General features: G+C 36.5%; 85 protein-coding genes (1 of these 85 running past the window's edge). 13 read left to right on the top strand and 72 right to left on the bottom strand.

The features are described 5' to 3' along the window. Positions 1-310: 310 nt before the first annotated feature. Positions 311-1,591, bottom strand: a complete 1,281-nt coding sequence (locus ACOMCU_RS11510) for an oligosaccharide repeat unit polymerase (protein ID WP_010858042.1) — start codon at positions 1,589-1,591, stop codon at positions 311-313. 284 nt (positions 1,592-1,875) lie between these two features. On the opposite strand from ACOMCU_RS11510, the gene ACOMCU_RS11505 reads away from it, so the two are divergent. Continuing rightward, positions 1,876-3,672, top strand: a complete 1,797-nt coding sequence (locus tag ACOMCU_RS11505; RefSeq protein WP_010858041.1) for an S-layer homology domain-containing protein — start codon at positions 1,876-1,878, stop codon at positions 3,670-3,672. Beyond that, positions 3,602-3,772 (top strand): S-layer homology domain-containing protein, encoded by a 171-nt coding sequence (locus ACOMCU_RS11500; RefSeq protein WP_080647627.1) that lies wholly within the window; start codon positions 3,602-3,604, stop codon positions 3,770-3,772. The genes ACOMCU_RS11505 and ACOMCU_RS11500 overlap by 71 nt, the downstream gene beginning before the upstream one ends. Here ACOMCU_RS11500 and ACOMCU_RS11495 read toward each other — a convergent pair. From ACOMCU_RS11495 to ACOMCU_RS11470, 6 genes are all read right to left on the bottom strand, one after another. Continuing rightward, the gene (locus ACOMCU_RS11495; protein WP_010858040.1) at positions 3,754-3,876 is read right to left on the bottom strand and encodes an N-acetylmuramoyl-L-alanine amidase peptidoglycan hydrolase LytC; all 123 of its coding nucleotides are present in this window, start codon (positions 3,874-3,876) and stop codon (positions 3,754-3,756) included. The two genes, ACOMCU_RS11500 and ACOMCU_RS11495, sit on opposite strands and share 19 nt — an antisense overlap. A 110-nt stretch (positions 3,877-3,986) precedes the next feature. Further along, complete coding sequence (locus tag ACOMCU_RS11490) at positions 3,987-5,894, bottom strand: N-acetylmuramoyl-L-alanine amidase (RefSeq protein ID WP_010858039.1); 1,908 nt, start codon at positions 5,892-5,894, stop codon at positions 3,987-3,989. Positions 5,895-6,209: 315 nt separating this feature from the next. Further along, complete coding sequence (locus tag ACOMCU_RS11485; RefSeq protein WP_421050247.1) at positions 6,210-7,154, bottom strand: NlpC/P60 family protein; 945 nt, start codon at positions 7,152-7,154, stop codon at positions 6,210-6,212. Positions 7,155-7,436: 282 nt separating this feature from the next. Next, on the bottom strand, positions 7,437-8,519 hold the full coding sequence (locus ACOMCU_RS11480; RefSeq protein ID WP_421050246.1) for an S-layer homology domain-containing protein: 1,083 nt from the start codon (positions 8,517-8,519) through the stop codon (positions 7,437-7,439). A 228-nt stretch (positions 8,520-8,747) separates the two neighbouring features. Next, on the bottom strand, positions 8,748-9,407 hold the full coding sequence (locus tag ACOMCU_RS11475; protein ID WP_421050245.1) for an S-layer homology domain-containing protein: 660 nt from the start codon (positions 9,405-9,407) through the stop codon (positions 8,748-8,750). A gap of 97 nt (positions 9,408-9,504) precedes the next feature. Next, positions 9,505-13,005, bottom strand: coding sequence for a hypothetical protein (locus ACOMCU_RS11470; RefSeq protein ID WP_421050244.1), 3,501 nt, complete (start codon positions 13,003-13,005; stop codon positions 9,505-9,507). A gap of 421 nt (positions 13,006-13,426) precedes the next feature. On the opposite strand from ACOMCU_RS11470, the gene ACOMCU_RS11465 reads away from it, so the two are divergent. From ACOMCU_RS11465 to ACOMCU_RS11455, 3 genes are all read left to right on the top strand, one after another. After that, complete coding sequence (locus ACOMCU_RS11465) at positions 13,427-14,104, top strand: hypothetical protein (protein WP_421050243.1); 678 nt, start codon at positions 13,427-13,429, stop codon at positions 14,102-14,104. Further along, positions 14,101-15,360 (top strand): HlyD family secretion protein, encoded by a 1,260-nt coding sequence (locus tag ACOMCU_RS11460; RefSeq protein WP_421050242.1) that lies wholly within the window; start codon positions 14,101-14,103, stop codon positions 15,358-15,360. Before ACOMCU_RS11465 ends, ACOMCU_RS11460 begins: the two co-directional genes overlap by 4 nt. Before the next feature lie 304 nt (positions 15,361-15,664). Then, positions 15,665-15,829, top strand: a complete 165-nt coding sequence (locus tag ACOMCU_RS11455; protein WP_421050241.1) for a hypothetical protein — start codon at positions 15,665-15,667, stop codon at positions 15,827-15,829. A gap of 130 nt (positions 15,830-15,959) precedes the next feature. Here ACOMCU_RS11455 and ACOMCU_RS11450 read toward each other — a convergent pair whose 3' ends face one another. Further along, positions 15,960-17,456: an S-layer homology domain-containing protein gene (locus ACOMCU_RS11450; RefSeq protein ID WP_421050240.1), complete on the bottom strand. Its 1,497-nt coding sequence runs from the start codon at positions 17,454-17,456 to the stop codon at positions 15,960-15,962. Between the two features lie 193 nt (positions 17,457-17,649). Further along, the gene (locus ACOMCU_RS11445) at positions 17,650-20,802 is read right to left on the bottom strand and encodes an S-layer homology domain-containing protein (protein WP_421050239.1); all 3,153 of its coding nucleotides are present in this window, start codon (positions 20,800-20,802) and stop codon (positions 17,650-17,652) included. 436 nt (positions 20,803-21,238) lie between these two features. On the opposite strand from ACOMCU_RS11445, the gene ACOMCU_RS11440 reads away from it, so the two are divergent. From ACOMCU_RS11440 to ACOMCU_RS11425, 4 genes are read left to right on the top strand one after another with little or no spacing between them, the layout of a single operon-like run. Next, the gene (locus tag ACOMCU_RS11440) at positions 21,239-21,676 is read left to right on the top strand and encodes a hypothetical protein (protein WP_421050238.1); all 438 of its coding nucleotides are present in this window, start codon (positions 21,239-21,241) and stop codon (positions 21,674-21,676) included. Between the two features lie 4 nt (positions 21,677-21,680). Further along, the gene (locus ACOMCU_RS11435) at positions 21,681-23,105 is read left to right on the top strand and encodes an MBOAT family O-acyltransferase (protein WP_421050237.1); all 1,425 of its coding nucleotides are present in this window, start codon (positions 21,681-21,683) and stop codon (positions 23,103-23,105) included. Positions 23,106-23,115: 10 nt separating this feature from the next. Next, positions 23,116-24,297 (top strand): DHHW family protein, encoded by a 1,182-nt coding sequence (locus ACOMCU_RS11430; protein WP_421050236.1) that lies wholly within the window; start codon positions 23,116-23,118, stop codon positions 24,295-24,297. 12 nt (positions 24,298-24,309) lie between these two features. Next, complete coding sequence (locus ACOMCU_RS11425; protein WP_421050235.1) at positions 24,310-24,507, top strand: hypothetical protein; 198 nt, start codon at positions 24,310-24,312, stop codon at positions 24,505-24,507. Between the two features lie 35 nt (positions 24,508-24,542). Here the strand turns inward: ACOMCU_RS11425 and ACOMCU_RS11420 are convergent, their stop codons facing one another. Next, positions 24,543-25,547, bottom strand: a complete 1,005-nt coding sequence (locus ACOMCU_RS11420) for an acyltransferase family protein (RefSeq protein ID WP_421050234.1) — start codon at positions 25,545-25,547, stop codon at positions 24,543-24,545. Between the two features lie 170 nt (positions 25,548-25,717). On the opposite strand from ACOMCU_RS11420, the gene ACOMCU_RS11415 reads away from it, so the two are divergent. Next, complete coding sequence (locus ACOMCU_RS11415) at positions 25,718-25,945, top strand: hypothetical protein (RefSeq protein ID WP_421050233.1); 228 nt, start codon at positions 25,718-25,720, stop codon at positions 25,943-25,945. A gap of 64 nt (positions 25,946-26,009) precedes the next feature. Here ACOMCU_RS11415 and ACOMCU_RS11410 read toward each other — a convergent pair whose 3' ends face one another. The 34 genes from ACOMCU_RS11410 to ACOMCU_RS11245 form a co-directional block, all read right to left on the bottom strand. Then, positions 26,010-27,707: a phospho-sugar mutase gene (locus ACOMCU_RS11410; RefSeq protein WP_421050232.1), complete on the bottom strand. Its 1,698-nt coding sequence runs from the start codon at positions 27,705-27,707 to the stop codon at positions 26,010-26,012. Beyond that, the gene (locus ACOMCU_RS11405; protein WP_421050231.1) at positions 27,707-28,993 is read right to left on the bottom strand and encodes a glucose-6-phosphate isomerase; all 1,287 of its coding nucleotides are present in this window, start codon (positions 28,991-28,993) and stop codon (positions 27,707-27,709) included. The genes ACOMCU_RS11410 and ACOMCU_RS11405 overlap by 1 nt, the downstream gene beginning before the upstream one ends. A gap of 96 nt (positions 28,994-29,089) precedes the next feature. After that, positions 29,090-30,058 carry a UDP-glucose 4-epimerase GalE gene (galE, locus tag ACOMCU_RS11400; RefSeq protein ID WP_421050230.1) on the bottom strand — a complete coding sequence of 323 codons (969 nt, stop codon included), beginning with the start codon at positions 30,056-30,058 and terminating at the stop codon, positions 29,090-29,092. Further along, complete coding sequence (gene galU / locus ACOMCU_RS11395; protein WP_421050229.1) at positions 30,055-30,939, bottom strand: UTP--glucose-1-phosphate uridylyltransferase GalU; 885 nt, start codon at positions 30,937-30,939, stop codon at positions 30,055-30,057. The genes galE and galU overlap by 4 nt, the downstream gene beginning before the upstream one ends. Positions 30,940-31,013: 74 nt before the next feature. After that, positions 31,014-32,423, bottom strand: coding sequence for an undecaprenyl-phosphate glucose phosphotransferase (locus tag ACOMCU_RS11390; protein WP_421050228.1), 1,410 nt, complete (start codon positions 32,421-32,423; stop codon positions 31,014-31,016). A 28-nt stretch (positions 32,424-32,451) separates the two neighbouring features. Continuing rightward, positions 32,452-33,318, bottom strand: a complete 867-nt coding sequence (locus ACOMCU_RS11385; protein WP_421050227.1) for a glycosyltransferase family 2 protein — start codon at positions 33,316-33,318, stop codon at positions 32,452-32,454. A 105-nt stretch (positions 33,319-33,423) separates the two neighbouring features. Continuing rightward, entirely contained in the window at positions 33,424-34,278 is an 855-nt protein-coding gene (gene rfbD / locus ACOMCU_RS11380; protein WP_421050226.1) for a dTDP-4-dehydrorhamnose reductase, read from the bottom strand. Beyond that, complete coding sequence (gene rfbB / locus ACOMCU_RS11375) at positions 34,275-35,297, bottom strand: dTDP-glucose 4,6-dehydratase (RefSeq protein WP_421050225.1); 1,023 nt, start codon at positions 35,295-35,297, stop codon at positions 34,275-34,277. The genes rfbD and rfbB overlap by 4 nt, the downstream gene beginning before the upstream one ends. A gap of 5 nt (positions 35,298-35,302) precedes the next feature. After that, the gene (gene rfbC / locus ACOMCU_RS11370) at positions 35,303-35,866 is read right to left on the bottom strand and encodes a dTDP-4-dehydrorhamnose 3,5-epimerase (protein WP_421050224.1); all 564 of its coding nucleotides are present in this window, start codon (positions 35,864-35,866) and stop codon (positions 35,303-35,305) included. Positions 35,867-35,879: 13 nt separating this feature from the next. Continuing rightward, on the bottom strand, positions 35,880-36,752 hold the full coding sequence (gene rfbA / locus ACOMCU_RS11365; RefSeq protein WP_421050223.1) for a glucose-1-phosphate thymidylyltransferase RfbA: 873 nt from the start codon (positions 36,750-36,752) through the stop codon (positions 35,880-35,882). After that, complete coding sequence (gene rffA, locus ACOMCU_RS11360) at positions 36,724-37,902, bottom strand: dTDP-4-amino-4,6-dideoxygalactose transaminase (RefSeq protein WP_421050222.1); 1,179 nt, start codon at positions 37,900-37,902, stop codon at positions 36,724-36,726. The genes rfbA and rffA overlap by 29 nt, the downstream gene beginning before the upstream one ends. Then, positions 37,889-38,422 carry an acyltransferase gene (locus ACOMCU_RS11355; RefSeq protein ID WP_421050221.1) on the bottom strand — a complete coding sequence of 178 codons (534 nt, stop codon included), beginning with the start codon at positions 38,420-38,422 and terminating at the stop codon, positions 37,889-37,891. Before ACOMCU_RS11355 ends, rffA begins: the two co-directional genes overlap by 14 nt. After that, the gene (locus ACOMCU_RS11350; RefSeq protein WP_421050220.1) at positions 38,415-38,738 is read right to left on the bottom strand and encodes an EamA family transporter; all 324 of its coding nucleotides are present in this window, start codon (positions 38,736-38,738) and stop codon (positions 38,415-38,417) included. The genes ACOMCU_RS11355 and ACOMCU_RS11350 overlap by 8 nt, the downstream gene beginning before the upstream one ends. After that, positions 38,738-39,112, bottom strand: a complete 375-nt coding sequence (locus ACOMCU_RS11345) for an EamA family transporter (RefSeq protein ID WP_421050219.1) — start codon at positions 39,110-39,112, stop codon at positions 38,738-38,740. Before ACOMCU_RS11345 ends, ACOMCU_RS11350 begins: the two co-directional genes overlap by 1 nt. Then, the gene (locus ACOMCU_RS11340) at positions 39,096-39,797 is read right to left on the bottom strand and encodes a WbqC family protein (RefSeq protein WP_421050218.1); all 702 of its coding nucleotides are present in this window, start codon (positions 39,795-39,797) and stop codon (positions 39,096-39,098) included. The genes ACOMCU_RS11345 and ACOMCU_RS11340 overlap by 17 nt, the downstream gene beginning before the upstream one ends. Positions 39,798-40,058: 261 nt before the next feature. Continuing rightward, the gene (locus ACOMCU_RS11335) at positions 40,059-41,018 is read right to left on the bottom strand and encodes a DegT/DnrJ/EryC1/StrS family aminotransferase (protein ID WP_421050217.1); all 960 of its coding nucleotides are present in this window, start codon (positions 41,016-41,018) and stop codon (positions 40,059-40,061) included. Then, the gene (locus ACOMCU_RS11330) at positions 41,005-41,667 is read right to left on the bottom strand and encodes a hypothetical protein (protein WP_421050216.1); all 663 of its coding nucleotides are present in this window, start codon (positions 41,665-41,667) and stop codon (positions 41,005-41,007) included. The genes ACOMCU_RS11335 and ACOMCU_RS11330 overlap by 14 nt, the downstream gene beginning before the upstream one ends. Then, positions 41,664-42,602 (bottom strand): glycosyltransferase family 2 protein, encoded by a 939-nt coding sequence (locus tag ACOMCU_RS11325; RefSeq protein ID WP_421050215.1) that lies wholly within the window; start codon positions 42,600-42,602, stop codon positions 41,664-41,666. The genes ACOMCU_RS11330 and ACOMCU_RS11325 overlap by 4 nt, the downstream gene beginning before the upstream one ends. A 112-nt stretch (positions 42,603-42,714) precedes the next feature. Next, positions 42,715-45,258, bottom strand: a complete 2,544-nt coding sequence (locus ACOMCU_RS11320; RefSeq protein ID WP_421050214.1) for an ArnT family glycosyltransferase — start codon at positions 45,256-45,258, stop codon at positions 42,715-42,717. 35 nt (positions 45,259-45,293) lie between these two features. After that, a complete protein-coding gene (locus ACOMCU_RS11315) occupies positions 45,294-45,788 on the bottom strand; it encodes a D-glycero-alpha-D-manno-heptose-1,7-bisphosphate 7-phosphatase (protein ID WP_421050213.1) in 495 nt (164 codons plus the stop codon). Beyond that, entirely contained in the window at positions 45,781-46,479 is a 699-nt protein-coding gene (locus tag ACOMCU_RS11310) for a nucleotidyltransferase family protein (RefSeq protein WP_421050212.1), read from the bottom strand. The genes ACOMCU_RS11315 and ACOMCU_RS11310 overlap by 8 nt, the downstream gene beginning before the upstream one ends. A 1-nt stretch (position 46,480) precedes the next feature. Then, on the bottom strand, positions 46,481-47,110 hold the full coding sequence (locus ACOMCU_RS11305) for a D-sedoheptulose 7-phosphate isomerase (protein ID WP_421050211.1): 630 nt from the start codon (positions 47,108-47,110) through the stop codon (positions 46,481-46,483). 3 nt (positions 47,111-47,113) lie between these two features. Further along, the gene (locus tag ACOMCU_RS11300; RefSeq protein ID WP_421050210.1) at positions 47,114-48,139 is read right to left on the bottom strand and encodes a hypothetical protein; all 1,026 of its coding nucleotides are present in this window, start codon (positions 48,137-48,139) and stop codon (positions 47,114-47,116) included. Between the two features lie 15 nt (positions 48,140-48,154). After that, positions 48,155-51,382, bottom strand: a complete 3,228-nt coding sequence (locus ACOMCU_RS11295; RefSeq protein ID WP_421050209.1) for a glycosyltransferase — start codon at positions 51,380-51,382, stop codon at positions 48,155-48,157. Positions 51,383-51,400: 18 nt separating this feature from the next. Beyond that, complete coding sequence (locus tag ACOMCU_RS11290; protein ID WP_421050208.1) at positions 51,401-52,663, bottom strand: ABC transporter ATP-binding protein; 1,263 nt, start codon at positions 52,661-52,663, stop codon at positions 51,401-51,403. 11 nt (positions 52,664-52,674) lie between these two features. Next, positions 52,675-53,466, bottom strand: coding sequence for an ABC transporter permease (locus tag ACOMCU_RS11285; protein WP_421050207.1), 792 nt, complete (start codon positions 53,464-53,466; stop codon positions 52,675-52,677). Between the two features lie 144 nt (positions 53,467-53,610). Further along, the gene (locus ACOMCU_RS11280) at positions 53,611-55,188 is read right to left on the bottom strand and encodes an O-antigen ligase family protein (protein WP_421050206.1); all 1,578 of its coding nucleotides are present in this window, start codon (positions 55,186-55,188) and stop codon (positions 53,611-53,613) included. Positions 55,189-55,204: 16 nt separating this feature from the next. Further along, on the bottom strand, positions 55,205-55,702 hold the full coding sequence (locus ACOMCU_RS11275; RefSeq protein ID WP_421050205.1) for a tetratricopeptide repeat protein: 498 nt from the start codon (positions 55,700-55,702) through the stop codon (positions 55,205-55,207). A 447-nt stretch (positions 55,703-56,149) separates the two neighbouring features. Then, positions 56,150-59,467, bottom strand: a complete 3,318-nt coding sequence (locus ACOMCU_RS11270; protein ID WP_421050204.1) for an S-layer homology domain-containing protein — start codon at positions 59,465-59,467, stop codon at positions 56,150-56,152. 540 nt (positions 59,468-60,007) lie between these two features. Next, positions 60,008-60,724, bottom strand: a complete 717-nt coding sequence (locus tag ACOMCU_RS11265) for a WecB/TagA/CpsF family glycosyltransferase (protein WP_421050203.1) — start codon at positions 60,722-60,724, stop codon at positions 60,008-60,010. Further along, on the bottom strand, positions 60,721-61,992 hold the full coding sequence (locus ACOMCU_RS11260; RefSeq protein WP_421050202.1) for a nucleotide sugar dehydrogenase: 1,272 nt from the start codon (positions 61,990-61,992) through the stop codon (positions 60,721-60,723). Before ACOMCU_RS11260 ends, ACOMCU_RS11265 begins: the two co-directional genes overlap by 4 nt. 256 nt (positions 61,993-62,248) lie before the next feature. Then, on the bottom strand, positions 62,249-63,205 hold the full coding sequence (locus ACOMCU_RS11255) for a nuclease-related domain-containing protein (protein WP_421050201.1): 957 nt from the start codon (positions 63,203-63,205) through the stop codon (positions 62,249-62,251). Between the two features lie 246 nt (positions 63,206-63,451). Then, positions 63,452-64,300 carry a flagellin gene (locus tag ACOMCU_RS11250; protein ID WP_421050200.1) on the bottom strand — a complete coding sequence of 283 codons (849 nt, stop codon included), beginning with the start codon at positions 64,298-64,300 and terminating at the stop codon, positions 63,452-63,454. Positions 64,301-64,504: 204 nt separating this feature from the next. Further along, positions 64,505-64,978: a transcriptional regulator gene (locus tag ACOMCU_RS11245; protein ID WP_421050199.1), complete on the bottom strand. Its 474-nt coding sequence runs from the start codon at positions 64,976-64,978 to the stop codon at positions 64,505-64,507. 214 nt (positions 64,979-65,192) lie between these two features. Between ACOMCU_RS11245 and ACOMCU_RS11240 the strand changes: the two genes are divergently transcribed. Together ACOMCU_RS11240 and ACOMCU_RS11235 are read left to right on the top strand one after the other, a co-directional pair. Then, positions 65,193-66,767: a hypothetical protein gene (locus ACOMCU_RS11240; RefSeq protein WP_421050198.1), complete on the top strand. Its 1,575-nt coding sequence runs from the start codon at positions 65,193-65,195 to the stop codon at positions 66,765-66,767. Further along, a complete protein-coding gene (locus ACOMCU_RS11235; protein WP_421050197.1) occupies positions 66,764-69,538 on the top strand; it encodes a DEAD/DEAH box helicase in 2,775 nt (924 codons plus the stop codon). The genes ACOMCU_RS11240 and ACOMCU_RS11235 overlap by 4 nt, the downstream gene beginning before the upstream one ends. Before the next feature lie 263 nt (positions 69,539-69,801). Here the strand turns inward: ACOMCU_RS11235 and ACOMCU_RS11230 are convergent, their stop codons facing one another. Continuing rightward, positions 69,802-70,224: a single-stranded DNA-binding protein gene (locus ACOMCU_RS11230; protein WP_421050196.1), complete on the bottom strand. Its 423-nt coding sequence runs from the start codon at positions 70,222-70,224 to the stop codon at positions 69,802-69,804. A 306-nt stretch (positions 70,225-70,530) separates the two neighbouring features. On the opposite strand from ACOMCU_RS11230, the gene ACOMCU_RS11225 reads away from it, so the two are divergent. Continuing rightward, positions 70,531-70,956, top strand: a complete 426-nt coding sequence (locus tag ACOMCU_RS11225) for a YwpF-like family protein (RefSeq protein WP_219361238.1) — start codon at positions 70,531-70,533, stop codon at positions 70,954-70,956. 208 nt (positions 70,957-71,164) lie between these two features. Here ACOMCU_RS11225 and ACOMCU_RS11220 read toward each other — a convergent pair whose 3' ends face one another. The 27 genes from ACOMCU_RS11220 to rpiB form a co-directional block, all read right to left on the bottom strand. Then, positions 71,165-71,485: a hypothetical protein gene (locus tag ACOMCU_RS11220; RefSeq protein ID WP_421050195.1), complete on the bottom strand. Its 321-nt coding sequence runs from the start codon at positions 71,483-71,485 to the stop codon at positions 71,165-71,167. Positions 71,486-71,686: 201 nt separating this feature from the next. Further along, positions 71,687-72,070 carry a hypothetical protein gene (locus tag ACOMCU_RS11215; RefSeq protein WP_010858010.1) on the bottom strand — a complete coding sequence of 128 codons (384 nt, stop codon included), beginning with the start codon at positions 72,068-72,070 and terminating at the stop codon, positions 71,687-71,689. A gap of 156 nt (positions 72,071-72,226) precedes the next feature. Beyond that, positions 72,227-72,670: a 3-hydroxyacyl-ACP dehydratase FabZ gene (gene fabZ / locus ACOMCU_RS11210; protein WP_010858009.1), complete on the bottom strand. Its 444-nt coding sequence runs from the start codon at positions 72,668-72,670 to the stop codon at positions 72,227-72,229. A 59-nt stretch (positions 72,671-72,729) separates the two neighbouring features. After that, positions 72,730-73,014, bottom strand: a complete 285-nt coding sequence (locus tag ACOMCU_RS11205) for a DNA-directed RNA polymerase subunit beta (RefSeq protein WP_010858008.1) — start codon at positions 73,012-73,014, stop codon at positions 72,730-72,732. Positions 73,015-73,061: 47 nt separating this feature from the next. Continuing rightward, positions 73,062-73,901, bottom strand: a complete 840-nt coding sequence (locus ACOMCU_RS11200) for a flagellar hook-basal body protein (protein WP_421050194.1) — start codon at positions 73,899-73,901, stop codon at positions 73,062-73,064. Positions 73,902-73,925: 24 nt separating this feature from the next. Beyond that, on the bottom strand, positions 73,926-74,759 hold the full coding sequence (locus tag ACOMCU_RS11195; protein WP_421050193.1) for a flagellar hook-basal body protein: 834 nt from the start codon (positions 74,757-74,759) through the stop codon (positions 73,926-73,928). A gap of 21 nt (positions 74,760-74,780) precedes the next feature. After that, positions 74,781-75,776: a rod shape-determining protein gene (locus tag ACOMCU_RS11190; protein ID WP_010858005.1), complete on the bottom strand. Its 996-nt coding sequence runs from the start codon at positions 75,774-75,776 to the stop codon at positions 74,781-74,783. Between the two features lie 168 nt (positions 75,777-75,944). After that, positions 75,945-76,205, bottom strand: a complete 261-nt coding sequence (locus ACOMCU_RS11185) for a sporulation transcriptional regulator SpoIIID (protein ID WP_010858004.1) — start codon at positions 76,203-76,205, stop codon at positions 75,945-75,947. Between the two features lie 363 nt (positions 76,206-76,568). Further along, positions 76,569-77,222 carry a M23 family metallopeptidase gene (locus ACOMCU_RS11180; RefSeq protein WP_010858003.1) on the bottom strand — a complete coding sequence of 218 codons (654 nt, stop codon included), beginning with the start codon at positions 77,220-77,222 and terminating at the stop codon, positions 76,569-76,571. Positions 77,223-77,259: 37 nt separating this feature from the next. Continuing rightward, a complete protein-coding gene (spoIID, locus tag ACOMCU_RS11175; RefSeq protein WP_421050192.1) occupies positions 77,260-78,201 on the bottom strand; it encodes a stage II sporulation protein D in 942 nt (313 codons plus the stop codon). A 169-nt stretch (positions 78,202-78,370) separates the two neighbouring features. After that, the gene (gene murA, locus ACOMCU_RS11170) at positions 78,371-79,684 is read right to left on the bottom strand and encodes a UDP-N-acetylglucosamine 1-carboxyvinyltransferase (RefSeq protein ID WP_010858001.1); all 1,314 of its coding nucleotides are present in this window, start codon (positions 79,682-79,684) and stop codon (positions 78,371-78,373) included. A 403-nt stretch (positions 79,685-80,087) separates the two neighbouring features. Next, positions 80,088-80,327, bottom strand: coding sequence for a DUF1146 family protein (locus ACOMCU_RS11165; protein WP_010858000.1), 240 nt, complete (start codon positions 80,325-80,327; stop codon positions 80,088-80,090). Between the two features lie 58 nt (positions 80,328-80,385). Beyond that, positions 80,386-80,793, bottom strand: coding sequence for a F0F1 ATP synthase subunit epsilon (locus tag ACOMCU_RS11160; protein ID WP_010857999.1), 408 nt, complete (start codon positions 80,791-80,793; stop codon positions 80,386-80,388). Positions 80,794-80,817: 24 nt separating this feature from the next. Then, positions 80,818-82,233, bottom strand: coding sequence for a F0F1 ATP synthase subunit beta (gene atpD, locus ACOMCU_RS11155; RefSeq protein ID WP_010857998.1), 1,416 nt, complete (start codon positions 82,231-82,233; stop codon positions 80,818-80,820). A 49-nt stretch (positions 82,234-82,282) separates the two neighbouring features. Next, entirely contained in the window at positions 82,283-83,140 is an 858-nt protein-coding gene (gene atpG, locus ACOMCU_RS11150) for an ATP synthase F1 subunit gamma (protein WP_010857997.1), read from the bottom strand. A 47-nt stretch (positions 83,141-83,187) separates the two neighbouring features. After that, positions 83,188-84,696 carry a F0F1 ATP synthase subunit alpha gene (gene atpA / locus ACOMCU_RS11145; protein WP_010857996.1) on the bottom strand — a complete coding sequence of 503 codons (1,509 nt, stop codon included), beginning with the start codon at positions 84,694-84,696 and terminating at the stop codon, positions 83,188-83,190. A gap of 28 nt (positions 84,697-84,724) precedes the next feature. Continuing rightward, a complete protein-coding gene (locus ACOMCU_RS11140; RefSeq protein ID WP_010857995.1) occupies positions 84,725-85,261 on the bottom strand; it encodes a F0F1 ATP synthase subunit delta in 537 nt (178 codons plus the stop codon). Further along, positions 85,258-85,776 (bottom strand): F0F1 ATP synthase subunit B, encoded by a 519-nt coding sequence (gene atpF / locus ACOMCU_RS11135; RefSeq protein WP_421050191.1) that lies wholly within the window; start codon positions 85,774-85,776, stop codon positions 85,258-85,260. The genes ACOMCU_RS11140 and atpF overlap by 4 nt, the downstream gene beginning before the upstream one ends. Before the next feature lie 173 nt (positions 85,777-85,949). Next, entirely contained in the window at positions 85,950-86,162 is a 213-nt protein-coding gene (gene atpE, locus ACOMCU_RS11130) for a F0F1 ATP synthase subunit C (RefSeq protein ID WP_010857993.1), read from the bottom strand. Between the two features lie 64 nt (positions 86,163-86,226). Then, entirely contained in the window at positions 86,227-86,940 is a 714-nt protein-coding gene (atpB, locus tag ACOMCU_RS11125) for a F0F1 ATP synthase subunit A (RefSeq protein WP_219361243.1), read from the bottom strand. A gap of 34 nt (positions 86,941-86,974) precedes the next feature. Then, positions 86,975-87,346 carry an ATP synthase subunit I gene (locus ACOMCU_RS11120; RefSeq protein WP_010857991.1) on the bottom strand — a complete coding sequence of 124 codons (372 nt, stop codon included), beginning with the start codon at positions 87,344-87,346 and terminating at the stop codon, positions 86,975-86,977. A 538-nt stretch (positions 87,347-87,884) separates the two neighbouring features. Continuing rightward, on the bottom strand, positions 87,885-89,006 hold the full coding sequence (gene wecB / locus ACOMCU_RS11115; RefSeq protein WP_010857990.1) for a non-hydrolyzing UDP-N-acetylglucosamine 2-epimerase: 1,122 nt from the start codon (positions 89,004-89,006) through the stop codon (positions 87,885-87,887). A gap of 163 nt (positions 89,007-89,169) precedes the next feature. Then, positions 89,170-89,799, bottom strand: coding sequence for a uracil phosphoribosyltransferase (gene upp, locus ACOMCU_RS11110; RefSeq protein ID WP_010857989.1), 630 nt, complete (start codon positions 89,797-89,799; stop codon positions 89,170-89,172). Positions 89,800-90,066: 267 nt separating this feature from the next. Then, entirely contained in the window at positions 90,067-92,226 is a 2,160-nt protein-coding gene (locus tag ACOMCU_RS11105; protein ID WP_421050190.1) for an EAL domain-containing protein, read from the bottom strand. A gap of 293 nt (positions 92,227-92,519) precedes the next feature. Continuing rightward, positions 92,520-93,761, bottom strand: coding sequence for a serine hydroxymethyltransferase (glyA, locus tag ACOMCU_RS11100; RefSeq protein ID WP_421050189.1), 1,242 nt, complete (start codon positions 93,759-93,761; stop codon positions 92,520-92,522). 42 nt (positions 93,762-93,803) lie between these two features. Then, positions 93,804-94,346, bottom strand: a complete 543-nt coding sequence (locus ACOMCU_RS11095; RefSeq protein WP_421050188.1) for a TIGR01440 family protein — start codon at positions 94,344-94,346, stop codon at positions 93,804-93,806. Between the two features lie 110 nt (positions 94,347-94,456). Next, positions 94,457-94,801, bottom strand: partial view of a ribose 5-phosphate isomerase B gene (rpiB, locus tag ACOMCU_RS11090; RefSeq protein ID WP_010857985.1) — the 3' portion only. Its footprint extends 93 nt past the window's final position; the window shows 345 of its 438 coding nt (coding positions 94-438); its start codon lies beyond the right edge, outside the window — the gene reads right to left on this strand; its stop codon occupies positions 94,457-94,459.

The following is a 94,801-nucleotide window of genomic DNA, read 5'->3' as shown; positions in this document are numbered from 1 at the left end:
CTCTGAAAGGGGATAATATCACTCTGTATTTGAGACGGCTTTTTTTCAAATAGAAATATCTATATAAACCCGTTGATTTCCGCTACGGCGGACGCTTTTCGCGGGCACGGCTTCAGTCTCCTCGTCGCTACACTCCACTAGATGAAAGGTCAAAGCAGTTATTTGCTTACACATTTTCACTTTTATCCCCATCAATTTCTGATTTATCGACTAACTTTTTAATTTTATCGATTACTTTTTTTAATTTATCGACCAAATTTCTTCATTTATCGAAAAAGGACCATCCTATTCAGGACAGTCCTTTCCGGTGTTAATATTGAACTTTTCTTTTATCCGTTTTAATAATTGCAGATGCAATTATTACAAAACCAAGCATTAATATAAAGATCAAATCAAGTAAACCTGTGTGCATTGATACTGTAAATAATGTAATCACAAACGCATAGGCTACCGAGTGGAAGCTACGAATACCACCTTGCTTCACTTTATTATAGATTAGAGAAATTAATACACCGTATAATAAGAAGCCAATCGCTACAAGCGCATAGCCACCATCTAGGAACAGTTGCCCAATAAATGTAGGCGTCGTTGTTCTCGTTGGGCGTGTGATATATTTACCTTCTTCTACACTTAAAGAGTTAACAACCTCAGTGACCTTCATACGCGGTGAAATTTGCTCACCAGGTAAAATGGTATTGAAGATTCCGCCATGAATCTCTCCATTTAGGTAACCTTCCTCTTGTGTATACTCTATAATTTTACTTAAAACAATATGTCCCGTAACACTTTCACCATTCAATGAACGCATCCATTTAGGTGTTAAATTTACCTTTTGCTCTACTGTCAAAAGTTTTTCTTTATCTGTTTCAGATAGCTCAACATCTGGTTGATCGCGATTATTGAATTCCTTTGTTGTATCCTCTGTCATAACGCGCAGGAACCCAAACATTGAAAACGCTACACCTATAACTAATAATGCTGTTAGGAACCAAGTTAATTTCACACGTTTCACAACATAGTGGAAAATAATAATACCTGTAAATAGCATAATGATTAATGGTGTACGATAACCCATTAATAAGAATAAAAACATGACAACAGCAAAAATCGAGCCATATACTAATGCTTTTTTCCATGTCATATGCTTTTCTAAAATCATTTTGTACGATAATAACAATAGAATCCCATACCATAGCAATTGGCTAAAGAAGTTTAGTTTTGGATCAAGATTACGGCGATTGGATTCATCCGAAATCCCTAAACCTCCACCAAAAATCATCATTAAATAGGAAGCTAAGCCGATTAATGTTAACAACACAACAAAGTGAATCACATATTTACCTAAGAATGATAATCCGAATGACGGGATTGTCCATTGTAATTTATCAATAATATACACGCCGATATAGTAACACACAAGCGCTACTAGCACAGCTGGTAAAATTGATACGCGCACATTAAATAAATCAAATCGATGAAAATCGAACAGACTTGTGAAGAAATAAAGCACTAATATAAAAGGTAAAAAGAAATACGGTGAAAACGTATCAATCTTGTTAACCTTTGTAAAAACTTGTTTCAGTTTATTCATACATGTAATACATCTAATATATCTAATTAGATGTTATTGCCCTCCTCTATCATGAATCAATAGTCACTAAACACTATTATATTCTTTAGTTTTCCCTACAAAACAAAGGTTATTATATCATAAAAATAGATAGACTTATAGAAAGGATTTAATTGAATTTACATAAAAAAACTCAATAATTTCTTTTTTACCTAAATATACACGAATCCCCCATTATTTAGTTGTAATATGTATAGTAGTCATACAAATTTTTAAAAAACAATACTAAACAAGGATGTCGATTTTTGAAAAAATTATTTGTTTCACTATTTGTAACCGGCGCTTTCTTGCTTGTAACCATCTTCTCGTCTTCACAAGCACTAACAGCAACACAGAAAATCGGTGTCGTTTTCTCGGAAAGCAGCGAGAAATATGCCAATACGACACACCCTGGTGGTACATATGAAGGACAAGCTGTATCTCCTAAGGTCGACTATAGCTCAACATACAACAAAGAGCTAAAGGCATTTTTCCTCTATCAACAGCAGGGCTTCAATGTAGAAAAAATTTATGAAAAGGACTTAAACAACTTAGAGGCTTTAAGTCAGTACGACGCAATCGTCTTTGCATATACAGTGATGATGAACCATCAACAACGCGAAAATGTCAAAATGTACGTACGGAATGGTGGTGGGGCGATATTCGCCTTCCAAACAGCTCGTAACGAGTCAACAAAATTTCCAAAAGCTGGCCAAATGGATTTATCCCCTTTAATCTATGATGTCGATTCCTGGGTAATGGAGTGGGATAACCTAACGGAAGTATTCAATGCGCGCTTTATTGACGATATTGTGCTAGGGAACTCTACTGTAAGCAATACAAATACAGTACACCCTATCATTCAAAACGCGACAAAAGAGCTTGGCAAAAGCAAACTTAATCTGACAAAATCAGACCAGGAGTGGGTTGAAATCATCAAGCCCTGGCAAGGTAGCACAGCAACACCTATTTTATATTTTTCAAATTACGATTACACGAGTAAGCCACAAACAATGAAGAAAAATGAATTTGGTGCTGCTCACGCCATTGAATATGGTAAAGGTCGCGTCGTTCAAATAGGTTTTAAAATCTTTGATTATATTAGTGTTGATGCAAAAGCAGATTGGCAGGACAACGAAAATGGAGTTGCCTACACGACAACGCGTGGTGACAATGACGCAAAAGTATTTATGAAGCACGCTTTAAACTGGACTACTGAAGATCATAAAGGCAATACACCTCGCCACTATAAACTTTCACTGTATTCTGGTGGTGTGCAAAGCTATGTAGCTCCATCTGGTCGATTTGTTTTCTATTCCACAGTAACCGTGAAAAACAACGGAAATGTGCCATCTCGTGGGACATTAAAAGTGGAAATTATAGATACAAACGGTCATGTTGTCGGTCAGGGACATGAACGTTATATCCCAGGTCTAGCGGCCGATGCTACAACGGATAATGCTGACCGAAAAGATATTAGTACCCACTCTGAAAAATATCAAATATTTATGCCTGGTAATTTAGCTGCTGGTACGTATACGATTCGTACATCTTTTATTGAAGGCCGTGATGATCGTAAAAATGTTGACGAAAAGTTCGCAACGATTGCAGAAATTAAAACGCTCACACGCACAAAAGGTTCCAAGAAGGCAACAATTGCTGCAGTTCCAATGTTCCAAGATGTAGCAACTTCAAATAGTGGCTACTATGATATTAAAAATTTACACGCCCTTGGCATTATTAAGGGCAGTAATGGGAAATTCAATCCACAAGGGACAATAACACGCATGCAAGCCACTGAAATGGTCTTACGTGCCCTAGGCATTACCGCTTCAAGTTCAACTTCAATGAATGCTAGTGACATGAAATCTAGTGATTACGGTTACGCAGTATTAGCAACGGGTTTACGCTACGGGATTATCTCCTTAGAAAATGGAAAAATGAACGCCCATCAGCCATTGTCCCGCGCTGATATGGCACGTGCTCTTGTCAATGGCTTTAAGCTACAAGGCATTGCTAACAATACCTTTTCAGACGTTCCTACTAAGCCATGCTTATTATAAAGATATCCAAGCCCTATATGCATTGGGTATAACAACAGGTTATGCAGATAACACATTTAAGCCTAGCGGTATTGTTACACGTCAAAATATTTCACCGTAGTTGGCATCCGTAAGATCAACGCGATCTTGTCGTGATGAATACGTATCACTTGTACTTGTCATCAATACTTTTGCACCTGCCGCCTCAAGCTTTTGAGAAGCCAAGTTGTGCAGCACGTTCTACATAACCGGAAAGTTCTGTGAATTCCTTTTCATTGATAGTACTAATCAAAAAAAGCTACATAGTTCACATTGAACCATGTAGCTCTTGTTATTTATTGTTTTGCGTAATATTGAGAAATACCTTTATAGATTGATTCTGCAAATAACTCAACATATTGATCGTCCGTCATTTTGCCACGATCTTCACTATTTGTTAGGAAGCCTAGCTCGACTAAAATTGCTGGAATTAATGTGTTACGAATAACATAGTATTGTTGCTCTTTTACACCACGATTTTTCATATTTAAGTTTGTCACAATTTGATTGTTTACAAAAGTCGCTAAATCAATATCTTCCTGATACATATCTCCTGTTGAAATAGCATAATATGTTTCAGTGCCTTGTGCTGAAGTGCTTGATGCTGAGTTGACATGGATACTTACAAAGATTTCACCGAAGTTTGCATTCGTAAAATCAACGCGATCTTGTAATGATGGATACGTATCGCCTGTACGTGTCATCTTTACTTGTGCACCTGCCGCTTCAAGTTTTTGCTTTACAAGTGTAGTCACTTTTAATGTAATGGATTTTTCTGAAGTTGAACCCACTACAGCACCTGGATCCTTACCACCATGTCCAGGGTCAAGGATGATAATACGGTTTTTCAACGGACTACCTTGATTTAATAGCTTTAAGTAGGATTTGTGCACATAACCTGTTTGACCTTCATAAGTAATTTGTGCCCAGTAGCCACTTAAGCTGTTCACATGCACGTATTCACCCTTGTTTAGTTTGCCTAATACCGTAGAAGTAGAGTTTGCTTCTTTACGTACGTTTAAACTACCAACAGTTGCACGCCCTAGTAAATCACCTGATACAGGTGGAGTTGGCGGATTTGGATCTGGATTTGGATCTGGCTTAGGTTGTTCCACTTCAACGTCCTCTGTACTGTTTGCTACAATATATCCTGGCAAACCATTTACTACAGTTAAATAGTAGCCATTAACCGTCTTATAGACAGGTAACTTCACTTTACTATTAACGGTTGAAATAATTTTTGAGGAAGAAGTCGCTTTCACATACACATTAATACCTTGTGTAGTTGTTACTTGTTTTTGGATATTACCTAATGCATTACCGTCCGCATCTAAAAACTGTGCGTACGTTTTATAAATATATGCGTAAGCACCTTTATACGTTACTTTTAACCAGTCTCCTTCAACAGCATAGACTGATAGTTTACCGCCTTTATTGACAGTGCCTACCACATTGGTACTAGAAGTAGAATCTTTTGATTTACGAATATTTAAACCATCTGTCGTTACTTGAACTAAGCCAATAACCTGTTTTGTATCTGGGACAGCATCACCCTTAACAGGTAGCTCTAAACGATATTTTTCACTTTTTGCACGTGCTACGAATAAGGCAAATTGCGCACGTGTTACTTGGCTATTCGGATTATAATTCTGTCCGCTTCCTTTTGTAATACCATTATAGTAAATCGTATTAATATATTGAACGTAAGGATGCGTAATACCAACGTCCACAAATGGAGAATCTATATTGTCATAGGCACTAGCATCAAGCTTAAATGCTTTTGTTAGAACATAACTCATTTCATCGCGTGTTAAAGGTTTGTTCGGTAAAAATTGACCTTTTGTATTTGTTGCGAAGAAACCTAATTGAACCGCACGTTCTACGTAGCCGGAAAGCTCAGTACCTACTGCTACATCTGAAAAGTTTGACTTGCTAACAACTAATGGTTTGTTCCCTGAGGCAACTACAACCATTTTTGCTACTTGTCCACGTGTAACATTATTATATGGTTTATATAACGTTTTCCCGTTTTCCGTATAGCCTTTAATAACACCTAAACTAACTAAATAATTGATCTCTTCATAAGCTTCATGCTTTGGGGAAATATCATCAAAACCGCCACTTGCATTTGCACTATGTATAGTAAACATAGAAGCTGAAATGAATAAGACGCATAATATAAGACTGATTTTTTTGAGGTACAATGTCTTATTTCCTCCCTTCCTGTTCTCGTGTTTCATTTTAACAAAAATACACAGCCAAAACTATCATACGAATGTAACTTTTCTACTGTTTTTTACATATCCCCTCCCTTTTCTATAAAGTGGAATTAATCGTTGCAGTGACTTTCACCACTTACAAACGATGAAAAGTTGACCCAATCAGATGGGACAACTATTTCATAAAAAGAAGAGAGCCTGCAAGTGCAAACTCTCATCCATTTATACATTATTTAAAAGAACTTCCTTGCAATACTTCAAAATAAACGTAGCCCTTGTTTAATTTGAAGTGGAAATATATTATTTCTTTAATTGTTTTGCGCGTTCAATAAATGTTTCAAGCTGAGAAATTTTTAACATTTCATTATAACCGAAGTTGCCGTTATCTTTACCAGCAGTGATTCCATTTGTTGCAATAATTGAAATATACTCAGTCGCCCAGTAGTTTTCAGGAACATCTGCAAATGTTACAACTTCACCTTGATGCTCAAGACCAAAAGCTAGTACTAATACTTTTGCAATTTGTGCGCGTGTCATTGGTGAAGATGGGTTAAACTTCCCATTGTCATCTCCTTCAAAGATACCTAACTTCGCTACAGCAGCAATCGCACCAGCATGCGCATATGTTGGTTTTACATCTGTGAATTTTGTGTTTTTATCAGATGTATCTAAGTTTAAAGCTTGAGCAAGTTGCACAGCTACTTCAGCACGTGATGCATACACTGTAAAATCAATTGCTGCGTCCTTTACTTCAGCTGTCGCTACTTTTGTTACTTCTGCTTGTTGCGCCGTATCAAATGTTGCAACGCGTTTTGCGCCAATGTATCGAGAAGACCAATAATATGGATCGTCTACACTTGAATAACTAACACCTTTTCCTGTTTGAGAGTGAATCATTTTACCGTCACCTATGTATATAGCTACATGTGAGATACCACTACCACTCGTGTTAAAGAAAAGTAAATCTCCTACTTGAAGATCGCTTTTTGCTACCGCAGTGCCTTGCTGATATTGTGAGCCTGACGTACGGTTAAGTTTAATACCTAAATCTGAAAAGACTTTAGAAGTAAAGCCTGAGCAATCTAGTCCGCTTGTAGTTGTACCTCCATATGAATATGGAATACCTAAATATTTAGTCGCTGTATCAGTGACTTCAGATGCAGTCGCTGCCTCAGCGTTGTCTATTGGAGTTGCTGAAAATATCATAAAAGATGCAAAAATCGGTAATAACCATTTCTTATTCATACTTTTGTTATACCCCTCTCGAAGAACTTTTTTGCCTATACATAGACTATCACAAATGTTAGTATTTTAATTTTTCAATTGTGTAACGGTTTTAAAAACAGAAAAAAGTGCTGATATACCAACGTTTTGAGGTTTATCAGCACTAATAATTGGTTATTAAATTATGGTTATTTCGGTCTTTTGTAACATTCCTGTAATATTAGAGATGGTTTGTTACAGGAAATTCTGCTTCTATGTAATTTGATTCAGTTGGCATAACAGTAACTAAATCAAGTTATTAACTTATTGGCTAGAAAATAATTGCACCCAATAGTAATTTCCTTTGCTATCTTCTGCAATGGCTACACCCGTGTTTGTATAATGTTCGCGTAGTATGTTTTCACGGTGCGTTGGAGAAGCCATCCATGCTTTCACAGCCGCTTGAGGAGTTGGAATATTTCTGCCAATGTTTTCTCCTAAGCTTGTATATGGATAATCGAATAATGTCGCTAAATCCCATGGTGCGCCGTAGTAAGGGGATTCATGCTCAAAATAATGTCGATTCACCATATCCTGTGCCTTGATAACAGCGACTTGTGTTAAAGCTGCATCATAGCTAAGTGGTTGCAGTTTTTGCTTCTGTCTTTCTATATTAATTAAACGAATAACTTCATTAGACATCGTCGATGAAAAATTAACAGTCGGGATATATGTCTTTGATAAATAATCATAGGCAACTTCAAAATTTTCCACCTTATTTGTAAAAGTAAGGCTACGCTCAATCAAAGTAGCAAATTGCGCTCGTGTAATCATGAGGTTTGGTGCAAAATGCTGTGCGTTTACCCCTTGAATAACGCCAACATCAGCTAATGATTCAATATAGTCCTTGGCCCAATGTGCTTCGTTAACATCACTAAATTTGCTTTTGTTGGTTGAATCAACCTCGATATTATAGGCAAGTGTTAACATTTTAGCAATATGCATGCGCTTTAAGGGAGAATCAGGATTGAAGCAATCGCCATTTTGTAAAATACCCAATTCAACTAATGCACAAATCTCCTTGTAATACTGGTGATTGGCAGGTACATCTTCAAAATTAGGTGAAAAAGAACTATCCATCTTGAGCTGCATAGACCGTGCAATCGCAGCAGCTGCCTCAGCCCTTGTAATTGTCTGTTCAGGCTTAAAAGACCCATCCTGATAGGTTGTCATATATTGCTTACCTAACATATGTTGAATCGAGTTACTTGCCCAATGTGTTGCTGGGACATCCTTTGCGACCTCTGCCGCCAACGCTGCCTCTGATGACTTCAACAGAGATTCAGCATATGGTGTAGCCTGCAAAACAAGTGATAATACGACAATACTTGATACTTTTTTGAACATCGCTACCTCCCCTTTATGTACTAATTTTTTTTCTGTATGTATGAATAGTGGATTGAGATTCACAGGTTAATCGACAAGCTAAAAACATCAAATTTCCAAAATCTCTGTGATGGTCCATACCCGTCTAGACCATATATAAACATACCATTATTACCGATTTTTTCCTATAATAATTTTAAAAAACACTCTAACAGGTAATTTATTACCACAGAGTGTTTTTTTATCTTACTATTCTACACTAATAATATATAAATTCTGGTCGTTTTTTTGTAAGGCGCGATAAAGGAATAAAGCCATTTGTCCACGTCGAACATCTGTATAAGGTGAAAACGTTGTCGAACTGGTCCCTTCGGTAATACCATAATTCAATAACGTTTGAATGTAACGATTGGTTTCAACATTTTCCGTAAAATCTGCAAAAGGCGCCGACAAAGTTGTTGCCTGCTGTAAATCAAAGCCCAGCGTTAGAATCTTCGCCATTTGACTACGCTTCATGTCATTATTCGGATTATAATTTGTAGCTTTTTGGATAATGCCATGTGCGGCAAGGGCTGCGATATGTCCATAATACTTATGAGAAGTTGGTACATCTTTAAAGCCAGGATCTGTTACATTTTTCGTATCTAATTTTAGCGCTTCTGCTAAAAAATAGGCAGCTTCTCCACGTGTCAAATTTTGATAAGGGCTAAACGTAGTAGAAGTCGTACCAAAGACAATTCCCTGTCTATACAATTCACTAACCGCGTTGTAAAGCTCAGTCTCGCTACCGTTGTTTTTAATATCTGTAAATGGCATTGTAGCCGCTTCAGTAGGTAACACTGCAACACAGGGTGCCACCACTGCAGCTGTTGAGAGTGCCCACGCTAGACGCGATTGCTTTTTTCTCATTTTCCCTCGCCTCTTCCTATTTAAATACTAATATCGTAGTGAAATACGCAGATTAGTAGAAAAAAATGAAAAGAGGAGCTTACCCTCTTTTCATTCATTAGTCTAATCCTAATGCTCTTAAATGATCCTGCAAAATACGGTAATTATACACTAAATCCTGTTGTTCAAGTGTAAGTGCACTATATAGTTTTTGTGCAGCCGTTACTTTCTTATCAAATGATTTAGCATCTGGATCTAGTTCGGCAATCGCATTGACAACTTTTAAAACAGCTGCTACATCTTTTTCTGCTTTCTTCAAAGCGTCATAGTTGAGAACTTGTCCTCTTACTTTTGAATCCAATGCCTTATATGCTGCTACAGCATTGGCTACATCTTGTATATATGTGCTTGATGTTGGAGATAGGCCCGCTATTAACTCCACAACTTTTTTTACTTCGCTCATGCTTTTCTCTGCCTCTAGCAGGATAGAATAATTAGACACCCTCTGCTTATCTGTTGTACTTAAGCTATCGTAGTCTCTACGCACTGACTCAACCATCCCAAAGTACATTTTGTCACTTGGCTTTAGTGCAGCAATGCTCTTATAAACCTTAATCACATTATCTAATGATAGGAGTAGTTGCTCATTATAGACATATCTACGTTGAGTTGCAGAAAGCTTCTCATATGAATTTAAAATCTTTTGATATTGACTGTCCATATTTTTAGATGTCATGAGCTTATCAATCTCTTGCACAATGCTAATAACAGGCTTTATAATTTTTTCTTGCTCTTGTAACGTTTTATAATTTTCGACAGCCGATTGCTGATCTTTTGGTAGTGCATTATAGGCCGCACGAATCTCTTCAATGCGTTTTACATATTGATGAGGCTCAACTGAAGGCAGTTCATCAATCATTCGTTGAACATTGCCAGCACCTAAAATACTTGTTTCAGCAGCTTGTAATAAGTGATAGTTTGTAACATATTGTTGCATGTCCTTGCTTAACGCATCATATAGTGCACGTGCTTGCGTCGTATCTGTATGGAAGGTTTTACTAGACGCTCTTAACTTACCAATCAGCTCCATAACTTTGGCAGTTGGTTCATAGCTTTGTAACGTTGCGATATTATGAACGTAATTCTTTTGGTCCTTTGTTAACTTATCGTATGCTTTACGCGCAGCATTTACCTTACTGACAAAGCTACTTGAACCTGGTTCTAAACCATCAATTTGCACCATGACATTTAAAATAGGCTTCACTTGTTTTTCTCTGTCCGTTAATGTCTTTATATTGGCTACAAGCTTTTTTTGCCCTGATGATAGTTTATCGTAAGCTACTCGAGCATTCATAAGCTTTGTTAAATAGTCTGCATCCTCCGGTAATGCTGCATCTATCATTGTAATCACTGTATGTGCAGATGATAGCTCAGTTTCCGCTGTTACAAGCTTTTCATAGTTAATGACAGCCTGTTGCTTCTCTCGTGGCAAAGCATCATAATTTGTGCGCGCTGATTTTAAATCATTTAAGAATGTCTTACTTGTAGGTTTCAATGTTTCAATTAAACCAATTAAAGTGGCAACATCTTCGACTGTTGTTAACTGTGCATAGTTCGTCACACGTTTTTGAGATGCTGGATCTAATGCATTGTAAGCTTTACGTGCTGCTAAAACCTTTTTTGTATAGTCTTTATTCGTTGGATTCAATGCTGCAATTAAATTAATCACTTTCACAACATTGGCATTGTTTTTCTCGTATGTCGATAATGTTTTGTATTGCGTCACTAACTTTTTCGGATTTTTGTCCATCGTTTTATATTCTGCAGTGAGTGCAGCTACCTTCGCTACAAATGTAGTATCAGGCTCGTTTGCTAATGCAAGTACACGATCATCAAATCCTTTTGCTGTTGCAATATAGCCTTTCGCTGTTTCAAGATCCTGAGAATTCATTACTAGTTTTTTGGCTTCGTCAGATAAACTTGCGAAGACTTGTGTCAATGTTTCGACTGTCTCTTTATACGTTTTCTGCGAAGTGTTTAAGGCCATAATTTGTGCAACTACGTTCATTGCTTCCACTTGGTCTTTCAAGTTTTTGTAGTTTTTCACATATTCACGCTTCGTACCATCGAGCTTTAAGTAAGCCGTGTTTGCAGCTTTCGCTTTTTTTGTATAATCCTTTGCTGCTGGATCTAGCTTCTCGACAAGAGCAATAACATTTAACACTGCCTTATGTGACTTTTCCCAACTCGTTAACTCTGATAAATTATTAACGATTTTCTTCACACTTGCCGCATCAATTTTCTTACCTTCTGGAGCTACAGGTGTATTGTATGCCGTACGGGCTTGCTCAATTTGTGTAAGTTTATCTGTAGCTGTGGCAATTCCAGTAATAAGCCCCTCAATCACCTCTGCTGCAGCAATATTTTCTTCAGCCAAGTCCAAATCTGCGATATTTTTCACAAAATCCTTTTTATCTGGAACTAGATTATTAAGTGCTACTGTTGCATCCTTCACTGCTTTACGATAAGCAGCATCACTTGAAATACGCAGTGCTGAAATTTGCTTGGAAACATTTGCAACATCTTGATATAGCTTAAATGCATCGTAATTTGTTACTAAACGTTTTGAGTCTGCATCTAATTTGTTATAAGCTGTTTCAATTGTTGCTACAGCACCAACGAAGCTTGTTGCAGAAGTAAAGTCTTCTGGTTTTTTTGTAGTTAGCTGCGTAATATTAGCAACTACCTGGTCAGCTGACGACAAGTTAGCTATCGAATCCGTGTATTTTTTATAGGGCGTCACCGCTGCATTGTTTGGATTATGGGCTGTGATAATTTTCTTTTGGTCAGTCGTAAGTGTGCTAAAGCTAGTCGTTACTTTAGCAGCCGCTTCCGCAATCTGAGTAGAGGATGAAGCCGAGTTTTCTAACACCATGATAAAATCCTCTAAATTTTTAATTGTTACACTTGCTGTCGTAACATCTTCATTCATTTTTACAAGCTTCGCAATATCTGTACCGTTCTTTTTAAAATAATTATTCCGTTCAGCTTCCTTATGGCCATATTGAAGGGCTGTACCGCGTATAGATGGCACGATGCCATTTGCATTCGGTGAAGCGAGAGCTGTATTAACAGCATTCTCGAAAGTTCCTTGGACATGTAAATAGGTGCCTGCATCAGGGCTTGTCTCTGATCCTAAAAAAGCAACGTAATCCTTATGAACATTCGTCACTTCCTCCACAAACGTTTTACTTGTATAAGATAATGCATTAATACGTGTACCTATTGCCTTTAATTTGTCTAATTGCGTTCGTTGACTTTCAATATAAGTATACTTTGCTGTAATAAATTTAATTTCGTCAGCATTGAAATCTGTCGTACTTAAAACCGCGACATCTCCTTTTGCGATGATCATGTCATTGGTACTTGATGTTTCAGATAGTTTGCCGAATTGAGCAATTGTTTTTTCTCTCGTGTCAGTTGATGCTACCACATTAACATAGGCAACTTGCTCTCCTTGTGTTGCATGGGGTTGCGTAGCAACTTCTTGAGCGTTGGCAAGCGCTGCCGGTGCTAGTAATAGACTTGTTAAAACGCCCACTTTTAATGGTTTTTTCAAAATGTCCACCCTTTCTTATTTTCGTTATATATATAGGAATATAGATATGTATCATTTAATTGAATGTACTTACTTTAGTATCGGTGCTATTTACTTGATTTCAAGCTATTCTCTTAAACTTACTCACAACCTTTACTAACTTACAGATAATTGCTATTTTTAGATGGAATAGGCTTTTTATAGGAAGTTATCGTTAGGATACTATATAATTGTTTTATGTGCATGTATCCAGATTTTTTGAAGTTGAAAACACTCAAGAAAGCAGAACGTGCAAGTAGAAGTAGGAACTTCTTAAGCGCCTCATTAAAGATGTACTTTATCGAGGGAATTACTTTAAAAAATCAGCAATTATACTATATTATTTTCCAGTAACTAGGTGTATACTACATCTTTAATATGCAATTTAGAAAGGGAGCTATATATGTTTTATCACTATAAGTTTTGGCATAGCTTAACGCATCCCGTTAACTTTACACAAGCAGTCGAGGGAGGCGAAATACGAGGATATAAAAAACGATCATTAACCGTTTTTGTGCTCTTTATCCTTCTATTTGCCGTAAGAGAGTTTTGGGGCATGGGTACAGAAAGCTTAACCACTTTATTTGCCATGAATAATCAGGATGAATATTACACAGCTCGACTTCTATCAATGGTAGGTGCTGTTGCCTGGGGAATCCTGTATTATTGCTTCCAATATTACGGCGTTACATACATGTTATATCTATTAACTGATATCCCTTACAAATGGATTCAAAAAGTACAACTTTATGTAATGGTATTTTTACTTATTGAAAAGGCAATTTTATTTGCTGTGTTCTACGGAGTTGGATACTCTACAACATTCTCCTTCTTTTCACTTGCACCAATTGCTCAACAATTCATGGATACAGATGTTGTATTATTTGTCATCAATCAGTTGACGGTCGTAACTGTTCTAACGATTATTGTACAATTCACATTTCTTTCTAAATGGGAAGAAGAGTCAGATCGTAAAGCATTATTAGCGAAAATTATCGTGATACAAGTGATAATGGCGGTATTTGTTGGCATGATTAGCGTTTTACCATTACAGGAATGGATTACAAGGGGGTTAGGATGATGCGTTTTATTAAATCCAGACCTTGGACAAGCTTGAGTATCATTGTGATAGCGCTGTTAATTGGCGTAAATGCGTATTTTGTTTTCAAGGCTGATAGTAAGGTCGCACGTTCGTACTTTATCGGTGAATTTCAAAGGGCTACGACTGGCGACCGTGTAGAAACAGTCAAAAAGGATACTATAGTAGCCCCAGCAGAAACCTATACAATTTCTGCAGAAGCAAAAAGTCTATCCGCAGTAAACGTAAAACGCGGACAGGAAATACACGCAACGGATGTACTGGCTACATATAAGACAGAGGAAGTTGATGATGAATTAACGAAGCTCGAGGCTGAGCGCTCTGCTTATGAAACGGAACTAAGCGATTTAGAATCGGCATTAGCTCAAATAGAATCCGATTTCGGTGGGGCTTCTGATCCAAAAAGCTCTATCAATACCGATCAGCTGAGTGATAAATTGAATGTCAATGTCAAATTAGAATTGGCTCAACAAAATTCTCCATCAACAGCTGTTGCCATTTTAAATCGTCATATTGCTGAGGCAACTCGTCAAGTAGCGCTAATGGATGCTCAAATTGCCCAAATCCAGGCACGCCAAGGTGTTATTAGCCCTGTTGACGGTGTTATTTCCAAAATAACAGAAGATGCCGGCACAGTGACTTTTGAAATTTACTCTTCAGAAAAAGCCATGTTCGCTTATTTATCAGAGGATGAGTGGCAACAGGTCATGGCTGGACAAACTGTTAATTTTGATTTACAACATTTTAAGGATGAACTTTCAGGTATTGTACTTGCAAAACAAATGATTGCCACAAACAATGAAACTACATGGGCCAATGAACTAGCTAAATCTGTAAAGCTACCAAAACCTTCAAGCTATGAAGTAACACTACAGCCGGATGATATTCTAGCTGACATTCCCTTCTCAACTGTAGGCAAAGCTTCTATTATTGTAAATGAAGCATTGGATGCATATAAGGTGAAATCCGCTTGGGTAAGAACGGCAAAAAATGGTGTACACCGTGTTTATATTCTCGGTGAAGACGGCAAAATTCGTCTTGAGGACATTGATGTTGCATTTAAGACGGCAAACTCTACTATCTTTACTGGCTACATGGATGAAGGGACACCAATCATAACAAATGAAAAGCGCAATATATTAGCGCGTTCCTTCCGTACAATGCCTTTAGAAAAAATTGAGTGGCAACATTTCAAAGAAATTGGCTGGAAAGACTATGTAAAATACATCGTCTTCTAAAATATAAAAACCTCCCCGTGTTTGTGGGGAGGTTTTTCATATTTTAGACAAACTCAAAAAATTGAGTTTGTTACCAGTCTTTTTTCTTTTTGAATACATTGTAAGAAACCGTTGATTTCCGTTCCAGGCGCTCCCTTTCCGCAGGCACGGCTCCAACTAATTTTTGCGGCGAAGTCGCCGCAAAAATGGATTTTCCGCACGTGCAGTTCCTGCAGGAGTGTCGCGCCTTCCACTCCAATCAACATCGCCTACTGATAGCCTATTCTGCTTCTAACTTACTAATAATACTTGAGGGATAATAAACATGAGGACGAAAAATAAAATCAATGCACGTGAACAACTTGAAATGCACCTTCAAAAACGCCAAAAGGTATTCGGAAAGATTACATTGCAAATACCTTTTGTAATTAGACGTACACTAGTTGATTGGCGCGCAGTCGGCGACTTCTGCGGGAAAAGCATGAACTGAAGGCCCCGCAGGAGCGGAGTGACGAGGAGACTGAAGCCATGCCCGCGAAAAGCGTCCGCCGGAGTGGAAATCAACGGGTTCATATAGATACTTCTATTGTTATCGGATTCTATCAGCATTTTCCTATTAATTATCTGAATGATCCATTCATTTCCTTCTCTGTAGACAGCTCATAGTACATCGACGTTACACCACTTAACTCGTAGATCATGCCGTGCATGTATAGCTTTTCCCCTTTTGCTCCAATTAGACGAATAGCAAAGATGGCATCTCCTTTGCCTGCTCTGTTGACGGTTACACCATCTGGTAAAGAAGTAACATCAATGATTTTATGATCATGTACAGCACCTGTATATTGCTCAATTTTATAATCAGTCACAGCAAAGCCCACTTCACTCGTTGGAATGAACACACTACTTTTTTCAACTGCATGCGATGTATATAAATCATAACCGTCTGTTTCGGCATGAATGCCTACACGGACTGATTTCCCCGCATCATCAGAGAATGTAGCAATATAATCACCCGCCTGCATTAACTTCAGCGCATAACTTGCCCCTTTTGGAATACTTCCTTCATCCCAACCGTCAAATTCAAAAGGCTGATAGGCGTAAACTTTATCACTTACTGCGTGACCTGCCGCAGTTGTTAACATAATATGCTTTGGATTAAAGCCTAAATCTGCTTCAAAAAACAGCGATGTACTCGGTGCTATTTCATCTGTTTGCTGGCAAGTCATTTGCAACTGCCCATCTACTTTTGTAATCACAATCTTATATTTTTGAGATTCGACTACTTCATAGTTTCCTTCGTCATCGATTGTATAGCCTGTCAGTACAAAGTAACCAGAACCCTCACTTAACGCCTCAAATTTCACACCATCATTCATAGAATAAATACGGAAAAATTCCTGCTCCTGATCTTCCGTCCAATTATTGTAAGAGAACGCCTCGAGATAATCGGCTCCAAAGTCTTGTGTTTTAAACTCTTGGAAGACACGACTAGCCTGCATTGCCTCAATACGATTTATAAACAAGGCCAGCTGAGAACGTTTCACGGTTTCTTTTAAACCAAATGTCGTCTCTGTGATACCCTTGGTAATATGATTGTCATATAAAGGACCCACTGCATAGTAAGCCTCTGAATATTTGACCACATCGGTGAACGGTAATGTCGTATCGTACTCGTAATTATTTAATTGATAAGCTTTTGTTAGCATATTTGCCAACTGCTCACGTGTAATAGGTTGATTGATACCAAAGCCACCATCCGCAAAGCCTGATGTAATTCCTTCATTATATAAGGCTGCAACTGCCCCGTAATATTCATCAGTTGGTGTCAAATCGGTGAATTTAGGATCTTCCACTTTTTTTGTATCTAAGTTCAATAAACCTGCCAAGATTTTTGCTGTTTGTCCTCGTGTCACATCTGCGAATGGCTTAAATGTACCATCAGCATAGCCATTGATAATACCACGTTCAGCTAAATCCTTCACTGCAGTACCATATTCCTTTGAAAAATCAACATCACTAAAGTTAGCTGCCGCCATTGCAGTTGGCACTACTACAATGGCACTCGTCGCTAGCGCTGCAATTAAAGCACCCTGAAACAGTGTATGTTTCTTCACCTTCTCAACCCCTCAACCCTTTTTATCCATCATACTATAATAATACGCAGACAGTACCAAAAGATTCAGGATTTTCCAGAGAAAATATAATTTTTCACATTCATACTCGCACAACAAAAAAACAGTGGAGAGTTCGATTACATCGAACTTTCCACTGCCTAAATAGTTTATAAAGTCATGTTTAAATCAGAGATTAAAAGTCAACTTTTGCTGTAACTTTTACAGGTGTTGCACTTTGACCACCGATGTTTACACGAGCATTAAATACATCGTTTGCTTTACCTTTTGCAGATGCAGCAGTTGTACCGTTTGCGCTGAACACAACATCACCAGAAACTTTAGATAATGTTAATGTTGTTGTAGCTGTTGCAACGTCGTTGAATTTCGCTTGACCTTTAACAACTCCAGCAGCATCAGCTTCTGCAACTGTCGCCATTACACCGTATTGGTCAGTTACAACTACATCAGCCAATTGGAAGAATGCATCAAGATTGAAGTCAGTAGCTACATTGTAAGAATTTGTAGTTACAAAGTTAACAGTTTCGCCAGCAATGTAAGCAGCAGCTTTATTGTTTTCAACAACTGCTACTTTTTCTACTGCAGGAGCAACGTTAGAGAAAGTTACGTCTTTAACGATTTCTTCACCAGTAGCATTGATTGTGATTGTTACTTTAGCAGTTGCAGTTTTTGCATCTTTATCGAAGTCAACATTTGCTGCATCAGCAGTAGTAATATCACCATCTGCAACGTTTGAAAGAACTGTAGATTTAACAGTGTAATCAGAACCTGCTTTAAGCGTAACCTCTCCGCCATTACCTGTTACTGCTTTCACAACGATGTCTTTGCCATAACCAGCTGGGATTGCATAGCCAGCAGTATTATCACCAGTTACATAGATAGGTTTGATATCTTCTACTTTGTAAGAAGCAAATGAGCTATCTTTCACAACTGAGAATTGTTTAGAATAAGAGCTTGCTTCTACAGCAGTGTTGTCAGCTGTTTTTACAAGTTTAAACGTAACATTTGCAGCTGTTTTTGTTGCTCCAGCTTTGTAAGTTACAGTGATTTTGTTCGTAACAGCATCTTTGATTTCACCAGTTACAGTAAATGGTGCATCAGCATCTGTGAATGGTTGGATTGTGTAACCAGCTGTACCAAGTTTCGCAAGAAGTTCGTCAGCAGAGATTACTTGACCGAATTGGTCTTCAACTACGATGTCTTTTGCTGTAATGTCCACTTTCGCATCAGCTAATTCACGGATAGATGTGCTAATTTTGCTATCTAAACCAGTGATTACTTTTGGTGTAGTTGCTGCTTTAGGGATAACTGTTTGTGTAGCAACTTTACCAGTTGAAGAAGTCACAACAACTGTTACTGGTGTGTTTTCTACTACGCTACCAGCAGCTACTTTAGCAAAAAGTTCGCCGTCTTTTTCGAATAATGTACCACCAGTAATCGTAATACCTTTAGAACCATTTAATGCAACTGTTTCTTTAATTGCATTACCTTGTTTATCTAATACAGATAATGGGAATAAGATATCCGCTCCAGCAGTAACAACTTTTGTTGGTGCTCCTAATGTAACTGAATCAGCACGTACACCTTCGGCAACTTTTACTGCTGCTTGTGCATTTTTACCTGTTGCTTTAGCAATCACAATTACGTTTGTGTCACCTGAAGCTACAATGCTAGCAACAGGAAGAACGATTACTTCTTTACCGTCGATTGTTTGTTTTTCAAACGTACCAAATGTTGTAACAGCTTGGTTTGTGTTAGTCACAAGAACTTCAGCGTTAGCTCCATTTAAACGGTTTAAATCAGTAATTTCTTTACCGTATTGATCTTTCACAGTAACTGGAAGATAGAATTTATCTTTTGCTAAGTTAGTATCTTCAGTTAACGTTTTGCCATCTTTGTTGTAAAGCGTACCAATAGTTGCTTCAGAAACAACAGTTTTAGCTGAAACTGTTACTGTTTTTGTAGTAGTAGTTGCAGTTGAACCGTGAATAACTGTAAGGACAACTTTGTCGCCTTCTTTAAGACCAGCCGCTTTTGTAATCGTGATTGAACCATCTGCATTGGCTACTGCTGAATCAGCACCTGCTGCTGAAAGAGTTAAAGAAGAAGAATTTAATTTAGTGATATCTTCACCGTATTGGTTTGTAACTTGGTAACCAACTGTTGCAGATGTAGTACCAGTTGATGGTGCTACTTCTCCAAGGATTTCGATACCAGCTACTTTTTCGTCTTCTGTTTTCACAGAACCAGTTACTGCTTGATCTGAAAGACCAGTTACGCTAACTGTAAATTCACCTTTAGTGATTTTGCTTGTTAATTCGATTGTTGCAACTGTTTTATCTTCGTTCCAAGTAATAGTAGAGAAGTTAGATTTAAAGCCATCTTTTTTAAGTTCAAATTTAGCTTTTTCAGTTTCAACAGCTTTATTGAATGTTACAGATAAAGTTTTTGCATTGACTGCATCAACAGATTTTACTTTTAACTCAGTTACCTCATATGTAACCACAGCTGAGTAAGGTTTACCATCGATAACGAAGTCTACTTTTGTCTCTTCATTTTCTTTAAGAGCAGTTTCTAATGTTACCGTATGTTTTGAATCATCAGATAAAGTTACTTCTAATGTTGTTGCATCTACAACTTTTACTGCTTCCACAGATAAAGTTTCTTCAGCAAGGTTTGTAATTGTACGGTTTAAGAATGATGCAAATTGACCGCGTGTTAAAGAATTTTTAGGATTGAACGCTTTAACGTTTGTAAGTCCTGCATACTCTAACGCGATGATTGCTTCACGGTTTTCTTCAGCTGTAGCATTATCTAAATCAGTGATTGTAGATTTGAAATCTGATTCTTTGTAATCTGCTACTAAATCTACGTTGTAAACAGTTTTAATGGCACGTACTAAAACAACTGCCATTTGTTCACGAGACATGTTATTAGTATGCATTAATTTGTTGTTAGAACCTTTGAAAACGCCTGCGTCTTTAACAAGTGCTGCATATTGTAATAACTCTTTGTCTGGTGCTGTTGTTGGTAAGTCAGTGAAACGAGCTTCTGTTGCAAAATCTGTAGGAATTTCGTAGTTTTCAGATACTAACCATTTCCCTAAGAATTTTGTTACGTTACCACGTGTAACAACCGCGTTAGGTTTGAACGTACCGTCTGGGTAGCCACCTACGATTTTAGCGTCTGCTAACGCTAAAATTGCATCCTTATGGTCATTGTCTTCAATATCAGAAAAGCTTGCTGCGCTTGCTACTGGTACGATTGCTGATGCTACTAGGGCCGCTGATGCTGCGCCGACAACCCATTTACTATATTTTTGTTTCATGTGCAAATACCTCCTAGATAAATTAGCCACTTCTGTGACTACGACTCTATTATAAGTCCAGTAGAACGCACATTTCAAAGTGCAATATATGGAATGAAAGATGTGGTAAATCTAGATTTTTAAAGGGTTTATAACCTCATTTTGGATTTAAAATATGTGCATCTGCACAATACACTCTCGTTATTTTTCCAATAAACAATACCTATTTCACATATATTACAATGAAATATCCTCCTATATGACCAATAAAGATTTTTCCTCTTGTTCGAAAATAAATTCACTGGACAATCAATTAGTGAACAAATAGTGAATTTACGTTACAATAAGATAGGTAATTTATTCATGAATTACCTTTAGAGAGTAGCTTAGTATTCCTGAAATTAGCAATCTAGCTAGTAGAAATCATGTACTATTAGCAATTTTTAGAATTCAATCAGTGATATTTACGATGCTATCAGCGATTGTTGGGGGGCTATCAGCGATTTTGATGCTGCTATCAGCGATTGTTGGGGTTCTATCAGCGAATTTGTCGATGCTATCGGCGATTGTTGGGGTTCTATCAGCGATTTTGATGATGCTATCAGCGATTGTCGGGGTTCTATCAGCGATTTTGTCGATGCTATCGGCGATTGTTGGGGTTCTATCAGCGATTTTGATGATGCTATCGGCGATTGTCGGGGTTCTATCAGCGATTTTGTCGATGCTATCGGCGATTGTTGGGGTTCTATCAGCGATTTTGATGATGCTATCGGCGATTGTCACTGTTCTATCAACGATTTACACAATGTTATCATCGATTATGACGGCTCTCAGCTTACTTGCTATCCACAATAACAACAACTTGTTTTTTAATTTAATAGGGATGGGGATTTGAAGGAATGGTTTTTAGTAGCCTTATATTTTTATATGTCTTTTTGCCATTAGTGCTCATTGTGTACTTCATCTCTCCGAAGATGCTACGTAACACGATTTTACTGTTGGCCAGCTTGTTCTTTTATGCATGGGGCGAACCGAAATACGTACTGTTAATGATGCTTTCGATTCTCCTCAACTATGTACTCGGGATTGTCATAGAAAATACGGTGTCACAGTCCAAACGAAAAACACTACTTTGGTTAGTCATCGTCAGTAACTTAGCAATCTTGGGCTATTACAAATATGCTGGCTTTTTTGTCGACATCCTTAATAATTACTTGGAGCAACCAATTGAATGGCAAGCGGTACCGCTACCAATCGGTATTTCATTTTACACGTTCCAGGCACTGAGCTATGTTATCGATGTCTATCGTAAGGATGTAAAAGCACAACGCAATTTCTTAGACTTATCACTGTTTATTACATTATTTCCACAACTTGTGGCCGGACCTATCGTTCGATATCAAACGGTAGCCGAGCAGATTAAAAAACGTCTTTCCACAGCAGAAGATTGGATGATTGGTTCCCGTCGCTTCGTACAAGGTTTAGCAAAAAAGGTACTGATTGCTAATCCAATGGGTGAAGTAGCTGATCATGTCTTTAGCTTATCGGGTGGCGATTTAACAACAGGAACTGCGTGGATAGGGATTTTAGCGTACTCCCTGCAAATCTATTTTGACTTCTCAGGCTATAGTGATATGGCCATTGGTTTAGCACGCATTTTTGGCTTTAAGTTTGAAGAAAACTTCAACTATCCATATATCGCACAATCCGTGACAGACTTCTGGCGTCGCTGGCATATTTCACTAAGTAGTTGGTTTAGAGATTATGTCTATTTCCCACTGGGGGGTAGTCGCGTTAGTCACGAATGGAAGCTTTATCGAAACTTGCTTATCGTTTGGACGTTAACGGGCTTTTGGCACGGAGCAAGCTGGACCTTTATGGCATGGGGCTTTTATTACGGCATATTAATCTGCCTGGAAAAATGGGTGCTGTTAAAATGGTTGGAACGAATTCCACGCTTAGTGCGACATCTATACATACTCATTATCGTTACGATTGGTTGGGTATTCTTTAGAGCGAATGACTTTACATATGCTTTCACATTTATCAAAACGATGTTTGGGCTATCGGATGTACCGCTTTATAATTATGAAACCATTTTACTAGCAAAAGATTATGCTATTTACTTTATTGTGGCCATTATTTTTGCTATGCCAATTTATCAACTTTACCAACATTGGAGTGAACAAAAGGCTACCACTTCCCTTTCCTTTGATTGGGGATTACGCCTTACGCAAACGATTTACTATGGCGCGCTGTTACTATTTATCACAATGTTTTTAGTGAACGCAACCCATAATCCATTCATTTACTTTAGATTCTAGGTGGGACATCATGCGAAAAATTCAAACGTACCTTTTACCAATTACCTTTTTCTGCATCATTTTCGGTGGCTTCGTCGTGCATGTGTTAACGGTGGATCGTCCACAATCAGAAATGGAGAACCGTCCGTTAGAATCAGCAAACATTTCTCCGAGCCCACAGGAAATCTTTTCAGGGAAATGGTCAAAACAGGTTGAATCCTATATATCCGATCAATTCCCCGCACGTGATACTTGGATGCGCGATTACGTCTTCTTCCAACGTGCTATGGGCAAAACATATTTAAACGATAAGTATGCAGTCGGTGATGACAGTGGCTGGATTATTTCCAAGCCAGCCGCAGCAAAATCTGATGAGGAACTTGCCTCCTTCGCTACAGATTTACAGCAATTAAGCGAAGGGTTAGCTGAAAGAAACATACCTTTCACGTTTTATTCACTACCTGCTAAGGCGACCTACTCACGCGAACCAAGCCCGAGCTATATGCCAGATGATGCAGGTATCGCCAACAATACAAAATTACATGAGCTTGTCACAGCTGCTGGCGTAGACAATGTCCGTCTCTATGATGAAATGAAGGAAGACTTTTCTGCTGAACGAAACTTCTTTAAAACGGATCATCACTGGACAATGCGCGGTGCATACTCAGGTTACGAGGCACTGTTAAAAACAATCAGCGAACGAATTGGTGAAACAATTAAGCCAATTCCATTCGATGAAGCCAATACATTTTGCTTACCTAATCAGTTCGCAGGCTCGTGGAATAAAATTCTTTACATGACTGTCGATAACAATGAACAAATTTGCTACAACGAGCCCGCTTCATTCGCGACACAGTTCACAATTTACGACGGGACAATGGAAGAAGGCGTCACTGCCCCATACGAAGCTGTCTATGGTCGTGCCAAGAAAATGAGCCCTGATGCGTTAGTGAATTATGCTGATGCCTATAGTCGGGACTTTGCCGAACTCACGATTGTAAACGAAAACTATGATAGTGACAAGCATCTCGTGGTCATCAAGGATTCTTACTTTAACACCATTCAATTTCATGTAGCGAGTCACTTTAAAACAGTGACGATTTTAGACTTACGTTATCTAGAAAATGATGTGATTTCTTATTTACAAAGCATGCAGCCAGACTATGTCGTGCTTGCCTACAATGATCGAAACCTAAAATTAATGCCGGAGTAATTGGTATTGTGAGTGGAAGTCGCCCTTCTATCAGCGGTTATGTCGGTTTTATCAGCGTTAACTGCACTTCTATCAGCGATTTTGACTGTTTTATCAGCGATAACTGCATCTCTAGCGGCGATTTTGTCGGTTTTATCAGCGATAATTGCAGTTCTACCGGCGTTAGTTCCATTTCTAACGGCGATTTTCTTCCATACAAAAAAGCAGTGATTTCTATTAACCTAGAAATCACTGCTTTTTCATTTTTATGAGACAAGCTTCCTTATTTTCCCGACAATCCATTGACTATATGGTAGCAGAGAAATCAACCTCGTCAGCACGATGCAAACGACTAACGTCCACAGCATTAATAGTGGTACGCGGACAAGTGTACTATCAAAATGCGCTACAAACCACCCTGTCGATAAGCGTAGAACTTCCCAATGCATGAGATAAATCATAAACGCATATTGACTAATGATGCGAGCGACTTTCGTCTGCGATACCGACTGCCCCCAAGCAATCACAACTAGCACAATACTCACTACTAGTGGCACCAAATCGAGTCGTCTCGAATGCACCTCCGTGTATCCGAGTAGCAGACGCATGTACAAAAATGCAGCAGATAACAGTACCAACACAATCGTCGCACCACGATACTTCTTTGCCAACTCCGCAATTTGCGAATAATATATCCCTATTGCATAGGCCACTGCAAAATAACCAAGCCAACCTGTAAACAATAAACGAAGCACCATAGCATTGTCTTCAAAAATTGGGTATGGCAACAAAATAACAGTATGATGAATAAGCGTAATCAGCACACATAATGGTAAAAACCATGCAATCGACCACTTAAAACGCTTCAACAACGCAAACACCACATACAGCTGCATAATCACAACCACAAACCAGCCAACAAACTCCCCATAAATCATATTGTTCACATACTTTTCCCATAACAAGCCCTTACGATAAATCGACTCCACAAGGTACGCATCTATAAACGCCCACACTAAAAAAGGCACAAAAATATACTGAATTCTACTCGACCAAAAGTTAGTCGGTATTTGCTCACGATAACGGTTCGCCAATATTAAAATCGACAACACAATAAACGTTGGCGTTGCATAGCACAGCGCAATACGTAAAAACAAATAAAACGTCTGCTCCGGTTCTGCACCTACCTCCATAATAACCCACGAAGACGTGTGCAATAGTAAAATGGATAAACACGACACAACACGTAGGTAATCCCACTCTTTAATCACGACAACATTCTCCTAGTACTTTTTTCTCTCTAGTAAGCATGTCATATTTTGTCGATGAATGCAATGACGATACTTGTAAGCTAATTTTCTATGCTATATTGAAAGTGATTAAAATGAAAGAGAGATATTTTAAAAATAGATACCCTAAGGAGAAAGGAGTGTTAAAATTAATGGATAAGGTATTAAATGAACTAAAGCAAATTAATCAACGTCTTGATTCAATCGAAAATCGTCTTGAATCGATAGAAACAGAACAGCAAAAAATCAAACAAGCTGTTCTAGAAACAAATGAAAAAGTAAACCGACTAGAAGCCATCCAAGAAAGCCAACACCGCAATATCGAATTACTATCAGCTCGCTCCATTCAGCATGAAGCAGAATTAAAAAGAATCCAATAAGAAAACGCCCTCTTCTATGAGGACGTTTATTAATTTTGCAAAGTTTATATTAGTATGTTAGTACTTACACAAAAGTAGCTTGAAGCCGCTTCAATTTCTCGCTTGCCTCTTCCTCTGTTTCCCCAACAACGCCAAAATAGAACTTGCATTTTGGCTCTGTACCTGATGGGCGAATAGCAATCCAAGATCCGTCATCTAGTACAAATTTCAATACGTTTTCCTTTGGTAATACAATAGGCTTAGTAGTTCCATCAGCTAAAGTTGAAAGACCTGTTAAATAATCCTCAAAACCTCTCAAAGCTACTCCACCTATCGATTGAGGCACATCTTGTCGAAGATTATTTAAAATCTTCTTCATTTCTTCTTGACCGTTCTTTCCTTCAAACACTTGAGACACAAGTGCTTCTTTAAAAAAGCCATACTCACGATACAAATTATGCAGGCCATCTAATAAAGTCTGCTCTTTCTTCGCATAGAAGGCAGCCATCTCTGCTACCTTTAACGCAACTTGTACTGCATCTTTGTCACGCACAAATGTTTCGATTAAATAACCGTAGCTTTCTTCATAACCAAATAGATATGAATAAGCTCCTGTTTTTTCATACTCTGCAATTTTTTCTGCGATATATTTAAAGCCTGTTAACGTATTCACAGTTGCTACACCAAACTGTTTGGCAATCATTGCTCCTAATTCGGAGGTTACAATTGTTTTCAACACAACTCCATTATCAGGAAGCGTACCATTCAACTGTTTTGTTGACAATAAATAATGAAGCAATAATGCACCAAGCTGATTCCCCGTTAAGAGTTCATAATCTTCTCCGTTTTTCACTGCCACGCCTAAACGGTCTGCATCTGGATCTGTTGCCAGCAAAAGGTCCGCTCCTACTTCCTTCCCCAGCTCCATTGCTAACGCAAAGGCAGCGGGCTCCTCTGGGTTAGGGTAAGAAACAGTTGGAAAATCTCCATCCTGTATAGCTTGTTGCTCCACAATATGTACATGTTGAAAACCAAACGCCTGCAAGCCTTCAAGAACAGGCACTAAGCCTGCACCATGCAATGGCGTATAAACAAGCTTCATATCTAGAGCAATATTTTCATTGTCCTTTAATGTTAAAAGATGATCTAAATATGTGGTATCCATATCACTTCCAAGCCATGTCAATAACCCTTGCTGTTCTAGTTGCTCAAGTTCAGATACCTTAATAGAAAATATATCCTCGATATTTTCCATATGTGCCACGATGTCATTCGCAAATTGAGGTGTTAGTTGTGCACCGTCCTCGCCATACACCTTAAAGCCATTATACTGTTTAGGGTTATGACTTGCCGTTATGACAACACCTGCATAGGCATGTAATTGGCGCACCGTAAATGATAACTGCGGTGTTGGTCGTGCTTCCTTATATACATACGAACGAATACCATGTGCTCCTAACACGCGTGCTGTTTCACAGGCAAATTCATAAGAGAAATGACGTGTATCATAAGCAATGATAACCCCACGCTCTTTTGCGGCCTCGCCATTCGATTCGATATAACGAGCAAGTCCTTCTGCTACACGACGAATGGTATAAACGTTCATACGGTTTGTTCCAGCGCCTAAAACACCTCGCATTCCACCAGTGCCAAAGGATACGTATTGATAAAAGCGATCTTCTATTAAACTATTATCCTCAGCAATAGATACAAGGTCCTCTGCTAAATAATTTGGAAGATTCATCTCTATCCATCGATTATATAATTCGTTAATATTAACCATTACTTTAACACCTTCTCTTCTTTCAACAACTCTAGCATTTTACGTTTATACGCCTCGACGCCAGGTTGGTCAAACGGATTGACCTCCAGTAAGCACGCACTCATCGCACAAGCTTTCATAAAAAAATAAATTAAATACCCAAGATGATATGCATCAAGCTTCGGTAGCTCCAATTGAATAACAGGTACTTTACCCTCTGCATGCGCCAGCGCAGTCCCTTGCTTAGAGATGGCGTTAATTTCATTGAATGTACGAGCCGATAAATAATTTAACCCATCTTCATCCCTAGCATCAAACGGTACAGCTAAATCTCCCCCAATTTCATGGAAGTGTAACAATGTCTCAAACATCACACGACTACCCTCTTGAATAAACTGTCCAATGGCATGTAAATCTGTCGAGAAATTGACCGTTGAAGGATACAACCCTTTTTGTTCTTTTCCTTCACTCTCACCAAATAGCTGCTTCCACCACTCATGGAACTTATTTAAACCTGGCTCAAAGGAAGCTAGCAACTCAATCGTAAAGCCTTTCTCATAAAGCATATGTCGCATGACAGCATATTTGTATGCATCGTTATGTGTTAAATCCGATTCCGCTAGCTCTGTAGCTGCATGTCTCGCACCATCCATTAAAGCACGAATATCAACTCCCGCTACAGCTACAGGCAATAAGCCTACAGGGGTTAACACGGAATAACGTCCACCAATATCATTGGGAATCATGAATTGGCGATAACCAGCTTTATCGGCAATATCCTTCAAAATCCCTTTTTCAGCATCTGTAGTCACAATAATACGCTCAATGGCCTTATCACCATAACGCTCTTCCATATATATACGCATCACACGGAATGCAAGAGCTGGCTCCATCGTGCCACCTGACTTCGAAATTACATTGACATACACCTGTTTTGTATCTAAATATGCAAGCAACTCCTTAATGTATGCGCCACTCATATTCAGCCCCACATAAACAACCTCAATACCACCCTTAGCTAAACCAAAATAAGGCATCAATGCCTCTTGAATCGCACGTGCTCCTAAAAAAGAGCCACCAACTCCGACAACGACAAGTACATCTGCACAAGCACGTACCTCACTCGCTACTCGTTCAATAGAAGTAAGCAGTGCTTCTTGGTTTTGTAACGGTGAATCCATCCACCCTGTTAATGGATATTGTGGTAAAGCGTAATGAATCCTTTTTACACGATCTTTATATCGTAAAATATCACTATCGTCTAGTGAACAATTTAGCAATGTTGTTTTAACAATTTCTGTTAGCACTATTGAATCCTCACTTCTTAAGGAAAAATTTGATATGTATATTATGACATACTACAAAAAGAAAACCAACTCGGGCCTTGTCGAGTTGGTGATTTATTAACATTGTTTTTTATGCCAAGCCCATGCACTTTTTACAATATCTTTAATATCAAATTGTGCCTTCCATCCTAATTCAGCATAGATTTTATTAGCATTAGCAACCAATTTAGCAGGATCGCCTGCTCGTCGTTCCATATATTGTAAAATAGTTTTTTTTCCTGTAATATGCTCACAGGTTTCAATAACTTCTTTTACAGAGAAGCCGTTTCCATTCCCTAAATTATAAGTTGCGGTTTCAATAGCACCCTTTAACAAACCCTCAAGAGCAAGTAAATGTGCGTTCGCTAAATCTGTAACATGAATATAATCACGAATACAAGTACCATCAGGTGTATCATAGTCAGTACCAAACACTGATATGGATTCTCTTTGCCCTAATAAATGCTGAAGAATAATCGGAATTAAATGTGTTTCTGGAGAATGACTTTCACCAATTTCAGCTGTTTCATATGCACCAGCCGCGTTAAAGTATCGTAATACCGCATATTTCATCTGGTAGCTTTTTGCAAAATCTACAAGCATTTGCTCTACCATTAATTTAGATCGTCCATATGGATTGATAGGATTAGTAGGCGTTTCTTCATCAATTAAATCAACAGTTGGCATCCCATACGTTGCAGCTGTAGAAGAAAAGATAAACTTATCAATATTGTTTTCTTTCATCACTTTTAATAAATTCAAAGTAGCAGCTACATTATTTTCATAGTACTTCATAGGATCAATCATAGACTCACCTACTAAGCTAAATGCTGCAAAATGTAAAACCGCTTCAATATTGTATGTATCAAAAATTTGTTGAACTGTAGAAGAATCTCCTAAATCACCTTGTACAAAAGTAGCTCTTGCATCTATAGCCCATTGGTGACCAGTGCTTAGATTATCGAGCACTACGACTTCATGGTTCTTTACTAATTCTTTAACAAAGTGACTACCAATATAGCCAGCCCCACCTACAACTAAAATCATAAAGTTTCACCACTCAACTGTTTCGCTTTTTTTAAAATGAATGCTTTTACACCATCACTTAAATCATCTCGCTCCAGTGCGAAATCGATAGTCGTTTCAATGAAGCCAAGTTGCTCACCAACATCATAGCGTTGACCCTCAAACTCATAGGCAAATACTCGTTGAATACCATTTAAAGATTCAATTGCGTCTGTTAATTGAATTTCGCCGCCCTTGCCTTTCTTCTTCTCATTTAAGAAGCTGAATATTTCAGGTGTTAATACATAGCGTCCAATAATCGCATAATTCGACGGTGCATCCTCTAGCATCGGTTTCTCCACAAATTGTGTGACTTGCATTAATCGGTTGTTACTGTTTACTGGATCAATAACACCATATCGATGTACATCCTCATCTGACACTTCTTGCACGCCAATAACACTTGACAATGTTTTTTCATATTGATTCATTAACTGTTTTAAACAGGGCTCTTCGCTTTTTACAACATCATCGCCAAGTAATACAGCAAACGGCTCATCACCAATAAATTTACGTGCACACCAAATGGCATGTCCTAATCCAAGTGGCTCTTTCTGGCGAATATAATGAATTTCCACATCAGCAGATTCCTGCACCTTTTCAAGCATATCAAACTTTCCAGTTTCGATTAAGTTTGTCTCAAGTTCAAGAGCATTATCAAAATGGTCCTCTATTGCACGTTTACCTTTGCCCGTGACGATAATGATATCCTCAATACCAGAAGCAATGGCCTCTTCTACAATATATTGAATCGTCGGCTTGTCTACTATTGGTAACATTTCTTTTGGCATGGCTTTTGTTGCAGGGAGGAAACGTGTACCTAATCCTGCTGCTGGAATAATGGCCTTACGAATTTTTTTCAATAATCTCACCCCAAATTATAAACAGAGAATTAATAACTAATTATTAATTTGCTATGTTCAATTGCTATTGTATGCTAATAAGCATTTTTATTCACAAAACCATTAATTACTGTCTTAATAACAATTTTAATATCAAATAATAGCGTCCAATTCTCAATATAATAGATGTCATGATCAATTCGATTTTGAATGGATGTATCACCACGTAAACCGCATACTTGGGCCCATCCAGTAATGCCTGGACGTACAAGGTGTTTTAACATATATTTAGGAATATCTTCTTTAAATTGATCCACAAAGAATGGTCGCTCAGGACGAGGTCCCACTACGCTCATATCACCTTTTAATACATTGAAAAATTGTGGTAACTCATCTAGGCTTGTCTTCCTTATGAACGTCCCAAATTTTGTGCGACGTGGATCATTTTCAACAGTCCACTGTGTGTCTGAATAGGTCTCTGACATCTGTTTCATAGATCGGAATTTATACATAGTGAATGTTCTGCGATTTATACCTACTCGCTCTTGTTTAAATAAAATTGGACCTGGAGATGTAATTTTGACTCCAATTGCAATAATGAATAATACTGGAAAAGTTATCATTATGGCTAACAATGAAAATGCTATATCAAAGGCTCTTTTTGAGATACGATTCACAAATTCATCTAAAGGAACATTTCTAACACTGATTATCGGGAGATCTCCAAATTTTTCAAAATGCGGGCTAGCAGGTAAGATATCATAAAAATCTGGAACAATGGAAACTCTTACTCCAGCCTTTTCACAAGTAAAGATGATTTTTTGATATTTAGGAAAAGCCGTTAAAGGTAACGCAATGATTACCTCATCTACAATTTTCTCTGACAATATTTTTTCAAGGGTATCAACCTTACCCAAGATTCTATATTCACCTTGCTCATCCATATCATTACTTGTTCTGTAATCGTCTAAAAATCCAAGTACTTGTAAACCGTACTCAGGATTTTTAATTAGGTTACTCATATATTTCTTCCCAATTGAGCCTGCACCTAAAATCAAAACAAATTGTTTATTAAAACCTTTACTTCTCAGTTTTCGTAAACTCTGTTTCACTACATATCGATAGATAATACTTATAATTACCGCCAAAACGAAATAAACTATTAAGAATACACGCGAAACGTCTATTGTTTTAACTATAAAAAGCACACTTAGTAATACGAACATGCCAAATAAATGCCCTTGAAATATCTTAAAAATCTCTGATGCGAATTTAATTTTACGTTTCGGGGCATACAATCTAACTAGAAAAGCTACAATTATGTATGCAATTGAATAGACTAAATTCCATAAAAAATAGTCAGTCAGAGGTAAATATGTCCCTAGTTGTTCTTCATTTAATATATGGAAACGTAAAAACCAAGCTAAAAAGAAAGCTATTTGTATAAATGTAAAATCCATTAACACATACAATTGTGTTAGAAATCGTTCTCTTCCTCTAATCATTATTTTCACCTTTTGTTTATAACTTTTATTAACGACCCTTTTTTAAAATATTTATAACAATTGATAGTGAGAGTTTTAATGAAATACCCAAATAAACTAGTACATTGACCAGCCCAATATATTTTTTAGAATAGTGCTTTTTATGAAATAAATACATGGCTCTATGAAATTCATAGACTATTTTAAACGGTTTTTTTCGACTACTTGCTCCTTTATAATGTACGATTGAAACGGTTGGATTATAATAAATCTTCCAATTAGCTTCTTTTATTCGGTAACACCAGTCAATATCTTCACCATACATAAAAAAATTTTCATCTAACAATCCTATCTCTTCAATCGTCTCTCGTCGAACCATCATAAATGCTCCAACTAAACAATCGATTTCATGCGTTTCATCCATATTTAAATAACTTTTATGATAGCTATTGAATTTTCGATTATAGGGAAATCTTTTGGCCAATCCCAACATATAATATAACGAAGCCTCTGGTGTTGGGAATCCTCGATGACATGCCTTGTCCAAGGTTCCATTTGGTAGTAAAACTTTACAGCCTGAACCTCCAGCCTCTTTATGATCGTCCATAAAATTAATAATATACGTGAGCGTATTTTGCATGACTATTGTATCAGAATTTAACAATAAAACATAGCGTCCTATTGATTCAAGTATAGCTTGATTATTTGCTTTAGAGAATCCAATGTTTTCTTTGTTTTCAATTACCTTTATCTTTGGATACTTGCTCTTAATAGCATCAACTGATTCATCAAAAGAATGGTTGTCAACTACAATAATTTCAAATTCATGTTCCATATTCGAATCATAGATAGATCGAATGCAATCAAGCGTTAACTTTTTTGTATTAAAATTAACAATAACAATACTAAGATCCATTACTTTAATCCCTCTTTTTATCATAATACTAATGGAAATTCTGATAAACAATTCCTATTTTCTAATAAAATGAGGTGAGTGCAACCTTGCGCTCACCTCATTTTATTAGTGAAGTTTGTTATTAAACTTTGACATAAATGAATTCAGTGCATTTCTCCAATGTCTAGGCTGTGAAAAATCATTAACACGTAACGCCATATTATCAAGAACTGAATAACTAGGTCTTTTCGCAGGTCTAGGAAATTGATTTGATGTTAATGGTTTAACTTTTATATCTACACCCGCTTCATCAAAAATAGCTTGTGCAAATTCAAACCAAGAGCACGACCCTTCATTAGTACAGTGATAAATACCATATTTATCTGTTTGGACTAAATCGATAATAAAGGTCGCCAAATCAACCGTATAAGTCGGAGAACCAACTTGGTCATGTACGACGCCTATTTCATCTTTCTCAGTAGCCAATTTTAACATCGTCTTCACAAAATTATTTCCATATTCTCCATACACCCAAGCTGTTCGAACAATAAAATACTTTGTGCTTAAGCTTTGCGTTAGTTGTTCACCTGCATATTTTGACTTCCCATAAACGCCTAAAGGGTTAACAGGTGCAAATTCTTCATATGGCTGAGTAGCAGTACCATCAAAAACATAATCTGTACTAATATAACAAATTTTCGCATCAACTTTTTCAGCAGCAACTGCTAAATTCCTTGGACCAAACGCATTTATATTAAAAGCACGTTCCTTCTCAACTTCTGCCTGATCCACATTAGTGAATGCAGCAGCATTAATAATAATATCAGGTTCAATCTCTCGAACTACATTATACACCTTGTTAAAATCTGTTATATCCAATTCTTCTTTACTAAAAGGAAAAAGTGCAATATTCAACTGTTTTAACTGGTCAACTAGTTCTTTTCCTAGTTGACCATTCGATCCAGTAATCAAGACCTTCATTCGATTTTCCCCAATGATTGACCATACTGCTGTTCATAATAATGCATGTAATCTCCCGAAATAATAGCGTCCCACCAAGACTGATTGTTTAAGTACCAGTCTATGGTGTCTTTCAAACCAGTTTCAAAGTTATATTTAGGAACCCAGCCTAGCTGTGTTTGAAGTTTTGTTGGATCAATCGCATAACGACGATCATGTCCTAATCGATCGTTTACGTAATTAATTAACGTTTCAGGTTTATTAAGGTGGCCTAATATAGCTTTCACTACTTCTACATTTGTTTTTTCATTATGTCCACCAACATTGTACACTTCCCCATCTATCCCTTTATGTAATACTAAATCAATAGCAGTACAATGATCCTCTACATGCAACCAATCACGAACATTCAACCCATCACCGTATACTGGTAAAGGTTTATCATTTAATGCATTAATAATCATTAAAGGAATTAATTTTTCTGGGAAATGGAACGGTCCATAGTTATTTGAACATCTTGTAATATTAACAGGTAACCCATACGTCTCATGATAAGCTAGTACTAACAAATCAGCCCCTGCTTTACTTGCACTGTAAGGACTATTCGGTGCTAATGGCGTTTCCTCAGTGAAGTAACCTTCTTTACCAAGAGAGCCGTATACTTCATCTGTCGAAACTTGAACATATTTTTTAATATTATATTTTTTAGCTGCATCCAGTAAAATTTGAGTTCCTTGAATATTCGTACTTACAAATATTCCAGGATTCGTTATACTACGGTCAACATGCGATTCTGCTGCAAAGTTCACTACAACATCGATAGAATTAGCAAAAACAGACTCAATAAATTCTTTGTCTGTAATATCACCTTTTATAAATTGATAATTGTGTTTTCCTTCAGACTCCTTCAAGTTTTGAAGGTTTCCAGCATAAGTAAGAGCATCCACATTAATAATATTATATGTAGGATATGCTCGAACCATATAGTTCACGAAATTACTGCCGATAAATCCCGCTCCACCAGTTACTAATATTTTCATTATTTTCAGTCCTTACTTTTATAAATAAATTGGCATTCTAAATCTTTTAAATTTGGATGTACAGTATCCTTTTCAGATAAGATTGGACTCGATGTTGGCCAATCTATATTTAAAGCAGGATCATTCCAAGCAATTCCTCTGTCATGCTCAGGAGAATAGTAATTATCTACTTTATATTGAAATTCCGTATTTTTCACTAACGTACAATAACCATGAGCAAATCCCTGAGGAATCAATAATTGTCTTTTATTATCCTCACTTAAAATAAACCCTTCCCATTGACCATATGTCGGAGAACCTGTTCGTATATCGACAATGACATCATAAACGGCACCTTTTGTAACTCTTACGAGCTTCGTCTGAGCATATGGCTCTAACTGATAATGTAAGCCACGTATAGTACCACTCTCAGCTGATAGTGAGTGATTATCTTGCACAAAATCAATTAAAAATCCTTGTTCTTCAAATAACTTTGCATTGTAAGTTTCCATAAAAAAACCGCGATGATCGCCAAATACATTTGGTTCAAAAAGAAACGCATCTAATAAATTTGTCTTAATAAACCCCACTTTAATAGTCTCCTCACAGTTTTCTATTCGCTAATTCAATTAAATATTGCCCATAACCATTTTTTCTTAATGGTTCGGCAAGTTCTAATAGCTGTTCCTTTGTAATATATCCTTTTCGAAATGCTATTTCTTCTAGGCAAGCAACTTTTAGACTTTGACGTCTTTCTATTGTCTCAATAAATGTAGATGCTTCTAAAAGTGATTCATGAGTACCTGTATCAAGCCAAGCAAAACCACGTCCAAGCAATTCAACATGAAGATTTCCTGACTCTAAAAAAGCCTTATTCACATCAGTAATTTCTAACTCCCCACGCTCAGAAGGCTTTATGGATTTTGCAATTTCTACTACACTATTATCGTAGAAATATAGACCTGTCACTGCGTAGCTCGATTTAGGTAAATCTGGTTTCTCTTCAATAGAAATTGCTTTACCCTCTTCATTAAATTCCACAACACCAAAACGTTCCGGGTCTTTAACATTATAACCAAAAACAGTTGCTCCATTTTCTCGTGAAGCAGCTCTTTCTAACATCGTTGTAAACTTATGTCCATAAAAAATATTATCGCCTAAAATTAATGCAACTGAATTTGAGCCTATAAATTCTTCTCCTATAATAAATGCCTGCGCTAACCCATCAGGTGAATCTTGTACGGCATAAGATAAGCTAATGCCAAGATCCTTACCATCTCCTAACAGTTGTTCAAAACGAGGTGTGTCCACAGGAGTTGAAATAATCAAAATGTCTTTAATACCAGCTAACATTAACACTGAAAGCGGATAGTATATCATCGGTTTGTCATAAATCGGTAATAACTGTTTCGATACAGAACGCGTTAATGGGTATAAACGTGTACCACTACCACCCGCTAATATAATTCCTTTCAATATGAACACCTCTATTTTCGTTTTTGTAGAAAGACTTAATAGCATCGACTACTACCATTATGTCAGATTTCGTTAAATTGTAGTACATTGGTAAACGTAATAACACATCACTTTCTTGTGTAGTTACAATATCCTCCCCATGAAAAACACTATAGTTTTGTCCAGCTATAGAGCTATGTAATGGTATATAATGAAATACAGCGCCGATCTCCATAATTTTTAAATACTCAATTAATTCTGTTCTTTCTACTAAATCCCTAACTTTTATATAAAACATATGAGCATTATGTCTACATATTTCTGGAACAACAGGTAAATTAATATACCCTTCATCAGCAAGTGCCTGTAACTTCTCATAATAATACTGCCAACTACTTAATCTATTTTGATTAATTAGTTCTGCATTTTCCAGTTGTCCGTAAAGATACGCAGCATTTAACTCACTTGGCAGATAAGAAGAACCAATATCTACCCAACCATACTTATCGACTTGTCCTCTAAAGAACTTGGAACGATTTGTACCTTTTTCCCGTATAATTTCAGCTCTCTCAATAAATCTCTCGTCATTTATTAACAAAGCTCCACCTTCACCACAGTTGTAATTTTTTGTTTCATGAAAACTATAACAACCTAAATGTCCAATAGTACCAAGTGCTTTGCCTTTATAATAACTATTTACCCCTTGCGCAGCATCCTCAACTACCATTAAATTATACTTATTTGCAATTTGCATTATGATATCCATTTCACAAGAAACTCCTGCATAGTGAACTGGTACAATTGCTTTAGTTCGAGTTGTAATTGCCTCTTCTATTTTCATCTCATCGATATTCATTGTATCCGGTCGAATGTCTACGAAAATAATCTTTGCCCCTCTTAATACAAAAGCATTTGCAGTAGAAACGAAGGTGTAGGAAGGCATGATGACCTCGTCACCTGGTTGAATATCAATCAAAATCGCCGCCATTTCTAAGGCATGTGTACAAGATGTTGTTAGTAAAACTTTCTTAGCACCATACAAACTTTCGATTAATGCACTACATTTTTGAGTGAATATACCATCACCCGAAAATTTCACTCTATCATTAATTAACTCATTTAAATAATAAGCTTCTTTCCCTACTACAGCGGGTATATTAAATGGTATCATTCTCCAAAACTCTCCTTTTGATTACCTTGGCTGGATTTCCAACAGCTATTGTATAAGGCGGAACACTTTTTGAAACAATCGAACCTGCACCTATTATTGCTCCATCTCCAATACTAACTCCAGGTAAAATAATACTGCGTCCCCCTATCCAAACATCATCACCTACAATAATTGATGCTGCTGTATCAGGCAAATCAATTTGGCTATAGTCATGACTTGCAGAAAAAAAAGTTACGTTTGGTCCAATTGCTACATTATTTCCTATTTTGATATATGCATCTTTAACCTGATATGAAGAAAAAAATGAACATCCTCGATTTATCCAAACTCCGTTACCTATAGATATTTTTTTAGTATACCTAAAATAGGTACCATGATCGATATGATTATGCTCTCCAAATTCTTCGAATAAAATTTTATAGAGACATTTTCTAATAAAGTACGGTAATAAATTAAGCATTAAAAAAAAGAGATTTTCCAAATATGAATACATACTAAATATAAAAATTTTTTTATTCATAAGTAAATACTATCACTCCAATACAAATTAAGATTGAACCAATTATTGTAAACTTATTAATTTTTTCTTTCAAAAAAATATAAGAGAATAAAATTGTAAGTACATGGTTAAATGCAATAATAATAGTTAAGTATTTTAAAGAAATATAATTTAACAAAACTACAGATAGAATTGTGATAATTAGAAACATACTATATGCAATAATTAGAAAGATTATTTTTTTCTTAACTATCTTGTTTTCTAATACGGCTTTTTTTAGACATATTTGACTCGTTGCATTTAGTATTGGTAACATTATCGCTATAATTATAAACATCAGTAAATGCTACTTTCTTTTTCAAAATTCATAACAAATATACCAATCATAATAATAATTGTCCCTATAATATTGTTAATACTTATAGGCTCTTTAAAGATAAAATACGTATAAATAAGAATAAACAAATAAATAAGGGCTGTATAAGGATATGCTTTAGATAATTCCATTTTATTTAATGTTTTTTGCCAAAAAATAGCTTGTATACCTAAACATACTAGCGATAAAAAATAATATTTATTGACAATATAAAAAATAAAAGGTGTATTTTCTAAACTTACAGCTGCTAATTTACTAAAAACAAACGAAAATGATTGAAATACTATGCTTAAAATAAGGAAAAAATACATATATACATTATTTATTATTTTCATTTCTCCAACCCCAAATATAATAAGGCGCCTCTACACCTGTATGAAATAAAAGATCTAGAATAGTAACGTTATGTGTACAAGGAAAATCAAACTGAGTATACTCAGGATAATCTTGATAATCTTTGTATGTTAACTTTATACCAGCCTCTTTAAATTTCTCTTCAGAAATATAGTCTTTTGCAGCAGGACCTGATATATATTCATCTGTTTCAACTGCTTTTAATAAATTTATCAATCTATCTAATTTTTTTCCTTCTATATTATTTACTTCTTTTGAGTCCATAAACTTAACCTTTATACCTAACATTACAGAAATCTTTCTTATAATAAACTGATTTAAGTCGGATAAGCTTTCCCACTCATTATCTAAATATATTTCTTTCAGTAGTTCTGAATATAATGAAAAATAAGGTGATTTAGAATAATGTTGACTCAAAGAATTCCAATGTTTTTTTTGCCAACTTCGATCCTCAAGCGTTACTTCATTTATTAATTGTTTTTTTGCACCTACAGGAATAGTTAACCACTTTGTTTCATTTTCCACTTTAATTTTATTTCTATTTCTCCAGTCATTTTTAGTATATTGCACGTCATCATAAAAAATAAAAAGGTCAACATCATTTATAATGTCAAAATAACCTTTCCAAGGGATGTAATTCGATTGTAAAACAGCGACTTTTTTCATATATCCTCCCGTATTCTCACCTTCAGGTCAAAATGAACAATTTTTGCACGAATAGAATGAATACTTTTTTTGAATAAGCCCTCATATAGGCATAATGATCAGCCTTGAAATCTCGTTATTAAAAGAATAGTGGCTGTTGCAGTAATGTTACAATACTGCAACTCCAAATAAAGTGGACATAAATTTACGTAAAAATGTTCATGACATTCAAGAGAAAACCGCCTGTTTTTATTTTGATGGTCACAAGTATTGCTTATTTTATTACTTTAATAAGTATTTATTTATTATCTCACAAGCTAAGTAAGCTTTATCTTCACTAAAATATCTATCGTTGAATAAATTTAATATCTTTGTATCAATATATTTGGCATTTGGTGAATTATTGTTTGAAAAAATATTACTTAAAGAACTATAATGCGCACTTGCGAATAATCCTTTTTCAAATAAAAGTTCTAATATTTCATCTCTTTGAGGAAGTAATATATTAAATCTCCAGTTCTGAAATTTCGAATCCAATTGTATTTCAGAAGGAAGATTATTTGTATAAATATAATTTAATTTTCTCTTTATCTCATTTACTTTCTCTAATTCTTCCATAACTTTTGCTTTATACATGTCAAAGTTTATGGAAGGCTTTGAACTATTTAACCAATTTAAATCTTCATAAATATATTTGAACCCATTTTTCACACTATGATTATATTTTTTTTCTAGTATTTCTAAATCAAGCTCATTAAATTCCAACTGATGTTCATAATAATCAACTCTCGAGTTTATAAAAGCATAGCCCCCATAACCAATGTCTATATACTTAGAGTAGCCTGTACTAAAAATTTCTAAATCTATTAAATGATTTTCAAGTTTATTTTTAGAGAAATCCGGTATCGCTAAACATTTATCATGAACAATTTTAATATCAGTATTTAATAATCGTATCTCTTTAGAAAAATTTGATATATCATTGTTTACACCATAACTATTAACATAAATAATACCACTATAAAAATCTGGATTTTTATTCAATTTTTCTAATATAAGCTTTTCATCAATACATAGAGTTTCTAATGATATATCTACAAATTCGAATTCGACTTTTGCCTTTAGAAATGTAATTGGTACTATTGGACATATATTAGAAGGTATTAAAAATTTGCCACTAAATTTATTGGACACTAGGAAATTATATAAAATTACAGAAGCTCTTTTTTCAAATGCTATCATACTTACACCTCGCGGGATTGCCATACACCGTTTGGCGTTTATTAACATTTCTTGTAACATTAGAATTCATTCCTACGAAAGAATAGTTTTCTATGTCTAAGTTTTCTCGAATTGTTGAATTTAATCCAATAAATGTGCCGTCATGTAACTTCACATTTGAACCAATACAATTACCTGCCGCTATAAAATTATAATCATTTATATTTGTGTCGTGCTCTACAACAACATTATTATTAACTATGTTAAAATTGCCCATTTTAACATTACTATTTATTGTAGAATGAGATAAAATCACATTACCTATTCCGATTGTCGCGCTTCTAGCTATATATGAACTAGGATGAATAAAATTAGTGAATTTATTTAGACTAATATTATATGACTTAAGTAAGTTCACTCTATCTTCCATTTTGTCTGGTCGATACAAAGCAAAAATGTATTTCACATCACTGTATCTATCGTACTTTTTTAAATCCATAGTACTACATAGAACTGGGAATCCATTTATCTCTTTCCCCAAAGATGGATCATCAATAGAAAAACCTAATAGTTCGATATTTTCTCCAAACTTTTTACTTGCATTATCTATTTGTTCTGCTATATTTATTGCGGTCCCCTTTCCCCCGATAATAATAATCTTTTGCATCATTTTCCTCCTCCCTTTAGGAATTCTGAAACTATATATAAAGGCTTTTTGGATGTTTTAAAATTTATTTTAGCTATATATTCTCCTATAATACCAATCAAGAACATTTGAATCCCACCAAAGAATAGAATAGCAGCCATTATGGATGGATATCCTGATTGAGAAATATTTCCTAAAACTCTACTACCAATCACAACTATTAGCCATACAAATCCTACAAATGATGAACATAAACCAATCCAAGTACCTGCTTTTATAGGAATATTTGAAAACTCAATAAATATATTAAAAGTATGCTTTACTAACTTTATTAATGAATAATTACTTTCCCCACTCCCTCTTATGCCATGCTGCAAATGAACAGTAGAATAATTATTTGTAATCCATGATAAATACCCATCTATAAAGGGAAAAGAAGAATCAAATCTATTAAGACTCTTAGCTATATTTTGTTTCATAATACGGAAGCCCGTATAATCATAATTCATGTTTGGAATAATTACATTAAAAACTTTTCTGGCTAAATTAGAGGTAAAGTTTCTCCATTTCGAATGGGAACGCTCTTCAAAAATTCCGTAGACAAGATCATAACCCTTTTGTACTTCTGAGAACAATAGAGGTATATCTTCAGGACTATGTTCTAAATCATCATCTATAGTCACAATCCAATCACCTGAAGAATTATTTATTCCACATAACGTCGCTGCGTGTTGTCCAAAGTTACGTGTATGTTGTATTATAATCACATCTTTATCAGTTTCCGCGACTTTTTGTAGTTGATTCCATGCAGAATCACCACCACAATCCTCAACAAACACAAGTTCAAAAGGAATGTTCATGCTTTTCAAAGTAGCTTTCAGCCTACTATATAATTCTAATACATGTTTTCCAGACTTATAAACTGGAATTACTACTGATAAAACGGGCTTATTTGACATTTTTAAAATCTCCCTAAAATATTAGAACAAAATTTATTATCTAATGTACTTTAAGAAAGGTATAGGTTAAATTTTCAATCCCTCCCTTATTTTAAGCAACATTAATTTCGTATTATCTAGTCTCCATCCTTTTAACAATTATACTCAGTTCTCTTATATCATTTGAATTTCCATCTTCCTTTGGTACAAAAGATTTATCCGTATTAATTTCAATTTCTATTATCTTATTTTTCGGTATTTCTTTTTTTATTTGAAAATCTCCCGCTTTAAGAACTTCCTCCGATATTCTTTCTCCATCTATATTTATGGATAGCGTAATTTCATCATATCTCTCAGGAACTATACCTTCTAATAATAACTCACCCAAATTACCACTTTTGAAAATAGAAGTAGCATTTTTATTTATCCATCTATAATCGCCTTCAGCTTCATGCCACCCTTCTCTTAAAATCGTCGTATCTAAAGTATTCCCTACCCAATTTATCGTTCTAATATCTAGTAATTTATATTTTTCTGATTCTATTTTATTATTAGATACTTCTTCTAACATTGAAATCACATTTTTAACACTTTCAAAATCTTCAACTTCTTCTTTTGGTGTAATTATAAAATCAATCTTTGCCCACTTTAAATATTCATAAAAATTTTGTTCAGAAGATACTATGCTTGAATTACCTAGATGATCAGATGCAATTCCTGTAATGTGCTCAAATCTTGTTGACAGATAATTTAATACCTGTTCATCGCCAAATCCTACCGTCCTAGTATTATGTGGTACTTTTTGTATATACTCTTCTATCTCATTTAACCCATAAGCTTCGAAAAGCAAATCATTACTCTCTTTTTGATATATCTCCAAATTGGATGTAAATTGTTGAGTTCCCCACTGCCATGAAGAATGTGACACAAAGGTAAGTATCAATTGAATAGGTAAAAATATTAAAACACCTATATTAATCCATTTCTGCAACTTTGAATCCACAAGATTTTTCCTAATAAATATATATATACCGAGAAATGCAAGAACAATAGGGATGAGGAAGTAATTTCCATCTCCGGCATTTATCATAAAAGTGGCGAAAAAAATACCAACTAACACTACAGGCAAACCAAAAATCACTAGTAAATTTGAAGATTTGTCTACTATTTTAATCCTCTTAAATATAACTAAAATAACTAACACTATAGCTAAAAAGACTAGCAGATTTCCGGTCCATAACATAATGATATGAGGATAATCTTTAGGATCTAGTAAAAGTTTATACCATCTTTCCATAATTTCAGATAAAGAAAAATTTATAACTAGTCCATCTACGTCATGTTCAGCAGTAACTGGATATTTTGCTTTAAACCCAAGTTTATTCCATAAACCTATCCCTGATGGATAAACTGGGTATCCGGTTAGCCTGAATGTTCTATAGCATATTAATAATAAACTAACTAATGACGCAATTAATAACCAATACAACGATTTTGCTTTATATAAATTACTTAATAAAAAGTATTGTTTATCATATTTTTTAATCCCAATAATCACAACAATTAAAAATCCAAATAATAGAAAGGGAACATATAAAAAACTTGTAGATTTCCCCCCTAAAGATAATACCAATGCTGAAAAACCAAAGATTAATTCTTTGCTTTTATTCTCATAAACAAAGTTCATTAAATGAAATACCCCTAATATTATAAAGAAAATCGAAAAAATATCTGGTTTAGCAGTAGTCGATATATTAGCGAATGCTGGTATTGTAGCCAACATTAATGTGCCTATTAAAGAATATAAGGGTTTCTTTATTAAATTATCGGAAATTTTGAATATAACAATCAAACTAAGAATAAAAAATAAAATATTAATGCTATAAATAAAACTATAATCCCCCAAATTACTTAATGGTAAAGTGAAGAATTCAAATAATTTAGGATAATAGTGTACGAATTGGACAAGCCCTAAATTATCGAAAAATGAATTTTCTCCAACCAATACAAATTCTGGTCTTAAACCATACCATATAGAATCATAATCTATAGCTCTGTTAGATTTACTTAATAAAGCTAATACAAGAACTACTATAAAGGAAATTATATCTTTCTCATTTTTTGAAAACCTATTTAAACTTTCAGCTAAAAAGAATGCAAAAGGCTTATTAACACCCCTATGTAGACTTAATACAAATAGTATCAAAGTTGTAATTCTAATATTGTTTATTGTACCAAATCCTATAAGTGCTAAAATTAGATTTATAACAGACCAAATTGTAAAACCAATTAAAAAGTTTCTTAAGTAGACAACCAATTTATCATTATTTGTATTTGGATAAAATCTTTTATTAACATATCCACCAATAGAAAAAATTACTTCGAAATAAAAAATAGTTATTAATATCGGAAAAAAAAGATTTGTATTTATTAAATAGATTATAGTAATTAAAGCTACAAGAACGAAGTTATAACTAGTATTTAAAAATCTATTAACAAATATATAACATAATAAGATAATTATAAGGAGACTTCCACCTTCAATCGTTTCCGGTTGTATTAAATGCCAGCTAAATACATCAATTATTATGTTGTCAAATACAGCTACCTGAAATGCGAGAGCTACTAACACAAATAATAAGATATAAGGGAACTGTTGTATTATTTTGGTCTTCAATATTTAATCCTCCTATATTTTACTTCTCAATGTTTTTATAAATCTTTTAATAATTTATTGAGATTATGATTTATAATCTTTATATTTCTCGCTACTCCAGCAGCCTCTGCAGCTTGAATATCACTATCCTTATCCCCAATTAGTATTGATTGTGCGAGATTTATATTGTATTTATCTTTGGCCTTTAATATCATACCCGGTTTAGGTTTTCGGTCAAATGAATCTTTTTTATATTTTTGAATACCATGTATTGGGTGAAACGGACAATAATACACCTCTGTAATAGTAATTCCTTTTTGTTGGAATTGATCAATCATCCAATCATTTAAAATACGGAAGTCTTCTTCTGTATAATATCCCCTACCAATTCCAGCTTGGTTCGTTACGACAATGATTAAATAGCCTTTATCTTGAAAGGACTTTGCTAGTTCAAAAATGCCCTCTATAAACTCAAAGTCCTCAATTTTATATACATAGTTCTTCTCAATATTTATAACTCCATCTCGATCTAAAAATAAGGCTTTATTCATCGAATAGCTCCTTTACTTCTTTCTGAGATTTTTCATAATCCTCTGGAATCCCTATATCAATGAAGTATGACGAAGATTTATATCCATTAACATCTAACTCATTAAGTCTTGATTCTAATATTTCTTTCTCAAACGAGAATGTTTTAGGAAGATTAAAGTTATCTAAAATGCCTTTATTTACTATGTAAATTCCACCATTAATATATCCATCATCTTTGTATTTCTTTTCTTCAAAGCCTACTACTTTATTCCCACTCATAATAACAGAGCCATATCTGTCATAACTGGTTAATTGTTTTAAAGCTATTGATATGTCTGCATTAGATGTTAGATGTTGATGAATGAATTCAGACAGATCAACATTAAATAGAGTATCTCCATTCAGTATTAATATTTCTTCAGATTCAATTAATTGTAGCGCCTTTTTTATAGCTCCTCCTGTACCTAGTGGAGTTTCCTCAATAGAATACTTAATATTTATATTTTGAAAGTCTGTTGAAAAGTAGTTTTCGATTACTTCATGCTTATAGCCAGTACATAATACAACATTTTCTATTTCGTAATTTGACAAATATTGAAGAAGGTAGCTTAAAAACGGTTTATTTGCGACTGGTGCCATTGGTTTTGGGACGTCGCTAACTACAGATCGTAGTCTTGTCCCAAATCCTCCAGCTAAAATAATTGCATCCATATTATGACTCCTGAGAAGCAAATACAAGTGGCGTATTAAAGCCTTGGCCAAATATTGCTTCTTCTATAATTGAACAAATGATATGACCCACTAAAATATGTGATTCTTGAATTCGTGGCGTTTCATTTGATGGAATCTTAATACAATAATCACAAAGCGCTGCCATTTTCCCACCACTTTCACCTGTGAATCCAACTGTGATGATATTTTTATTTTTGCACTCTTCTAGTGCTTTAATAACATTTGCAGAATTACCTGACGTTGAAATACCAATAAACATATCTCCCTCAACGCCGTTTGCTTGAATTTGTCTTGAGAATAATCGATCATAGCCATAATCATTACCTATAGCAGTCAAAATAGAAGTATCTGTTGTTAATGCTATAGATGGTAAGCCTGGTCGATCAAAGTAAAATCTGCTAACTAGTTCTCCAGCGATATGCTGAGCATCGGCTGCACTGCCACCGTTCCCAGCAAGCATGACTTTATTTCCTTTTTCATAAAGTTCAACAGCTTTTACTGAAATTTCTTCTATTAAGCTCATTAATCCTTTATTACTTATAATTGCTTGTTTCACTTCAATCGACTGTTCAATCTGCTTTTCCATAAATTCATTAATTGACTTATTCATTGATTAAACTCTCCATCCTTGTGTACCTTTGTTGACAAAATGTACAGTTTTAACGTCACCATTTTCATTTTCTAAAGCCTTTATTACCTCTAACTTTTTAATGGGGTCAACTATAAATATCATGAAACCACCGCCACCAGCTCCAGAAACCTTGCCCCCAATAGCACCTGCGTTTATTGCTTTCGTATAAATATTATTTATCAGATCATTTGAAATTGAAGATGCCATTTTCTTCTTTTCTTCCCATGAATGTCCTAAAAGTTTACCAAACTTAGTAATTTCGCCTCTAAGTAACGCTTCTTTCATATTCACAGCATCTTTCTTTAATTGATGCATGGCTTCTAGTGAATTTTCATTTTTATTTGTTGCATTACTTGACTGCTCATCGATTATTTTAGCTGACTCTCGTGAAACACCTGTAAAATATAAAAGCAAAGAGCTTTCCAGCTCATTTACAATCCAATTTTTTATTCGTAAAGGGTTTACAATAACTCGGTCTTTCTCGTAAAACTCCATAAAATTGAATCCACCAAATGTAGCAGCATATTGATCTTGCTTGCCACCATTTAATCCAATATCTTTTCTTTCAATTTCAAATGCTAAATGAGCGATATCATATTCACCTAGAGGTAAATTTAACCACTCCGTAAATGCCTTTAAAATTGCTACTACCATCGTAGAAGACGAGCCTAGTCCAGACCCTGCAGGAGCATCTGAATAAGTAGTAAGTTTAAAAGATAATGGTTCCTTTACAAATTGCTTTACAATTCGATTGTAAACTCCCTTATGTAAATCTAGCATTCCATTTAAATCAAAATACTCCGTAGAATCACATGTGAAAGTTTCTTCTCTATCTGCTGCATAAAACGAAATAGTATTATCATCAGTTACCTCAATTGAACAATATGCATACATATCAATCGTAGCATTTAATACGAATCCACCATATAAATCACTATATGGTGATACATCTGTGCCTCCACCTGCTAGTCCCAATCTTAAAGGGGCTTTAGCTCTAAATATAGTCATGTTATTAGAAACTCCTTAATTGCTTATATCCGACGATATTATTTTTTGTACAGCTTTTGATGTGAAATTCTCATTTACATATCTCAATGAAGCAATTGATAGTAAACTTAATGATTCCATATCATCATATAAATCTAAAACCTTCTGAGCAAATTCCATTTCTGATTCAGCAATTGTCAATATATTCTCGCTTCGGACAATTCCTTCTGCTCCTACAGATGTAGTAACTATAGGCATCTGATAGTACATTGCTTCAACTACTTTACCTTTCACTCCAGCTCCATATCTTAGAGGAACTACTACAATTCGGCATTGGTCATACAGTTGAATTAATTCTTCATCAGAAACAAATCCTGTAACAATAATATTTTTTGAAATAAGTGATTTAATCTCGTCTGGAGGATTAGATCCTACTATATAAAACTTCATATCAGGCTTTTCTTCTAAAATTCTAGGTAATATAGCAGACACAAACCATAAAATTGCATCGACATTTGGTTTATGACCGAATCCTCCAACAAATAATAATCCCTCTCTATTTTGGAACTGTTCTGGCTCTATTATTTCTTTTTCATCAAAAATATAAGCCGGAATAGCTTTAGCATTAATATTTGGATAGTATTTTTTTATTTCTCTCACTTCTACATCAGATGGATAATAAACAACATCAGATTTTTCGTATAAATCAAATTCAGTCTTTTTCCACTCTTCAGCTGATTTTTTTAGTGATTCGTTACCCGTTAACTCATACTCTCTATATTCACGTAAGAAATGTAAATCATGACCATAATATATAATTTTTGAATTAGTGTATTTCTTCAAAGCATCAACATACTTTATTGATATATGTGGTCTATTCATGTACACATAATCAATCTCATTACCGTTTTGTTTCAACCATTGTTCGATGTTTTTTCTGTTATAAGGGTGATATAAAACTTCCACGCCCACTTTTTCTAATTCAGTAGTATACGGTTCATGTTTGTGATAATTATCACCAATGAATTTTACATTAAAGCCCATTTCAACAAAGAGCTTCAAATAGTGAAACGTTGTTCTACTTCCTGCGTCTTTATCGTAATGAGGAACATAATGATCTATAACTAAAATTGTTTTTTTATTTTTACTTCTATCTCTTGCTTTGAATACTTTTTCCCCATTTTTAAAATGATCATTAATTAAAACTTCCGACCATTTATCAATGAACTTAGATTTATTTAACTCTTGATATCTTTTCACACCTTCACTCACATTTACTCCATGTGAAATACCTTCGAAATGCACAACAACCGATTTAGGTTGGAGCATAACTTTATATCCATGTTTTCTTACTTCAAAAGCCAAATCAGAGTCTTCAAAATATGCTGGGACATACCTCTCATCAAATCCACCAATAGTATCCCATAGCTCTTTTCTTAACATTATTGCAGCCCCAGATACGTAATCTACCTCTTTCACATAGTTATACTCTGGTTTTGAAGGGTCATCCAATCTGCCGTAGTTCCAACCACTCGCGTCATTCCAAATGATACCACCTGCTTCTTGTAATCGGCCATCTGGGTAAACTAACTTTGAACCGACCATTCCAATTCGGTTGTCACTTTCAATGAGTTCAACTAGCGAATCCAGCCATCCTTCTTGAACCTGTGTATCATTATTTAAAAAGAAAATATAATTCCCATCAGCTGACTTTGCTGCATTATTGCAATTTAACAGGAATCCTCGATTTTCCCCATCTCGAATTACTTTTATATTCTCCACATATCCAGATATCTCTACCGTTTCGTCAGTGGACATATCATCAGCAATAATTACTTCATATGGAACATTACGCGTATGAGTAAGGATTGACTTTAGACAAGTATAGGTGTAATTCCACTGATTATAAACAGGAATAATAATGGACACTTTTGGAGTGTTAAATCTTTCAAAGCTAAGTTTTTCATATTCTTGAGTTATTGTTTCAATTGCTAGAGGCAATGTCGAAGAACCATTTGTGTTTCTTTCAATATAATTATCTACACGATTTTCTAACATAGATAAATTTTGATTTTTATAGTAATAAAAGAATTTCTTCATATTCTCTTTATTTATCATTTTTACGTTTCTATCAACAATAATCTTTTTGAAAACTTTAAGGAAAAATCTCATCTTACCATCTGAAGGTAAAACTTTATCTCTTAGCTTGTAATATTTTAGAAGCAATTGCCAACCGTCTGATTCAAATATATTATTTAATAATCTTTCTTTTTCTTTTAAAGTTTCATTTACCATTTCTAAATTGGCATTTTTTTGTTTTAGAATCTGTTGTTCTTCATGTAACTGTTCTTTTTCTCTTAGAATATTATTTTTATTCTGCAATAAATCCTCATATTTCCCTTGAGCATGATTTACTTGATCTTCGAGTAAGGATTTTTCTTTTTTCACTTCATTGATATAGTTATTTCCTTCATCAATTGAGTGATTTAAAAATGCTATATGTTTATTACGTTCTTCAACTTCATTTTGAAGTTGAATTATTCTTTCCATTTTCTTATTAAATGTACCATTTTCAATAATTACTGAATTAATATTATAAATTTGATTTTCTAAATCTGAGCAAACTGCCACAATATATTTACTATTCTCAGATATATCTGAATTGATTTCTAAACTTTTATAAGTTGGGTCATTTTCCCCGCTTAACAAAAATACGCTTTCTCTCAGTTGATAAAAAAATTCAACATTATCAAAATTTGATTTCAAAAACTCATAAAATTCATCTTTATAAAACTCTTTTACATGAAAAGGATTTGAGTAGTTTCTATGGTCACTATACATTTTCTTATTAGGGGTAGAGATGATTAATAAACCATCTTTTTTCACTACTCTTTTTATTTCTTCTAAAAATGCTTTTTGAAGATTTTCATCTACGTGCTCAATCGTTTCAAACGACACTATGATATCGAAAAAGTCATCATTGAATGGTAGTTTTCCAATACTCCCTACTAAAAATTGAAGATTAGGTTTTACGTAGGTGTTTTTAGCATGTGCGACAGCTTCCTCATCAATATCCATTCCAAATACCTGATTTGCTTGATTGGACAGAATGTCTGAACCATAGCCTTCCCCACAAGCTGCATCAAGTATAGTTTTACCTTTTACCAAATCCTGTATTGATTGATATCTTTGTATATGTTCAATTCTAATTTCCTCGTCATCATCTAGAACATTCGGAATAAATCTTTCTCCTGTGAAATTCATTTTTTTTGCTCCTTGCACTTATTTTGCATCAAAAGATATATTATCTAGTACCATAAATCCTTCTAAATCAAATTCTTGCTGATCGTCAACTTTAATAATTAAAGCATCATGTATCCAACAGTGTTGAGTGTGCTCAAATTGACTTCCAGACGCAACAGCAGGAGAAACTGTATATGTTCCTCTTTTTAAAGGTGGTACAATAAATTCAAAATTGTATCTGTAATTTTTATTTACTGTTGTATTTTGCATCTTTTGATGTAAGATAAAAGTATTAGTTTGTGTAACAACATTACCAATCCTATCTTTTATAGTAAATCCGATTATTGGATTGTCTAATATTTCGTTATAACTCACTAAAATAGAAATGGTTACTTTATCTCCTAATTTAGTCTGATAAATTTTCATTTCATTCTCATCGAACATACTAATACCTTTAATTTTGGCTTTATTATCGCCGAACAATTGAACATTACTGTCTATCAGATCAATTTCTGCATCCATTTCTACATCTTCTGTCTCAATAAATTCTTGATAATCGTTCAAAGTACTCCCAGCCATAAAAGCTTGGTACTGCTTCGAAACATCTTCTGGATGCCCGTCTGCAATCAGTTGTCCTTCATTAATCCATATTAATCGATCACAAAATTTATTTAATTGTAATAAATCATGGGAAACAAATAAAATCGTCTTATCTTTTTTTAGTTCTTCAATTTTTCTTAAACATTTTTGTTGAAATCTAATATCTCCAACACTTAAAGCCTCATCTACTATCAATATTTCCGGATCAACACTAATAGCAACAGAAAATGCTAACCTTACGTACATACCACTTGAATAGTTTTTCACAGGCTGGTTTATAAATTCACCAATATCCGCAAATTCAATAATCTCAGGTAACTTTAGTTCCATTTGTTCTTTGCTGTATCCCATTATCGTTCCACTTAAAAAGATATTTTGCATACCGGTGTATTCCGGATTAAAACCAGCCCCAAGCTCCAATATTGCAGAAATATGACCATTCACTTCAATAGAACCGGACGTTGGATTTAATACACCTGTCACAATTTTTAGTAACGTAGATTTCCCCGATCCATTTTTTCCGATAATACCTACCGATTCACTTTTTCCTATTTCAAAATTAATATCGTTTAAAGCATGGAATTCTTGTGAATATTTATCTTTTTTTCTTATGCTAAAAGATTCTTTTAAACGTTCTATGGGATTGTTGTACAACTTATACTTTTTAGTAATGTTTCTTGCAACAATAGCTAAATCATTCATTATATTATCTCCTAAAGTACATCTGCAAAATGTGATCTTAACTTTCTATAAACAATAACGCCTATCAATAAACTAAAGGCTGTGAAAACCCAAAAATAAACAGTAAGTAAAGGTCTTTCCCAAAACCACTGATCATATATAAAAGCAGCCCTATAGCCTTCTGTAATGTAATAAATCGGGTTCAACTTTATCAAGAATAAATACTTTTCAGGTAAAATGTCTAATGACCAGAAAATGGGCGTTAGCCAAAAGCAAAATTGTAATAACATACTTACAAGTTGGCCAACATCCTTCAAGAAAATAACTAAACTAGATGTTAGATACGACAAGCCTATTAATAGAATAATTGTAGCAAATAAATAATATATAAATTGTAAGTTATGTATACTAAAGTTGTAGTCATATACATAAAACATTAAAAACAAGAATGCAATAAAAAATACATGAATATAAAGTGAAGAAAGTATTTTTACTATCGGTAATATCCCCACTTGAAAATTTACCTTTTTCACTAAATAACTATTTTCAACAATTGAATTTGTAGCACCATTCAAACTGTCTGAAAAAAAGAACCAAGGTATCATTGCACACATTAACCATAGTATAAATGGAAAATCGTCTACAGGCATGGATTTAAAGCCCACCTGAAAAACAAACCAAAAGATTAAAATTGTTATTAATGGTTGTAAAAAGCCCCACGTTATACCTAAAATTGAGCCTACATATCGAGCTTTCAAATCGCTTTTTGATAACTCGAATATGAGCTTGGATGTTTTTTTAAATTCTTGAAATCTTATATTCATGTTTCACCTTCTATTACATTGATTGAATCAAATAAATAATTCATAAAAAATATGAGAAATCTGTTTGCAAATAAAATTATGAGCTAACTCTGTTATATTATATTTAACACTAATGTAATACCGTTGAAGTGATAACTAATTTTTTTATACAACCGAATCGATTTTTGTATTTTGTTTAAATAATAACCCCATTAATATGCCTGCAATTACAAAAAGTGGTGCTGTAATACCTATGGAAGTGTCATTAAACAGTGCTTGTATTAAATAAGCAAGCCATGCGATACAAAGTGTATTGACAAACTCAGTTGACTTTTTAGAACGGAAAATAGTTTGTAAAGAATTTTTAATTGAATAGAGAACAATTCCTAAAAATGCTACTAAACCTAAAATACCCGTTCCATAAATTACACCAACATATATGTTATGAGGCTTATCTACAATCGTAACCTCATTTAAATTGCCTCTTGCTTCTATATGATTATGTGGAAACTGGTAAACAAGTGTGTCTAAACCGTAACCCAATAATGGTCGTTCTTTTACTAATTCTAAAGTTTTCTCCCAAATATAAATCCTTCCTGTACCAGGACCCCAATAAGCTTCAGGTAATACAGGTAATTCAAATGTGTTTTCTGCGGCTGACGCCGTATTTATATTCCATATTGACAAACTATCAAAAGTCAAATTCCCAATTGAAGTTTCCCCTGATCGTTGAGATTCGTAAGGATTGTTTATAGGTAGAAAGAAACCAATAGATTCATCCCAAACTTTTGGGTCTTTCATCGATAAAAAATGAACAAAAAATGCAGTTACAATATAAAAAGTTAGCAGGATAATTAATGCTTTCTTTTTATTTAGTGATTTAATAGCTAACCATATTATTAATGGTGTAATACATACAAAAGTGAAAAATCCACTTGCAGACATAGACATTAACATAATGACCATTGCCGTTAAACTAAAAAACATATTCGTAAATCGGCGAACATTAGAATTATCAATAATAGCCCACGATAAAAAGAGTAATGTTATTATACCGAACATTCCACTCATATAGTTCCATTGATTGAGCGTCCCAATTAACTGAGATCCTTCACTGATTTTTGCTCCATCTGGTAAAAACGCAGATACAAATTTTTGAATCCATACATTTTGCAATAAATCCTTACCATAAAAATTAACAGTAATAATGAAAAAATTTATAATTATAAACGGATACAACGAATAAACAATGTAATTGGATACATTCTTCGGATATTCAATATTCATCGCAATAAAAAATAATGCTAAATAACATAGCCAACTAATTGCACCGTCTGCACGATTGTACTGACCATGCAATGCAATAGAAATATTTGGAGAAAAGATTGTTGATAATACGATTACTACTGCAAACGCCCCTATTGCATAATTCAATTTAGTTTTGCGAATTTCACCGTTCATAAATAATATTTTCGTCATAAACAATAGACCAGCTAGAATAGAAATTACTAGTAAAACTAACGCTTTATAATGCGTAAATAAATCACCTTTTACGCCACCTGTTAGGGCATCTACATTTGTAATAAGTGGCGTTTGTACATCCATTACGCTTGCCATCACGATTAATGGCATAAAGCCAATAATAAGAAGAAGTAATCTAAAAACCCATTTATCCATAGATTTTTGAGATCTTACATCTTCCTCTACGTCACGATAAGCTACTTTTTCATAGAACTTACTCATTTTTATGTACCTTCCTTTATTGTGAATTTTCAATTTGTGCTAGTAGTGTGGCAACATGCTCTTGATAATTAGGTATTTCCTCTGGTCCCCATCCAGATTCTTGGCAACGTAAAAGTACAATTTTTGCGTCTTCGTACCTTTCATTAGCTACTAATATCTCTCCCAATTGAAGCATAAATACAGCATCTTCTACCTTATAAGGATTCAAATCTAATGTTTTTTGCATATAGATTTTTCCCTGTTCCAAATCACCTTTGTTTACAGCAATAATCCCCGCTAAATAATTTGCAATTTCAGAATTGGGTTCTGTCTTTAATACCTCAGATATAGCTTCCCATGCATCTTCATAATTACCATCTGCTTGTAATTGAAGTGCTTGATTATATAGAATCTCATTCATTTCAAAACTCTTATCCTGTTTGCTCGCCATGCTATTCGACACAATTAGACCAATAACGACAAACGCTACTATCCCAGACAAAATATATTTTCTAACTGATTCAGTAAATGTCATATCATTCTACCTTTCTAAACTTACGTCTATTTTTCACATATGGTTATTATACTATAAATTAGCATCTCCATGTTATATTTCCAAGGTAAACATAACCAAACTTAGATTTCTATTTTCCTTAAAGTAACTTGAGTTAACTAAAAAACATGTCGACAATATTAAGTCTGTAAAGAGTTTATCTTATAAATATTATTCACTAAAACTATTTATTCGAATATGATAAAAACCTCTAAAACTATGTGCTTTTTCACTTAAATATAAAGATAGTAATTATATAATTCATTATTTATACTTTTATGTCCCCAAAAATAAAAGTCCTGTAACTCCACTACGATTCAAGAAATACCAATATTAACCATAGTAACTCTTTTGCTTTTAATCTTTTAGTAAAAAAAGAGCTTTGTGGTTTCCCACAAAGCTCTCTTTATTTTAACTAAAAATAAGTTATTATTTAATAGCTCCAACTGTAATGTTAGTAGCAGGGTTTACTTCTTTGTCTGTAAGTTTAGATTTTATAGAAGAACCACTATTTAACTTGATACCCGTAATTGTAGTACCGGCAGCAATTGCGTTTTCAAGTTCTACTACAACTGATGTGTTAGATACGCTTACTACTTTAACTGTAGCAGTTGAACCTGTAGTAACTTGTAAAAGATCACCAGATTTTAAGTTAACCGCTGATGAGAATGTAAATGTAATTTGTTGATTTACTGCATCAGCATCTTTTTTACCATAAGCAGTTCTTTCAGGTGCGTTACCTACTTTATAAGTAAAGCTATCAGTATCTTTACCTGTTAATGTGATTTCTTTGTTAGCTGAATCTTTAACAGTAGCTTTTACACCTTTAACAGCAGCATCTTCATTGATTTTAATTACTAAATCTTCTACTGTTGCATATAAATCTTTATCTGTTGAGTGAGCATTAGCACTAAACTTGTAAGTTTTACCATTGATTGTAACATCTTCGCGATCAACGATAATTGTAGCAGTTGCAGATGTTGTAGTAACTGAACCTTCTGCTTTTTTAGTAATTTGAGCATCAGTTAATTTTAATGCAGATGTAGTGTTTACTTCACCAGATTCACTTGACTCTTTATAGATTCGGATAGATTTCTTACCATCTTTGTCTTCAGTGAATGTTACTTGTACACCTTTGTCATAGCCTTTAATAATTTGAACAAATGTATCAACACCATGAATTTCAGTACCGTATAAATTGAAGAATTTAACATCCTTTAATTCAATTGGATCTTTCCCTTTAATAACGATTTTTTTATCGTTAATTTCAACTACATCACCTGTACTTTGAGTACCAACATCTGATAATGAAGTGAATGTAGCAGTTGCTTCTTTTGAAGTGAATGCATAATCTTTGTTATCAGTATTAAGTGCAATACCATTTGCAGTAACTTTTACTGATGTAGATTTTCCATCAACCGCTACTACTTTTAATTCAGGATTTGAACCTTCATAAGTTACAGTAAGGTTACGGTTTGGTGAAACAATTTCGTTTCCAACTTTTACATCATGAGCACCTGTATTGAAGATTGTGTAAGTAACTTTTTTGATGCTAGTATTAGGCATTTTTTGATTACTTTGGTTCACTAATTCAGCACGGAATGTAGCAGTTTCGTTACCTTTGAACTCTTTTACAGCTTTATTATCAGCATTATATGCTTTAATTGTTGCACCATCAAGGTATGCATTTTGGAAGTAAGAAATTGGAGCAATAGCTTTTGGCTCACCTTCATCTAGTCTACCTTGTTTAGCATTTGATGTATTAATATCAATCCAAGCTATTGGAGTTGCATAATCGTTTTCTTTGTCAGAACCAATAATAAATGTTGCTTCACCTTTATCATTTGTTTTAACAGAAATTTGCTTCGCATTATTTTTACCATCAGCAGTATTGTTTGGATAGTAAGTTTGTTTATCATTATCATCAACTTGGATGAATTTAGCATCAGTGTTTGTGCTAATTACACGGTCTAAATCTTCATTAAACGCTACGTTAACGATTTCGTTTTTAGCTAATTTACCATCTTTATCTTTAACAACCACTTTGTATTCACGGCCATTTTCTTGATAACGTGCTGCTACTTCGCCGCCTTCACGATTCATTTCGATAGTGTATTGAGCTTGTAGAGCGCCGAATGTTACTTTAGAAGCTGTTGTTTGTAAAGCAGATGCTTTGTAAACTTCAGCTTTTTCACCAGTTGCAGTATTAGGAGCAAATACTACTGGAGTAACAGCTGTGTTTGCACCTGAAACAGTAAATGTAGCTTCACCTTTAGAGTCAGTAGTGATTTTAGCTGCTGCTAAACCAGTATTGTTGCTTAATTGAAGTGCAGCAACACCGTTAACAGTTGCGTTCGCTACTTTATCAGAAGTAACGTTCATGTTTTCCATGAAACCTACATGGAATGTTTTGTTTGATTCTGGTAGACCAGTTTTAGGGTTTTTGTAAGTAACTTTGTAAGTTTTGTCAGCGCCGTTGTTGATTGTATCACCAGTAGTTACTTCTTGAACTGAAAGGATTGTGTCAACTCCCCAGAATACATAACCAAGTGAGAATTTAGAACGGTCACCAGTTGCATATGCAGTTACTTCATCAGTACCGTCTTTATAACGAGTGTATGAGTAAGATGCTACACCGTTTTCATCAGTTACTGCTTCACCAGTTAATGTTGGTGTAACGCCATCGTTGTTGTTACCTGGTACGTAGAAAGTTACAGGAATACCAGCTTTAGATTGACCTTCAGCTACAGTAACTTGTGCTTTTACAGTAACTTGTTGACCAAGTTTACCTTGGAATGCAGGAGCTACTAACTCAACTTTAGTAGGAATTACAGTAGCAAGACCTTTGAAAGTACCGATTTTTTCTTCGCCAAGAGATACTGTGTACTCTTTATCAGCTGTTTGAGCAGCAGTTGTTAAAACAACAACTTTTTTGTTTGTTTGTTTAACAGCAGCGTTTTTAACTTCAAGATCAGAGATTAAGAAGTTAAGAGCTTGTACGTTTTCAACTTCTTCATCGAATGTTACTTCAACAGTTGTGCTGTTAATAGCTTTAACAGTTGAAACGCCTGCTTCAGGTTCCATTACATTGTTGATTGTACGGTGTAAGAATGAAGCGAATTGACCGCGAGTAATACTGTTAGCTGGGTTGAATTTAGATACGTTAGTGATACCAGCGTATTCTAAAGCAACGATTGCATTGCGTTGTTCTGCAGCGAAAGCAGCTTCAAGGTCAGAGATTTCTGTTACGAAATTAGCTTTTTTGTAGTCAGCTACTAAATCTACACCGCTAATTTCTTTAATCGCACGTACTAAAACAACTGCCATTTGTTGACGTTGCATAGTTTGCGTGTGGTTTAAGTTACCGTTTGAACCAGCGAATACGCCTGCATCTTTAGCAAGTGCAGCATATTTAACTAATTCAGCTTCAGCTGTTACTGGTAAATCGCTGAAACGTTGTTTAGTTTCCCAGTCAGCTGGAATTTCTTGGCCTTGAGCTTCTAACCAGCGACCTAATAATTTAACTACTTGACCGCGGTTAATAGATTGGTTTGGTTTGAATGTGCCATCAGCATATCCATTGATGATACCTGCTTCAACTAGTGCGTTGATTGCTACCTCGTGGTCGTTACCTGCTACATCTGAGAATCCTGCTGCAGAAGCCACTGGTACGATAGCAGAAGCTACTAAAGTAGCTGTTGCAGCCGTAGCTACGAATTTTTTGTATTTCTTTGGTTGGTTAGCCATAGAAAAATTTCCTCCTCTAAGTTCAAAAATTATGTTTATACCACATAGATATGCAGTAAATAAACAACTACACATAAAAGTATAGTTGTATCCCTAAAAGTTGTCAATCATATTTTGGGAAAGTTTCTAATTCATTTCCGGAAAAAATAGGACGTCTAACTCTCTTTTACCATTGTCGGCTATCTAAGGTTATTTTTCAAGTAAAATCACGTAATTTTCCCAACAAAATCTTTCTTTCTATGGATAAATGTACATATTTCATAGATTTCTGCTTGGTTTATCGTAAAAGTACAGGTAAGAGCTAAAAAAATAGAAGTGTTGGTAGATTGTTTCATCCATGATTCGAAGTGACCATAAGTATCTATATTTTAAAAGCAACAAAACGAAAAAAGCTCAAGCATATAATATGCTTGAGCTTTTTTCGCTTGGGCTACCAACCGTTGTTTCCTTGCAGGGAATTCTATTATTTCATAGAGGAAATTCCTATACACCTACAGTCTAACACTTTCAATTTAAAACGACAATACCATTTTTTAAAAATTACTGCCGTTTCTTTCTAGCCACTTCCAGTAAAAATAATGGAAGTGCCACTTGACGCTTGATACGCTTAGGTTCTTTTAATAATCGATAAAACCATTCAAGACCGAATTTCTGGAAAATTTCTGGTGCTCGCTTCACTGTGCCTGCAAGCACATCAAATGAACCACCCACACCTTGATAAATCGTTGGGTGCAATTGATCACGATTCGCATTAATCCAATTTTCTTGTTTTGGACTGCCCATTGCTACAAATAGTAAATCAGGCTGTGCTTCGTTAATGCGGTCAATTACCTTCTGCTTGTCTTTTTCATAGCCGTCCTGTATGCCGACTATTTTAATAGAAGAAAATAATGATTCGAGTTTTGCTTTTGCCGCATCTGCTACACCTGGCTTGCCCCCATAAAGGAAAATAGGCTTACCACGTTTTGCCGCTTCTTCGCAAAGCTTCATCATCATATCCACACCCGTCACGCGTTCACGAATTTGCCCTTTTTGAATTTTTGACGCAAGGATAACACCAATACCATCTGGAATTTGAAATTCCGCTTCATTCAATAGCTTCTTTAAAGCAGGGTCTTCTTTAGCTTTGATAATTTTTTCAGGATTGATGGCAACAACGAGCGCCTTTTGTTTTTTCTCAATGCGCTCAAATGCCATATCCATTAATTCATCGTAGCCCTCCGTATTGACGTTTATGCCAAGTACTGTTTCTTTCATCGGTTTTTCGCATCCCCAAGTAAATGGAACTCAAAGCCCGCTTCTTGCCAATTTTCACGGTTTAAGCAGTTTTTCGTATCGAAGACGATTTTTGTTTTTGCTGTCACGTCTGCGGCGTTTAGTGCTTTGAATTCATTGTGATCCGTTAGTACAACAATGATGTCAGCATCTTTTGTTGCTTCCTCTAAGCTTTGTGTTTGTGTAACATGTTTGTTTTCTTTAATGTGTGGATCAAAAGAAATCACATCTAAGCCTAGATTTTGTAGTTCATCAATCACAATTGTTGATGGACTTTCTCGCATATCATCAACATTTCCTTTGAAGGCTAGTCCAAGTACTGCTACTTTGCCACCTGCAATTTTGTTTTGATTTAAGATTGCCTGTGTTTTTTGTGCTGTATAGCTTGGCATACTGTCATTTGTATTACGAGACAGGTGAATCATTTGTGCTTGCTCGCCACCAAGCTCCACAAGGAACCATGGGTCAACTGCGATACAGTGACCGCCAACACCAGGACCAGGGAAATGCACATTTACGCGTGGGTGATAGTTCGCGAATTTAATCGCTTCCCATATATTCACGTCCAGTTTTTCTGCCATTTTCGCTAACTCGTTCGCAAAAGCAATATTAACATCACGGTATGTGTTTTCCATAACCTTTACTAGTTCAGCCGTTGTTGCATCTGTCAGGTGGATTGTGCCATTCACAAATGTTTGGTAAAGCTCTTTTGTCATTTGTGATGATTTCTCATCGATCCCACCAACGATACGGTCGTTGTTCACTAATTCTTCAAAAATACGACCTGGAATTACACGTTCTGGTGAATGTGCTACAAATAGATCAACACCGAATTCAAGGTTTGCTTTAATCAGCTCTGGTAACATCACATGCTCCACTGTTTTCGGTGGTACTGTCGATTCAAGAATTACAAGATTTCCTTTTTTTACAAAAGGTACAATAGAAGCAGTTGCTTGACGCACATACTCTAAATTAGCTGTATTGTCAGCATTGATTGGTGAAGGAACAGCTACGATGAACACATCTGCTTCCTGCGGTGTTGTTGACGCTGTTAGGAACCCTTCATCTACTGCTTTGTTCAGACGCTCCTGCAAGCCGTTCTCTTCTATATGAAGTTTTTTCTCTTGTATACTTTTTACTGCTGCTGGGTTTACGTCCACCCCATGTACTTTTATGCCGTGGTTGGCGAACATTACAGCCGTTGGTAAACCGATATAGCCAAGTCCAACGACACAAATTGATTTAGTCATTCTCTATTCTTCCTTCCGTTTCAAAAACGAGTAGTCATTAATTTTATATATGTTGTGTAAATGCAATCGCATTTTTGTTCTGCATTATAGTATACATCTTTCAAGGGAAAGTGTGAATCAATTTGTCATTTTGAAGCGTTTTCTGTGCTCTATTTACTTTGGTTGGGGTGCAGGGTGGTTGTATTTGAGTTTTATCAGCGATTTTTGCGGGATTATCAGCGATTTTGGGTCTTCTATCAGCGATTTCGGTTTTTCTTCAGCTTTTTCCATTTAGAAGCGACAAGTTGTATTTTGTGTTTTTACCAGTGCCACTACGGGTTAGAAACAATCTTTGCAATAAGCGTTTTGTAACATGTGGACTACCAACATTCAAAAAGTCGCGACATTCCCTGTTCGTCATCGTATCGCCCACAAGCATATAAAAATCCTTGAGCGCCGACACATGTGCCTCTTTACATCGATGTTCACACTTCTGACAAAACCATGTTGCTTTTAATTTCAGCATGCCAAACTGACCGCAACTTTCACAATAAACACCCCTTTGCAAAACAGACGGTTCAATATGATAGTATCGGCAAAGTGGAAACGGATTCTTTTGCTGCTGCAACTGTGACAAAATGATGTGCGATACATCGTTTATAGCAAAATCCAATTTCCTTGCTAATAGCTTATGGATATAAATCGGCAACTCTTTCCCCATGACGATTGGCAATCCGCTTCCCTCTCGATGAACATCTACATTATTGAAAGGAAAAACTATTGCGCCATATAAAGGCATAGTAATGCGATGAGCATCTAAGAAATGCTGCATTGCCTGTATATATTGCTCAAGTTGAATTTCAGGATGTGTAAAGGTACGAACTTCTCCTGTTTCCGTGGTACGGATGAGCTGACGAGGGTCACTTTTAAAATGTACAGTTCCTCGAATATTTTTTATTTCTAAAATAATGATTCCGCTTGGTGTAATAATCAAAATATCGATTTGCATCGGAAGGATAGTGGGAAGTATAACATTGTGGAATATGTGGCAATCGCTGAGTGGTTGTAATTTTTGAAGCTCGTTCGTAATGTATTGCTCACCAAAATCACCCGCTTCCTTATTTTTTAGTTCCTTTTGTAATTTTTGGTACTGTGGATGTGTTGACGGTAGACGAGCTACGAGTGCGTGCAGTCCAAGTGTGCGTGGTGAAGGCATAAACGGTTTAACAATCAAAGACATCGCTCCTTTTCTACAAACTATAACAAGAATAAGAGTGGAAAAATACTAGTTGCTTCAAATTAAAAATTTGCCGCTTTTTCTAAGGGTAAGTGGGTAAAATTTGCGGGTTTTTCGCGATGATTGTACTATTAGCGGCGATTGTTCAGGGTTTACCGGCGATTGCTCTTCGTTTACCGGCGATGTTTGCACTTTTATCAGCGATATTGCTCGTGGTCTGCTTATCAAAAAAAGGAATCTCCATTAGTATCTGGGATTCCTTATCTTTCCACTATCTAACAATTTTAAGATTGATTGAGCCTGTTGCATATGAAGGGCCAATACATATTGACCGGCTTGTAATAGAATTTGTGATTTTACCATATTCATCATTTCTTTCGCAATATCTGCATCACGAATACGGGACTCAGCTGCCGTTAAATTTTCTGCAGTGTTCATGTTTGCGTTATATGCATGTTCAAGACGGTTTTGATAGGCACCCAGGCGCGAACGCTCATTGGATACTCGCTTTAAAGATTCGTCCAACGTAGAAATGGCTTTATCCGCGTCTTCTCTTGTAGCAATAGAGGTTGTGTCATTAAGATCAAGCGCCCCTGCACCCATATCATTGATGTGCAATTCAATACTTTGCCCAGCATTAGCACCGGCCTGAATTTCAATGCCATTTGTTGCGTAGTCACCATTTAGTAGTGTTTTTGTATTAAACTCGGTATCTTTTGAGAGACGTTGAATTTCTTTTTTTAATTCCTGAAACTCCAAATCCAGTTGCTGACGATCGCTATCTGTCATTGTGTCATTGGCGGACTGGACTGCTAGCTCACGCATCCGCTGAATCATGGCATGTGTTTCATTCAGTGCGCCCTCTGCTGTTTGAACAAGTGAAATTCCATCCTGAATATTTTTTGACGCCATGTTCAAACCACGAATTTGCGCACGCATTTTTTCGGAAATTGCGAGTCCCGCTGGATCATCCGCTGCACTATTTATTCGATAACCTGAGGAAATTCGCAACATTGACTTGCTCATTGCATTGTAATGCCGGTTCATATTGTTTAGAATCGACATCCCCGTAGCTGACCATTTGCCAAGCATTGCTTATCCACCTCCATATATTGTATTTTTATTAATATCGGTCTACGGTAATTTCTGTTAAGCGTGCAATTCGTACTTTTAACAACATTATCCATATGCTACCGAAGACATTTACAATTTTTCACCTGCTATTTATGACAAGTTAAATTTAAAAGCACCCCTCCTTTTCAATGAAAGTGGGTGCTTATTTGTTGTGCCATGTATTCAAGATTCGAAACCTCCGAGTTGATTGCTCTTTTGGTGAAGTAGTTCAAAAAAGAGCGCCTCATTGTAATCTAACAGTGCCTTGTCGATTAAATAATCAAAGTTTTTTTGCTCCATTTCGATTATAAGGTGATTCATCTCACCCACTGTCACAGAAGAAACAAGCGGTATTTGCGGTTTCGGTGTAGCGCTTTCAAGAATGGGTGCTAGATGTTCATGGACATTTGTAATGAGTAATAATTGATAAAGTGGTAAACGAATGAAACGATTTCCCTTTTGGAAAACGAATACCTCAGATAAATTTTCGATTTGTTGTGTATGCAAGTTGATAATCATTTCTTTTCCTTCGATGGGTATGAAATGGAAAATCTCATTCTCTTTTAATATAGAGAAATATTGATAAGCAAATACGAGACGCAATTTATCTCCAGTAATTTTTGTGTAAAATGGCTTCATGTATTGAACTTGCATCATCCTTCATCCCTCCTGAATTATCTGATTATTCAGATTTTAACATAAATAAATCCTCTTGTTAACTATCTTTACTTCAATTTTTTTCTTTATAATCATTCAGCTTATCATGTCCCCGTTTTAATCGTATAATGGGAGGACAGTCTTTTTTACCTGATAAACAGTGACATGCAAACAACATTAAAATAACACAGTTATTATTGAGAGGAGTGGAGTTATGGTTTTATCTATTTCGCAACTAGCTAAGGAACATCAGCAATTTGTACTTGCAAAAGTAAAGGAAGCTGAGATGGACTTACATCCTTCCTCAACCGAAGATGAGGAGCTTGTGCGTCGTGCAGTTTTTTCAGTACGTAATAAATCTATTGCATTTGAACGTTTTAATAGCGCAAGTTCTATATTATATGCAAGTGTACAGGATGTCAGACCCACTTTTATAGAAATTGACTTTGCACACGAAACATTATTTTGTAATTGCCCACAGCTAAAATGGTGTCGCCATCAGCTTGGTGCATTGCTTGCACTCTATCAGTACTTTGATTCGGTACAAAATTGGTCTAGTGCATGGCGAGCGCAAAAATCCGTGCAGTTAAAAACATTGGCCGATGAACGTAGTCCTGAAAGCTGGGGATTAATGGCTAACGAAGTGATGAAGCGTTTACTGCCACCTGGTCGTGTACTGGAAGGCTATGGTCTATCTGCTATTCGCTCTGATGCACTAGAGCGTCTTCGTAAACATATGCCCTTTGAACGTGAATGGCAGCCGCTTTATAAACTGTTTATGGAACTGACCATCATTAATACGATATGGCGCCATTTAAATGAAACACCCGGGCATTCCCTTGATTCACCCTATATGAAATACTTTATTGATCAAAGTATTCAATCTTTTGAAAGTACACTGACGGAACTTAATGGACGCTCACGCCTTTTTGCAACCGATCCTTTTTACAATGCACTTCAACAAATTGTACGAGATTTTTTATTAGAACGTCGTGAACTCTTTGCCAGTCGACTACAAATCTACATGCTGCTATGGGCAGTACTTTTTTATGAGAAGCCTCGACGTGAGCAAGAACTAGCATTGCTAAATGAACTTGAAAATCCATCATCTGAGATTTCATTGCAATCATTGAAGCTATTGTTTTACGTCCTATTACAAAAAGAACAATTATTAGAAGAAAGTATTGCACATATAAATATCGAGCATATGAACGACTTATTTGAGCTTGCTACCTTTGCTAAGCGAGCAGGAGAGCCGCAAGCCCAGACATCCATCTTGCGCGCGATGCTACCATTTGCAGAAGCCTTTTTACAGGAAACTGTACCCGTAGTACAGCGTGCTCAATATGTTCGACAGTTCCAATTATTATATGAAGACATACAACTGACTGACGAAGAAGAAACCTCCCTATATAGTGCTTTTGGTGTTTACGGGCTTCAGCCATTTTCGTTCTTCCTTATAAAAAAAGAACGCTATCGTGAATGGGCAGCCTTGCATCAATTAAATCTCTCTTCCCTTTCTTATTTAGAAATGTGTGGATTAAAAGATGTGCTACAGGTAGCTCCTGCGACTGTATTGCCTTTGTATCATGTCTATGCAATGGCAGAGATTACCCAAAAATCACGCATGAATTATAAACAGGCGGTTCGTATATGGAAAAGTATGCGAAGTGCAGCAAAACGAGCCGGAAAAACTGGTTATTTTGAAACATACATGCAAACAATACGTACAGAGTTCAAACGACTACGTGCATTACAGGAAGAGATTGAGAAAGGAAACTTAGTATGATGACTTTAAATGCTACCTCTCCGTTTACGAAAAAAATACAGCTCCGTATTGAGACAGTTCAGGAAGGTTACTTTGCGTTACAGGGCTTTACTGCTGGTGGTGTAGCAATGGATGCAAGTTCACTTGTTTCTTCCTTGTTTTTTAATTATGAAACAAATGTCTATGGTTTACTGGCCAATCATTCAGACTTTTCCATCGAAGTTTCTACTGCAGAGCTACTCGATATCTTTTCCTCTCGCTATCAGCATCCATTTATACAATGGCATGGGATAAATGAAGAGAGTAGCTCCTTATTAGAAACCGTGTCGACACTACAAGTGTACTGGCAAGACCCAACACTTTGGAACCATGCCATTATTGCTGATGATTTTTCATCGTTAGCTTTTCCAATTGATGGTATTGAAACAAACTTACTTGAGACTGCAGTGCAACAAAAGCTTATAAATGCAGGGTTGTTGCTATCCGATTTACCAAAACTATTACCATTTTTCATGCGTGGTGGCTGGCCTTTAGAACAGGATCGTCAGGCTGGCACTGTCAGGGTGTCACTACGTTTAAGTGAGCCTGAAGAAGACTCGGACGTATGGTTGTTAGAAACTGTCCTTAGCACAGCAACGACAAAAAATTATTGGACACCCGCTATCCGCAAGCAAACACTACCAATCGTAGATGCCTTACCGACAAAGTGGCAGGAATTTGCAAATGATATTGTGCAGCAACAAACACAAATCGTGGAACTTCTGTCCATTGACGATATACGAAGCGATATTTTTATTCATGAGACGCTTGAGGATTTAGAAGTTCGCTCATTTTTACGTGAAGATTTGGCTAGAATACAAGCACTTGGCTTTGATGTCGTGCTACCAGCTTGGCTAAAGGATTTAAAACAATCGAAGATGCGTGTTCGTGTAAGTACGGGGAATGCATCCACTAAAAAAGTTGCTGGATTAGATGATATATTAACATTTAAATGGCAGTTTTCTATGAACGGTGAGTCGATTTCACCTGAGCAATTTAAAAAACTTGTAGATGAAAAACGTGAATTCATACGTATTGGTACAGAATGGTTTCGTGTAGATGCAAACTGGATGCAGGAAATGCGCGAATTAATGCAACAAGCGGAAGATGAAAGCTGGACTGTTCGCGAGTTACTATTCCGTGAATTACCAGAGGATTTATCGCTTCCGCTAGAAGAGGAGGACGCTGATGATGTACTACGGGATGACCCTCTCTTTGCATTTGAATTGCAGCAATCTCTAAAATCCTATATGGAGCAGTTACAAGAGAAAAAAGGGTTACCATCTGTTCCACTACCTACTTCACTTCAAGCTGAGTTGCGCCCTTATCAGCAGGAAGGCTTTGAATGGCTCATTTTTATGCGTGAACAAGGCTTCGGCGCTTGTCTAGCTGACGATATGGGTCTTGGTAAAACCGTTCAGCTTATTTCATACCTATTGCATGTTAATGAAACCATGGATTCATCTAAGCCCTCTATTATCATTTGTCCGACGTCGGTACTCGGCAACTGGCAAAAGGAACTAGCTCGTTTCGCTCCTTCCTTAATCGTGCATACGCATTATCAAGCAAATCGAGCGAAGGAAGAAACTTTTGTACAACTTGTAGAGCGAGAAAAACCACATGTTATCTTATCTACCTATGGTACTGTGTCACAGGATGCGGAGTTTTTACAGGTAATTGACTGGACTACCGTTGTACTGGATGAGGCACAGAATATTAAAAATATGCAAACATTACAATCTCGTTCAATTCGTAAATTACAAGGGAAACACCATATTGCCTTGACAGGTACACCTGTTGAAAACCGCTTATCAGAGCTTTGGGCTATTTTTGATTTTATTCATAAAGGTTATTTAGGTAGCTTCGGTCGCTTTAATGAAGAATTTATTTTACCAATAGAACGCGATGAATCAGAATCACATAAACAAAAGCTTCGTGCGAAAATACAACCATTTTTACTACGTCGAACAAAACGTGATCCTAGTTTACAGCTTAATTTACCAGATAAACAGGAATCCAATGCTTATTGCCCATTAACTACTGAGCAAGCATCTCTTTATGAAGGTTACATTTTAGAGACCCTTGATCAGCTAGAGCAATTAACAGGCTTTCAGAAAAAAGGGCGTGTTTTAAAAATGCTCAGTAAATTGAAGCAATTATGTAATCATCCTGCCCTCTATTTAAAGGAACCTTTCGAGGATGCCACAACAATGCTAACTCGTTCTACCAAATTAGAACGTATTGTACAAATGGCGGCGGAAATCGTGGACAATGGTGAGCAGTGCCTCATTTTCACACAGTATATTGGTATGGGACAATTGCTACAGCATTGCTTTAGTGAATTGCATAATGTCGATGCTCCGTTTTTAACTGGTGCTATGCCAAAGCAACAACGTGACCGATTGGTGGAGGCTTTTCAGGCAGGAGAATTCCCTATTTTCATCCTTTCCTTAAAGGCAGGAGGCACAGGACTAAATTTAACAGCTGCCAACCATGTGTTGCATGCCGATCGCTGGTGGAATCCTGCGGTTGAAAATCAAGCCACAGACCGAGCTTATCGTATTGGGCAAACACAATTTGTGCAAGTGCATAAGTTTGTTACAATCGGTACTATCGAAGAGAAAATTGATAAAATGCTGGCGCAAAAATCTGCATTATCGGAAGAACTCATTCAATCAAGCCAATGGTTAACGGAACTTGCAGATCATGAGCTTCGTGATTTGATGACACTTGATTATAATATTCCAACGTAATATACGCGCCAAGAGCATAATGTTCTTGGCGCGCTTTTAGTTTGCCAATTTCAGTGAACAATGTTGTTACTACTTTCCTACTTACTTCAACTTCATATTTAATTGTGTGTGAAATGCTCATTGCTGTGCGGTCTACAACAATGATTAAGTCATTTAAGGTAATACATCCATCCTTTCAATTAAATGATTACGGTGCAAGTGCTATCAGGAGAATGGCGGATCAGATAATTTTCAAACTTGCTCCGTATGTATAACGTAATTTGTTATACTACCGGTAATTGTACTTCTTCCTGTGGCAACACAAAATCTTTTAAGCTATTCTGCTCAGTGATTGACTGTGGTGGTCCAATTGCCCCCGCACTATCTCGGGGCTTAAGCTTATAAAATCGGACATCTTCTACGACTACTTCTGTAATGTAAATCTTTGAACTTTCTTCATTCACGAATGACCTTGACTGGATACGGCCATTTGCACCAATTAAGGAACCTTTTCCGCAATATTTAACGATACGCTCTGCCAGTTTTCCCCATACTGTGCAAAGAATAAAGTCAGCCTCCACTTCCCCACGACTGTTTTTGTAATTGCGGCTAACGGCAAGAGAAAAATGTGTTTGCACTCGATTGCCAGATAATTGTCGTAATATAGGATCTTTTGTTAATCTTCCAACTAGTCCGACCTGATTCATCAATTCACCTCCTTTGCTTTTAATTGCTCTCATCATACAAGAGCACTTCTAAAATTGGCAAAAGTCGAGTTTTGTAATTTATGCTGATTTTTAAGCATAAATTGGCTATATTGATATGTTTATTTTTCATTGTTAGAATGTTTTGCCAAAATGAAGCTTATGTACGTAATAAATAGCCCTGTTTTTTAAAATTTTAAATTTTGCATATTTATCACTTTACTAATTAAATATGCAAAAGCCAGTGATACACCATGCCTAATTGATTATGTTATACTAAAAGGAATGACCGACTTAGGAGGATACATAATGAAAACATTTAAAATGCTTTCCTTTGATCTTGTTACCAAAGATGGCATACAACCTTTTCCTTTAGTCGATGGCATTATTATTAACCAGGAAAACAGCCATCAATCTTGGATTCTTGAACTGTTTATGGACCGACAATTCCGCTCGATCTTTGATGAATTATTAGCGAATGATGCCGTTTTCAATGTCCGTGCAGTTATTTCATCTCCCGATAATGAACCTGCCCCTTTCCGCGTTGCCGTACATGCCGTACATGAAATTGGCGAACATATCTCCATACTTTTAAAAGGGACATTAAAGATAAAACGTTCAAAATATGCTGAGCAACTGCTTGCAGAACTTCTTGCAGAGGGCGTTTCATCAGAGGAGTTACTGGACCGCTTTGCACATGGTATGAAAGAACGACCAAAACTGAAAAATGACTAATTCACCTCTAGAACGATGCGTAGTTTTACGTATCGTTCTTTTTTATATTGGACAAGCGAGAACATTCAGGTAAATGTGATGTAAAAAATATGGGAGGGAACGCATTTGAAATTTGATGTACGTAACTTCCGCGGATATTCCCGCACCTTCCTCACTTCTCCATACAGAAAAAAGTGATTCCGTATAATGGGAATCACTCTTTTTGTATTTATCGGTTATCTAAGTTGTCACGGTCTTTGATGTCTTTATTGTCTTCAATAATATCTTCATTATTGACGCCATTTGTACCGTTCATGTTGTTGTTATTACGATCGACACCATTCGCATTAGGGGCGTTGTCAACACCATTTGTGCCGTTCATATCAGCATTGGTTCCTGGTGCTGTAGCATCTGGAATTACATTATTATCATTAACTGTACCACGATCACCGTTAACATCACGATCATAGACGTCATCATTCCTGTCTGGGTCTATTGCATCTTCGACATCATTGACGCCTTCACGAATGTCGTTCCTTGTATCCTCCATGGGAGTCTCGTCAGCTGCATTGTTTCCCCAGTTACAACCTCCAAGGAATACTGTAGCAAGAATCATGGTGAAAAATGACATTTTCCACATAAAAAAACCTCCTTTCTCCGTTAGGTACTATGTCATCAAATACATCTTGTGCATTTGTGATCCTACATAGATTGCCCGGGAAAGAAGGTTACTATCCGATTTTATTACAAACTATTTTTGTTTTTCTTTTAATAACTGTTCGATATATGCTGCCTCAGCTTTACAGTCATAAGTATAGTTTGTATCTAGCCCTTTTTGTAATGCCTCGATTGTTTCGACCTGTTTAGCTGTTGGTTCTTCATTTAAAATTTTGGCAATTACCTCATCGATTTTTTGAGCCATTTCTTCATGGAATTCAGTACTCATCAAAACATCTGATGGGATTTTTTCGATCCAAGCGGCATTTTGCTGAAAATAAGACTGCCAGCTAGCAATGAAGTCTTCCATAGAAAAGCGCTCTTCATCCCAACCAATACTTGCCAAGTATGATTCGAAAGATGTTGAAATCGAACGCGTAATGCTAATTTTAACACCTGAAGACAATTCCTTATACATCTATATAATCCTCCTACGTTTTAAAAAACCTCAAATTACATGTATTTCAATTCACAATCGCTTATTCGCCATCGCGCTCTCAGAACATAAATCATTTATAAAACCAAAAAAATATTCAACTACATTATTTTATAACTTTTAGCCTATAATTGCAAATTAAGGCTGTTTTGGCTGTTCCGGTCCAATTGCAAATAAAATATCTGCCTCACATACTAGCTCACCATCGACAGTAGCAATACCGTGTCCTTTGCCCATAGCACCGCGTAGCTTTACGAATTCTACCTCTAATCGAAGCTGATCTCCCGGCACTACTTGACGCTTAAAGCGACAATTGTCTACACCTGTTAAAAAAGCTAGACGTCCTTTAAATTGCTCTGCATTTAATAATGCTACCCCACCAACTTGTGCTAATGCTTCTACAATTAATACGCCTGGCATTACTGGATAACCTGGAAAATGGCCATTAAAGAAGTCTTCGTTAATGGAAACATTTTTTAAGCCTACTGCACGCTTACCTTCTTCTAATTCCACAATACGATCGACAAATAGAAAAGGATAACGATGTGGTAAAATTGCTTGAATTTGTTCTGCTGTTAACATTTCTTTTCCCCCTTAGAATATGTATTTATGTAAAACGCAAAGGATGGTAAAGAATATTATTATTCTTTACCATTCATTATGTCAAATATATGCTGCCATGTCTCTGTTTTAAAAACATCCAGTGCTTTACCTTCGCCTATTACACTGTAGCCAACCATTGTTCCTAGAATAGCTGCAACTACGATTAACACGATAACAAGTACAACACGTAACCAAATCGGAATCAGTCGTATTTGCACCCATCGAACCTCTCGTTGCTCTCCATTTGAGCGTCGTTCCTTCTCTTCTGGTGGCGTTTCGGTTTCTTTTGTCGGCACAGAACGGCGACGTGAATCGTTTGTCATAGCTTGTACTCCTTCATTTCTAACTAGACATTTATAAGAGCGTTAACCTATCGAATACCATTAATCAGTCCCAGCATTTGGTCTGCTAAGGTTACGGCTCTTGCATTGAATTGATAAGAACGCTGTGTTTGGATTAAATCTGTCATCTCTTTTGATAAGTTGACATTCGACATTTCAAGCGTACCACCTTGCATGCCTACTTGCTGACGATTTGCCCCTTGTAATTCCGTTAATACTTCAGCTTGATTATACCCTAATTCGGCTAAGTTATTCGGTAAACCTATATATGTGCCAGAAATATGCTCCATTAGCTGTGGCTTTTGCAGTTCTGTAACGGCTATATCCGTACGAATAATATTGCCATTCGCATCAGTTGCCTCTAAAACGCCTCCATTGCTTATACCAAAGCTGTTCACATTATCCGGTAATGTAATCGCTTGCCCTGATGCATCTGCAAGTGGATAGCCATCTGCATTTACAACCATAGCCGTTCCATTATTCAATGGTGATAAATAAAAGTCACCTTGACGAGTATACACTGTTTTTGATCCATTTTCACCATCTGGCATCAAAATATTAAAATATTGCTTTGGTTTTGTAAAAGCAAAATCAAGGTCACGATTTGTTGTTTGTAATGAGCCCTGTTTATGATTCGTTTGAATTTGGCCGAGCATTGCCCCAGCGCCATAGCGAATACCAACAGGCGTTTGACGCTCAGCGCGGTCTTGCTTATCATTATTGAATTGTTGATAAAGCAATTCATTAAAAGTAGATTCCTGTGTTTTATAGCCATGTGTATTACTGTTAGCAATATTATTACTAATCGTATCTAATTTATTTTGCAATTGCCCCATTGTATTAGTTGCGGTAATCATCGTACGTAACAATTGACAACGCCTCCTGTTTGCTTATTATATTTTGCCAATTTCATTGACAGCCTTTTCCATACTGCGATCATAAGCTTGTAACACTTTTTGATTTGCTTCAAACGCGCGGTATGCTGTCATTAAGTCTGTCATGGTACGACTAGAATCAACGTTCGAACCCTCAAGGAAATTTTGACTTAGTGTAAAGGATACACCATTCGCACCATAAGCAGTCGGTAAATTTTCTCCATTTTGTGTACGAATTAAGCCGTTATCTTGTTTTTGTAGCATGTTCGGATTTGCAGCAAAAGATACACCTACTCGTGCTACCTGTTGATTATCTACAAAAATTGTACCGTCTTGGTCTAAGCGAAAATCATCATTTTGTAGCTGGATGCGCTGACCTGCTTCAGATAGCACATACAGCCCTTGTGGATTTACTAAATAGCCTTGACCATCTAAAGTAAAGTTCCCGTTACGCGTATACGCTTCTCCACCTTCTGGATGAGCTAAACGGAAGAAAATCGAGCCTGTAACACCATCTTCATTTTGCGGTAAGTATCCATCGATTAAGGCCATATCTGTCGGTAAATCTGTGCTATAAATTTGACCTTGTATGTAATTTGGCAATGTTTCCTGCATGTAAATCCCTGTGTTCAATGCACCAACTTGGCTCATATATTGCGAACCAGCTTGCTGATTAGCAGGTGCATTCGTTTTACCTACGCTTGACATAAGCATGTCCGGAAACGAACGAATTGTTGATTGGTCTGCCTTAAATCCAGGAGTATTGGCATTTGATAAGTTATTAGTTAATAATTCTGTACGTCTTTGTTGTGTAATCATCCCTGTTGCTACAGTATAAAACCCTTTAAACAAAGGAATCACCTCATTCTATTATTATAGGGAAGCAGGTACTCGATCGATATTTTCAAGCATAATGCCTGTACCAATTGCAACACAATCCATCGGGTGTTCTGCAATGAAAACAGGTACTTTTAACTCTTCAATTAATAGCTGGTCCATGCCATGTAACAAAGCACCACCGCCAGTAATAATAACGCCACGATCAATAATATCAGCGGATAACTCTGGTGGTGTTTTTTCTAGTACATTTTTCGCCGATTGAACAATCATCGCCACCGATTCATGTAAGGCACGTTCAATTTCTTCCGAGTGGATAGCAATTGTACGCGGTAAGCCTGTTACCATGTCACGACCACGAATATCCATTGAGTCACTACGACCACCTTTAAATACTGTACCAATCGTCATTTTAATTGCCTCTGCTGTACGTTCACCAATCAGCAACTTATACTCTTTTTTAATGTACTGCAAAATATCGTTATCGAAAACATCTCCAGCAACCTTGATAGATTCACTCGTTACAATATCCCCCATTGAAAGGACAGCGATATCTGTTGTCCCACCACCAATATCAACGACCATATTACCGCTTGGTTGGAAGATATCCATACCTGCACCTATTGCTGCTACTTTAGGTTCTTCTTCTAAATATACTTTTTTACCGCCCGATTTTTCAGCAGCTTCACGAATAGCCTTTTGTTCAACACTAGTAATATTTGTTGGACAGCAGATTAGTATACGTGGCTTCGTTAAAAAGCCCTTTAAATTTAATTTATTGATAAAATGTCTAAGCATTGCTTCTGTAACATCAAAATCTGCAATTACTCCATCTCGTAATGGACGAATTGCAGTTATATTGCCCGGCGTGCGCCCTACCATTTGTCGAGCTTCTTCCCCTACCGCTAATACCTTATTTGTTTTTCTATCAATCGCCACCACAGAAGGTTCGTTCAGGACAATTCCCTTCCCTTTTACGTGGATTAATACGTTCGCAGTTCCTAAGTCAATGCCAATATCTTTCGAAAACATTCTATAATTTCTCCTTCCCGCCAGTTCCAACTACATAACGTTCATTTTTATCTGTTTATCTAGAATATTTTATCACACCCTATTGGTAATTTCACCTAAATTTAGTGAATATGTATGTTTTCCTTCAATTATATAAGTTGACGTAATCAGGTACAAAAAAAGAACGAATCATTCTTGACTCGCTCTTTCTTTCCACTTGTTTTTCGTTGCCTCTCCTCCACGAATATGACGTACGGCCTTATGGTAGGCGAGTATTTCTTTCACTTGCTCAGCTAATCCTTCATGAATTGTAGGTAATCGCTCTGTTAAATCTTTGTGCACCGTACTTTTTGAATAACCTGTCATTTTCGCGAGGACACGCACAGTTTCACGCGTCTCAATCAATAATTCACCGAGGCGAATGCAGCGCTTCCGAATGTGCTCGTGCACGTTCTTCGTCCTTTCCACACAATTTCACAAAATGGCTTTGGCATCAGATGCACGTCTGCGCATTTCTTCACCTTATGTGAGGACAAAGCTATTCAGAACACGATTTGCACTTTCTGTTAATATGCTGATTTTTTTATTAATATCTTGTCACTCAAGCATTTAAATGTGGCTCATGAAACAGCTGTCGCAAAGTTGAGATTGTTTTAGGCTTCTTTCTCCAACTGACATATTTTTGGATAAATTATGTACTCGCGCCAAAAAAGCCACTGTTCGTGGCTTTTTTTAGATCAGCGCTTATCGCGTACGGATGTTTTGTCAGTGCGAAAGCGCTATGACAGCAACGAACGGGCGCGAATGTAGTTTTTAAAACGCTAATAATTTCTTTGGATTAATAAATTTTCCGTTTTCTAGTACTTCAAAATGCATGTGAACGCCAGCTGCTTGATTCCACTCATTGTCAGTTGCTTTTCCTAGTACCTGACCTTGTGTCACCTCATCGCCTTCCTTCACTGCAATGTCCTTCACAGAGCTATATTGTGTCTGCTTACCATTCGAATGCTCTAGTACAATCTTATTGCCTGTGAACGCATCTAGTTTTACCTCTAGTACTTTACCACTCAAAGCAGCAACTACCTCAAACTCTTCTCCATTCATAGAAAGCGAAATACCAGATGAAGTAGTGAATGTTTGATTGAATACCATTAAGGCATTCTCACGTGATTCTTCATTGGCCTCTAGCTCATAAAATTCCTGTGAAACTTGTACTTTACTAAGATTCGTTTCCTTGAATGGGTACTTCATTGTTTCTGTACGTGCATTGGTTTCAACTACTGGACCTGGTTCCACTTGCGCTAAATCTGGTAACGGAGCCTCTTCTACTTTTGATACAAGACTATTGTAACCAAATAAAATACCTGCTAGCATTAGAGCGCCACCCGCATACACTGCTGGCCAAAACCAAGGTTTCTTCTGTAACTGTTCTTTTTGAGAAGTTTTACTATTTTTATCCTCTCTCATTTTCATCACCTCTAGTTGCAGTGTGAACAACTAGAAGTTATTTTAAACATGCATCTATTTTTTTTATCTCAATTTGTTGATAATAGTAGTGTAAAATTTCTGCAGCAGTCTTTCCATCGCTCGCCATTGCCTCTGCACCATACTGGCTCATCCCTACGCCGTGCCCATATCCTTGTGTTGTCACGCCTACCTTGCCCGTATTCTTATCAAAAGATATAGTAAAGTCACTAGATGGCAACTGCAAAAGCGTTCGTACTTCGCGCCCTGTCCATACGTTATTGCCTAATTGCAATCGTTCAACACGCCCTGAATCGTTGGAGAACAGCTGTAAGCGACTAAAATCAGTTGCTTGCCATTTAATTGGCCATAAAGCATTCCATTCAGCTAATGTCCATTCTTCCATTGCAGTAAACTTTGGAGATGATTGATCGGACATACTTGCAACACTTTGCAAGTACGGAATGTCATTGCCGCTGTAGCCATAAGCACTTTCCGTTTTACCATTACTTGTAGAGTGAAACATTGCCGTGATTAATTCATTATTATATAGAAGAACTTGTCCTTTCGTTTCTGTAATCGCCTCGACAATTTTCTTTTCATTTCCCGGGAAATTGCTAGTCCAATTGGCTTTTCTTTGATTTTTATCATAGAAAACTTGTCTAGCAACCGTTGGAGCAATTGCTTTTTTGCCGTAATTTGTCGTTTTCAATGCATATGTCCTTGCCGCAATAGCTTGTGCTTTTAAAGCCTCTTTTTTAAATGAAACAGGCATTTCTGCTGCTACAACACCTGTTATATACGTTTCTAAAGGGATTTTTTCCTTTTGTCCCTCCACTTCTATGAGAATTTCACAGGCCTGCTCCGTCTTTTGCGGAGAACTATCTTCCAATGTCATTCTTCTCTCACTAAATGCCACTGGAAGCATGTATAATGCACCAATTAAACAAATAACCCCTATACTCATCATCCATTTTTTCATAAGGAATAATATGCTAGACTTCATCTAATTATGTGAACGAGGACATGGAATTTCCATAATACAGCCTAACTTACTGAAATTCTTTCAGTCCATTATTGAACATTTTTCTACTCAGCAACAACAAAAAACCCTTTACTCCCACATACTAGTAAAGGGTTTCTCATGCTATTTAATTGGCTGGAATATGCATAGTTGATTTTTCATTTGACACTACTTCCATTGTTGCGACACGCTCAATATCTGCGCCAAGTGCCGCTAGCTTATCGTGGAAATCTACGTAACCACGGTCTAAGTGATGAAGTTTTGTAACACGCGTAACTCCCTCTGATACAAGACCTGCTAAAATTAGTGCAGCCGCTGCTCGTAAATCTGTAGCCATCACTTCAGCCCCCTGAAGATTTACAGGCCCTTCGATAAACACAGAACGTCCTTCAATTTTAGCACCAGCATTCATGCGACGGAACTCTTCAACATGCATGAAACGATTTTCAAACACCGTTTCCGTTATAATACTCGTACCTTGTGCTGTTAACATTAATGCCATCATTTGTGATTGCATGTCTGTTGGGAAGCCCGGATGTGGCATAGTTTTAATATCTACTGCTTTTAAGACGTTAGGTACCCTTACGCGTATCCCCTCATCTAGCTCTGTAATTTCTACACCCATTTCACGCATTTTTGCAATTAATGCTGTCATATGCTCAGGCACAGCGTTTTCAATAGTCACGTCACCCTTAGTAATTGCAGCTGCTACCATAAATGTTCCGGCCTCAATACGGTCAGGAATAATATGGTGTTCCGTTCCATATAATGTGTCAACACCTTCAATACGAATCGTATTCGTACCTGCACCGATGACACGACCACCCATACTATTTATGAAGTTTGCAAGATCTACAATTTCAGGTTCTTTTGCAGCATTTTCAATCACTGTCGTACCGATTGCTAAAGATGCAGCAGTCATAATATTTTCTGTAGCGCCAACACTAGGGAAGTCCAAATACACATTTGCACCCTTTAAACGGCCATCAGTCTTCGCTTCTACATAACCGTGCCCAAATGAAATTTTTGCCCCCATTGCTTCAAAACCTTTTAAATGTAATTCAATTGGACGAGAACCAATTGCACAACCTCCTGGTAAAGCAACACGTGCAAAACCATTTCGAGCAAGTAAAGAACCCATGACTAAAATTGATGCGCGCATTTTACTTACATATTCAAACTGAGCTTCGCTAGATAGTTCTTTCGTTGTGTCGATATATACAATATTTTCTTCAGGTATATATGTAACATCTGCATTTAGGCTTTTTAATACTTCGTTAATTGTATAGACATCTGCTAAGTTAGGGACTTCTTTAATTACATTTTCTCCTTTAGAAGCAAGTAAAGCTGCTGCTAGGATTGGTAACACTGCATTTTTTGCGCCCTCTACACGAACTTTTCCCTGTAGCTTTTGGCCGCCAGTCACTATAATTTTCTCCACCCTACGTCCCTCCGAATTCAATCTCTTAACCTATCGAATATTTATTTTAAAAAAAGATGTATAATGTCATAATCAGTAAACAAACAACTCTATAGTACAACTTTTCACACGTTCGTTCAAGCATCAAAATCACTATTTTAAGGCATTTGTTGATATTTTTCTATTTATTTATTGTACGCATTATTTTTTTTTTTGTGAATGACCAATAATACGGTACAACTGCCCTCAATTATTAATACATACCCATAGTTTTGTGTACAAAAAACAACATTTGCATGAAATTATTGAAACATGCTTGTACATATTTCAAAGGACCTCATAAATCATCTTATGGAACCCTTTGAAATATGTACGTATAAAATTACCCTACATAAATATAGTTAGGCACTTATATATAATAGAATTAAAACAAGTATGGCAGTTTTCCAGACCAGCTTGAAATTTGTAAAAAGAAATTAGATACGGCCGTGCCAATTGCAATGCTCAACAATATATAAATTAACTGTATTTGAAATACTTTATTTTTCTTAAACAGCTTCTCTAACAAGAAGGCCTGCAAAGCGTAAAATGTAATAGCAATAAAAAATAGATGAGATACAATACCCATTAAAGCTTCTTGTCCTACTGCTTCATAAATTTCCACGTTGATTCCCTCCATTTAAAAAACGGGCAGAAATTAAATCTGCCCGTTAAAAATTGAATTAGATATTACCCTCATGAACGTTGATACGATTCAACGCACGTTTTAATGCTAGGTCAGCACGTTTGAAATCAATGTTATCTTGTTTACCTTGAATACGTCCTTCAGCACGTTTAACGGCTTCTTTAGCACGTTGAACATCGATACTTTCAGCTACTTCAGCAGAAGGAGCTAAAATTGAAATCTTTTCTGGACGAACTTCAATGAAACCACCGCTTACCGCTACAAGCTCAGTTGAACCATTTTCTTTTTTAAGCTTCACTGCACCAATTGCAAGTGGAGCTACCATTGGAATATGGCCTGCTAGTACACCAATTTCGCCTGAAGTCGTTTTCGCGATTACCATTGAAACTTCAGAATCGTATACTGGGCCGTCGGGAGTGACAATATTGACTGTAACTGTCTTCATATTTTTTCCTCCTCGTCCCTAGTATTAAACCTCTACGCCCATGCTCTTCGCTTTTTCAACTACTTCTTCAATTGAACCAACTAAACGGAAAGCATCTTCTGGTAAGTGATCGTATTTACCTTCAAGGATTTCCTTGAAAGAACGAACAGTGTCTTTAACAGGTACGTAAGAACCTTTTTGACCAGTGAATTGTTCCGCAACGTGGAAGTTTTGAGATAAGAAGAATTGAATACGACGAGCACGTTCTACTGTTTGTTTATCTTCATCAGATAACTCATCCATACCTAAGATTGCAATGATATCTTGCAATTCACGGTAACGTTGGATTGTACGTTGTACACCAGTAGCCACAGCATAGTGCTCAGCGCCTACGATTTCAGGTGATAATGCACGAGAAGTCGAAGCTAATGGGTCAACCGCAGGGTAGATACCCATTTCAGATAATTTACGCTCAAGGTTAGTAGTTGCATCTAAGTGGGCGAAAGTTGTAGCTGGAGCCGGGTCCGTATAGTCATCGGCTGGTACATAGATCGCTTGAATAGAAGTTACAGATCCTTTGTTAGTAGATGTGATACGTTCTTGTAGTTTACCCATTTCAGTTGCAAGTGTTGGTTGGTAACCTACCGCTGAAGGCATACGACCTAATAGGGCAGAAACCTCAGAACCTGCTTGTGTGAAACGGAAGATATTGTCGATGAATAAAAGTACGTCAGCACCTTGCTCATCACGGAAGTATTCTGCCATTGTAAGACCAGTTAAAGCTACACGCATACGTGCACCTGGTGGTTCATTCATTTGACCAAATACCATCGCTGTTTGCTTGATAACGCCTGAATCGCTCATCTCGAAGAATAAGTCGTTCCCTTCACGAGTACGCTCACCTACACCAGCGAATACAGAGATACCTGAGTGCTCTTGTGCGATATTATTGATTAATTCTTGGATTAATACTGTTTTACCTACACCGGCACCACCGAAGAGACCGATTTTACCACCTTTGATGTATGGTGCTAATAAGTCTACTACTTTGATACCTGTTTCAAGAATTTCAACTGTCGTTGAAAGTTCATCGAAAGATGGTGCTTCGCGGTGAATTGAATCACGACGAGCGTCAGCTGGAATCTCTTCACCTAAGTCGATTACTTCTCCTAGTACGTTAAATACACGACCAAGTGTAACTTCACCAACTGGTACTGAGATAGCTTTTCCTGAGTCTGTTACTTCTGCTCCACGTTGTAAGCCATCAGTAGATGACATTGCAATTGTACGAACAGAATCATCACCTAAATGAAGTGCAACTTCTAATGCAAGAATTGTTGCTTCTTCATTAGGACGTTCAATCTTAACTGTTAATGAGTTATAGATTGCTGGTAAATGGCCGTTTTCGAATTTTACGTCAACAACCGGACCCATTACTTGAATAACATGTCCTTTATTCATTACTGTGTACCCTCCTATCGTATTCTTATACGACATTGGTGAGCCGAGCCTATTCTAAGGCTGCAGCTCCACCAACGATTTCTGTAATTTCTTGTGTAATTGCTGCTTGACGTGCACGGTTATATTGCAACGAAAGATCTGCAATAAGATCAGATGCATTATCAGTTGCATTTTTCATAGCAGTCATACGAGAAGCATGTTCACTTGCTTTCCCATCTAATAATGCGCCATAAACTAAGCTTTCCGCGTATTGTGGAAGTAGTACTTCTAGAATTGCTTCACCAGATGGTTCGAATTCATAAGAAGCTTTACTGTTTACAGGTGCAATATCTGTTAATGGAAGAAGTTTTTTCTCTGTCACTTCGTTAGCAATTGCGCTGACAAAGTGATTGTAGTACATATAAAGTTCATCATACGTACCGTCAATGAACATACCAACAGCATTACGAGCGATTTCTTTAATATCAGCGAATGTTGGTTGGTCAGGAAGAGCAACCACACTGCTGATGACATTATGATCACGTTTCACAAAGTAATCACGAACAACACGACCTACCGCTAAAATCACGTATTCGTCTTTTGAATTATGACGCTCGTTGATTGTACGTTGTACATGACGTAGGATACTTGAGTTGTAAGCACCTGCAAGACCACGGTCAGAACCAATGACTAAGTAAGCTGTTTTCTTGACAGGACGTGCAGTTAACATTGGATGTCCACTGTCTTTTGTACCTGATGCAATCGCGCCTACTACGTCCTGGATTTTTTCCATGTAAGGAACGTAAGCTTTAGCATTTTGCTCCGCACGACGTAACTTTGAAGAAGAAACCATCTGCATCGCTTTGGTAATTTGTTTCGTACTCTTTGTAGAATTAATACGACCTTTTATTTCGCGTAAGTTTACCACTGGTATTTCACCACCTTTTGTTTTTTAATCAAGTGACTATATCGAGCTTATTCAGATTTAGCGAAAGTTTTTTTGAATGCAGTTAATGCTGCTTCATACTCAGCGTCTGATGCAAGTTCTTTAGTAGTACGAACATGATCTAAAACGTTCGTGTGGTTTGAATCTAACCAGCTTAAGAATTCGCCTTCGAAACGAACGATATCTTGTACTGGGATATCATCTAAATGACCTTTAGTTAATGCATAAAGGATAGCAACTTGCTTTTCAACTTTAAGTGGTTTGTTTAGGTCTTGTTTAAGCACTTCAACCGTACGTTTACCACGCTCAAGTTTAGCTAGTGTGATTTTATCTAAATCAGAACCGAATTGAGCAAATGATTCAAGCTCACGGAATGCAGCTAAGTCAAGACGTAGTGTACCCGCAACTTTTTTCATCGCTTTAATTTGAGCAGATCCACCTACACGTGATACAGAAAGACCGGCGTTAATCGCTGGACGTACACCTGAGTTGAACAAGTCAGATTGTAAGAATATTTGACCATCAGTAATTGAGATTACGTTAGTTGGGATGTATGCAGAGATATCCCCAGCTTGTGTCTCTACGAATGGAAGAGCTGTGATAGAACCACAGTTGTAAGTTTCATTTAACTTCGCAGCACGTTCAAGTAAGCGGCTGTGTAAGTAGAATACGTCACCAGGGTATGCTTCACGACCTGGAGGACGGCGTAGAAGAAGTGAAAGTTCACGGTAAGCTGATGCTTGTTTAGAAAGATCATCATACACGATTAATACGTGCTTACCTTGTAACATGAATTCTTCTGCCATAGAAACACCAGCAAATGGTGCTAAGTATAGTAATGGAGCTGGTTGAGATGCAGCAGCAGTAACAACGATTGTGTAATCTAATGCACCGTGCTTACGTAACGTTTCAACTACACCACGTACAGTTGATTCTTTTTGACCGATAGCAACATAGATACAAATCATATTTTCACCATTTTGGTTTAAGATTGTATCGATTGCTACAGATGTTTTACCTACTTGGCGGTCACCGATGATTAACTCACGTTGTCCACGACCGATTGGTACTAAAGCGTCAATCGCTTTGATACCAGTTTGTAATGGTTCATGTACTGATTTACGAGCCATTACACCGAAAGCTGGGCTTTCGATTGGACGAGATTTTGTAGTGTTGATGGGACCTTGACCATCCACTGGTTGACCAAGTGGGTTTACAACACGGCCAATTAGTTCTTCACCAACTGGTACTTCCATAATACGACCTGTACGACGAACTTCATCGCCTTCTTTGATGTCTGTGTATGGACCTAAGATAACGATACCAACGTTACCTTCTTCTAGGTTTTGAGCCATACCCATAACACCGTTAGAGAACTCTAAAAGCTCCCCAGCCATGGCGTTGTCGAGGCCATGAGCAAGAGCGATACCGTCACCAATACGGATAACTGTACCAACTTCGCTTACTTTAAGTTCAGATTCATAATTCTCAATCTGTTGTTTAATCAGACTGCTGATTTCTTCAGCCTTGATGCCCATGTATGTCACCTCTCACATTTCTAAATTATTAACCGATTAATTCACGTTTTAGACGCTCAAGCTTGTTCACTACTGAGCTATCATAAATATGGTTACCGATTTGAACACGAATACCACCCAATAATGCTGGATCTATTTCGTTTGTAATGTTTAATGATTGTTTTCCAACAAGTTTTGCAAACGTTGCAGAAATTTTAGCGCTTTCTTCACCAGAAAGTTCACGAGTAGAGAATACAGTTGCGTCTGCAGAACCTTGTGCTTGTGCAGCAAGTTCAGCATATGCGTCTGCAATTAGTTTCACTTCGTTTACACGTTTTTTCTCAACAAGAAGTTGAATTGTGTGTACAAACTCAGGTGTTGCAGCTGCAAAGATTTCAGCTACCATTTGTTTCTTACGTTCGATAGAGAACTTAGGTGCGCTTAACAGCGTTAAGAAATCCGGAGATTCTTTGATAACTTTTGTAAGCTCACTTAAATCTGTTCCAACTTCTGCAAGAATGTTTTTTTGCTGCGCTAACTCAAAAAGCGCTTGAGCATAACGTTTTGCTACAGTTGAATTACTCATTGAGCTTCCCCTGCCTTCGCAATCGTCTCTTCTATTAGAGCACGGTTGTCTGCCTCAGAAATCTCTTTGCTAAGGACTTTAGATGCTGCAAGTACAGATAATGAAACGACTTCATCACGTACAGCTGCAATAGCTTTTTCTTTTTCAGACTCGATTTCACGTAAAGCCGATTCTTTTAAGCGGTTAGCTTCGTTGCGAGCTACAGTAAGAATTTCTTCTTTTTGCATTTCGCCTTGCTTCTTAGCACCCTCAACAATCGATTGTGCTTCCGTGCGAGCTTCTTTAAGAAGGCTCTTTTGTTCTTCTAAAAATTTGTGAGAATCTTTGCGCGCCTTTTCAGCTGCTTCGATTTCACTAGCTACTAATTCTTCACGTTGTTGCATGATGCCCATAAGTGGACCCCAAGCGAACTTTTTAAGTAGAAGCATTAATACTATGAAAATCACTAATGTAGCAATGATGTCACCACCGTTAAAACCAGCGCCTGCACCAAGTACAAGATTATCTAAAAACACGATTGTTTCACTCCCTTCAAGAGCTTTGACTTCAACATAATAATTTGTTTCGAAAACTTACCTATTTTAAAAAGCTATATTTGCACATAGCTTTAATCTGTTCCAAAATGAAGGGCGAAGTTTCATCTGGAGAATCCTGCTTCGCCACTACTAAAATTCAGTATACAACTGAATTATTTGTTCATTACAATGAATGCTACTACTACTGCGATGATTGGAAGGGCTTCAACTAATGCTACCCCGATGAACATTGTAGTTTGAAGAACGCCACGTGCTTCTGGTTGGCGTGCGATACCTTCTACTGTTTTTGATACGATAAGACCGTTACCGATACCTGCACCAAGTGCACCTAAACCGATTGCGATTGCTGCTGCTAATAAACCCATTTTAAAATTTCCTCCTTGGAATTGTTTGTTTTTTTTGTTTTAAGCATAATAATTATGCTTTATATTAATGGTCATCGCTCACTTTATGAGCCATGTAAACCATTGTTAACATTGTGAAGATAAAGGCTTGGATTAAGCCGATGAAAATAGAGAAACCTTGCCATGCCATCATTGGTACGATTGCACCAACTGCACCGATAAAACCAGATGTTGCTAAACCTGCGATTAAACCAAGTAAAATTTCACCTGCATAAATGTTACCGTAAAGACGTAGACCTAATGTTAAAGTGTTTGCAAACTCTTCAATGATTTTTAGTGGGAACATGAATGACATCGGTTTGAAGAATGTACCAACATAATGGCCTGTCCCCTTCATTTTGATACCATAGTATTGAGTTAATACTAAAATCATTGCTGCAAGTGTCATAGTAACAGTCGGGTCAGCTGTTGGTGATTTCCACCAAAGTGTGTGTCCATAAGCGATAGAGAATGGCAGACCTATTAAGTTAGATACTGCGATAAACATAATAAGTGTGATACCTAAAATATGGAAACGCCCACCAGTTTTCCAGTCCATGTTGCTTTTAATGATATTCTTTACGAAATCCATAATCCATTCCATAAAGTTTTGCATACCAGTTGGTTTCAACTTTAAGCTTCTAGTTGCAAAAAAAGCAATAAAGAATACGATTGTTGCGGCAACTAGTAACATCATAACTGTTGATAAGTTAAAAGTTAAGAAACTGACTGGTGTCCATAACGGAGCTTCATGATTCATTGTTATTTTTCACCTCTCTTTCTAATAAAGCACATTAGTGGTTCCTTACATGAGATACAATTCTCTCGACAAAGAGAAAAACGTACGGAATCATTAGCCCTATGACCGTGCTAATTAAGTGAAAATAGTTTGGCAACGAAATGGCTATAGCGACTGCCGCCACACCTGATCCGAAGCGAAGCGCTGAACCAAGCGAGCCTATTTTCTTCCCTTCACTAATGGAACGATCAAACTTCTCCATACGGCGAACTAAAATCCAAAAATTATACGTACCAAAAAATGCACCTATTGCGATGCCCGCAAAAACAGTTTGATAGGACGTTAAGCCCCAGCCTAATGCGCAAAGTGCGAGCAAAAAAAATAACGCTCTCTTCTGCACAGCAAAAATGTGATGCAAATCTAGCATTGGTTTGTAGTCTCCTGAATCATTTTTTCGAGTAAAGAAAACGTTTGCTGACCACTTTGTGAAATCAGAAAAGAGCAGTGAAAAACACTACTCACAGCGGAATAGTAATGGGAGCGTTATCATGAAATTACAGGTGTAAATTCCTAATAATGCCTTACACCCCTTACTTACTCGGTGTTAAACCGAAACGCACAAAACGTTGCAAATCGACAGTGATTGTTTTAACTGTCAATTTAGTAGAAACTTGATATAACAAGTGTTTCAACGTCTAATAACGAATAGAAACCCTTATCATTCTTACCCTTTGTAAGCATACAATAGGTGATATTTGAAGTCAATTAGTAAAGGAGAAAAACTTCACAGCCACTATACTCTTGTCAAATTGTTGACAAATTTGTGTATGAAACATCGTAGAAAGTGAAATATATTTCACAATTATGCATAAAAAAGCTAATTTACGACATAAATATGCTCGCAAATTAGCTTCACAGTTAAAATAGGTACAATTGACTTATTTTCTTATCTTTAAAATAGTAGATTATTTGCTTTTATGCAAAAATTCTAAGAGAGCTTTTACTATACGTTCTGATGCATGTCCATCTCCATAAGGATTTGATGCTTTTGCCATAGCTTCATATGCAGCAGTATCCTCTAATAATTGTTTTGCTAGTGAATAAATAGTTTCTTCTTCGGTTCCTGCTAGCTTTAGAGTCCCTGCCGCTATACCTTCAGGGCGCTCCGTCGTATCTCGTAGGACTAGCACTGGCTTACCTAGTGACGGCGCTTCCTCTTGAACGCCACCGGAATCAGTTAGAATCATGTACGAGTTTGCCGCAAAGTTATGGAAGTCAAAAACTTCTAACGGTTCAATTAAATGTACACGCTCATTATCTCCTAAAATTTCATTCGCAATTTCTCGAACAGCTGGGTTCATATGCACTGGGTAAACAACCTGTACATCCTCATGTTCTGATAAAATTCGAGTAATCGCTCGGAACATATGACGCATTGGTTCACCTAAATTTTCACGTCTATGCGCTGTTAATAGAATCATGCGGTCATTGCCTATTTTATCTAATACAGGATGCGTATAATGCGCACTAACTGTTGTTGCTAGTGCATCTATTGCTGTGTTACCTGTCACAAAAATAGTATCTTGATTTTTGTTTTCATCCAAAAGATTTTTCTTCGATACTTCCGTTGGTGCGAAGTGAAGATCAGCCATAACGCCCGTTAGCTGACGATTCATCTCTTCTGGGTAAGGTGAATATTTGTTCCATGTACGAAGACCCGCTTCCACATGACCGATTGAAATTTGGTTATAAAACGCGGCTAAGCTGGCAATAAAAGTTGTTGCTGTATCACCATGTACTAAAACAATATCAGGCTTGGCTTCCTTCATGACTTTGTCCAAACCTTGTAAAGCGTTAGTCGTCACATCAATTAACGTTTGACGATCCTTCATAATATTTAAATCATAGTCTGGTGTAATTTTAAATGTTTCCAATACTTGATCGAGCATTTGGCGATGTTGTGCAGTCACTGTCACAATCGATTCCACTTGCTCGGGATGTTTTTGTAATTCCAGTACCAGTGGAGCCATTTTAATCGCCTCTGGTCTCGTACCGAATATCGTCATCACTTTCCATTTTTTCGTCAAAACGATTTGCACCGTCCTTTGTTATATTATACATCTCCAAATTTGAACGGAAGTGTATTGTCTAGACATATATGAAACGTCCTTCAAAATAGAAGGACGCTTTTAAGTGTTTTAAAGTTGCTTTACAAGTCAAACATAGCTAGTCGTTTGAGCAAATTACTTTTTATTTTGTACCGAATAGACGGTCACCAGCATCACCTAAGCCAGGAACTATATAGCCGTGATCATCTAACTTTTCATCAAGTGCTGCAATGTAGATGTCTACATCTGGATGCTCTTCTTGAATTACTTTCACACCCTCTGGCGCAGCAATTAAGCACATGAATTTAATGCTTTTCGCACCACGTTTTTTCAGTGAGTTGATGGCCTCCACTGCTGAACCACCTGTTGCAAGCATAGGGTCTACAATAATGAAATCACGTTCTTCTACATCTGCTGGAAGTTTTGCATAGTACTCTACAGGTTTTAAAGTTTCTGGGTCACGATACAGACCAATATGACCAACTTTTGCTGCTGGAATTAGCTTTAATACGCCGTCGACCATGCCGATTCCTGCACGTAAAATCGGAACGATAGCAAGTTTCTTACCAGAAAGTACTTTTGTTTTTGCAATTGTTACCGGTGTCTCAATTTCAATCTCTTCTATTGGCATATCACGTGTAATTTCAAATGCCATTAATGTTGCAACCTCGTCTACTAGCTCACGGAATTCTTTCGTTCCTGTTTTCTTATCACGAATATAAGTTAACTTATGTTGGATTAGTGGATGATCAAATACGTATACTTTGCTCACAGGGGTTCTCTCCTAACGGTTCGGATTTCATTTTTATCCCGTACTAACGGGTGCTAAAACACCACCTCAAAATGAAGCCTAAGCAAGATGTTTCAGTGGGGATCTAGCATTCGTAAGTACCCGATTTATTCAACTAATAATCGATGGTATACCCCATCGGTTAAAGTTTCATTTTATCTCAACTAGTATAACAGAAAAAAGGAGGCGTCTCAAAATTAAATTCAAGACGCCCCCATTTCTAGAATGTTGACTACATGTATGAGCAATTTATACATCTAGTATGGTATCAAGTTGTTCAATCGACATCGGTTTATAATAGAAGTAACCTTGTCCTACTGTACAACCGAGTGCTCGTAATATTTCAACTTGTTCCTCGTTTTCTATCCCTTCAGCTACTGATGTCATGCCTAAATTTAAAGCAAGCTGAATAATCGAACGGACAATAGCGAGGGTAGCTGCATCATTAATATCGTTAATAAAGCTTCGGTCAATTTTTAATTCAGTAAATGGCAGTCTTTGCAGATAGCTCAGCGAAGAGAAACCCGTTCCAAAGTCATCCACTGATGTTTTATAGCCATAACTCTTTAATTCTTGAATAATTGCTAGTGCTGTTTGGAAATCCACTAAACCAATATTTTCAGTTACTTCTAATATGATATAACTTGGATCAATATTGTATTGTCGGACTAACTTCAATAAATCCTTCACAAAGTGAGGGTGGTAAAAATGATCCGGTGAAATATTAACTGCAACCTTCACCAACTTTTTCCCCAAACGCTGTCGATCCTCTAGCCATGCAAGAACCTGTTCTAAAATTTGCGTATCAATTTCTCGTACCTTTCCCGCATTCTCTGCAACTGGAATAAATGTAGCTGGTGATACAATGCCAAGCGTCGGTGAAATCCAACGAGCGAGTGCTTCAATACTTTGAATTTCCCCTGTCCGTAAGTCTACCTTTGGTTGTAGATTGACAGAGATTTCTTTGCTCTTGAGCGCATGCGATAAATGATTTAAAACTAGCATTTGTTGCTCTAATTCTTCATTTCGTTCCTTCGTAAATACTTCCATATGGGTACCCGGTTTATTGGCCGCATAGGATAAAGCGTTATCTGCAAAGCGAATCGCATCAGCTATTTTAATATCCTTATCGAATGTAGCAATCCCTGTTTTTAACGTAATGTAGATTTGCTTACTTCTTATAATAAACGGCTGTCGTATTAATTCTTTGATACGTCTATCATAATTTGTCAAATCTTCATAGGGAGTCATACAGGAAATAATCAGACTAGAGCTCGTAAATCGCGCAATATATTCATTATGGTCATTATTATTTTCATTGAGTCGTTTTGCAATTTGTCTTAATAGCTCGTCCCCTGCTTCGCGACCATATAATTCGACAACTTGATGAAATTCACTTGGCTTCAATACTTTGATAAAACCATGTTGTCCCTGCTCTTTCTCTTTTTCAATCCTATTTACAAAGCTATGGCGGTTCGGCAAACCTGTCGTAATATCCATATAGGCTAAATCCCATATTCTTTTCTGCGTTTTTGCATACGTATGTGCCAACGCAACAAGTGATGCTATTTTTGGAAACATATTAACAAAGAAATCATGATGACTAGGATACTGATTATGGAATATTGCAAACAACCCTATTACTCGCTGTTGTTGATTGCGAATTGGAATGAACCAAGCGGATTGCTTATCGAATGAATAGGCAAACTTTTTATGTTCTTGCGGAATATCAATCAGTTCTAAATCTTCAGCTAAGATAAATGACTCTTTCTGCATGGCTCTTCGGTAATATTCATACCATTCAATTACCTCAGAAAGTTTTTCACCTTTACAATTTTCCGTGAAAACGCGTAACTGATTTGCTTCCGTTTTTATAAGTATCATGCTATTCACATATGGCTTGAAAAATTCATTTATGGCCCTACAGACAATATCCATTTTTTTATCAAAGGGATCGTCCTTTTCAATTGCTTCATACATCGCTGACTCAAGACGATTTAAAAAATTCGCTGTATGATAATACGTAACATCCTTCACAAGTAATAACACAAATAATGTTTCACCCTCATTATTTTGAAAAGGAAGGGCCTGTATTTCGGACCAAAAAGGTGGCTTTTCAAAGCAATTATGATGAAGCTTTGCTTGCACCATTGCTCCGTTATGTACTTTTGTCTTAATCATTTCAATCGTTGTCATCTGCACTTCATTAGGAAGCATTGAAAAATAATCTTTGTCTCGTAGTTGTGAACTTGTAGAATTCGTAAGCTTACAAAAAGAATCATTACATTCTAGTATGCTATGACTATTTTTCGCATCCAGTATCACGTAGCTCTCTTTAGAGTTATCTCCTAATTTACGAACAGTAGTTAATAAGCTATTATTTTGTATGTCCATCGATTTAGCAATCATCCAACCCCTCCCGTCTTTAACACATCTCATTTAATTTATATTGTACATAAAAAATTCAATATTTTGTCACTTTTATGAAAAAATCTTCTCTATTAGGACATTATCTGTCCTTAACCCACTATAATATATCCTTTCTTATTTATATTATGTAAAAAAAGTCAAAAATAAGATTATTTTACTTAAATAATAGAAAAAAATATACTTCTTACAGTTTTCACCTGCTTTTCAAAAAAAAGACTGTACCCAAAGTGAAATAATACACTTTAGGAACAGCCTGTTATTGATAGTTATAATTATACGTATAATGGATGTCTGTCAGTTAATGCTATTACGCGAACTTTAGCTTCAGCTTTCACTGCTTCATCTTCTGGGTTTTTAAGTACCGCAGCGATGATTGCACCTACTTCTTTCATGTCTTCTTCTTTAAAGCCACGAGAAGTAACGGCAGGTGTACCGATACGAATACCAGAAGTAACGAATGGAGATTCTGTATCGTAAGGAATCGTATTTTTGTTCGTTGTGATACCTACTTCATCTAGCGCGTGCTCTGCTACTTTACCAGTTAAGCCAAGAGATTTCACATTAAGAAGTAATAAGTGGTTATCTGTGCCGTTAGAAACGATTTCAACGCCTTCTGCAATTAACACTTCTGCTAAAGCTTTTGCATTTGCTTTAATCTGTTTTGCGTAATCCTTGAATTCTGGTTGTAAAATTTCGCCGAATGCTACAGCTTTTGCAGCGATTACGTGCATTAATGGGCCACCTTGGATACCTGGGAAAACAGATTTGTTTAGTTTTTGTTCCCATTCTTTTGAAGCAAGAATTAAACCACCACGTGGGCCACGTAATGTTTTATGTGTTGTAGACGTAACAAAATCAGCATATGGAACTGGTGACTGGTGCTCACCCGCAGCTACAAGACCTGCAATGTGCGCCATATCTACCATGAAATATGCGCCAACTTCATCAGCAATTTCACGGAATTTTGAGAAGTCAATTGCACGTGGATACGCCGATGCACCTGCAACGATTAGCTTTGGTTTATGTTCTAACGCTTTTTGACGTACATCTTCATAGTCGATAACCTGTGTATCTTTGGTTACGCCGTATTCTACGAAGTTATAAAGAATACCTGAGAAGTTTACTGGTGAACCATGTGTTAAGTGACCACCATGAGACAGGTTCATTCCAAGGACTGTATCACCTGGTTGTAAAATTGTATGGTAAACGGCCATGTTTGCTTGTGCGCCAGAGTGTGGTTGTACGTTTGCATATTCTGCACCGAAAATTTCTTTTACACGGTCACGTGCGATATCTTCTACTACGTCTACGTGTTCACAGCCACCATAGTAGCGTTTACCAGGATAGCCTTCAGCATATTTATTTGTCAGAACTGAACCTTGTGCTTCCATAACTGCTTCAGATACAAAGTTTTCTGATGCGATTAACTCGATATTCTCTTGTTGACGTTTTTTTTCTGCTAAAATCCCATCTAATACTGCTTTGTCTTGTACTGCTAAATTTTCGTATGCCATGTTTGAAAAAGCCTCCTAAGATTTAATGTAATTCAGAGTGTCTTACTTATATACAGCACGTTCGCCGCCAATTCGCTTCGGACGTGTTGTTGCAATTGTGACAACAGCTTCCCCCACTGTACGGACAGATGTACGAACAGGGACAGCTACATGCTTTAAATGCATGCCAACTAGTGTTTGCCCAATGTCGATGCCTGCATTCCCAATCACTGTCTCTACGACAACAGGCTCTACAAATTGTGTATACGCATAGGCTGACATCGATCCACCTGCTGTACGGATAGGTACAACAGCTACAGGTTCATAGTCAAATTGCTCTGCTATTGCTGCTTCCATAGTAATAGCGCGATTAATATGCTCACAGCCTTGGAACGCTAAATGCAACTGGTGTTTCTTTGCAAATGTCAGTAATGGCTCAAAAATAGCCTCTGCCGTTTCAAGTGCGCCTGCTGTGCCAATTTTCTGACCAATCACTTCAGACGTAGAGCAGCCTACGACAAAAATAGTATTTGGTCGTAAGGTTACCTGCTCTTCGAATTCACTGAGTAACTGAGTCAGTTGCGTTTGTATTTGCTGTACAACCACTAAGCTCAGCCCCTTATTTAGATATCTAGTCATTTACGCCACAAGCACGAAGTCCACTGACCATTTTCAGTCAGCGAATGTCACATGCTAACGGGCATAAATGCTCTTTTTCACTGTTCTAATTCAGCAATTTTTTCTACGCGACGTGTATGACGACCGCCTTCAAAATCTGTTTCTAGCCAAGCTTTTGCGATTTCGCGTGCAAGGCCAGGACCAATAACACGTTCACCCATCGCTAAAATATTCGAATCATTATGGCAACGCGTTGCCTTTGCGCTAAATACATCATGTACTAAAGCACAACGAATTCCTTTTATTTTGTTTGCTGCAATGGACATGCCAATCCCTGTGCCACAAATTAAAATACCTTTATCAAATTCCCCGTTCGCGACACCCTCAGAAACTGGCTTTGCATAATCAGGATAGTCTACTGAATCCGCAGATTGTGGACCAAA

The sequence above is a fragment of the Lysinibacillus sp. UGB7 genome, from assembly GCF_049058285.1.
In the GTDB taxonomy this organism is placed as follows: domain Bacteria; phylum Bacillota; class Bacilli; order Bacillales_A; family Planococcaceae; genus Lysinibacillus; species Lysinibacillus sphaericus_B.
Note: the sequence above shows the minus strand (reverse complement) of the source record. Positions and strands in the feature narration are given on the sequence as shown.

Bases quoted from the DNA above. Each gene is read 5' to 3' on its own strand.
- ACOMCU_RS11415 (WP_421050233.1), top strand. From the start codon at position 25,718: ATGGATAAGGTATTAAATGAACTAAAGCAAATTAATCAACGTCTTGAT.
- ACOMCU_RS11350 (WP_421050220.1), bottom strand. From the start codon at position 38,738: ATGTTTATAATTATAGCGATAATGTTACCAATACTAAATGCAACGAGT.
- ACOMCU_RS11205 (WP_010858008.1), bottom strand. From the start codon at position 73,014: ATGACAAACGATTCACGTCGCCGTTCTGTGCCGACAAAAGAAACCGAA.
- ACOMCU_RS11510 (WP_010858042.1), bottom strand. From the start codon at position 1,591: ATGAATAAACTGAAACAAGTTTTTACAAAGGTTAACAAGATTGATACG.
- spoIID (WP_421050192.1), bottom strand. From the start codon at position 78,201: ATGAAAAAATGGATGATGAGTATAGGGGTTATTTGTTTAATTGGTGCA.
- ACOMCU_RS11430 (WP_421050236.1), top strand. From the start codon at position 23,116: ATGCGAAAAATTCAAACGTACCTTTTACCAATTACCTTTTTCTGCATC.
- galE (WP_421050230.1), bottom strand. From the start codon at position 30,058: ATGATTTTAGTTGTAGGTGGGGCTGGCTATATTGGTAGTCACTTTGTT.
- ACOMCU_RS11230 (WP_421050196.1), bottom strand. From the start codon at position 70,224: ATGAATCAGGTCGGACTAGTTGGAAGATTAACAAAAGATCCTATATTA.
- ACOMCU_RS11305 (WP_421050211.1), bottom strand. From the start codon at position 47,110: ATGAATAAGTCAATTAATGAATTTATGGAAAAGCAGATTGAACAGTCG.
- ACOMCU_RS11475 (WP_421050245.1), bottom strand. From the start codon at position 9,407: ATGAGAAAAAAGCAATCGCGTCTAGCGTGGGCACTCTCAACAGCTGCA.
- ACOMCU_RS11240 (WP_421050198.1), top strand. From the start codon at position 65,193: ATGGTTTTATCTATTTCGCAACTAGCTAAGGAACATCAGCAATTTGTA.
- ACOMCU_RS11340 (WP_421050218.1), bottom strand. From the start codon at position 39,797: ATGAAAAAAGTCGCTGTTTTACAATCGAATTACATCCCTTGGAAAGGT.
- ACOMCU_RS11290 (WP_421050208.1), bottom strand. From the start codon at position 52,663: ATGAATGATTTAGCTATTGTTGCAAGAAACATTACTAAAAAGTATAAG.
- ACOMCU_RS11330 (WP_421050216.1), bottom strand. From the start codon at position 41,667: ATGATGCAAAAGATTATTATTATCGGGGGAAAGGGGACCGCAATAAAT.
- ACOMCU_RS11485 (WP_421050247.1), bottom strand. From the start codon at position 7,154: ATGAATAAGAAATGGTTATTACCGATTTTTGCATCTTTTATGATATTT.
- ACOMCU_RS11435 (WP_421050237.1), top strand. From the start codon at position 21,681: ATGGTTTTTAGTAGCCTTATATTTTTATATGTCTTTTTGCCATTAGTG.
- ACOMCU_RS11245 (WP_421050199.1), bottom strand. From the start codon at position 64,978: ATGATGCAAGTTCAATACATGAAGCCATTTTACACAAAAATTACTGGA.
- ACOMCU_RS11410 (WP_421050232.1), bottom strand. From the start codon at position 27,707: ATGGTTAATATTAACGAATTATATAATCGATGGATAGAGATGAATCTT.
- ACOMCU_RS11120 (WP_010857991.1), bottom strand. From the start codon at position 87,346: ATGCTAGATTTGCATCACATTTTTGCTGTGCAGAAGAGAGCGTTATTT.
- ACOMCU_RS11445 (WP_421050239.1), bottom strand. From the start codon at position 20,802: ATGAAACAAAAATATAGTAAATGGGTTGTCGGCGCAGCATCAGCGGCC.
- ACOMCU_RS11270 (WP_421050204.1), bottom strand. From the start codon at position 59,467: ATGGCTAACCAACCAAAGAAATACAAAAAATTCGTAGCTACGGCTGCA.
- ACOMCU_RS11455 (WP_421050241.1), top strand. From the start codon at position 15,665: ATGAGGACGAAAAATAAAATCAATGCACGTGAACAACTTGAAATGCAC.
- ACOMCU_RS11235 (WP_421050197.1), top strand. From the start codon at position 66,764: ATGATGACTTTAAATGCTACCTCTCCGTTTACGAAAAAAATACAGCTC.
- atpE (WP_010857993.1), bottom strand. From the start codon at position 86,162: ATGGGTTTATTAGCAGCAGCAATCGCAATCGGTTTAGGTGCACTTGGT.
- ACOMCU_RS11275 (WP_421050205.1), bottom strand. From the start codon at position 55,702: ATGACATTTACTGAATCAGTTAGAAAATATATTTTGTCTGGGATAGTA.
- ACOMCU_RS11140 (WP_010857995.1), bottom strand. From the start codon at position 85,261: ATGAGTAATTCAACTGTAGCAAAACGTTATGCTCAAGCGCTTTTTGAG.
- ACOMCU_RS11385 (WP_421050227.1), bottom strand. From the start codon at position 33,318: ATGGATCTTAGTATTGTTATTGTTAATTTTAATACAAAAAAGTTAACG.
- fabZ (WP_010858009.1), bottom strand. From the start codon at position 72,670: ATGTTAACAGCAGAACAAATTCAAGCAATTTTACCACATCGTTATCCT.
- ACOMCU_RS11215 (WP_010858010.1), bottom strand. From the start codon at position 72,070: ATGTATAAGGAATTGTCTTCAGGTGTTAAAATTAGCATTACGCGTTCG.
- ACOMCU_RS11310 (WP_421050212.1), bottom strand. From the start codon at position 46,479: ATGGATGCAATTATTTTAGCTGGAGGATTTGGGACAAGACTACGATCT.
- ACOMCU_RS11265 (WP_421050203.1), bottom strand. From the start codon at position 60,724: ATGAAAGAAACAGTACTTGGCATAAACGTCAATACGGAGGGCTACGAT.
- ACOMCU_RS11160 (WP_010857999.1), bottom strand. From the start codon at position 80,793: ATGAAGACAGTTACAGTCAATATTGTCACTCCCGACGGCCCAGTATAC.
- rfbB (WP_421050225.1), bottom strand. From the start codon at position 35,297: ATGAAAATATTAGTAACTGGTGGAGCGGGATTTATCGGCAGTAATTTC.
- ACOMCU_RS11190 (WP_010858005.1), bottom strand. From the start codon at position 75,776: ATGTTTTCGAAAGATATTGGCATTGACTTAGGAACTGCGAACGTATTA.
- ACOMCU_RS11300 (WP_421050210.1), bottom strand. From the start codon at position 48,139: ATGACTATATTTAGAGCTAAAGCCCCTTTAAGATTGGGACTAGCAGGT.
- ACOMCU_RS11260 (WP_421050202.1), bottom strand. From the start codon at position 61,992: ATGACTAAATCAATTTGTGTCGTTGGACTTGGCTATATCGGTTTACCA.
- rfbD (WP_421050226.1), bottom strand. From the start codon at position 34,278: ATGAAGGTCTTGATTACTGGATCGAATGGTCAACTAGGAAAAGAACTA.
- ACOMCU_RS11225 (WP_219361238.1), top strand. From the start codon at position 70,531: ATGAAAACATTTAAAATGCTTTCCTTTGATCTTGTTACCAAAGATGGC.
- ACOMCU_RS11105 (WP_421050190.1), bottom strand. From the start codon at position 92,226: ATGATTGCTAAATCGATGGACATACAAAATAATAGCTTATTAACTACT.
- ACOMCU_RS11335 (WP_421050217.1), bottom strand. From the start codon at position 41,018: ATGATAGCATTTGAAAAAAGAGCTTCTGTAATTTTATATAATTTCCTA.
- ACOMCU_RS11295 (WP_421050209.1), bottom strand. From the start codon at position 51,382: ATGAATTTCACAGGAGAAAGATTTATTCCGAATGTTCTAGATGATGAC.
- ACOMCU_RS11355 (WP_421050221.1), bottom strand. From the start codon at position 38,422: ATGAATAAAAAAATTTTTATATTTAGTATGTATTCATATTTGGAAAAT.
- ACOMCU_RS11500 (WP_080647627.1), top strand. From the start codon at position 3,602: ATGGCTTTAAGCTACAAGGCATTGCTAACAATACCTTTTCAGACGTTC.
- ACOMCU_RS11390 (WP_421050228.1), bottom strand. From the start codon at position 32,423: ATGATTAGAGGAAGAGAACGATTTCTAACACAATTGTATGTGTTAATG.
- ACOMCU_RS11325 (WP_421050215.1), bottom strand. From the start codon at position 42,602: ATGTCAAATAAGCCCGTTTTATCAGTAGTAATTCCAGTTTATAAGTCT.
- ACOMCU_RS11250 (WP_421050200.1), bottom strand. From the start codon at position 64,300: ATGCTTGGCAAATGGTCAGCTACGGGGATGTCGATTCTAAACAATATG.
- ACOMCU_RS11220 (WP_421050195.1), bottom strand. From the start codon at position 71,485: ATGGAGGATACAAGGAACGACATTCGTGAAGGCGTCAATGATGTCGAA.
- ACOMCU_RS11465 (WP_421050243.1), top strand. From the start codon at position 13,427: ATGTTTTATCACTATAAGTTTTGGCATAGCTTAACGCATCCCGTTAAC.
- atpD (WP_010857998.1), bottom strand. From the start codon at position 82,233: ATGAATAAAGGACATGTTATTCAAGTAATGGGTCCGGTTGTTGACGTA.
- atpB (WP_219361243.1), bottom strand. From the start codon at position 86,940: ATGAATCATGAAGCTCCGTTATGGACACCAGTCAGTTTCTTAACTTTT.
- ACOMCU_RS11345 (WP_421050219.1), bottom strand. From the start codon at position 39,112: ATGAAAATAATAAATAATGTATATATGTATTTTTTCCTTATTTTAAGC.
- ACOMCU_RS11460 (WP_421050242.1), top strand. From the start codon at position 14,101: ATGATGCGTTTTATTAAATCCAGACCTTGGACAAGCTTGAGTATCATT.
- ACOMCU_RS11480 (WP_421050246.1), bottom strand. From the start codon at position 8,519: ATGTTCAAAAAAGTATCAAGTATTGTCGTATTATCACTTGTTTTGCAG.
- ACOMCU_RS11285 (WP_421050207.1), bottom strand. From the start codon at position 53,466: ATGAATATAAGATTTCAAGAATTTAAAAAAACATCCAAGCTCATATTC.
- ACOMCU_RS11315 (WP_421050213.1), bottom strand. From the start codon at position 45,788: ATGAATAAAGCCTTATTTTTAGATCGAGATGGAGTTATAAATATTGAG.
- ACOMCU_RS11180 (WP_010858003.1), bottom strand. From the start codon at position 77,222: ATGAGAGAGGATAAAAATAGTAAAACTTCTCAAAAAGAACAGTTACAG.
- atpA (WP_010857996.1), bottom strand. From the start codon at position 84,696: ATGGGCATCAAGGCTGAAGAAATCAGCAGTCTGATTAAACAACAGATT.
- rffA (WP_421050222.1), bottom strand. From the start codon at position 37,902: ATGATACCATTTAATATACCCGCTGTAGTAGGGAAAGAAGCTTATTAT.
- ACOMCU_RS11280 (WP_421050206.1), bottom strand. From the start codon at position 55,188: ATGAGTAAGTTCTATGAAAAAGTAGCTTATCGTGACGTAGAGGAAGAT.
- glyA (WP_421050189.1), bottom strand. From the start codon at position 93,761: ATGGCATACGAAAATTTAGCAGTACAAGACAAAGCAGTATTAGATGGG.